This window comes from Methyloparacoccus sp. NF-16 (assembly GCF_056880625.1).
The window spans coordinates 2,198,875-2,311,667 of sequence record NZ_CP174130.1; the positions used below are offsets into that span (position 1 = coordinate 2,198,875).

Genomic DNA, 112,793 nt, shown 5'->3' on the forward strand with positions numbered 1-112,793 from the left:
GATGCCGAAATCGTGCGCCACCAGCGCCGCCAGCCGGTCGCCGAGATGCGTGGCGGCACTCACCGGCATGTCGTCCACCAGCACATGCGCGGAGAGGAAACGCAGGCTGCGCGACAGGCTCCAGACATGCAGGTCATGCACGCCGCGAACGCCATCGACCTGCATCAGGTCGCGGACCAGCGTGCTCATCTCGATATCGCGCGGTGTACTCTCGAGCAGGATATCGACGGTTTCGCGCACGATCAGCCAGGCATTCCAGAGGATCAGGCCGGCGATCAGGACGCTGGCGAGCGGGTCCAGCCAGTCCAGGCCGGTCAGGTAGATGCCGATGCCGGCCAGGATCGCACCCAGCGTCGACAGCACATCACCGAGCAGGTGCAGGAAGGCGCTGCGCAGATTGAGATCATGCTCGGCGCCATGGCTGACCAGCCAGGCCGTGAGCCCGTTGACCAGCAACGCGGCCGTGCCGACACTCATGAGAATGTTCGCGTCCACCGCCGCCACCGGGGCCTGGAAACGCGACCAGGCCTCGTAGCAGATGCCGGCGGCAATGAAGGCCAGGGTGGTGGAATTCACCAGCGCCGCGAGAATCCCCACCCGGTGATAGCCGAAGGTCTTGCCGGCGTGCGCCGGTCGTCCGGCCAGGTTCAGGGCATGCCAGGAGAGGGCCAGGGCCGCGACGTCGGTGAGGTTGTGGACCGCATCGGTCAACAGTGCCAGACTGTGGGCGGCAATGCCTGCCACCGCCTCGATGACCACGAAGCCCAGCGTCACGACGAGGGCGATCAGCAGCCGGCTGCGGGTACCCGGCGCGTGGCTGGAAGTCGCCGGGTGATGGTGATGATGACGACTCATGGCTCACCGACCGCTAAGCGACGCTGCGCAGGCAGCCGGCACGGGAGATATCGGGGCCTTTCATAGCGGGATGGATCATGAACATTCGACCGATGGCAACCCTGTTGGCGGCGCTGGCCCTGTTGACGCCTGACGCCGGGGCCAATGCCGTCCTGACCTATCGCTGGCAGCACGACGGACAGACGGCGATACAGACTGTCAGCATACAGGATGGCATGCTCTGGATCACGGGCCTGGGCGGTGACCCGCAGCTGGAGACCGTCTATGACCGCCAGCGGGAGCAGCTGGCCCTGATCGACCACCGCCGCCAGCGCATCACACCGATCGACGCCGCCAGTGTCGGCAAGCTGGCGGGCTACCTGGAGGATATCGCTCCCCTGCTGCGCGGCATGAGTGGCCAGATCCAGCGACTCAGCCCGGAGCAGAGGAAAAAGTGGGCCGGGATGCTGGGTGACTTCCCCCTGGATGCCTTCGACATCGCCCGCAAGGAACTGGAGCACACGCAGCTGAAATCCGCCGACAAGCCGAAGGCCGTGGCGGGCATTCCCTGCCATTTGCTGCGGCTCAGCAGCGGCAAGACGACCGGGCTGGACCTCTGCCTGGCGACGCCGGAGGCGCTGAACCTGAACGCTGACGACACGCAGACCCTGGCGGCCCTGAGCCGCCTGAGCCAGCGGCTTGCCGGTCAGGCGCAGGCAATCGCCGCACGCTTCGGACTGGCGCTCGGCCGCCAGGATCTGGAGCGCCTGAGCGGCGTTCCCGTGGCCGTCAGGGAGCTCAAGGGTCACCCTCCGCGGACCCTGGAGCTGGAACGGGTACAGACCGTGACCAGCGCCCTCAAGAAGCCGGAAATTCCCGAAGGCGGCTATCAGGTCGAGCGGCTCAGGCTCTGGTAGCGCTGGGCCGCGGCGCGCGCGAACGCCCCTTGGCGGCGTCGGCGTGCTTGGCTTGGGCGTGATGCGCCCGCTTGCGGACGCTCGCCAGCCGCATCTCATGCCGCTGCCGCCAGAGCGACCAGGCCACCAGGACGATCAGGGAACCCAGACTCAGCTCCAGCATCACGAACATGGCGATCTTGAGGTAGGCAAAACCCGGGTGGACGAACCGCACCAGCCAACCGGCCGCCTCGTCGCCGATGGCGGCAAGGTAGACCGCGAGGCTGAGCCCGATCTTCAGCAGGACCGGCAGCTGGGCGAACAGCAGCAGATGGGTCAGCGTCACCGCCAGCATGCCCATCGAAAACAGATGCGCGTGCGAAACCTCCAGCAGGCTCTGGTAGCTGCGCGGCTCGGTGAAGTTGGCCTCGGAGCCAAGGTAGTACGCCACCACCGAATCGGCCGTAAGATTCATCTTGTGGAAATACATGAGACCGATGCTGATCCACAGCACGAGCATGTAGACCATGAACAGCAGGACCACGGTATTGAGCAGCAGCTGCCGGTTCTGCTCGCCGGTCACGAAGTAGCGCATCAGTTGGCCGCTCCCGCCACGGCAATCTGGTAGACCGCCATGGCCTTGCGGATGCCGTCCAGCGAAGCCCGGACGCTCAGGGTTGCGCCACTGATACCGTCCACGCCCTGGTCCAGCCGCAGCTCCGCGATCGGCTTGTGCAGCAGTGTCCCGAACCAGGTTGTCGGCGGCTTGTATTCCGGTGGCTCGTGAAAGGCCAGGATCTCGGACCTGGCCAGCTCACCCTTGGGCGACAGCACGATCAGCATGGTTTCCGGCTGCGTGCGCACCTTGTGCGACTCGATCGCCGCATAGCCGAGCAACTGGCCGTTCCGGCGGCCCTCGTAGAAGGTGTAGAGCTGGCTGTCAACCTTGACGCGGGCCAGTTTCTCGATGGCAGCCTGCTGCTCGTCGGTGAGGAACACCGGCAGGTTTTCGATCTGGGCGCCTACGCCGAAAGCCAGCTCAAAGGCTTCCTCCTTGCTGTAGAACACCTCGGCACGGGCCGTGCCCTGCCACAAGACCAGGCTTGCCAGCAGCCAGCAAACGCGGAATTTCAACATTCGCATGATCGGGGTCGGAAAGGGAATCTGGAAAACGTAAGGATATGCCACTGTAAATGACAACAACTTGCGATTCAATCTGGGTCTTATCAACCCTAACGCCGGCAATGCCCGATACGTGCCTTCGCAAAGGCCCGGGACGCCGGCGCGCATCCGGGTAGACTCTGCCGTTTCACCTGCACCCAACCCCGGAGATTCCGTGCCCACCCCGATCCGTCCTCCGCTCCACCCGGAGCTTCAGCGTGCGCTCGGTCCCTTCAGTGCCGGTGCGATTCTGGCCGGCACGGTCATCGGCACCGGCATTTTCCTGGTGCCATCCACCATGGCGCGGGAAACCGGCACGGTCGCGGGCGTCTTCGCAGTCTGGCTGTTCGGCGCCCTGCTTTCGCTGTGCGGCGCCCTGAGCTACGCGGAACTGGGCTCCAGCCTGCCCGAGGCCGGCGGCGAATACGCCTTCCTGCGCAGGGCCTACGGCCCGGTGTGGGGATTTCTCTATGGCTGGCAGCAGATCGTCATTGGCAAGACCGGCTCCATCGCCGCCATCGGCATCGCCGCCAGCCTGTTCATCGGCTACCTCCTGCCGGGACTGGAGGCCGATTGGCTGCACTGGGGGCTGTTGCGGCTCTCCGGCCAGCAGGTGGTGGCGATAGGCTGCATCGCCCTGCTGACCATGGCGAACCTGTTCGGCGTGGCCCGGGGCGGCACCCTGCAAGGCGTGCTGACAACGCTGAAGATCGGCGCGATCCTCGGGCTGGTGATGCTCGCCTTCGGCAGCGGCCAGGGAAACTGGACACATTTTTCCGACCCTGCCCCGGCCATGCCGGCACGCGACCTGCCGGACAGGCTCGCCGCCTACGGGGCGGCCCTGGCCGCGGCGCTGTGGGCCTACGACGGCTGGCACAACCTGACCCTGGTCGGCGGGGAAATCCGCGACCCGCACCGAACCATTCCCCGGGTACTGCTGGTCGGGATTCTGGGCGTCGCCACGGTCTACATGCTGGCCAACCTGGCCTATTTCTACGTCCTGCACTTCCCGGAGGTCCAGCACTCGCAGCGGGTGGCGCAGGATGTGGCAACACGACTGCTCGGCCAGGCCGGCGGACAGGCCCTGACACTGGCCGCCGTAGTTTCCACCCTGGCGGCCCTCAACGGCTCCATCCTCTCGGGCGCGCGCGTCTTCTTCGCCATGGCCCGCGACGGCCTGTTCTTCCGCAGCCTGTCGGCCATCGACCCCCTTCACCGGACGCCGCGGCGGGCCCTGATACTGCAAGGGTGTCTGGCCTCCCTGCTGATCGTGGCGCTGGCCCACGACAAGGCGGCCTTCGAGCGGGTGCTGGACTACGCCCTGCTCGGTGCCTGGGGCTTCTATGGCCTGACCTCGCTGGCGGTGATCGCCCTGCGCCGCAGACATCCGGAATTGCCCCGACCCTACCTGACCTTCGGCTATCCCTGGGTGCCGCTGACATTCAGTTTCGTGGCGCTGCTGTTCTGTATTAGCATCGTCGCCCGGCGACCCTGGGAAAGCCTGATGGGACTGCTGCTGCTGGGAGCCGGATTGCCCTTCTACCGCTATTGGCAGCGCCGCAACCACGCCCGACACGGGCAGGCAGACTGAACCAACGCATCGCCATCGGGTCACTGTGCCGGGCTCACCGGTCCTGTGTGTGCCCTTGTCCAAAAACGATAACAACGAGGTAACAACATGATTGGCGGCATTCTCGCGATCCTCATCGCCCTCTGGTACTACCGCACCGCCGAGGCCCGTCACCTGCCGGGTTTCCAGTGGGCGGCCGGCGGCGCCATCGCCTACTACGTCCCGAACTTCCTCTGGAGCCTGCTGGTAGCCAAGCCGATGATGAATCAGCTGCATGCGCAGAACGCGACCGGCATGGCCTCCCTGCTGGGATTCTCCTCGGTCTTCGTCGGCGCAGCCGTGGCGGTACTGGTCTACTTCCTGGTGTTGCGACGAACCTCGACGCCGGAATCGAACTGAACGTTTTCCCCCGCAATACGCAAAGGGGCCGGTCGTCCTGACGACCGGCCCCTGCGTGCAGGCGCCCGACGATGCCGGGCGCCCATCTATCGACTTCGCTTACAGCTTGCCGGCGTTCTCGGCCAGGTAGCTGGCGACACCCTCGGCATTGGCGTTCATGCCCTTCTGCCCCTTGTTCCAGCCGGCGGGGCAAACCTCGCCATGCGCCTCGAAGAACTGCAGGGCATCGACCATGCGGATCAGTTCGTCCATGTTGCGGCCCAGCGGCAGGTCGTTGACCACCTGGTGGCGGACCACGCCGTTCTTGTCGATCAGGAAGGTGCCGCGGTAGGCGACGGCAGCGCCCTCGACCTCCACATCATAGGCCTTGCAGATGGCATGGCTGACGTCGGCGATCATGGTGTAACGCACCGGTCCGATGCCGCCCTTGTCGACCGGCGTGTTGCGCCAGGCGGCATGGGTGAACTGGGAGTCCACGGAAACCGCCAGCACCTCGACACCGCGGCTCTTCAGTTCGTCCAGACGGTGATCCAGCGCGATCAGCTCGGTCGGGCAGACAAAGGTGAAATCCAGGGGATAGAAGACCACGGCCACGTACTTGCCCTTGGTCCGTTCGGAGAAGCTGTAATCGTCGACGATGCTGCCGCAGCCCAGAACCGCGGCTGCCTTGAAATCGGGGGCTTGCTTGCCAACCAGTACGCTCATTTACGGATCTCCTCTACAGTTGATGTGAACAATGCGAAGTTAACGAACACAGGGCGAGCCACCCTCGGGGACGGCGGCGACCGCTGCGTCCGGAGGCCCGAATTCTACAGCAAATTAGTAGGAAATCAGGCGCCGGCCGCGGAGACCGCCGGAATTCCGCTCAGGAGGTCTGCGCCCGCCGTCTGACCACCGCGACGGCCAGCTGTTGCAGGAGTTTCTCGCTGTCGTCCCAGCCCAGACAGGCATCGGTGATGCTGACCCCATGGCTCAGCGGCTTGCCCGGTTCCAGTTTCTGGCTGCCGGGATTGAGATGGCTCTCCACCATCACGCCGAAGATGCGGCGGTCACCCTCGGCGATCTGCGCGCCGACTTCCTCGCTGACCTGCATCTGCCGATGGTACTGCTTGAGGCTGTTGGCATGGCTGAAGTCGATCATGATGGTGGGCGGCAGTCCCGCCTTCTCCAGGGCCTCCGCCACGTGCTGAACGCTGACCGCGTCGTAGTTCGGCCGGTCGTTGCCGCCGCGCAGGATGACATGGCAGTCCTTGTTGCCGGTGGTGGAGAAGATGGCCGAATGTCCCGCCTTGGTCAGCGACAGGAAGTGATGCGGGCGCCGGGCCGCGTGGATGGCGTCGATGGCCACCTGAACGCCGCCGTCGGTGGCGTTCTTGAAGCCCACCGGGCAGGACAGCCCCGATGCCAGCTCGCGATGGACCTGGCTTTCCGTGGTGCGGGCACCGATGGCACCCCAGGCGATCAGGTCGGAAACGTACTGTGGCGAGATGACATCGAGGTACTCCGTGGCCGCCGGCATGCCCAGCTCGTTGAGGTCGCGCAGCAATTTGCGCGCAGTGCGCAGGCCCTTGTTGATGTTGAAGCTTTCGTCGAGATCGGGATCGTTGATCAGGCCCTTCCATCCCACCGTGGTGCGTGGCTTCTCGAAATACACCCGCATGACGATGAGCAGCTCGCGCTCCAGGCCTTTCCGCACCGCCAGCAGGCGCCTGCCATACTCGATGGCAGCCTCGGGATCATGGATGGAGCAGGGCCCGATGATGACCAGCAGCCGATCGTCGGAGCCGTTCAGGATCTGGTGAATTTCGCGGCGGGCCTTGAGCACCACCTCGGCAGCGGCGGCGGTGATGGGAAATTCGTCGTGGGCCTGGTTCGGGGCGATGACCTCCTTGATTTCGGTGATGCGGAGATCGTCGGTATTGTAGGGATTATGGGCAACCGGCACGGTGTCCTCGGACTGATTCATGACTGGATTCCACCTTGGAAGAGCCCGTGGCGGGCTCCGGAAAAATTGGGGACGGGACATCTATCTTAACGTGGCGGCCGGTCCGGGGCTACTTGGGGGCCTTCCCCCGCCAGCCCCAGCCAAAGGGCGCCCGGCAGCGCCACCAGAAGATGCGCCGCGCCGTAGACCAGCGAAACCGCCAGACTCTGCTCGGCACTCAGGCCGGCGGGCGCCAGCAGGATCACGGCCGCCGCCTCGCGCTTGCCCCAGTCCGAGACCATCCCCGGCAGCACGCTCACACCCAGCAGCAGCAGGGGCGCCAGCAGCGCCACCTCGACCAGCGATCCGGCCAGTCCCAGCCCGGCGGCGGCCAGCACCAGGTTCAGGACCAGCAGCAGCTGTATCAGCAGGGAGAGGAGAAAATGGCCCGGCCGGCGCAAGGGATTCAGGACCGTGCCGAGTTCCGTCGCGTAGCGGCCGAGAAAGGGCCACAGCCGCGCCGCCAGCCAGCCGCCGACGGCAATGGCGCCGAGCAGCAACAAGCCCAGCGCCGCTACCTCGGCAACGGGTCCCGCCGGCAGGCTGAAGCGTTGCCTCAGCCAGGGCGTCAACCCCACCGCCATCAGCAGCAGGACGGCATGCCCGGAGCAGCGATCGACGATCTGGCTGAGCAAGAGGCGCCCATCCTCGGCCAGCCCCCGCAGGAAACGGAAGCGGGCCAGCTCGCCGACCAGCAGCGGCGGCCCCAGTTCGGCCATGGCCTGGCTCAGCCACAGGCCGCGCAGAAACACGCCATAGCGCACCGGGATACCCAGGGCGTGGGCGATAAGCGACCAGCGCCAGGCGAACAGCCCCAGCAGCGCCGCGCAGACCAGCAGCATCGTCAGGCCATGGACGGGATCGAAGCCCCGCAGCACGGACAGCAGGGCGGCCCGGTCCATGCGCGACGACAGGATCAGGATCACCACAGCCACCAGCGCCCAGCGGACCGGCCGGTGTCGCGACAACGCCCGCCAGCGCGCCAGCCGGCCCGCGCTCACGACGAGGGCAACGGCAGCCCGGCTACCCCTGCCCCGCCGGGGACCCTCACCACAGATTCCAGCGACTGTTCGGCACCGACCACTTGAGATTGGCGGTGGCCTTCTGTCCGCCCCGTACGCGGATCTTCTTCATCACGCTGCCGGCAAGATCATGGTAGCGGTTGCCATAGTAGAAGTTGTGCTCGTCCCAGAGATGCGGCTGCCAGACGATCTTCGCCACCAGGTAGTACTCGCCGTCGGCGACACTGCCGAAGTGGAAATGGCCATCCGCATCGCAGGATACCGCGCGGCTGGTCTCAAGAAAGGCGGTATCGACGGCCGGCCCGCCTGCGCCCTGGCTGTCCGGGCGATAGAAGAAATCCGGCGGTGCCAGGCGACGTTCGAGCTCGACCGGCTCGTAGACCCGGCGCGCCCACTCGCGGGCATAGGCGGTGGCCGGATAGAGCGTGGCGGACTCCCCCGCGCAGGAGACCACGCCGCCACTGGACAGCCACAGGAGGGCGATACCGGAAATCTCGTTGTTGCCCGGTGCCAGCTGGCTGCGGGCCCTGGCCCTGTCGAACGCCACCGTGATGGGCGCAGGCGGCTGGCTGGCGCAGCCCGCCAGCAGGCCGATGGCCAGGCAGGCCCCGATGGCTCCCCGCCGCATGCTCAGCCCACCCAGCGCCGGGCGTTGCGGAACATGCGCATCCAGGGCCCGTACTCACCCCAGTCCGGCGAACGCCACGAGTTCTGCACCGCACGGAAACAGCGCTCCGGGTGCGGCATCATGATGGTGTAGCGGCCATCCAGGGTGGTCAGGCCGGTAATGCCTGCCGGCGAACCGTTGGGATTGGCCGGGAAGGTCTCGGTCACGCGGCCGTAATGGTCGACGTAGCGCAGCGCCACCTGTGTGTCGTCGGCGCGCGCCGCGCTGAATTCCGCGCGGCCCTCGCCATGGGCGACGACCACCGGCAGCCGCGCCCCGGCCATGTCGGCCAGCAGGATCGACGGCGAGGACTCCACCTGCACCATCGTCACCCGCGCCTCGAACTGCTCGGAGAAATTGCGCCGGAAGGTCGGCCAGCCGGCCGCGCCGGGAATCAGCTCGGCCAGGTGCGACAGCATCTGGCAACCGTTGCAGACACCCAGTCCGAAGGTATCGGAGCGCTGGAAGAACGCCTCGAACATCGCCCGGGCCCCGGGGTTGAGCAGGATGGACTTGGCCCAGCCGCCGCCGGCGCCCAGCACATCGCCATAGGAGAATCCGCCGCAGGCCACCAGGCCCTGGAAATGCGCCAGCGTGACCCGCCGTTCGAGCAGGTCGCTCATGTGCACGTCCACGGCCAGGAAGCCGGCCCGATCGAAGGCGGCGGCCATTTCCACATGCCCGTTGACGCCCTGCTCGCGCAGGATGGCCACGCGCGGCCGGGCCTTGGCAAGGTACGGCGCGGCGATATCCTCGGCGATGTCGAAAGGCGTGACCGCCGACAGGCCGGGATCGGCATCGTCGGCGATGGCCTCGAATTCCTGGCGGGCGCAATCCGGGTTGTCCCGCAGAGCCTGCAGGCGATGGCTGGTCTCGGACCAGAGCGACTGCCACTCGGCCCGCGTACCGGCGAGATACACCGCCGGGCCGCAGCGGAAGACGATGCGGCCCCCGGCCCTCGGCGCCCCGAGGACATGACAGCAATCGCCGAGCCCGGCCGCCGCCAGCCGATCCGACACCGCTGCCAGATCGGCGACGCGCACCTGCAGGACGGCGCCCAGTTCCTCGTTGAACAGCGCCGCCAGGGTATCCTCGCCCAGGGGCGCGAGATCGACCTCCAGCCCGCAGCGGGCGGCGAACGCCATCTCGCACAGCGTGGCGAACAGACCGCCGTCCGAGCGGTCGTGATAGGCCAGAAGCAACCCCTCGGCGCCGAGCGCCTGGAGGGTCGCGAAGAAGGCCCGGAAGCGGGCCGGATCGTCGAGATCGGGGCAGACATTGCCGAGCTGTCCATGAACCTGCGCCAGGATCGAGCCACCCAGCCGGTTGCGGCCACCGCCGAGGTCGACCAGCAGCAGGCGCGTTTCGCCGGCGTCCCGCCGCAGTTCCGGTGTCAGGGTCGCGCGGATGTCGGTCACCGGCGCGAAGGCGCTGACGATGAGCGACAGCGGCGCCCGCATGGCGACTTCCGCGCCGTCCTGGCGCCAGACCGTCTTCATGGACAGCGAATCCTTGCCCACCGGGATCGCGATACCCAGCGCGGGGCACAGTTCCAGGCCGACGGCGCGAACGGTATCGAACAGGCGGGCATCCTCGTCCGGCGCGCCGGCCGCCGCCATCCAGTTGGCGGACAGCCTGACGTCGGCCAGGCTGGCGATGCGCGCGGCGGCCAGGTTGGTCAGCGCCTCGCCGATGGCCATGCGGCCGGCGGCCGGCGCGTCGATCAGCGCCAGCGGCGTGCGCTCGCCCATGGCCATGGCCTCGCCGGTATGAGCGTGGAAACCGGTGGCGGTCACGCCGACATCGGCCACCGGCACCTGCCAGGGACCGACCATCTGGTCGCGGGCGACCAGCCCGCCCACCGAGCGATCGCCGATGTGGATGAGGAAGCTCTTGTCGGCCACCGCGGGACAGCGCAGCACCCGCCGTGCCGCCTCGGCAGGCACGATGTCGGCCAGCGACAGGGCCGGCAGCGCCGGACTGTCGCGGCGCGCCTCGCGCAGCATCTTCGGCGGCTTGCCGAACAGCAACGCCATCGGGATGTCGACGGCATCCCCGCCAAGCAGGCGATCGGTCAGCAACAGCCGCTCCTCGGCCGTGGCATGGCCGATCACCGCATAGGGACAGCGCTCGCGTTCGCAGAAGGCCTCGAACCGCGCCAGCCCCTCGGGCTTGAGCGCCAGGACGTAGCGCTCCTGCGATTCGTTGCACCAGATCTGCATCGGCGACATGCCGGGTTCGTCGCTGAGCACCTCGCGCAGTTCAAAGCGTCCGCCGCGGCCGGCGTCGTGGATGATCTCCGGCACCGCGTTCGACAGGCCGCCGGCGCCGACATCGTGGATGGACAGGATCGGCGTATCCGCGCCCAGGGCATTGCAGCGGTTGATGACTTCCTGGCAGCGGCGCTGCATCTCCGGGTTGTCGCGCTGCACCGATGCGAAGTCGAGATCCTCGGCGCTCTCGCCCGACGCCAACGAGGAAGCTGCGCCACCGCCGAGACCAATCAGCATCGCCGGTCCGCCCAGGACCACGATGGGCGCGCCCGGGGGAACGGGGTCCTTGCCCAGTTGGGTCGGGCGGATGTTGCCCAGGCCGCCTGCCAGCATGATCGGCTTGTGATAGCCGCGCAGCCCCTGCCCCGCGGGATCGGGCTGCTCGAAGGTACGGAAATAGCCGCAGATGTTGGGCCGGCCGAACTCGTTGTTGAACGCCGCGCCGCCCAGGGGCCCGGCGATCATGATGTCGAGGGCCGAGGCGATGCGGCCCGGCTTGCCGTGATCGCGCTCCCAGGGCTGCTCGAAACCCGGAATGCGCAGGTTCGATACCGAGAAACCGGTCAGGCCGGCCTTGGTGTGGGAACCCCGGCCGGTCGCCGCCTCGTCGCGGATTTCGCCGCCCGACCCGGTGGCCGCGCCGGGAAACGGCGAGATGGCGGTCGGATGGTTATGGGTTTCCACCTTCATCAGCAGATGGGCCGGCTCCTCGCGGTAGCCATACTCCAGCGTGGCCGGATCGCGCAGGAACACCGGCGTCGCCGGTCCCTCGACCACGGCGGCGTTGTCGCTGTAGGCGGACAGGATGCCGGCGGGTGATACCCGGCTGGTGTTGCGGATCATGGCGAACAGCGATCGGTCCTGGACCTCGCCGTCGATCACCCAGTCGGCATTGAAGATCTTGTGCCGGCAGTGCTCGGAATTGGCCTGGGCGAACATCATCAGTTCGACGTCGGTGGGATCGCGGCCCAGGGCGGTGAAGCTCTCTGTCAGGTAGTCGAGCTCATCGTCCGAGAGCGCCAGGCCCAGCGTCCGGTTGGCCGATGCCAGCGCGGCACGGCCGCCGGCGAGCACCGGCACGGTTGCCAGCGGCGCCGGCGGCCGATGGCGAAACACCGCTTCCGCCTCCGCCGGATCCAGCACGGTCTGGGTCATGCGGTCGTGCAGCAGTGCCTGCAAGGCAACCAGCGTCGCCCCGGACAGCGGCCCGCCAGCCGCCTCCAGCGTATACAGGATGCCGCGCTCGATGCGCCGGACGGCGTCCAGGCGGCAATGCCGGGCAATGTCCGTCGCCTTGCTCGACCATGGCGACAAGGTGCCGAGCCGAGGCACCACCAGGCACTGCTGGCCACCCGCCCCCGGCCTTACCGGCTGGCCATAGTCGAGGATCAGGACCAGGCGCTCGCGTTCCTCGGCCGTGAGTGGCCGCTCCAGCTCGACCAGGTGCACAAAGCCGGCGGACACGGCGGTCACCGCTGGTGCCCGCGCCTGCAGTTCGGCCAGCAGGCGACGGTTACGGAAGGCCGAAAGCGCGGAGGGGCCCGGAAGGGTAAGGATCATGCGTACTATCCTGTAGGTTGTGGCAAGCGTATGGGGCGTGGCAGGGCGGTCGGCCGGTCGGCCGGAACGGGCCGCCGCCTGCGTGAATCATCGGCGCATTCCGGTAAGCTGGCGGGAGAGCGGCCGCGACGCGTGCGGCGTGCGATACGACTCTGGAGGCAAACATGCGAAATCCCTTGCCATGGCTGGCGACCCTGCTGCTGCTCGGGGCGATCACCGCGCTGTACTGGCAGAACCGCCCGACGACCTACCGCACGGCCGATGGCGCCTGCCAATCGCTGACCGTCGAGGACGAATGTGAATGAGCCGCTGGGCGGGCGGCCGGCACCCCATGCCGGACACGCGTGCCGGTCAGGCCGGCACCGGTTGCCGGATGGAGGAGACTCCCGGGCTGGCGCGGTCCTCAATCCGCGGCGGCCTTCGGCTTGTCGCTCTTGCCGAGCGCGGTGTCCTGCAGCGTCTCGTTCAGCTTCTTCAGGAGATCCAGCCCGGGGCCGTCACGCTGCGGCTGATCCTCGGCATTGAGCACATAGATGGAGGTGACATTGTCCCGTTCCTCCAGCTTGATCCGGTATTCCCTGGTCGCCTCGGGACCATCGCCGAACATCTCCGCCACGTCGCCGAAGAAGCCGCGATCCTCGTAGGGCTTCTGGTCCTTGGCATAGTGGACGAAGTAAAGTCCACCGGAGCGGTTCTGGTCGATGATCTCCAGCTTCAGGCGGCCAATGGCCTTGTTGACCTCGGCCCAGGTGATGTCGAACGGTGCCTGAACCTCAATCAGCGGCACATCCTGGTTGCTCTCGGCCAGTATCGGCGCCGGATGCGCCTTGCCGGCGCGGATCGCCTTGGCGTCGCTCGGATTCATCTCGGCATAGGGTGCCGGGGTAGCCTCGCGGTCGGCGGGCGGCGTCGCCTCGTCCTCGGCGGCGGCGGGCGACTCCCAGGACGGCCGGCGTCCGCTACTGACGCCATCGATGGTCGAGGCGGTCAGATCCGGCGGCACTTCCAGCGGCGGGATCTCGGTACTGTACTGATATTGCTTCTGCTTGTCGGGAAACCAGCCGCTGATGGTGCTGCAACCGCCGAGCAAGGCGACCGCGCCGAGCGCGAGCGCCGTCTCCCGCAGGCGCGAATCCGGTCTGTCAGCAGTCATCCAGCACCCCGGCCTGACAGAGGGCCGCGCGCACCGCGTCCCGGCATCCCTCGGACAGCCAGGTCAGCGGCAGGCGGATACCGGTCCCGATCAGGCCTATTTCGGCCAGGGCCCACTTGACCGGGATGGGATTGGACTCGATGAAAAGTTCGCGATGCAGGCCCTCGAGCCTGGCGTCGAGCGTCAGCGCGAGCTCGGCATCGCCACGACGGGCCGCGGCCACCATCTCGTGCATGAGGCGCGGGGCGACATTGGCGGTCACCGAGATCACCCCGTGACCGCCGCGCGCGCAGAATTCCCGCGCTGTCGCGTCGTCGCCGGAGTAGAGCAGGAAATCCGGCCCGCAGAGCGCCTGAATGTCGCGCAGCCGTTCGAGTTTGCCGGTCGCTTCCTTGATACCGATGATGTTGGGCACGCCGGCCAGCTGTGCCACGGTCGCGGGAAGCATGTCGCAGGCGGTGCGCCCCGGCACGTTGTAGAGAATCTGCGGGAGGTCCACCGCCTCGGCGATGGCACGGTAGTGCCGCACCAGCCCGTCCTGGGTCGGCTTGTTGTAATAGGGCGTGACCAGCAGACAGGCGTCGGCGCCGAGTGCCCTGGCCTGGCGGGTCAGGCTGATGGCCTCGGCGGTGGAATTGGCCCCGGTCCCGGCAATGACGGGAACGCGCCCGGCCACCTGCTCGACGACAAGCCGGATCACCTCGCAATGCTCGGCCTCGTCCAGGGTCGCCGATTCACCGGTGGTGCCGACCGCCACGATGCCGTCGGTTCCCTCGGCGATATGAAATTCGATCAGCCGCCGCAATCCTTCGCGGTCCAGCGATCCGTCCGCTTGCATCGGCGTGACCAGCGCGACCAGGCTACCTTCAAGCATGCCCTTATCCCAGCTTCAAAAAGTGTGTGATGGTAACGTGGCGCGGCGGGGTCGACAACCGCGCCAAGCCACGCGCGGGGGCAACACCGGCCTGGAAGCGGATGTCGGAAATGATAAACTCCGGACCTTGTCGACCGTCTCATCACACCCATGCAACTCGCGATCACCGTACTCGGCGAAAACCATCCCGATCTCATCATCGAACTGACGCGCGCCATCAAGGACGCCAAATGCATGATCCTGGAGAGCCGCATGACCGAGCTCGGACGGGAGTTCGCCGCGCACCTGCTGGTGGAGGGCAACTGGAACCACATTGCCCGGCTCGAGAATGCCATGGAAAACCTCGGCAATCGCTACAAGCTCAAGATTCACCTGCTGCGCAGCCAGGAACAGGAATTGCCCCCGGAAAACGAGGATCAGGGCCTGCCCTACGCCATCGACATCTTCGCCACCGACCAGATCAACAACATTCACGATCTCAGCGATTTCCTGGCCAGCCGCGGCGTCGGCATCATGGACATTTCCACCAGCCGCTATCCGGCACCCCTGACCGGCTCGCCGCTGTTCCTGGCGCACATGATCGTGCGCATTCCCACCGGCACCCGCATCGTGTCGCTGCGGGACGAATTCCTGGATTTCTGCGACCAGATGAATCTCGACGCGATCCTGGAACCGGTCAAACGCTGACGAAGTCGGAGAGCGATCCCGCCAAGGGAGCCGTCAACCGCCATCCACCGACCAGGAGAACGCCATGAGCGCACCATCCCCGGGACAGACCGTAGCCGACTTTTCCGCCGCCGCAACCTCCGGCAAGACCATTTCCCTGGCCGATCTCCGGGGACGTTACCTGGTTCTCTACTTCTACCCCAAGGACAGCACCCCGGGATGCACCCGGGAGGGCCAGGATTTCCGCGACCTCTACCCGGCCTTCCAGGCCTTGGGCGCGGAAATCCTGGGGGTTTCGCGGGACAGCCTGAAATCGCACGAGAACTTCAGGTGCAAGCAGTCCTTTCCGTTCGAGCTGCTTTCGGACAGCGACGAGAGCCTCTGCCGGCTGTTCGACGTGATCAAGCTGAAGAACATGTACGGCCGCGAGGTGCAGGGCATCGAGCGCAGCACCTTCCTCATCGACCCGGACGGCAGGCTGGCCGCCGAATGGCGCAAGGTCAGCGTCAAGGGCCATGCGGCCGACGTGCTGGAAAGGCTGCGATCGTTGACAGCCGGCTGAGGGATGACGGACAGGCGCGCGGCACTGCTGCTGCCCCTGGCGCTGCTGGCGGGACCCGTTGCCGCCGAAACCGTGTATCGGTGCCAGCAGAACGGCAGCGTCGCTTTCCGGCAGAGCCCCAGCGATCCCAGCTGCCGGGCCCTGGACGTCCGGGCGGACGAGCCCGACGCCGAAACCGCAGCGCGGCAACGCGACGAACTGCAACGATGGAGGGAACGGCGCAGCCGAACCGCCGCCACGAAACGCGCCCGGAATGCGGCAACAAGGCCGCCGGATCGTTCGCGGAACGGCAACGAGGCAGGGCCGGACATTACCACCGAGGCGCTTCAGCTGCCCCGGGAGCTGGATTTCGGCGAACCGGCCATACCGCCCGACGGCCGTTGAGGGCTGTCTTCCCCCCTTTTCCTGTTATCGAGACCGAGTCCCGCATGAGCGACGAACGCTTGCCCGCCATTCGCCTTGAACCTGTCCGGGACCATCGCGCCACGATCATCTGGCTGCATGGCCTCGGGGCCGACGGCCACGATTTCGCGCCGGTGGCGACCGAGCTGCGACTGCCGGCCGAACTGGGCGTCCGCTTCATCCTGCCGCACGCGCCGGAACGCCCGGTTACCGTCAATGGCGGCTACCGCATGCGGGCCTGGTACGACATCGTCACGACCGCTATCGACCGCCAGCCCGATCGCGCCGGCATCGAGGACTCCCGAGAGGCCGTAACGGGATTGATCGATGCCGAGCTGGCGAGCGGCATCCCGGCCGAACGCATCCTGGTCGCGGGCTTCTCCCAGGGCGGCGTGATCGCGCTGGAAACGGTCAGCCAGCATCAGGACAGGCTGGGCGGGGCCATCGCCCTGTCCTGCTATCTGGGTCGCATCGCGGAGGAATGGCCCAAGGCGGGCTGGCCGATACCCGTGTTCCTGGCGCACGGCCGCGAGGACGGCATCGTGCCGCTGGCGCTGGGCCAGGCCGCCCACAATACCCTGCAGCGGCAGGGCTATGCCGTCGAATGGCACGAGTACCCGATGCCGCACTCGGTCTGCCGCGAGGAGCTCGAGGATATCCGCGCCTGGCTGCTGGCGCGGCTGGCCTGAGACAGACGCCGGGGACGAATCAGGCGTTGCGCTTGACGCCGCTCAGCAGCGCCCATTCCTCGCGCAGCCTTGCCGGCGCGAACGCGACACGATCGGCATAGGCGGCCTCGACCTCTGCGGCCTGTTCGGCCAGGAGCCCCGACAGCGCCAGCCGACCGCCCGGCCGCAACGGCGCGAGGATGGCATCGGCCAGTGCCACCAGGGGACCGGCGAGAATGTTCGCGACCACCACATCGGCGGAGGCGAGCGGGCGGCCATCCGGCTGGCCCAGCATCAGCCGCGACGCGACGCCATTCTTGCGGGCGTTATCCTCGCTGGCGATCAGGGCCTGCGGGTCGATGTCGACACCCTGCGCCTGCGCGGCGCCCAGCTTCAGCGCGGCGACGGCAAGAATGCCGGAGCCGCAGCCGTAATCCAGCACCCGCCGGCCGGCCAGGTCGAGTCCGTCCAGCCATTCGAGGCACAGGGCCGTGGTCGGATGGGTGCCGGTGCCGAACGCCAGCCCGGGGTCGAGCATCACGTTGACCGCGTCGGGCTCCGGCGGCGCGAAGCCGCTGGGGCAGATCCACAGTCGCCGGCCGAAGCGCATGGGCCGGAAATGTTCCAGCCAGGCCCGTTCCCAGACCTGATCCTCAAGTGTCGCGCTGTCCCAAGTGGTGATCTGACCATCGAAGGCCCGGCGGGCGCTGGCCTCCAGGCCCGCCGTGTCGATATCGGCCTCGAACAGCGCCGTCACCCGCGTCTGCTGCCACAGGGGTGTTTCGCCGGGCAGTGGTTCGAACAGCGGCTGGTCGCCGGCGTCGTCGAAGCTCACCGATAGGGCGCCACGCGCCAGGAACCAGTCGGCCACCGGCTCCGCCAGCGCCGCCGCCACGGTGGCCGACAGCTGACGCCACATCAGTGCTTCAGTCCCAGCTTCTTTTCCAGATAGTGGATGTTCTGCCCGCCGGCATCGAAGCCCGGATCGTTGATGATGTCGAGCAGCAGCGGGATGTTGCAGTTGATGCCGCCGATGACCATCTCGTTGAGTGCCGTGCGCATGCGGGCGATGGCGCTGGCGCGGTCCTCGCCGTGGGCGATGAGCTTGCCGATCATCGAGTCGTAGTACGGCGGTACCTTGTAGCCATTGTAGATATGGGTCTCGACGCGGATGCCGGGACCGCCGGGCATGTGGAACTGCTCGATCAGGCCGGGGCTGGGGATGAAGCTGCGCGGGTCCTCGGCATTGATGCGGCATTCGATGGCATGGCCGCGCAGCCGGACATCGGACTGCCGGAAGGAGAGCGGCTCGCCCGAGGCGACCAGCAGTTGCTCCTTGACGATGTCGAAGCCGGTGATCATCTCGGTCACCGGGTGCTCGACCTGGACGCGGGTATTCATCTCGATGAAGTAGAACTCGCCGTCCTGGTAGAGGAACTCGAAGGTGCCGGCACCGAGATAGCCGATTTCCTGGCAGGCCCTGACGCAGCGCAGGCCCATTGCCTGGCGCTTTTCCTCGCTGATGCCAGGCGCCGGGGCCTCCTCCACCACCTTCTGATGGCGGCGCTGCATGGAGCAGTCGCGCTCGCCCAGGTGCACACAGTTGCCGTGGCTGTCGGCGATCAGCTGGAATTCGACATGCCGCGGGTTCTCGAGAAATTTCTCCATGTAGACCATGTCGTTGCCGAACGCCGCCGCCGCCTCGCCCTTGGTCAGCGTGATGGCGCTGTGCAGGTTGGCCTCGCTGTGCACCACGCGCATGCCGCGGCCACCGCCGCCGCCGGCGGCCTTGATGATGATGGGGAAACCGATGCGCTTGGCGATCCTGAGGTTTTCCTCGTAGTCGTCGCCCAAGGGCCCGTCCGAGCCCGGCAGGCAGGGAATGCCGGCCTTCTTCATGGCCTCGATGGCCGATACCTTGTCACCCATGACGCGGATGGTCTCGGGCTTCGGGCCGATGAAGATGAAGCCACTCTGGATCACCCGCTCGGCGAAGTCCGCGTTCTCCGACAGGAAGCCATAGCCGGGGTGAATGGCCACAGAGTCCGTCACCTCGGCCGCGCTGATGATGGCCGGCACATTCAGGTAGCTCTCCTTGGAGGGCGCGGGGCCGATGCAGACCGACTCGTCGGCCAGGCGCACGTGCTTGAGGTCGCGGTCGGCCTCGGAGTGGACGGCGACGGCCTTGATGCCGAGCTCCCGGCAGGCCCGCAGGATACGCAGGGCGATTTCGCCCCGATTGGCAATCAGGATTTTACCGATCATGGTTGAAGTCCGGGGAAATGGACGAGGATGGACGCCGGCGCCGGCTTACTCGATGACGAACAGCGGCTGGTTGTATTCGACGGGCTGGGCGTTCTCGACCAGGATCTTGGTCACCTTGCCGGCCTTGTCCGCCTCGATCTGATTGAGGATCTTCATGGCCTCGATGATGCAGAGCGTATCGCCCGCCTCGACCCGCTGGCCCAGCTCGACGAATACCTTGGCGCCGGGCGTCGGCGATCGGTAGAAGGTGCCCACCATCGGCGAGCGCACGATGTGGCCGGTGAGCGGATCGGCCTCGCCCTTGCGGGCGGCCGGCTCGGCAGCCGGGGCCAGTCCGGCCTGGGCCAGCGGCGCTGCCGCGGGCGGTGCGGCATACACCGGGGCCGGCGGCACCAGGGCACTGAGCCGGCTGATGCGGACGGATTCTTCCCCCTCGTGAATCTCGATCTCGGCGACGTCGGATTCGCCGATCATGTCGATCAATTTTTTTATTTTTCGAATATCCATAGGTTTTACTGACCTTGCTGTGAATGGAGGGCATCGCTGGCGGCCTGCAGGGCCAGCTCGTATCCGATCGGGCCCAGACCGCAGATCACGCCGCGGGCAATATCGGACAGATAGGAACGATGGCGAAAGGATTCCCGGGCGTGGACATTCGAGAGGTGCACCTCGATGAACGGTATCCGCGTCGCCAGCAAGGCGTCCCGCAAGGCGATGCTGGTATGGGTATAGGCGCCGGGATTGATGAGGATGAAATCCACGCCCTCATGGTAGGCGGCATGGATGCGCTCGATGAGTTCGTGCTCGGCATTGCTCTGGAAACAGACGAGCCGATGGCCCAGTCGCCGGCCCGATTCGCCCAGGGCCGCCTCGATCCCGGCCAGGGTTTGCCGACCATAGACTCCCGGCTCGCGCACCCCCAGCAGGTTCAGGTTCGGACCGTTGAGGACGAGGATGCTGGCCATTGGGAGGGAAAGGGTTCAGAAGCGCCGAAAAGCGCCGGTATTTTGCCGAAACCTCGTCCCGATGTCCATGAAACGCGCCATTGGCGCAAAAGCCGCGAGCAGGCTATGGCGGGGTTCCCAGCAGGGGTAAAACCTGTTCCAGCACCATTTCGCGCCGGAACAAACCGGTATGGGCGAAAACCTGCCGTCCGTCGCGGTCGAAAACCACCGAGAACGGCAGGGCGGAAAGCCGATTGCCCAGACTGTCGGCCCAGTCCGGGATCCGCGCATCGCCAACGAGCACCGGGTAATTGACCGGATGCCGGGCCAGGTAGGCGCGGACTTCGCCCGGGTCGTCGATGGCGATGCCGACGAACTGCAGGCCACGCCCGCCGAGTTCCGCCTGCAGGGCCGCGAAGGCCGGCATCTCCTCCCGGCAGGGCGGACACCAGGTGGCCCAGAAGTTCACCACCAGCACCTGGCCGCGCCAATCGGCGAGCCGGTGGGCATGACCATCGAGATCGACCAGCGTCGGTTCGGGCAGGGGAGCCGGCAACCGGGTCGATAGCAGGCGATGGGCCAGGAAACCCGCGATCAGGGCCAGCAGCGCCAGCATGGCCAGCAACAGCCGCCTCATGGATGCAGAACCTTGTTGACGTGCCCCAGGAAGGCGTCGGCCTCCAGGTAGCCAATCACGCGCAACGGCTTGCGCTCGGCGCCATCGGGAGCGAAAAACAGCGTCGCCGGCGGGCCGACCAGGCCGAAATGCTTCATCAGCGCAGCATTGGCCTCGGAATTCTCGGTGACGTCCGCCTTCAGCAACAACAGGGGACTCAGGGCCTCGATCACCCGCGGATCGGTGAAGGTATAGCGTTCCATCTCCTTGCAGGACACGCACCAGTCGGCATAGAAATCCAGCATCACCGTCTGGCCGCGCGCCGCGGCGTCGGCCAGCATGCGGTTCAGTTCGGCCAGCGACCCGACCGACCGGAATGCCAGCTTCGCCGGCCCCGGCGGCCGGGCGCCGGCCGCCGACGGCAAACCGGCCAGGCCGCGCAACGGCTGCAAGGGATCGGGGTTGTTGGCGGCAACGCCGATCAGCATCAGCACGCCATAGGCCAGCATGGCGATCCCGATGCCTTTCCACAGCCTGCGCCAGCCCGAGGCAGCCGACGGCAGCGCGTCCAGCGCGCCCATGTAGATGGCCGGCACGATCAGCAGCAGGGCCCACAGCAGCAGGGTGACCGCCGGCGGCAGGACACGGTCCAGCAGCCAGACCGCAATGGCCAGGAGCCCGACGCCGAACACCGCCTTGACGGCATTCATCCACACCCCGGCACGCGGCAGCAGCTTGCCGGCCGAAGCGCCGATGGCGAGCAGCGGCAGCCCCATGCCCAGCCCCAGAGCGAACAGCGCCAGGCCACCGAGCAGGGCGTCGCCGGTCTGACCGATGTAGATCAGCGCGCCCGCTAGCGGCGCGGCGACGCAGGGCCCGACGATCAGGGCCGAAAGCGCACCCATCAGGGCCGCGCCGGTCAGCGTGCCGCCCTGCTGCCGGTTGCTCAGGCGGGCGAGGCGCGCCTGCAGAAAGCCGGGCAGCTGGAGGCTGAAGAGATCGAACATCGACAGCGCCAGGATCACGAAGACGGCGCTGAACGCCAGGATGATCCGCGGTTCCTGGAACAAGGCCTGGAGATTGCTGCCGAACAGCCCGGCCAGTACGCCGAATACCGTATAGGCCAGCGCGGAGGCCAGCACGTAGCTCAGCGACAGCAAGAGCGCCCGGCCGGTGGTGATCTTGTGGCCATGGCCGACGATGATGCCGGACAGGATCGGGATCATCGGGAAAATGCAGGGCGTGAAGGCCAGCAGCACACCCATGCCGAGGAAGCTCAGCGCGGTCAGCCACACCGAATCCTTCCTGAGGCTGTCGACGATGGCGCACTGCTCGGACAGGCCTTCGGTCTCCACGAAGCCCTCGGGCGAACCGGCCTCGCATTCGCCGGCAAGGCTCGGGGCCTGCCCCGGCTGCGCCGGCGGCGGCGCGGCCCCCGGCTCGCCGGCCGGGACCTCCAGGACTGCCGTTTTCTCCATCGGCGGATAGCAGACACCGCGATCCGCACAGCCCTGGAAAGCGGCCTTCAGCACGATCCTGGCGGCCCGGCCATGGGTCCGCTGCAAGGGCACGGTAAAGCCGATATCCTCGTGAAACACTTCCACGGCGCCGAACTCGGGGTCCTGCTTCGGCTCGCCACGGGGGATGTCGTGGCGTCCCAGCGCCAGGCCGTCGGTCTCCGCCAGGGTCAGGACGAACTTCTCCCGGTACAGGTAGTAGCCGGGCGCGACCTGCCAGCCGACCCAGAGCGTATGGGCGTCGCGCACCTCGGCATGGAAACGGAAGGCTTCGTCGGGAGGCAGCAGCTCGCCCTGCCCGCCCGGTTTCAGGCCCAGCGCCTTGAAGACATCCCGCATGCCGGCGCCCACGTCGTTGGCCGCCACCTGCACCGGCGCAACCGGCCAGTTCAGGGCGACCGTCTGCTTCACCGGCGTATAGCAGACACCGGCGTCGGCGCAGCCCTGTGAAGTCACCTGAATGCGGGCTTCGGTGGCGCCGTCATCGCGGCGGATCAGCGGCACCCGGATGTCGACATGGCCGTGATAGACCTCCATGAGGCCGTTGTTCTCGTCATGCTCGGTCGTGCCCCGCGGCATGTCCGGCCGGCCGAGCTCGATGCCCGGGGTCCTGGAGACGAACTTCAGCCGCTCGCGGTACAGGTGGTAACCCTCGGCGATATCCCAGCTGAACACCGCCTGGCTCTTTTCCAGGCGGTAGGACAGCCGGAACGCCGCGTCGCTGCTCAGCAGTTCCTCGCTGGCGAGGGCCAGGACACGCAGCGGCGCGGCCAGAGCCAGACCGAGCAGCAGCAGGCGCAACATCATCAGACCCAGACCCGGCATGCTCACCCCTCCCCGCACAGCCACTGGCCGATCCACGCCAGATAGGACGGGTTGCCCGCCTCGATCGGAACCGCGACGATTTCCGGCACCGCGTAGGGATGCCGCTCGCCGATCGCCGCCTGCAGACGCGGGTAGCCGTGGCGTGCCGTCTTGATGATCAGCAGATGCTCCTCGGTGGTCTCCACTTGCCCCTCCCAGCCATAGATCGAGGTCAGTCCCGGTAGAACGTTGACGCAGGCGGCCAGCCGCTCCTCGACCAGACCGGCGGCCAGGGTGCGGGCTGTCGCGGCGTCCGGACAGGTACAGAAAACTAGACAGTAGGCGTCAGGCATGGCACAAAGCCCGGCAACAAAGTCACGGGATTCTAAACCGCAAAATTCAACATGAATATGAGCCGCCCCTTTTTGTTGCTCGCCGCCGCCCTGCCCTTCATCGAAATCCTGGCCCTGATCCGGCTGGTCACCGCGCTGGGATTCCTGGCGACGCTGGCATGGCTGCTGCTGGCCGCCGCGGCGGGCTTCGCGCTCATCCAGCGGCAGGGCCTGTCGGCCCTGACCCGCTCGCAACAGGCGCTGGCGCGTGGCGAGTTGCCGACCCAGGACGTGGTGAACAGCGGCATCGCCGTGCTGGGGGGCGTGCTGCTGATCGTGCCCGGCCCGTTCAGCGACCTGCTGGCGTTGCCATGCCTGGTACCGGCGACGCGCCGGCGGCTGGCCGACCGGCTCATCGCCGCCCGCTTCGCCGTGCCGGGCGCACCCGGTGTTTCCCCGGCGGCCCGCCCCGATTCGGTCATCGAGGGAGAATTCCGCCGCGAGGACTGACGCGGCGGCCATCCCCATGATTTCAGTGGGGTTTTTCCCGGCAACCGCTTTGACTTGCGGTAACGCTTGGGCCATCCTCTGGGCCCCTCAATCCCTGTCAGGAGACACACCATGACCATCCAAGTGGGAGCATCGCTGCCTGCCGGCAAGCTGATCGAATGCAGCACATTCGACCCGGACAACGGCTGTCCGGCCAATCCGGAGACCCTGGACGTAACCGCGCAGCTCAAGGGCAGGAAGATCGTCATCTTCGGTCTGCCCGGCGCCTTCACGCCGACCTGCTCGCTCAAGCACCTGCCCGGCTATGTCGAGCAATATGCTGCCCTGAAGGCCAAGGGCGTCGACGAGATCTGGTGCCTGGCGGTGAACGATCACTTTGTCATGGCGGCCTGGGGCCGCGAGCAGCAGGCCATCGGCAAGGTGCGGATGATGGCCGACGGCAGCGCTGAATATGTCAGGCAACTGGGCCTGGACCGCGACCTGACCGCCAACGGCATGGGCATCCGCTCGCAGCGCTTCGCCATGATCGTCGATGACGGCGTGGTGCAGTACCTCGGTGTCGAAGGCTCGGGGCAGTTCGGGGTTTCCAGCGCCGAGGGCGTGCTGGCGCAGCTCTAGGGTTGCCGCTGCGCGCCGGCCGGGTTCAATCGGCAGCGGTGAACAGGTCGAGACTGCGCCCCAGCCAGTAGGCGAACAGGAAATCGGCGCCCGGGTAATCCACCGCGACGCTGCTGGCCTTGTACTCCAGTGGCGAGTGCTTCCAGGCATACACCGTGTAGGCACTGGCCTCGAACAGTGGCATCATGCGCTGGGACTGGGTGCGGTCGTTGTCCTCCCAGTCGAACTTCCAGGGCGCCGACGGAAACGGCGACATGACGAAGTCGGAGCGAATGCGGTGATCGATGGCCAGCCTGGGCTTGGGCGCCGGCAGTTCGCGCAGGCGCCAGAGCGCGGCCTGGGCGGCATCGCTGTGCGGCAGCGTGCCGAGGCGGGCGAACAGCACGCTCCACGGGCCCAGCGGCACCCGCGAGAAATCGTGATAGACCGCCTCCACCCCGCGCCGGAGCACGCTGCAACTGTCGATGCCGGGCAGGGGTGACCGCTCGCTGAGCAGATTGAACAGCAGATACTGCACGGCGGCGAGGTGCGTGCCGCTCCAATCGGCGATGCCATAGGAGTAGACGGTGGAACTGCCTGCGCCAAGGTTCGCCGCCTGGCGGTTCCACTCCTTGCGGGCCGCCCGGATGACCAGTGGATCGCCCGTCGTATAGGCCGCCAGCCACAACGCCGCCAGGCGGTTGTAGCCGCTCGCCTGCGCCACCTGGAGCTGGCTAGCCACCTGCACGCTGTTGTCGTGCAGACGCTGGCAAAAGGCGGCATGGCCTTCCCGGCCATCCTCGCAGACAGCAGCCTGGGCCATCGCCATGCCCAGCATGACGCCCTTGTACATGTCGTTGTTGCCGCCCGCCTCCCATTCCAGATGCGCCAGGGTGCCCTGCCCCGGATACCAAGGCGGAACCGGACGTCCCTCGGCCTTGCGCAGGGTGCGGGCGAAGATGCGGCGGTTGCCCGTGATCTCCAGCAGCGTCATCAGGCCCTCCACGCTGCGGACAAGGTTGTCCCGCGCGGCCGGATCGGCAGTCAGCCGATGGCGCAGGGCCTGGCTGGCGGCGTAGGCGCCGGTCCACAGGGCCGCATCGTGGCTCGGATAGCCCTTGCCCTCGGCATCGACGAACTCGAACAGCAGCCCGGTAGCGGCATCGATGGCCCGCTCGGCCGTGACCCGGTCGAAATGCTCGGCCTTGCCTGCCAGCGTCCATTTGAAGGCATCCGCCCGCGCCAGGGTTTCCTGCAGGCTGATGGGATCGACGATCTTGTCCACGACCCGCAGCCGGTCCCCGTGGCGCTGGTAGTAATCGAAATCGGTGCGGTCGGACACCGCAATATGGACGGGATTACGGAACGCCGGCAGGTCCGTATAGGGCAACACCGCAGGCAATTGCCGGTAGCTCTTGAACAGGTCGAACAGAAAGTCCCGGACGCTTCCCGGAACGGCCACATGGGTGGGCGTCTCGCGCAGATACCCGACGAAGATGGGCATATCGCCGCCCGGCTCCGGCAGGCTCCAGGTTTCCGGACCCACCCGTTCGCCGGCCTGGCCCAGCACGTAGGTCCCCTGCAGCGAACCCTGCGCCGGCAGGAACTGCCCGGTCACCGGCACCGGAAGCTGTTCGGCCTGCCGGCGAATCAGGGCTCCGCGCTGGCGCACGAAGTCCGCCTTGCGCAGACTGGCTGCCACCTGGTAACCGCCGCCCGCCAGGGGTTCCGCCGTACCCTGCCAGACCCAGGACAGCCCGCGGTCGTCCTCGACCCGGACGGTATCGGCATAATCGATGACGCGAAGGAAGCGGAAACCCGCCCCTTCGGCCGGGATCAGCTGGACCCGGCCGGTATAGTCACCGCGCTCGTCGTGGCCCTCGACCTGCCATACGGTACTGCCGCCTGCCGCCAGCGCGGGCATCGGCGACAGCAGCCAGCCGGACAGCGCCAGTGCCACCAGAGACAGGCCGGACCGGCCCGTCGGGGTTTGCCACAGATTCATGGCCAGACCTCCATGCAGGGGAATAAAGACGGGGCGTCAACAAGGCCGCAAGGAACCGGCATCCCCCCGGAACAGGCGGGTTACCGGACCTCTAACGGCCATGGCTTCATTCTCCCGGGAACAGGCAGGGATTGAAACCGGAACGGGCAAAACCCTGCTCGGCGAGCAGGACGTCGAGCGCCAGCGTGGCCAGATCGTCGGCGATGGCGTTGGCGCCGGGCAGGCGGCTGCGGTCGACCTGCTTGAGGTAGGCACGGCAATCACCGCAGGTTGCCGCCTTCACTACGCCGCCACCCCCCTCGATCTCCACGAAGGCCATGGCCTTCTGACTGCCGCAGTGGGCGCACTGGATGCGTGGAAACAGCCATTCGCTGGCGCACAAACCGCAATGCAGATAACGCAGCCCCGATGCCTCGCCCCATGCCCGCAGCACACTCGCCACCGGCCAGCCACCACAGACGGGACAGACAGGGGATGCGGCCGGGCGGCCGGCAGCGACAGGCGCCAGACGGCTGGCGCGCTGGGCCAGCAGGACCTGCAGGCCGGTGGCGACGAAGGGCAGTACCGCGGCATCGCCGGGCCGGCATTCGCCGGAGAGCAGCCCTGCCAACCAGCGGCCGACTGCGTCCGGGGTGGCGCCGATCAGCCGGCGCGAGGTCTCGCCCACATCCGGAGTAACCGGGGGAAGCGCGGCCGCCAGTCGTTGCAGCAGGGGCGGAAGGGAAAGCGCCCAGACCTCGTCCTGCAATGACAGGGGCGGCTGCCATGGCGGAAAATCCTGTCCGGCCTGACCGTCCGCCAGCGGGCGTGGGGATGCGGACGGTTCTCCCGAAGCCTCCGTGGATGCCCCGTCAGGACCGGCGCCCCTCTCCCGCGCCACGGCGCCGCCCGTGCCGTCATGCCGCATGAGATCGGCATCCCGTTCGGCGCTCAGCGCCGCCTGGCGTTCGGCCAGCGTCGCCAGCAACGACAGATAGCCGGACAGGCCGGGCGTGAGCGCGGCCAGCTCGCGCAGGCGCCGGGCACGGTGGGTAAATAGACTGCGGGGTTCCGGCAGCCGGATGGCCGGGGGCTGGCCAGCGTCCGTGCCGGCACCGGGGTTCACGGTTCGTCCCCGCCCTGCTCGACCTGCCGGAGCCAGCCGGGATGGTGCTTGCGCGCCCAGGCGCGGCTGACGGTGCCGCGCACCATGGCCCCGACTGTGCCGCGTATCCAGATGGCCGCATAGATATGGACGATGATGCCGGAGATCATGACGAAGGCGCAGACGGCATGCAGCAGCACGGCGATGCGGATGAGGTCGATCGGAAAATACCCGGCGAACCAGGGCCGCCAGATGATGATGCCGGTCGCCAGCAGCATCGGAACGGTCGCGATCAGGGTCCAGAACAGCAGCTTCTGGCCGGCGTTGTAGCGGTCGACTTCCGGCAGCCGGTCTTCCCGGTTCCGGATCACGTCGCCGATGCGCTTCAGCCACTCGACATCGTTGCGGCTGATGAGGTTGTGATGCCAGAACTTCAGCGCCAGTCCTGCAAACGACAGGAACATCACCACGCCGAGGTAGGGATGCAGGATGCGGGTCCACACCGGCCCGCCGAAAAACTGGCTGAACCAGAACATCGACGGGTGGAACAGCGCCAGCCCGGAGAACGCCAGCAGCAGGAAGGTGATGGCGGTGAGCCAGTGATTGGCGCGCTCGGCGGGCGTGTAACGCCGGATGAGGAGGGAGTGGGTTTCGGTCTTCATGCCTTGTGGTCCTCCTCCTCATCCTCAGCGTCGTTCGGGCCGATGGTCACGTAATGGAAGAAACCGGCCAGCGCCGTGAACAGCATCGCCGCCGTCGCCAGCGGTTTCATGACGCCTTTCCACAGGCCCACCGTCGGGCTGATGGTCGGCTCTTTCGGCAGGTCGTTGTAGAGCTGCGGCTGGTCGGCATGATGCAGCACATACATGACATGGGTGCCGCCGACGCCAGCCGGGTCGTATAGCCCGGCCTGATCGAAGCCGCGCTCCTTGAGATCGGCGATGCGGTCATTGGCGTGATCGATCATGTCTTCCTTGCTGCCGAACACCAGTGCCTGGGTCGGACAGGCCTTGATACAGGCCGGCTCCAGCCCGACCGATACCCGGTCGGAACAGAGCGTGCACTTGTAGGCCTTGCTGTCCTTTTTCGAGATACGCGGGACGTCGAACGGGCAGCCAGCCACGCAATAGCCGCAACCGATGCAGTGCTCCTCCTGGAAGTCGACGATGCCGTTGCTGTACTGAATGATGGCCCCCGGCGACGGGCAGGCCTTGAGGCAGCCGGGGTCGGCGCAGTGCATGCAGCCGTCCTTGCGGATCAGCCATTCCAGGGTGCCGTTCTCTTCGTGCTCGGCAAAGCGCATCAGCGTCCAGCTGTTCTCGGTCAGGTCATGCGGGTTCTGGTAGGAACCCTCGTTGATGCCGACCTCCTCGCGAAGATCGTTCCACTCCTGGCAGGCCGACTGGCAAGCCTTGCAGCCGATGCACTTGGTGACGTCGATGAGCTTGGCGACTTCCTGCTGTTGCCGTTGCTGCGGCGGGGGCGTGGTGGTGGCCGAGCGCCGGGTGATATCCAGGGATTGCAGTGACATGGCTTACACCTCCGTCCGGCCTTTCAGCAGCCGTTCCAGCAACGACAGTTTGGGGGTGGCGCCCGTCTTGCCCTCCCAGCGGCGGCTCGGCGCCGGCGGGTTGGGCAATTCGGCATGCCGAGCCGCCGGCCCGGTGACCTTCTCTACCTTGACCAGAAACGCCTTGAATTCCGGCGTCTGCGTATTGGCGTCGCCGAGATAGGGCGTCAGGTTGTTGCAGAAGAAGCCCTTGCGCGTCTCGCCCATGAAACCCCAGTGCACCGGAATGCCGATCTGATGCAGCGGCTTGCCGGCTACGGTCAGCACCGGCAGGCGCTTCGTGACCACGGCCACGGCGCGAATGTGGCCGCGTTTCGAGTGGACCTGGACGATCTCGCCATTCGCGATGCCCAGCTCCTTCGCCAGCGCCTCGCCGATCTCGACGAACTGCTCCGGCTGCAGCGAGGCATTGATGCGGACATGGTTGGTCCAGGTATTGAACAGTTCGGTGATGCGATAGGTGGTCGCCACGATGGGGAACTCACCGCTCTCGCCCAGCATGGCGCGATCCTTGTCGAAGACCCGAGCTGCCGGATTGCTGATCACCTTCGGGTGTAGCGGGTTGCTGCCCAGCGGCGTCTCGAAGGGTTCGTAATGCTCGGGGAATGGCCCGTCCGCCAGCTTATCGGCGCCGAACAGTCGGCCCACGCCTTCGGCATTCATGATGAACGGCAGCATGTCGCTGCCGGGCGCCTGATCGGCCTTGAAGTCGGGCACGTCGCAGCCGGTCCAGCGCTGGCCATCCCATTCCAGAATCCGCCGTTTGGGGTCCCAAGGCTGGCCGGAGGGGTCGCAGGAAGCCCGGTTGTAGAGAATCCTGCGGTTGGCCGGCCAGGACCAGGCCCAGCCGGGCGAGATCCCCTGACCGCTGGGGTCGGACGGATCGCGCCGCGCCATCTGGTTGCCGGCCTCGGTCCAGGCGCCGCTGAAGATCCAGTTGCCGCAGGCGGTGCTGCCGTCGTCGCGCAACTGATGAAACCCGTCGAGTTGCTGGCCCTTGCGCAACTGGACCCTCCCGGTATCCCCGGGGTCGACCAGATCGGCCAAGGCCTGCCCGTTGTACTCGCGGGCCAGCTCGCCCGGGGTAGGATCGTGCGGATTGCGGTAGGGCCAGTGCAGATGCCGGATCGGCTCATGGAAAGCGCCGCCTTCCTTCCCGTAAAGTTCGCGAAGCCGCAGGAACAGATCGGACATGATCTCGATATCGGTCTTCGCCTCGCCGGGCGGTTCCGCGCCCTTCCAGTGCCATTGCAGCCAGCGCGAACTGTTGACCAGCGAGCCGTCCTCCTCGGCAAAACAGGTGGTCGGCAGCCGGAACACCTCGGTCTGGATGTCGGCGGGATTAACGTCGTTGTGCTCGCCATGGTTCTGCCAGAACTCGGAGGTCTCGGTCGCTAGCGGGTCCATGACCACCATGAACTTGAGTTTGGCCATACCCCCGCGGACCTTGTTCTTGTCCGGGTAGGAGGCCAGCGGATTGAAGCCCTGACAGAGGAAACCGTTGACCTTGCCTTCGGCCATGAGATCGAACAGCCGCAGGCTGTCATAGGGCTTGTCCAGCTTGGGCAGCCAGTCGTAGGCGAAATCGTTGTCGGCGGTCGCCGCCGCGCCATACCAGGCTTTCATCAGGCTGGTATGGAACCTGGGGAAATTCGACCAGTAGCTCCATTGCCCCGGCCGCAGTGGCTTGAGGGTCCGTTTGGCCAGGTAGCCGGCCCGGTCGGACTCGTGATCACGCGGCAGGGTCATGTAGCCCGGCAGCATCTCGGTCAGGAGGCCGAGATCGCTCAGGCCCTGAATGTTGGAATGGCCCCGCAGGGCGTTCACCCCGCCGCCGCTGAGGCCGATATTGCCCAGCAGCAACTGGATCATGGCCATGACGCGGATGTTCTGCACGCCGACCGAGTGATGCGTCCAGCCCAGCGCATAGAGGCTGGTCAGGGCCCGGTCTGGTGTGGCGGTCGATGCGATCAGCTCGCAGACCTTGAGGAAGGATGCGACCGGCGTGCCGCAGAGTTCGTGCACCTGTTCGGGCTTGTAACGGTCGACATGAGTCTTCAGCAGGTTGAGCACGCAGCGCGGATGCTGAAGCGTGTCATCCACCTTGGCATAGCCTTGGTCATCCAGCTCGTAGGTCCAGGTCGTCCTGTCGTAGCGGACTTCCGGGTTGTTGGCGTCGTAGCCGCTGAACAGGCCATCCTCGAAGCGAAAATCCTCGCGCACGATGAATGCGGCATTGGTGTAAGCCTTCACATAAGCCGGGTTGATGGCGTCCTTCTCCAGCAGGTAGCGGATGACACCATTGAGAAAGGCGATGTCCGAGCCGGCACGGATCGGCACGTACAGGTCCGCCACCGCCGCGGTGCGTGTGAAGCGCGGATCAACCACGATCAGCTTGGCCTTGTTGCGCGCCTTGGCCTCCACCGCCCACTTGAAGCCGACCGGATGCGCCTCGGCCGGGTTGCCGCCCATGGCGATGATGACGTCGGCATGCTGGATGTTCATCCAGGTGTTGGTCATCGCCCCGCGGCCGAAGCTGGACGCCAGCGCCGTCACCGAGGGCGCGTGACAGATCCGCGCCTGGCTGTCGATCATGACCATGCCCAGCGCCCGGGCGACCTTGTTGGTGAGATAGCCGGTCTCGTTGGAGGCCGCCGAGGCGGCCAGGAAACCGGTCGACACCCAGCGGTTGACGGTCTGGCCCTGGTCATTCCTGGCGATGAAATTGGCGTCGCGGTCGTCCTTGACCCGCCGGGCGATCTGCTCCATCGCCCAGTCCCAGGATACGCGCTGCCACTCGCGGCTGCCGGGTGCCCGGTACTCCGGGTAACGCAGGCGCGTCTTGCTGTGGACGAAGGACAGCAAGCCTGAACCCTTGGGGCACAGACTGCCACGGCTGACCGGATGGTCGGGATCACCCTCGATGTGGATGATCTCCGCCTTGGCGTTCTTGGCCTTGTCGCCCAGGCTATACATGATCAGTCCGCAGGCAACCGAACAGTACGGGCAGGTGTTGCGTGTCTCGGTGGTGCGGGTCAGCTTGAAGGTGCGGACATCCGCCACCGCCGCCTCCGGCGAGAACCCCAGCGCGGCCAGCGACGAGGCCCCGAGCGAGGTCGCACTCAGCTTGAAAAACTGGCGTCGGTTGACTTGCATGTTGCGGGTGCTCCTGTCTGATCGAATGCCGCTGGATGTGGCCGGGCTACCGGGATGCGAATCGTGTCACGAATGGGCGCTGGGTGCCAAGGTTTGGGCAATGATCCACAGCTTGCTGGGGGTACAAGAGACAGCCGATCAACCTATCGTATGATGATGCGATACCCCGGGCGGCCATACGTTTTCACCACGGCGGCCCGACAGTTAGGGAAGCCCTGATTAAATCGTAAATCGGCGGCAAATGACGGTGTAAGCCATTGGTTGCTATCCAATCGGATTTATCAGAATTGAATTGATCTAAGGTTACTTAGAGAATTTCCGGCGCGTGGTGAAGCGCGATCTGGACGAAAGAGGCATTACCCATGACCTACAAAATTGGCACTCTCGCTGAATTCAAGGCCTGGACACAGCGGATTGTGCAAGACCCATCACAGGCCGAAATCCTGCCTAAACAGTGGTTCGATGCGGACACCACCGCTCAGCAGCGCCCCGGACTACCGCCGAGGCCATTGTCAAACTGAGCCTTTTCATTCGATGGTTATCGGAGTTCATAGCAAATTTATATCTTCTCATGGTCCAGGGTCTAGATACTCATATTTCATTTATCCCTAACGACCTCAAATATAAGTAAGTTGGGTCATAGAAATCACGGGCGCGGGTAGGATCACTGTCATCTCCCTCAGGTACGACTAGAACCATTCCCTGCCTCGCCCGCGTCATGAGTACGCGATAAGCGTTTTCTAGATACCGCTGGCGCTGAGCTTTATTGATCCGATTCCAGCGAGAACCCCTAAACTGATGGTGAGCCCAACAACACTGACCCAAGTTGAAGCGCAAATCTCCATCCCAAACAACACACGCCCAATCCAGTTCCAGCCCCTGAACCTGAAACTCTGTCGCGACATCTTCGAGATAATACGACGAACGTGTGTCCTCCTTCCCTTCAAGAAACCACTTGACCGGATCGGTTTTCACGCGAACATCAATGGCATGGGGCTTAAGGCGCTCAGCCTGTGAGGAAACTACGATTCCGTAACGTTCTGAACCACGTGCTTGCTCTTGCAGCCAAGCCTTGGCGCGGGATATATCTCTAGTAATAACAATTGGATAACGATCTGCCAGGGTGCTTAATGTATTCCTTGCTGATTCAACTTCAGTAGCGAGCACAGCACGCACAAAGTCACTCAACGTTTCAGCTCTAAATGAACGAATTGATGTTGCCAGGTGTAAATCTTTGTTCAGAAAGGTACTGGTGCGTTTCAGTATGAAGTTGAATGAATTACCACCTTGATACTCAGCAGAATTTAAGTTGGGGGACAAATACACATCCCAAGAATAGAACCGGCCAAGTACCGCATCAAACCATTCGCTTATCCCACCCTCGCCGATATTGATTTCCTGGCCGCTGCCGATGAGGCAAACGACAACGCACCAATCCTCATGGCGATCCATACAAGATATCAAGAATTCCGGCTCTGACTGACTGAAACCAGCATGCCCTTTCTTCTGTCGCATGAAGCTACTGGTCTGCGCCTGATCCCAGGCACGCTGAGCTTCATCGAACAGCACCACGTGTTCTGGTGGCGCTCCTGTATCCCGGAGGTATTCGTCCCGAAAGTGATGCACGTTCTGAATGAATGTCTCGACCTCCTTTTTGGCATCACCCTTGCGCATTATTTTTCCATCGAGCGAAGCCCTCTCAACTCGATCACGAGTCAGTGCCTCTCTCAGCACTGCAACTAATGGCCCATTACCAGATAAGAAAACACTGTAAGTTTTGGCGTCCCGACTAAGATGCCGATTTGCTACATCCAAACCCACCAAAGTTTTACCTGCCCCAGGTACGCCAGTGACAAAACAGATGGATTTTCTTTTAAATTTTCGAGACTTATCAATAATTTCATCTATTGCATTTGACGTAACCGTCAGATTTCGGGCGCCCGCATCGCTTCGGGAAATATTTTCAACTGCATGCCCTGCATACAGTGCGCGAGCAGCCTCAATAATAGTAGGAGTCGGCATATAGCGCCCCTTCTCCCAAGCCTCGATATCGATCGGAAAAGAAACGAAATGCGCTAATCCCTGGTTAATAACATTGACTAACTGGGTAGGCGACGCACTTATTGGGTGGACTAATCTATCATTATGTACTGTGTTTTTTATTTCAATAATCTGCTCTGTACCCTCGGTAGCAATAAGGACAGGAATGATGCATATTTCATGACTGCTTTGATGAAAGTACTTGAGATCAAGGGCGTAATCACATACTTGATCGAGTGAGCTACGACTAAAGTTTGACTCACCGACCTTGAATTCCAGGATGAACATCACATGACTAACTATTAGCACCACATCAGCGCGGCGCCCTAGCCTTGGCACTGTCAACTCAAAGTAGATGCCGGCATCACGGGCAACATCCTCACCCAGCATGGTGAGAGATTTAAGTATCCGAATTTGCTCTTCCCAAGCATTGCGCTGCGTTGTTTCGACACTCCCCACTGATTGCTGAAGCAACTCTCCGAGTATCGCTATATTTTCCTGCCGAAGAAAATTTTTAAGCTTGTCGCCATACATCCATCGGCGAATGCCGTTACCAGTGGGTTTCATTGTTTGTCTTTTGCGTTACCGGGCATTCCGACTAAATTGGCTAGCATAGATGAATTGCGGCAATCTTGAGAAAGACGCAATTTACCTGCGGCGACGGGAGGATACGGGTATCTGCCGTTAAGACCGGCGCGCTGAAGTCGGTTATTTATTAGCCGCGATTGGCTCGGCCGGGCCAGTCAAGCACTACCCACCGCCGCAAGGCTGCGAGTTCTGGAGTGTTTATCTTGTTTCGTTGGGCTTCTCAAGGGCGATGAAAGTGATGTATTCACCCATGACATCCAGCGCCAGGGTTTCGCCGGCCTGAAGCGCCGCGAGATGGGCCGAGGACAGAATGAAAAGCTCCCCGCCCCAGCGCTCGCCGAAAGGCGATGGCGTGACTTCCGGATCAAAGGCCCGATCCACGATAGCCATGGTGTTTTCTGTCATGCCGTGTCTCCGCGTTTTGCCCGCTGACCGTGGTTAAGGCGGTTGGGGCGATCTGCCGGCACCGCTAAGGATGTCCCATCAAAAGCGCCGAATGGCCGCCGGGTTTGGTGGCCATTTTCATGATGCGAGGCGAAGGGCCATCCCCCGGTGGCCTCACGGCCCTGTCCGGGGGCAGGGCGAACCCTCTCAGGCATCAATCGCCACAATCCTTGGCACATGCCAGCCGCCCTCGAACGGGGTTGAGAGGATGCCATTCCAAGACATGGTGAAGCGATCCGCAAGGCAAACCTGACAAGCCCAATTTGCTCACATGAGCAGGTCAGAAACGCGGTATTGGCGAGCATGCGGGTCATGCCAGCAGGGCCTCTACACCCTGAACGAAAATACGGAAGCTCGGCGAGCGGTTGGCCTGAGGGTCCAGGTTGGGGCCGATCCGCCGGGCGGCGTCGATTTTGGGGTAGCTGCTCTTGTATATTCCGTGCCTCTTCAGGAAACGATGCAGCGCTTCCCAGGTGCCGCCGTTGTCAGGTGTGCGAAAGATGCCGCTTCTCTCATCAATCCTCGGCAGGCTGGTGAAAGCCTGACGCAGGGCTGCCGGGTCGCCAATGAACCAGGATTCCAGTTCCTCGATGACGATGCGATTGACCACGTAAAACTGGCCATCGATGTCGGGGTCGGATTTGGTGGCAAGCGATGATCGCCTTGCAGCATCTTCGAGTTGGACCTTGAGGGCCGCGCAGTCGTCATTGTCACGGTCCACCAGCACCACCACCCGAAGATTCTCGCCGGCGGCGATGCGCTGGCGATAGGCGGCGAGGCGTTGAGGCAATGCCTTAAGCAGTTTGTATTTGCTACCCAGATTGATGAGCTTCCATTGGGCGCGTTGTTTGATCAGGCGTGGCAGCAGATGCTTCAGTGCCTCTTCGGCGGATGGCTCCTCGACCAGGAATTCGATCCGCATTACACATCATCCCCCATTGACAGGGGGTCACCCGCATCGAAATGGCCCTCCATCCAGAGTTCACCAAGGGTGGCCCCATGGTCGAGAAATGCGTCAATGCCGGGCATGTCGGCGACTCGGCGCGTTTGGGTATAACCATCCGCGGCACGAAACAGTACCCGCACTTCTTCCGGACGCAGCACATTTATGAAGAATGGCGAGTGTGTGGTCACGATCAATTGGGCACGATCCGCCGCCTGTTGGCATTCCTCGGCCAGTTCCGGCAGGAGGCGGGGATGCAGATAGTTCTCCGGTTCCTCGATGCCGATCAGTTGCGGTGGCTCGGGATCGTAGAGAACGGTCAGATAGGCCAGCAGCTTGAGGGTGCCGTCGGAGGCGAAACGCGACAGCACGGGTGTTGAGAAGGGCGCATCCTTCACCAGCAACAGCAGACGGCTGTCCTGCAAGACTTCGGCCTGCACTTTCTCGATGCGAGGGATGCGCCGCCGCAGTGTCTCGAATATCTGCTCCAGCCGTTCAGGATGCTGGTCGTGCAAATACTGAATCACATTGGGGAGATTGTTTCCGGTGGGGGAAAGGCGCTCTTCCCCGCCCGCTTCGGGATTGCCCCGGGCAGCGTCTGCAGAGAGATAGGACAGATGCCAGCCGGTGATGAAATTGCGCAGGGCTATCACGCGGGGGTTCTCCGCCAGCGTGCCCAGCGTGCTGACCGCCAACACATCGAGTCCGGAGAGCGGCTTTTCGATGCGAGTGTCGGTTGATTCCGGGGCATCTCCCGTGATGACCTTGCCCTTGCCGTATTGATAGTCGAGAAAATGAAATGGCTCTGCGGGATGGCCGCGTTTCCATCGCAGGAATTCCCGAGCCACTACTGGCCCTTTCACGTGTTCCTCGATCTCCAGGTGATAGGTGATCAGGGGTGTCTGGGGCATTTCGCGATACTGGATTTCGATGACGATGGGTCCATCCTGACCCCGGCTACGCAACTCCCTGAAACGTCCTCGGCGATCCCAAGCCTTGCGCAAGCCATCCGTAAAGCACTCAGCCAGAAAGGCGAATACGTCGAATACCGTGGACTTGCCGCTGCCGTTCGGCCCAAGCAGCACGGTCAGCGGCGTCATCTTCTCCAGCTTGATGTCCCTCAGCGCCCGGTAGTTTTTGACATGCAGTCTCTCGATGCGCGGTGGATGACTGGTTGGAGTCATTGGAATGGCTCCAGAAACCTTGCGGCATGGGCGGGGGTCAACTCACCGGAGTTGTACTCGTGAAAGATGAGCCTCAGCCCGACATGCGTGCAGTCTGAGAGCTCCTCGTTGCCGTTGTTATTCGTATCGTTCCTGGCCATGCCACACTGTGCTTGCCCGATTCCCGGGCTCGGATTTATCTGGAGGGGCACCCGGATTTTCCGAGCTTCGCGGCGGCCTGAATCAGGCCGTCATGACGTCGAGGGACCCTCCTCGGTGTCCTGCATCACGCATCAATCGCTACGATCCTCGGCACATGCCGCCCGCCCTCGAACGGGGTTGCGAGGAAGGTTTCGACAATCTTCTTGGCCATGTCCAGGGTGACGATGCGCTGACCGATGGCGATACAGTTGGCGTCGTTGTGGGAGCGGGTGAGGAAGGCGGTCTGCTCGTCGAAGGTATAGCCGCAACGGCAGCCCTTGACGCGGTTGGCGACGATGGCCTCGCCGTTGCCGCTGCCGCCGAGCACGATGCCCCGCTCGACCTCGCCCTTGACCACCGCCTCGGCACAGGGGCGAATCCAGGTCGGATAATCGGTGCGTTGGTCGCTGAAGCAGCCGTAATCCTTGACCTCATGCCCCAGCGCGGTGAGCCAGTGGCGCAAGGCCTCCTTGTAATCGAAGCCGGCGTGATCGGAAGCGATACCGATTTTCATGGGATATCCTCGTGCGAGTTGGGTTGGGCGGGCCCGGCCGGGGGACGGGTGACCGAATTCTATAGCGCGCCGCCAGCCGCGCAAGCTGGCGACTGCGCGAGATTCGGGCGCCCGGCTTGGTGCGCGGCCATGCACTCGGGTATCTTGTTGCGTCGCCGTCCCACGCCATCCTGGAGAGTCATCATGAACCAACAACCCCGATTGCGCTGGGGCATTCTCGGCGCCGCCCGCGTCAACGAGCGCCTGCTGCCCGCCATCGCCGAGGCCAGCAATGCGGAGCTGGTGGCCATCGCCAGCCGCCGTCCGGGCGCGGCGGCGGAAACCCTGGCCAGGTATGCGCCAGCCGCGACCGGGGTGCGCGCCTACAACCGCCTGGAAGCCCTGCTGGACGATGCCAGCATCCAGGCCATCTACCTGCCGATGGCCAACGAGGAACATGCCGAATGGGCCCTGCGGGTGATCGAGCGTGGCAAGCATCTCCTGTGCGAGAAGCCGATGGCCCTGAGCGTCGCGGATATCGAGGCGATCGAGACCGCCGCCGGCAAGCGCGGCGTCACCGTCATGGAAGGCTTCATGTACCGCTTCCATCCGCAGCACCAGCGGGTGCGGGAGCTGCTGGAGAGCGGCCTGATCGGCGAGGTATACAGCGTCAGGACCAGCTTCTCGTTCCAGATGCGCCCTGCCCGCCGGTACCGGCTGGCGCGCGACATCGGCCAGGGCGGCGGTGCCATGTGGGACATCGGCTGCTACGCCATCCATGCGGCGCGCATGTGGTTCGATAGCGAGCCGCTGGCGGTGACGGCCATGGCGCACCGGGTCGAGAGCGGGGCGGACATTTCCACCAGCGGCATCCTCGACTATGGTGGCGGCCGCCGCGCGCATTTCGATTTCAGCTTCGAATGCACCCGGCGCTCGGAATATGAGATCACCGGCACCAAGGGGGCCATCAAATGCCCGACAGTCTGGCAGCTGCCCGGCGACGTGCCGGAAATCCAGTGGTGGACGGAGGATGGCCGGTGCGGCGAGGAACGGCTGAAACCTGCCAACCATTTCGCGCTGGAAATCGAGGGCTTCGGCACGGCGGCGCTGAACGGCCAGCCGCCGCGACTCTCCCTGGCGGACGCCAAGGCCAACTGCCGTACCATCGTCGCCGCCCTGGAATCCGCCGCCAGCGGGCGCACCGTCCCGCTGGTCGTCTGACCGGTCGCCGCGCATGCGCAATCCCGAGCCGTCCGCCCGCCAGGCACCGGTATTCTTCGTGGACAGCTGGCGGGTCTACCGCAAGCTGGTGGACCAGAACTACATGTTTCACCGGGAGATCTATGCCGAACTCGGCCGGCAGCTGCGTGCCGTCCCGGAACAGGCCTTCGATCTGCTCGACCTGGGCTGCGGGGATGCCGCCAACCTGGTTCCGCTGCTGCGGACACTGCCGCTGGCGAGCTACTGCGGCGTCGACCTGTCGGAGGTCGCCCTGGCGGCGGCGGCCGAGAACCTGGGCGGACTGGCCTGCCCCGTCAGCCTGCGGCAGGCTGACATGCTCGATTTCCTGAACCGGGAGGATGACGACCGCTATGCGGTGATCTTCTCCAGCTTTGCGCTGCATCACCTCGATACCGCCGCGAAAGGCGCGTTTCTGGCCGCCTGCCATCGACGGCTCCGACCCGGCGGCCGGCTGCTGCTGATCGATGTGCTGCGGGAAGAAGACCAGAGCCTGGCCGACTACCTGGACGCCTACTGCGGCACCATGGCCAGCGAATGGCGCGCGCTCTCCCCCGAGGAGCTGGATTTCGCCATCGCCCATGTACGGGACTGCGACCGGCCGGACTCGCTCGGCCAGCTGCGCGCCCTGGCGGCGCAGGCCGGTTTCGGGCGGCTGATCCCGCACGCCCGACATGCCTGGCACCACCTGGTAAGCCTGCACGGCTGACCGGGTGGTGAGACACACCTCGGTGCCGGTCCGGCGCCAGGCTCAGGGTGCCTGGCCAGTGAGCTTGCGGTAGTCGATCGACAGCTTCAGCCCGGCAAACTGGCCCTTGAGGCGGATCAGCTCATCCTTGCGGGCATCGAAGTACAGCTTGGCCTCGGCGACGCGCCGCGCCTCGTATTCCGGCTCGACCGGCTGCGACTCGGCCAGGAAGCGGTACACCAGCAACCGCAAGCCATCCTGGCGATGGTCCTCCAAGGGCGGTCCCATGACCGACAGGATATCGCCGGCCTTCGGCAGGCTCGCGGTCAGCCTGGGCAGGTCCTCCGGATCGACCTTCAGCTGTTTCCGGTCCTGATCCACCTTGCCCACGCCCAGCGAGCGTATCGATGCCTCCAGGAATGCCGCCGGCGCCATCTCCATGAACAGCGGCGAGAAATCGAAGGACGCCAGCCGGTTCCGGGGCGTCCAGGTCATGACGAAGGACACCCGCCTGGCTTTCTGCTCCGGGGTCCTGGCGGGATCGATGCGGAAATCCAGGTACCAACGGTATGCACCCCCCGGAAGCGGCTCGACCCGGCTGGGGTTGAGCTTGCTCAGATAGGTGAAGTCCTCGCTCAGGAGCACAGGCCTCAGCAGGTGGACGATGAAATGCCGATTCGCCACCTCGATGCGCACGTTATCGTCGAATTCGGCCAGCTGGTTCTTGATCTCCAGCAACCGCAACCACACGCAGCCCGACAGCAGCAGCGCCAGCAGGATGAACAGCAACCGGGCAAGGCTGGATAATGGCTTTGCGTTCATGGGCAGGTTCAGGGAAAGCGGAATGGGAGGGCCACGGCCAGGAGGACAGGCATGGCGCCTTGATCGCGTCAGGGCCTGCGATTATAATGCCCTGCTTGTGTGGGTCGTTAGCTCAGTCGGTAGAGCATTGCACTTTTAATGCAGTGGTCATTGGTTCGAATCCAATACGACCCACCATATTTTTCAAAGGGTTAGCCAATCTCGCAGAATTCGGAAAAATCCCGAAAGTGCGTGGTAAGTGCAAATCAACAAAAACGCCGCCCCTCGGGGCGGTTTTTTTGTGCCCTCTCCCTGCAGCCTTTGGCCAGGCTTCCGGCCGATGACATACCCGAGATTTTCCAGCCCGCCCCAGAGGCGTCGCGATCCATGGGACAGCCTCTGCCGGTGGCATTCATCGTGCGTCCGCATCAGCCCCAGATCACCCTCCTTGGCGCTATCCACGCGATGCTTTCTCCTCTCCCATGTTTTCCGTACACTATTCTGAAGCAGTCAACATCAGGAGCACCCGATGTCCCCACGCGGCGGTTATCGACCCGGCGCCGGGCGCAAGCCCGGCAGCAATGCCTATGGCGAATCGACTCGCGCCATCCGCGTGCCGGTCAGCCTCTATCCGGAGATTCAGGCGCTGCTGGACGATATTAAGGCCCGGCACCGCCATGGCGTGGCCCCCGAGGGTGCCTGGCTGCCCGATGGGTCGGCGCTGAAACAAGCCTTTCCGCTGTATGCCAGCCGGGTACCGGCCGGCTTTCCCTCCCCGGCGGATGATTATGTCGATCAGCGGCTGGATCTGAACGATCTCGTCGAGCACCCGGCGGCAACCTTCTTCGTCAAAGTCACTGGCGATTCGATAACCGGGGCCAGCATCCATGACGGGGACCTGTTGATCGTCGATCGCGCCCTGGCGGCCACCGACGGCAAGGTGGTGATCGCGGCGGTCAACGGGGAACTGACCGTGAAGCGGTTGACCTTGAAAGACGGTGCCGCCTGGCTGATGCCAGAGAATTCGGCCTATCCGCCGCTGCAACTCAAGGAAGGGCTTGATTGTGTGATCTGGGGGGTGGTGACCCGTGTCATCCACGCCGTCTGATTCCGTCTTTGCCCTGGTCGACGGCAACGCCTTCTATGTCAGCTGTGAGCGAGTCTTCAATCCGACGTTAAGCCAGCGTCCGGTGGTGGTGCTGTCGAATAATGACGGCTGTGTAGTGGCGCGATCGGATGAGGCCAAGGCCCTGGGTATCGCCATGGGTACGCCCTACTTCAAGATCAAGCGGGAGTATGAACGAGTGGGTGGCTTGGCGCTGTCCTCCAATTACACCCTCTATGCGGATCTCTCCAGCCGGATGATGTCGATCATTGGCGAATTCTCGGACCGGCAGGAGGTGTATTCCATCGATGAATCCTTTATCGAGTGGACCGGGTTCCGCCATTTTGATCTGGATCAGATGGCCTGCCAACTACGCCAGCAGGTTCACCGATGGATCGGGATTCCCGTTGGCGTCGGCATCGGCCAGACCAAGACCTTGGCCAAGGTGGCCAATCGGCTGGCGAAGAGGCATCCAGCCTTCAAGGCGCAAGGCCTCTGCAATCTGACGGCCCTGCCGTCCCCTGTGGCCGAGAGGCTGTTGAAGGAAACCTCGGTCGCGGATGTCTGGGGCATTGGTCGCCGCTGGTCAACCCAGCTGGAGGGGCTGGGCATTCGTTCTGCATGGGACTTGAGTCAGGTCGATCCGCCCTGGATTCGGAAACATTTCAATGTGATCCTGGAACGCACGGCACTGGAGTTACGGGGAGTGCCCTGCATCACCATGGAACAAGCACCGCCGCCCAAACAGCAGATCATCTCCTCCCGCAGCTTCGGGAAGCTGGTGACCGATCTGACGTCATTGCGGCAAGCCGTCAGTACCTATACCGCCCGAGCGGCGGAGAAACTGCGGAACCAAGGATCGCAGACCTCGGCGATCACGACATTTCTGAACACACCCCCCTTCAATCCGAGCGAACCGCAATACCACCCCAGCGTGACGATACGGCTGACGGAGCCGACCGACGATACCCTGATCCTGACCCAGGCGGCCAACCGAGGGCTGGCGCGCATCTATCAGCTATCAGCCGGGATTCCGTTACCAGAAAGCCGGGGTGATGCTGCTGAATCTGGCGCCGAAGGCGCCAGGGGCAGCTCTCGCTGTTTGATTCAACCGATCCCGAGGCGTCGATCAAGCGAGAGAAGCTGCTGGCGATCATGGATGGGTTGAACCGAGATATGGGCCGGGAAACGGTCTGGACCGCTGCTCAGGGGCTGACCCTGAAGGAAAAAGAGGACTCCTGGCGCATGAAGCGTGGGACTCTATCACCGGCGTATACGACCCGCTGGCGTGATCTGCCGAGGGTGATGGCGAAATGACTGCCGGTTGCTGACCAGCCTTTGACAGGGCTTCACCTGTTGGCTACGGTGAATATTTATAATAAGGTCGACGTGAACCGTTCGGTCGAGCAACAACGCGAGAGCCAACCTGGCAAGTAGTTCCTTCTCATTGACGAATCCTCAATCAACATGCTCTTAAGCTTGGCTGCCCGTTACCGATGCGTGCCGATGTCCGGTCTGCTGCTCCTGGCAGTACAGGCGGCACGGGCCGAGACGATACCCATGGAAACGGGCGAAAGTCTGAAATACCAATGCCAGGGCTTTCAGCGCATGCTGGCGCATAGCCCACAGGAGTTCGACGCATTCAATGGCCCGCGTTGTCACGGTTACATCCAAGGCATCACCGATGCGCTGAACGGTCAGGCTTTTTGTCTCCCATCGGTACCCTTGCCGGAGCGGGTACGGACGGTCCAGGCTTACCTGTTCGCGCACGGTGATCGACTCAAGGACAACGCGGGAAAACTGGTGGTGGAGGCCTTCACTGAAAGCTATCCGTGCCAGCCAGTGATGAAGGCTCATCCAGACAGTGCACAGACACCAGCTGCGGGAGGATCGTCTCGAGCCAAACCTTTGCGCCGTTGAGGCGTTGCCCTGATCCTGCCATCATTTAGTGGACACCTTGTTTGTGAGTAGCAATGACGAGGTGATTCATGACCGTGAGAGACAAAGCAATGCGCCGGAAATTTACTCCGGAGTTTCGGGAGCAAGCAGTGAAGCGGGTGCTGGCTGGGCATAAGGCGGCAGTGGTGGCCCGGGAGTTGGATATCGGTGAGAGTTTGCTGCACAACTGGCTCACGCGCTATCGCCTGCACCAGGGGGCGGAAGCCTTGCACGCTGAGCAAGCCGTCGAGGTTTCGCGACTCAAGCGCCTGTTAGCCCAGCGCGAGGAGGAGGTCGCGATCCTAAAAAAGGCGGCGGCGTACTTTGCCAGGGAGTCCCGGTAAAGTACGCCTTTATCCAGGCTCATGAAGAGGTGTTTGCGGTGGCGGCCTTGTGTCGGATGCTCGGGGTGAGTAGGAGCGGCTATTACGCCTGGAGGCAGGCGCCGGAGTCGCCACGAGCCGCCGAGAACCGGCGTCTAGACGCTGACATTCAGCGACTCTTTGATGAGCACCGGGGCCGTTACGGCGCGCCCCGCATCACGCTGGACTTGCAGGCCAGGGTTGGCGTGTCAGCCGACGGCGGGTGGCTAAACGGATGCGGGCCATGGGGCTGCGGGCGCGAGCGGCGCGGCGCTTCAAAGCGACCACGCAATCGACGCATCGCCTGCCGGTGGCGCCCAACCGGCTGCAGCAGGACTTCACCGCCGCGGGACCCAACCAGAAGTGGGTGGCTGACATCACCTACCGGTGGACGAACGAAGGCTGGCTGTATCTGGCGGTCGTGCTGGACCTCTATTCCCGGGCCGTGGTCGGCTGGTCCATGGCGGAACGGATCACCAAGGATCTGGTGATGGCGGCCCTGACCATGGCCCTGTTCCGGCGCCGTCCCCCACCCGGGCTGATCCTCCATTCCGATAGTAAGAATGTCTTCGCCCGTGGTTCCTGGGCGGCCTGATTCTCACAACGATCGACCAGCCAGGGATGATAGGGCACTGCGATGTGTTCCAGGCGGCTTGCCCCCCACTCCGATCGACTGAACTCCGTGTCTTTCCCCGGACCTGTCGGCCACCTGGAAACGCTTTGCGGTGAGGCAAGACCTCGCCGGTGCCTGTGACTCGAGAAGGGCCTGACGTCCTGTCGCTTTACTGTCTTGTCCAGACATTTGGTTCAGGTAACGCCATTCCCCAGGGTCCAGAACCGGAGAGTTCTCATGTCTGAGCATCAGCATCCCATCAATCGCCGCGTGGTTGGCGGCGTCGACACGCATAAAGACCTGCACATGGCCGCCGTGGTCGATGAGCACGATCACGTATTGGGCACCGAGTGCTTTGCCAGCACTCGCCAAGGTTACCGACAGATGCTCGCCTGGATGCGATCTTTTGGCGAGGTCATCCGCGTCGGCGTGGAGTGCACGGGGACCTATGGCGCCGGCTTGCTGCGGTTCCTGCAGACATCCGGCGTCACGGTGCTGGAGGTGACCACGCCTGACAAAACGGATCGTCGTAAACGAGGCAAGGATGATGTCATCGATGCGCAAAACGCCGCCCATGCTGCCTTCGCGGGCACGCGCACGGTGACGCCCAAGCGCCGGGACGGCATGATTGAGTCCCTACGGGTCCTGAAGGTGTGTCGTAAGACCGCAGTAGCCGCCCGCCGCGTCGCCCTCCAGATGATCCAGACCACCATCGTGGCAGCTCCCGATGAGTTGCGTGAGTCCCTCAGAACCCTGACCCGCATGCAACTCATCCGGACCTTGGCCGCCTGGCGTCCTGATCTGACCGATTATCGTCAGGTGGCCTCGGCTTACCGGATCACCCTGAAATCCTTGGCGCGGCGCTATCTGGAACTCCATGACGAAATTGCCGACCTGGATATCATGATTGCAGGCTTGGTCCAGGAATTGGCGCCCGACCTGATTGCGCGAAACTCCATCGGTTATGAATCGGCCGCACAGTTGCTACTGACGGCCGGCGATAACCCCGAGCGCTTGAAGTCGGAAGCCAGCTTCGCCGCGCTCTGCGGCGCCAGTCCCGTGCCGGCCTCCTCCGGTAAAGTTACCCGGCATCGCCTAAACCGCGGCGGTGATCGAGCAGCCAACAGCGCGCTGCACATCATCGCTATCGGCCGGTTGCGGACCGATCCGCGCACCCAGGCCTACGTGGCAAAGCGGATTGCCGAGGGACATTCTAAGCTCGAAGCCCTTCGTTGCCTGAAGCGGTACATCGCCCGCGAGGTCTTCGGCCTGATTCGGAAACGTAATCGCGACATCAACCAGGTTCAAATTACCCCTTGACACTTAGAAGGGCGTCCGCGGCAGCCAATACGCGGCCTTGGATTACCAGGCGCTGCTTGAGCACCATGGCCTGCTGTGCAGCATGAGCCGGAAGGGCGACTGTTACGACAATGCCGCCATGGAAAGCTTCTTCCATACGCTGAAGGTGGAACAGATACAGGGGGCGCGTTACCCGACCCGGACAGCGGCCAAAGCCGATGTCTTTGAGTACATCGAAACCTACTACAACCCAAAACGCCGCCATTCAACCCTCAACTACCAGTCACCCTGGGACTTTGAGAACCGTATGGCCGCTTAATGAAGTTGGTGTCCAAAAAAAGGTTGCAAGATCAGGTGGCCCATTTCTTGGCATCGGTCAGGCGTTTAAAGGTTGCCGATTGCGTGGGCTTGCCCTTCAGGCGAACCTTCACACGGTAGGAAACGGCCCCATCCTGGGTCGTGCGTTTTTCGATGCTTGCCATGATGGCCCCCTATGGTTGGCGTAGGGGCTTGGCAGCGGCGGCGGGTTAGAATAGCGGCGGCCCGAACCTAGCCCCCTGGGTTTGCGGTCACGGGTCGGGGCAGTCGCAATGCCCCGGCGCACCTTGCGCAAAAGCCTAGCGCAAACGGCAATAAGCCGCAACATCAGAGATGCTATCTGATGTCCCTATGCGCTATCTCACTGCTACAAAAGGGCTTCCCCACATCACCCTTGCCTCATGAGACACTCACGGGTACTCGCGCTCGATTTTTGTATTTTTGTATGCCGCCCGGCGGGTTCTATCACATCATGGCATGACACCATGGGGCGTGTAGCGCGAACCAAACGCCTTGGGTCCTTCCGCAAAGCGTGTGAGTAGGGTAGTGGGAACCACCTTCGTTCTCTAGTCGCGCACCGCCTATAGGTTCCTCCACTAATATTATTAATATCTAATATTGAGTGAAGCTGCCTGTAGCAGATTCAGGACTGATTCCACCGCCAGCGGGCAGGCCCAAACAGGAACGGCATGGGCGAACGTGCCGCTCCACCCGCCCACCGATTAGCGGCCATTTGTTGCCCCTTGTTTTCTGTGAGTGTCCCACCAGTGTCCCATGGGCAATAAAAAAGCCTTACGATTTCTCGTAAGGCTCTGATTTATATGGTGGGCCCCCTCGGACTCGAACCGAGGACCAAGGGATTATGAGTCCCCTGCTCTAACCGACTGAGCTAGAGGCCCGAAACGTTGCATTACATTATTCGATATCGAGGAAACTCTTCAGCTGTTCGGAACGGGAGGGATGGCGCAGCTTGCGCAGCGCCTTGGCCTCGATCTGGCGGATGCGCTCGCGCGTGACGTCGAACTGCTTGCCGACTTCTTCCAGCGTATGGTCGGTGTTCATGTCGATACCGAAACGCATGCGCAGAACCTTTGCCTCGCGCGCGGTAAGGCTGGCGAGAATCTGCTGGGTACTTTCCCGAAGACTGGCAACAGTGGCATGTTCGATTGGCGACATGACGCGGGAGTCCTCGATGAAGTCCCCGAGATGCGAATCCTCGTCGTCGCCGATCGGCGTCTCCATCGAAATCGGCTCCTTGGCGATCTTGAGGACCTTGCGCACCTTGTCCTCCGGCATTTCCATGCGCACGGCCAGTTCGTCGGGCGTCGGCTCGCGCCCCATCTCCTGCAGCATCTGACGGCTGATCCGGTTCAGCTTGTTGATGGTCTCGATCATGTGCACCGGGATGCGGATGGTGCGCGCCTGGTCGGCGATCGAGCGGGTGATGGCCTGACGGATCCACCAGGTCGCGTAGGTCGAGAACTTGTAGCCGCGGCGGTATTCGAACTTGTCCACCGCCTTCATCAGGCCGATGTTGCCTTCCTGGATCAGGTCGAGGAACTGTAGTCCGCGATTGGTGTACTTCTTGGCGATCGAGATGACGAGGCGCAGGTTGGCCTCGATCATTTCCTTCTTGGCGGCACGAGCCTGCGCCTCGCCGATCGAGACGCGCCGGTTGATGTCCTTGATGTCCTTGATGGAGATCAGGTTTTCCTTCTCGACCTGCGCCAGGCGCGCCTGCGCCGCCTTGATGTCTTCCGCGTGGGCTGCCAGTACCTTGCTGTACGGCTTGCCTGCCTCGCTCCAGGGCGTCAGCCAATCGGCATTGCTCTCGTTGCCGACGAAGGAGGCGATGAATTCGGCCCGGGGGACACGGGCTCGGCCGACGACGATGTCCTGAATCAGGCGCTCTTCCTCGCGGATGCGATCGACCGTACGCCGCAGAATTTCGGTCAGCTCCTTGAAAAACAGCGGCGTCTTCTTGAATTCCATGAAGGTTTCGGCAAGTGCGTCGAAAGCCTTCTGGGTTTTCTCGTGATGGGCACCGTATTTGTTGTGCGCGTTGGTGGCGGTCTTGAGACGCTTGCTGAAGATCGCCAGCTTCTCCTTGGCGACCTCGGGATCCGGGCCCGTCTCGGCTTCCTCGACGGCATCGTCGGCATCACCCTCGTCTGCCGCCTGGGCCTCAACCGGAGCAGCCTCGTCCGCATTGGGGTCGTAGAAGTCGGAAATCAGCTCGGACAGGCGAATCTCACCTTTCTCGACATTCTCGAAAGCCGACAGGAAATGGTGCATGGAGGCAGGGAAACGAACCAGCTCGTTGGCGGCGAGATTAAGGCCCTCCTCGATGCGCTTGGCGATCTTCAGCTCGCCCTCGCGGGTCAGCAGCTCGACCGTACCCATCTCGCGCATGTACATGCGTACCGGATCGGTGGTCCGCCCCAGCTCGGTGTCGACGGAGGAAACCAGCGCTGCCGCCACTTCGGCAGCTTCCTCCTCGTCATCCTCGGTGACCACCGCCGTTTCGGCGATCATGTCGGTATCGGGCCGGTCCTCGTGGACCTCGATACCCATATCGTTGATCATGCAGATGATTTCTTCCATCTGCTCGGGGTCGACCACATCGCCGGGAAGATGATCGTTAACCTCGGAGTAGGTGAGGTAACCCTGCATCTTGCCCTTGGCAATTAACTCTTTCAACGATTGCTGTTGCTCGAGATCCATCGGTCTACTCCCGTGTCTGCCCAAAAGTCGGGAACTGCGCAGTATAGCGCATTCGAGCCTTCATTAGAAGAATGGCAGGCGACGTCAGGGACCGGGAGAGGCGCTGGTCAGGGCGCGGAGTTCGGCACGTTCGGCGTCGCTAAGCGGTTCCCGGCGGGATTTCTGGATCAGCCATTCGAGACGGCTGGCGCGCGGCAATTCCACGGTGAGATGGCGCAGATGATCGAGGAAGGTAGGCTCGATGCCGTCGGCACCGACCTGGGTATCCCAGGCCATGAGCTTCGCCAGAACCCGGTGTTCGGGCATATCCCGGAACCCTTCCAGCAGGCCGGCCGGGCTGACGTCGGGATGCTCGGCGAGGTAGGCGATCAACCGGCTGAGCAAGGCGCCATGGCGGTCGAGTGCCGCCAGCCGGGCCGCGCTCGCGGTGTCGATATGCTCGACCAGCCGCGGATGCTGGACCAGCAGCGCCAGGAAGGTGCGGATGGCAGAGGGGTGCCCCGCGATTTGAGTGCGATCCCGGCGCAGACGGGGGTCGCGGGCGCCGGGCGGTGTCGCCGGGGCGGCTTGTGCCGGCGACTGGTGACTCAAAGCGGCCAGATGCTGCTCGACCATGTCCCGAAAGACGCCGCCCGGAAGCTTCTGTATATGGGGTTGGGCTCTGGCCACCAGCGCCGCCCGTCCCTCGATGGTGGCGATATCGAGCCCCGACAGCAGGCGATCGAAAAAATAATCGGAAAAGGTCTGTGCGGCCTCGATGCGGTGCCGGAAACCATCGACGCCCTCCTCCCGCACCAGGCTGTCCGGATCGCACCCCTCGGGCAGCAGGAGAAAACGCAGTTGCCGACCCTCGCGCAGATGCGCGAGGCTGGACTCCAGAGCCTTCCAGGCGGCCTTGCGGCCGGCTGCGTCGCCGTCGAAGCAGAAGACCAGCTTGGGGCTGTAGCGGAACAGCAGGCCGACCTGCTCCGCCGAGGTGGCGGTGCCCAGGGTGGCCACGGCTTCCTGCAGGCCGAATTGCGCCAGCGCGATGACATCCATGTAGCCCTCGACGACCAGAATGCCATCCGGCTTGCGGCGACTCTCCAGCAGTTCGTAGAGCCCGTAGACTTCGCGATGCTTGTGGAAAACGTCCGTTTCGGGCGAATTCAGGTACTTGGGTTGCCCCTCGTCGAGGATGCGCCCGCCGAAGCCCACGGTGCGGCCGCGGCGGTCGCGGATGGGAAACATCACGCGATCCCGGAACCAGTCGCCGCCCCGATCCCGGGTCAGGCCGGCGCGTTGCAGCAGCTCGGGGGGCCACTCCGGCGGCAAACCGCGCGGACCGGGTGGCGCGAAGCCAAGCCGATAGCGGCGCGCAATTTCGCCGCTGACTCCGCGGCGACGCAGATAGGCCACCGCCCTCGCCGCGTCGGGGTGGGTCTTCAGCTGCTGCTGATAGTGACGACTGGCCCGCTCCAGGATGTCATAGAGCGGCTCGATCGCCGCCGCGCCCGGCGGACGCGGTTCCCCGGCGCCCGATTCCCGGGGCACCGGCAGGCCGAGGTGGCCCGCCAGTTCCTCGATGGCCTCGGGAAAGGTCAGCCGGTCATAATCCATCAGGAAGCTGATGGCGGTGCCATGCGCGCCGCAACCGAAGCAGTAGTAGAACTGCTTCTGGCGATTGACGGAAAAGCTGGGGGTTTTCTCGTGATGAAACGGGCAGCAGGCCATGAAGTTGCTGCCCGATCGCTTCAGGGGAACCCGCGCGTCGATCAGGTCGACGATGTCCGTGCGGGCAAGAACATCCTGGATGAACTGTTCAGGGATTTTTCCGACCATGTTTCCCCAAACGATAGGCCCTGCGAAAGGTGCGCAATGGCCGGAGGCAACCGGCGCCTGCCCGATCGAGGATCACCCGGATGGATGCGCTGACGGGACGAGGCGGTGGACATCCGGGCGGGCCTGACGCCCGCCTGCCGCGTGGAGCGCGGCCCTAGACGCCGAGCAGGGCCTTGACGCGCACGCTGACCCTGGACATGTCGGCCCGACCCTGCATGGGCGCCTTGATGACCGCCATGACCTTGCCCATGCCGCCGATGCCCTCGGCGCCCGTTTCGGCGATCGCCGCCCGGATCAGGTCGTCGATCTCGGCTTCTGAGAGGGGTTGCGGCAGATATTGCTGGATGACCTCAATCTCGGCCTTCTCGACCGCGGCCAGGTCGTCGCGGCCGGCCGATTCGTACTGGGCGATGGATTCGCGGCGCTGCTTGGTCATGCGGTCGAGCACGGCGATGATCTCGGCATCGTCAAGTTCGATGCGTTCGTCGACCTCGCGCTGCTTGACCGCCGCCATGATCAGCCGGATGACACCGAGCCGGTCCTTCTCGCCGGCCTTCATGGCCGACTTCATGTCAGCCTGCAACCGCGCCTTGAGCTCGCTCATCGCGGCTCAGCGCTCGGTCTGCGGACGACCCTTGCGGAGGTTCTGCAGCGCGAAACGCTCGCGGGAAAGCTTCTTCAGATGCCGTTTGACTGCCGCGGCGGCCTTACGCTTGCGCTCTTCGGTGGGCTTTTCGTAGAACTCGCGGCGACGAACCTCGGACAGGACGCCCGCCTTCTCACAGGCGCGCTTGAAACGGCGGATTGCGATTTCAAAAGGTTCGTTTTCTCTGATTTTGATCGAAGGCATGTAAGCTTTCCAAGGATTCCTTAAGGAATTCAACAAGTTGTAGATCCGGTCAAACCGGGGCCAAATAAAAGCCGATAATTATACCCTCCCACGCTGAGATGGCAAAAAGCATTTGTGTTGACCCTGGGCATAGAAACCTCCTGTGACGAGACCGGCGTAGCGCTCTACAACCACGGCCAAGGCCTGCTGGCGCACCGGCTGTACAGCCAGGTCGAAACCCACGCCGAGTACGGTGGCGTGGTGCCGGAGCTGGCCTCCCGCGACCACATCCGTAAGCTGACGCCGCTGATCCGGCGGGTGCTGGGCGATGCCGGACGGACTTTGGCCGACCTCGACGGCATTGCCTACACCAGCGGTCCCGGCCTGATCGGCGCGCTGCTGGCGGGTGCGTCGGTAGCCCGCAGCCTGGCCTGGAGCCTCGCCATCCCCGCCATCGGGATTCACCACATGGAGGGGCACTTGCTGGCCCCCCTGCTGGAGGAGAACCCGCCGGCCTTCCCCTTTCTCGCCCTGCTGGTATCGGGTGGGCACACCCAGCTGGTGCAAGTCGAAGCCCTCGGGCGCTATGCCATTCTGGGCGAATCCATCGACGATGCGGCGGGCGAGGCGTTCGACAAGACCGCCAAGCTGCTGGGACTCGGCTACCCCGGCGGCCCCCGGGTCGCCCGGCTGGCGGAACAGGGCGATGCCGGCCGCTTCCGTTTCCCCCGTCCCATGACCGACCGGCCCGGCCTCGATTTCAGCTTCAGCGGTCTCAAGACGCACACACTGGTGACCCTGCAGGCCACCGGGGGATCGCCACAGGACCGTGCCGACGTCGCCGCCGGTTTCCAGGCCGCGGTGGTGGACACGCTTGTGATCAAGACGCGCCGGGCGCTGCGCCAGACCGGCCTGAAACGGCTGGTGGTGGCGGGCGGTGTCAGCGCCAATCGCCTGATGCGGCAGCGGCTGGAGACAATGGCGCGGGAAGAGAACGGCGTCGCCTATTTCCCGCGTCTGGACTTCTGCGGCGACAACGGCGCCATGATCGCCTACGCCGGCTGCCAGCGCCTCCTGGCCGGTCAGCGGGAGCCCGCCGAAATCATCGCGCGGCCGCGCTGGCCGATGACCGAACTCTGCCCGGCGTGACCGGGATGAGAGCACCGGCCCGCGGTTTCCGGCGGAATGGCCGGCAGCCATGACCCTGGCCAGCTTTCACCCCGTCGTTCGCGACTGGTTCGAGGCGAATTTCGCCGCACCCTCCGCCTGCCAGCGGGGCGCCTGGGAAGCCCTGCGGACCGGGCGCCAGGTGCTGATTGCCGCACCGACCGGGTCCGGCAAGACCCTGGCGGCGTTTCTTTCCGCCATCGACGAGCTGGTCCGGGAGGGCGAGACGTTCGGCCTGCCGGACGAGACCCGGGTGCTCTACATCTCCCCGCTCAAGGCACTCGGCAACGACATCCACAAGAACCTGGAAACACCCCTGGAGGCCATCCATGCGCGCCTGTTCGAGCACGGCGCCATGTCGTGCGCCATCCGCACCCAGGTCCGTACCGGCGACACGCCCGCCCATGTGCGCGCCGGCATGGGCAAATGCCCGCCGCACATCCTCGTCAGCACGCCGGAATCGGTCTACATCCTGCTGACCAGCGAGAGCGGCCGGCGCATGCTGGCCACCGTGCGCACCGTCATCGTCGACGAGATTCATGCCCTGGTCGGCAGCAAGCGGGGCGCCCACCTGGCGCTCTCGCTGGAGCGTCTGCAACGCCTTGCCGCCCGCCCGCTCAACCGCATCGGCCTGTCCGCCACCCAGCGGCCGATCGAGGCAGTGGCCGACTTCCTGACTGGCGGCGGCGATTGCCGCATCATCGACACCGGCCATCGACGGGCGCTGGATCTGGCCATCGAGCTGCCGGATTCGCCCCTGGAGGCGGTACTGTCCGGCGACGCCGCCGGCGACATCCACGACCGCATGGCGGCGCTGATCGAAACCCACCGGACCACGCTGATCTTCGTCAACACCCGGCGGCTGGCCGAGCGGCTGGCACGGGCGCTGAGCGAGCGCCTGGGGGAGGCGCAGGTCACCGCGCATCACGGCAGCCTGTCGCGGGAGCAGCGCCTGTCCGCCGAGCACCGGCTCAAGACCGGCCAGCTCAAGGCCCTGGTCGCCACCGCCTCGCTGGAACTGGGCATCGATATCGGCGACGTCGACCTGGTCTGCCAGCTTGGCAGCACCGGTTCCATCGCCGGTTTCCTGCAGCGGGTCGGGCGCTCCGGCCACTTTGCCGGCGGCCTGCCCAAGGGACGCCTGTTCCCCACCAGCCGCGACGATCTCATCGAGTGCATCGCCCTGATCGACGCCGTCCGGCGCGGCGAGCTGGACCGGCTGGAGATCCCCGCGCAGCCGCTGGATGTACTGGCCCAGCAGATTGTCGCCATGGTCGCCGGCGAGGATTTCGGCGAGGACGAGCTCTACGAGCTGGTGCGGCGCGCCTGGCCCTATCGCGACCTGCCGCGGACGACCTTCGATGCCGTCGTCCGCATGCTGGCGGAAGGCTATGCCACGCGGCGCGGCCAGCGCGGCGCCTACCTGCACCGCGACGGCATCCACCGGCGGTTGCGGGCACGCAAGGGCGCACGCCTGACCGCCATCACCTGTGGCGGCGCGATACCCGACAACGCCGAATACCGGGTGATCCTGGAACCGCAGGGAGAATTCATCGGCACCGTGGCCGAGGACTTCGCTATCGAAAGCATGGCGGGTGACATCTTCCAGCTGGGCAATGCCAGCTGGCGGGTGCTGCGACTGGAGGGCGGCACCCTGCGGGTCGAGGACGCGCACCACCAGCCGCCGAGCATCCCGTTCTGGTTCGGCGAGGCGCCGGGGCGAACCTGGGAGCTGTCCGGCGCAGTCGCGCATCTGCGCCAGACGCTGGCACCGCGCCTGCCGGAGCCAGCCGATGGCAACGCGCCGATCGACACCCGCGCCGCGCAGGCATGGCTGGTCGACGAGGTCGGCATCGATGCCGGCGCCGCCCGGCAGGCGGTGGATTACCTGGCGGCCGCCAAGCTGACCCTGGGCGTCCTGCCGACGCTGGACACGGTGGTGTTCGAGCGCTTTTTCGACGAATCGGGCGGCATGCAGTTCATCATCCACGCGCCGTTCGGCAGCCGCGTCAACCGCGGCTGGGGCCTGGCGCTGCGCAAGCGCTTCTGCCGCTCGTTCAATTTCGAGCTGCAGGCGGCCGCCACCGAGAATGCCCTGATCCTGTCGCTGGGTGGCTCGCAGAGCTTCGAGCTGGCCGATGTCGCCGCGTATCTCAAGGCCGGGACGGTGCGCGACATTCTCGTCCAGGCCCTGCTGGATGCGCCCATGTTCACCGTGCGCTGGCGCTGGAACGCCGTCTGCTCGCTGGCACTGCGGCGCTTCCAGGGCGGCCGCAAAACGCCGCCCTATCTGCTGCGCATGCAGGCCGAGGACCTGGTGACGGCGGTGTTTCCCGACCAGCTCGCCTGCCTGGAGAACATCGTCGGCGACCGCGAGATTCCCGATCATCCGCTGGTCAACCAGACCATCCACGACTGCCTGACCGAGGCCATGGACATCGACCGGCTGACCCGCATTCTCGGCGCCATCGAGCGGGGCGAGATTCGCGTGGTCTGTCGCGACCTGACCGAACCGTCACCGCTGGCGGCGGAGATCGTCAACAGCCGGGTTTACAGCTTTCTCGACGGCGCGCCGCTGGAGGAGCGCCGCACCCGTGCCGTCGCCAACCGCCGCTGGCTGGACCCGGCCGAGGCCGGCGACCTGGCCCGTCTCGATCCCGCCGCGATCGACCGGGTGCGGCAGGAGGCCTGGCCGGCAGCCGGCAGCCCGGACGAGCTGCACGATGCCCTGATGACGACCGGCTTCCTGGCGCCCGAGGAGGGCGGATCGGCTTGGCCGGCATGGTTCCAGGCACTCGCCCGGCAGGATCGGGCGGCGGAGATCCGCTTCGGCATGGGCGCGCGCCTCTGGGTGGCGGCGGAGCGGCTGCCGCTGTTCGGCGCGATCCATCCCGGTATCCGCAGCGACGCGCCCCGCGATCCCGGGCACGCAAACGGATCGCCCGGCGGGCCACGGCTGGCGAACCCGGGGCTATGGGCACGCCTGCCAGCCGAATATCTCGTGCCATCCTGGACGCCCGAAGAGGCCTTGCGGGAAATGCTGCGCGGCCGGGTGGGCTGTTCCGGGCCGGTCGCGGCCGACGAACTGGCCACCCGCCTGCACCTGCCCGTGCGGCAGATCGAGCAGGCACTGCTGGCGTTGCAGGCCGACGGCTACCTGCTGCGCGGCGCCTACAGCGGAGCCGGAGCGGACCAGTGGTGCGAGCGGCGCCTGCTGGCCCGTATCCACCGCTACACGCTCAACCGCCTGCGGCAGGAAATCGAGCCGGTCGCCACCGGCGACTTCATGCGCTTCCTGTTCCGCTGGCAGCGGGTACATCCCGAAACCCGGCAGCAGGGCGCGCAGGCCCTGGCGGCACAGCTGGCGCAACTGGAGGGGTTCGAGGCAGCCGCCAGCGCCTGGGAGGGCGACATCCTGCCGGCTCGCTTGCAGGACTACGACCCGGCCTGGCTGGACAGCCTCTGCCTGGCCGGCAAGGTGGTCTGGACCCGGCTGAGTGCGCCGGGCAGCGGCCCGGGTCCGATCAAGGCCTCGCCGCTGGCCTTCCTCGGCCGGCGTCACCTGGCGACCTGGCGACGGCTCGCGACGACCGCCGGGCCACCCGGACTCGGCCCGGGCGCCCAGCGGGTAGCCGAGATTCTGGACCGGCGCGGCGCCCTGTTCTTCGAGGAGCTGGCGGAGGCCAGCGGAATGCTGAAGACGCCGCTGGAGGCCGCGCTGGCGGAGCTGGTGGCGCGCGGCCTGGCCGCGTCCGACAGCTTCGCCGGCCTGCGCGCCCTGCTGGTACCGGAACAGAAGAAGCAGCGCTACCGCCATCTGGCGCTGGGCATGGAGGAGGCCGGCCGCTGGACGCTGCTGCGACCGCTGGCGGAACTGGCGGCCGCAACGGATGCGGAGGCCCGCCAGGAGGCTGTCGAGCATGCCGCCGGCACGCTGCTGCGACGTTACGGCGTCATCTTCCGCGCCCTGCTGACGCGGGAGCCGACCGCGCCGCCCTGGCTGGAGCTGCTGCGCAGCTATCGCCGCCTGGAGGCCCGTGGCGACCTGCGCGGCGGCCGGTTCGTCGCCGGGCACTTCGGCGAGCAGTTCGCGCTGCCGGCAGCGGTCGAGCTGCTGCGCACGGTGCGCCGGCAAACCGTCGACGACACGCTGATCACCCTGAGCGCCGCCGATCCGCTCAACCTCGCCGGCATCGTCACCCCCGGCAGCCGGTTGCCGGCACTGGCCGGCAACCGGTTGCTCTACCGGGGCGGCACACCCGTCGCCGTGCTGGCCGGCCGGCAGGTCGACTTCCTGATGGAGCCGGGCGAGTCAGCCTGGGACTACCGCAACCGGTTGCTGCGGCGCCCCATCCCGCCCGGCCTGAAGGCCTACCTCGGCGGCTAGCGGGAGCGAAACCGCGGCCGTCACAGGCCCAGCTCGCCCAAGCCTGGATGGTCCGCCGGCCGTGGACCGGACGGCCAGTGGAACAGGCGTTCACGCTCCGCAATCGGACGGTCGTTGATGCTGGCATGCCGGTGGCTCATGAGGCCGTTGTCGGCGAAGGCCCAGTTCTCGTTGCCGTAGGAGCGGAACCATTGCCCGCCGTCATCGTGCCATTCGTAGGCAAAACGCACGGCGATGCGGTTGGCGGTGAACGCCCACAGCTCCTTGATCAGCCGGTACTCCCGTTCGCGCACCCACTTGCGGGTCAGGAAGGCAACGATCTCCTCGCGCCCGCGGGGAAATTCGGCGCGATTGCGCCAGACGCTGTCGGCCGTGTAGGCCAGGGCCACGCGCTGCGGGTCGCGACCGTTCCAGGCATCCTCGGCCATGCGCACCTTGCGCAGGGCGGTTGCCTCGGTGAACGGCGGAAACGGCGACCGGGGCTCGGCCACCAGGGACGGGTTCGGCATCATGGGCAGTCCTCCAGGCTGGGGTTGTCGGTGGCGCGCGAGGCATCCTGCGCCAGTCGTGCCAGATCCTCGGGCGTGTTGAGATTGGCCAGGGCGCCGGGCCGATCCGAGAAGTCGGCCGTTGCCCAGGAGTGGCGCCGCATCCAGGACTCGACCTTGCGCTCGCCCGCCGCCAGGCAAGCGGCCAGATCGTCGGCCAGCCGGGTCTCCGCCAGCATGATGACCGGGTGCAGCCGCGCGCCGTCGCCGGCCACGACGATGGCCGCGCCGCTGGTCGAGGCCGCCCGGAGCAGGCGTTTCAGCAGCGCCCCGGTCAGCAGGGGCGTGTCGCAGGGGACGGTCAGGACATAGGGGGTCCGGGCGCTGCGCAGGGTGGCCAGGATCCCCGCCAGGGGGCCAGCGAAGGCGGGACCGGCATCGCGGATGACCGGACAGCCCAGAGTTTCGTAGTCGGCGAGGTTGCGATTGGCGCTGATCAGCTGGCAGGCCGTCACCTCGCGCAGGGCGGCCAGCAGGTGGCCAACCAGCGGCTGGCCGCGGAACGGCAGTAATCCCTTGTCCGCCCCGCCCATGCGCTGCCCGCGGCCGCCGGTCAGCACCACCCCGGTGATGGCGGCGCGCGGGATCGGCAGCGGCATCCGATCGATGGCCGGCCGGTCCATCGCCCTCCTCCGGTCGCAGGACATGTGTGCCGGGCGAGATCGCTAGGCGAGCGTCGCCAGCAACCGCCGGGCCTCGCGCTGCAGGGACCCGCGCATGAACAGCAGCTTCCAGCGGACGCCACCGGCCTGGCGCCACAGCAGCGCGGAACGCACGCCGGCCAGCAGCAGGGCGCGAATCCGGTCGCCGTTGCGGGCGTCGGCGAGGTGGGCCTGTTCGCCGGAGACGATCACCCGCGGCTTCAGCTGGCTCAGGGTCTGCTGATACCCGTAGGCCAGAGCGTCCAGCACCTCGTCGTCAAGCAGTTCCCCGGTCCGCTCGAAGGCGGCCTGGGCGCGCCGCAAGGCGACACCGATGGCCTCGACCATGCCGGGCTGGCGCATGACCTGGCGTTCCAGGAATACCAGGGTCGAGGCATAACGCGCCAGTTCGGGATCGACATGCCGAGGCTCGGACAGCTGCTGGACCAGCAGCTCGAGGCCACTCCTGATGGCCGTCAGGCCGCCATAGACATCGAGGATGTCGTCCGCGTCGACCTTGAGTGCGCTGTGGATGCTAGCCGCCATGGCGGCACGGTCAGCCTGGCCGCGGCGGGCGATTTGCTGGACCAGGGACACCGCCTGGGTCAGGCCGGCCAGGGCGATGGTCTGATGGGTCAGGTTCTTTTCCATTGCTATGTCTCGAAGGAACGCGCGAGGGCGGCGGCAGGTCCGCCGGCCGCTGTGCGCGGCGCGGGAGATCGGCTCAATACGGGCGCTCGCGCAGGCGCAGCCGGAACAGCAGCCGCGACAACGCCAGCTCCAGCACCAGGAACAACAGCACGCCGGCTGCTATGGCGGCGACGCCCAGGCCGAGACTGTCGCGCGCGAGCAGGAGCGGCAACAGCGACTCGGGAATCTGATCCAGTCCCAGCGCCATGGCCCCGGACGCCAGCCCCAGCCGGCGTTTCAGCAGGGATGACAGCAAGTCTCCGGCCATGGCGGCGAGGCCGATCCAAAAGCCGAGCATGACCGGCAGCGACACCAGCCAGGCCATCAGCATGGTGGCGACAAGGGCCGCCGCGACGCCTCGCCAGGTCTTCGAGGGTCCCAGCCAGCGGCGACCGTCCACTGGCGAGGTCCGCCCGCCGTCCAGCGGCCAGGCGCCCCGGGCGCCCAGCCACCGATGCAGCAGCACCGGCGCACCGTTGGCCACCAGCAGCAACAGCATCAGGCGCGCGAAGTCCTCCGGCACCAGCATTGCGGTTGCGGGCAAGGCGGCTCAACGCGGTTTCAGGGCCTCGCCCTCGAAGTGGATTCCGGCCCAGCCGTCCTGCATGAAGTGGCGGATGTTCCGATGGTCGTGACCCTCGGGATGCGGCAGGACGTCATCCCGGTAGTAGGCACCGAAGAGGGCAAGTGTCTGCGCCTCGCTCAAGCCATTCAGCCGCGCAAAGGCGAATATCCGGCACGAGCCTTCGTTGGTGCCAGCCTCGTTGCGCAATGATCGCTCGCCGAGCCCGTTGCCGAAGGCCGTCGGCCTGTAGTGGTAATGCTCGCCGATGACCGCCAGGGCATCCTGGAATTCCACCGGCTCGCCGCGTTTCACGCGCTCGAGGAAGGCTTGCAGGGTCGTACTCATGGAAACGTCTCCTCCTGGAATGGGGTGGCTGTCCCTGGCGTCTTTCGGGGATGGCCGGCGGCGGCAGGACAGCCTAATCCCGCCGTCCGGCCGGAACGGCAGCCGTGGCTTGCAGCAGCGGCTCGAGCGACGTCATGACCTGTTCGAGCAGCAGGGGTTGCGACTCCGCATTGGGATGGATGCCATCGGCCTGCATCAGGCTGTCGTGTCCCCCCACCCCTTCGAGCAGGAAGGGCACCAGCGCCACGCGCTGCCGCCCGGCGACCTCGCCATAGACACGCTGGAACATTTCCGCGTAACGTTTGCCGTAGTTCGGCGGGATGCGCATGCCCAGCAGCAGGACCTCGGCGCCGGCCTGGCGGGCCTTGCCGATCATGGCGGTGAGGTTGTCGGCCATCTGCGCGGGCGTGAGCCCCCTGAGCCCATCATTGCCGCCGAGCTCGATCAGCACCCAGCGCGGGTGCACCCGCTGCAGCAGTTCGTCGATGCGCGCCAAGCCGCCCGCGGTGGTGTCGCCGGAAATGCTGGCGTTGACCACCGCGATGTCGCGTGGCTGCAGGGCCCGCTGGAGCAGCGAGACCCAGCCCTGGTCGATGCGCGCCAGGCCGTAGCCGGCGCTGATGCTGTCGCCCACCACCAGCAGTGTCTGCGCCTGCGCGAGCAGCGGTGTCAGGCACAACAGGACGAGAACAAGGATTCTGGACATGACCGAAACGTTGCAGGACGAACGTGAAACCGTGGCCGAGTGGGTCATCTGGGCCGCGGGCCTGGGCAAGCAGGTGACAACCGCCGATGGCCGGCTCGATATATTGACAGCAGTGAACCTGGCGATCAAACCGGGGGAAACCGTCGCCATCGTCGGCGCCTCCGGCTCGGGGAAGTCCACCCTGCTCGGGTTGCTGGCGGGACTGGACCTGCCCTCGGAAGGCCGGGTCTGGCTGGCCGGATCGTGCCTGAACGATTTCGACGAGGACGGCCGCGCCCGCATCCGCGGCCGGCAGGTGGGCTTCGTGTTCCAGTCCTTCCAGCTGCTGCCCCACCTCACCGCCCTGGAGAACGTCATGCTGCCGCTGGAACTGGGCGGCGCGCGCGACGCCCGCGAGCGGGCCAAGGACTGGCTGATGCAGGTGCAACTGGGCGCGCGGATACGCCACTACCCCCGCCAGCTGTCGGGCGGCGAGCAGCAACGGGTGGCCTTGGCCCGCGCCTTCGTCACCCGGCCGTCCATCCTGTTCGCCGACGAGCCGACCGGAAACCTGGATACCCAGACCGGCCGGACCGTCATCGACCTCCTGTTCGAACTCAACCGGACCCAGCGCACCACGCTGGTGCTGGTCACCCATGATGCCTCGCTGGCGGCGCGCTGCGAGCGCGTCATCCGCCTCGACAGCGGCCGCATCGTCCCGGAGGCCGCACCATGAGGCGGCTCGCCTGGCTGGCATTGAAGCTGTTGCAGCGCGACTGGCGCAGCGGCGAACTCGGCATCCTGGCCGCGGCCCTGTTCATTGCCGTGGCCACGACCACGGCCGTCAATCTGCTCGGCGACCGCCTGCAGCGCAGCATGACGCTGCAGGCCGGCGAGTTCCTGGGCGCCGACCTCTCGGTCGACAGCCATGCGCAGCCACCCGAGGCCTGGCTGGCGGAAGCCCGCGGCCGCGGCCTGGATGCCGTGCTGACCACGGAATTCTCCAGCGTGCTGGTCGAGCACGAGGACATCCTGCTGGTCGGCGTGAAGGCCGTGCCCGAGGGCTACCCCCTGCGCGGCGCGCTGAAAATCCAGGACCGGCGCGACGGTGAGGCGTATGCGACCCATGCCGTGCCGGCCGCCGGCGAGGCCTGGGTGGAGCCGCATGTGCTGCATGCGCTGCGGCTGGATCTGGGAGACAGCGTCACCGTGGGCGAACAGCCCCTGCGCATCACCCGCCTGATCGCCCACGAGCCGGACCGGCGCGGCGAGCTCTCCAGCCTGTCGCCACGGGTGATCATCAACCAGGCCGACCTGGAGGCCACCCGCGTTCTGCAGCCGGGCAGCCACATCCATTTCCATGCCCTGTTCAGGGGCCCCGAAGCGACGCTGCTGGCCTACAAGCGCTGGCTCAAGCCCCGCCTGCAGCCCGGGCAGCACATCACCGACATCCACGAGGACCGGCCCGAGCTGGGCAAGGCGATCGAGCGGGCCGAGCGCTATCTCGGGCTGGCCAGCATCGCCGTCGTCCTGATCGCCGGTGTCGCCATCGCCATGAGCGCCCGCCGCTACACCGAGCGCCATTTCGACCTGACCGCCATTCTGAAATGTCTCGGTGCCAGCGAGCGCGACGTGCTGACGCTGGCGGCTGTCCAGTTTCTTGCCCTGGGCCTGGCGGTCGTCACGCTCGGCTGCCTGGCCGGCGGACTGTTGCAGGCGGTGGTGGTGGAAATCGTGCAGCCGCTGCTGCCGTCGCGCCTGTCGCCGGCGCCGCCGCTGACCTGGCTGCTGGGCGCCGGCATGGGACTGCTGATCCTGCTCGGCTTCACGCTGCCGCCCATCCTGCGCCTGAAGCGCCTGCCGCCCCTGCGCGTCCTGCGCCGCGACCTGGAACCCCTGCCCTCCAGCGCCCGGCTGGTTTACGGGCTCGCGACCCTGACCCTGGCCCTGCTGATGTGGCGCCATACCGGCGACTGGAAGACCACCCTGACGGTCTGCGCCGGCAGCGGGCTGCTGATCGCGGCCTTTGCCAGCGCCGGTTATTCCCTGCTGGGCCTGGGCCGCCGGCTGATGCCGCGGGTACCGCTGCCGGCCCGGCTGGGCCTGCAACAGCTGACGCGCCGGCCACGCCTGGGCATCACCCAGATCCTCGCTTTCAGCATCACCCTGGTGGCCATGCAGATCATCCTGCTGGTCCGGACCGAGCTGATCGAGCAATGGCGACAGCAGCTGCCCGAGGATGCGCCCAATCACTTCGCCCTGAATCTCTTCGATGCCGACCTGGGACCGTTCCGGGATTTCCTCGGCCAGGCCTCCATCCGCGCCAGCGCCAGCTACCCGGTCGTGCGCGGCCGGCTGGTGGCCATCAACGGCGCGGACGTGTCGCGGCAGATCGGCCAGGATGCCCGGATCGAGGGCGCCATCAATCGCGAGCTGAGCCTGACCTGGACCGATACCCTGCCACCCGACAACCGGATCGTGGCCGGCCAGTGGCCCGATCCGGCTCCGGACAGGGGTGTCTCCATGGAGCGGGATCTGGCCGAGCGCCTGGGCGTGCAACCGGGCGACCGGCTGCGCTTCCACATCGGCGGGCAGGACCTCGAGGTCCGGGTCGGCAGTCTGCGCAGCGTCCGCTGGGACAGCATGACGCCGAATTTCTACATGATCTTCGCACCAGGCGTGATGGACGCGTTTCCGCACACCTGGCTGACCAGCTTCCACCTCGCCCCGGCGCAGAAGCCTCTGCTGACGCAGATGGCCAAGCGCTTTCCGGGCCTGACCCTGCTCGACGTCGGCAAGCTGCTGGGACAGTTCCAGGCCATCCTGCGGCAGATTTCCCTGGCCATCGAATTCGTCCTGGTGCTGGCGCTGGCGGCGGGCTTCACCGTGCTGTTCGCAACCGTGCGGGCGACGCTGGACGAACGGCTGCACGAGGACACGCTGATGCGGGCGCTGGGCGCCGACAGCCGCCTGTTGCGGGGCGCGCAGTGGATCGAGTTCCTGGCACTGGGCCTCATGGCCGGCATGCTGTCGGTGCTGGTTACGGAGATCGTGCTGTGGATCGTCTACCGGAACGTGTTCGACCTGCCGTTCCGGCCGCACTACTGGACCTGGCTGGCGACACCGCTGGCCGCGGCACTGGCGGTGGGCTGTGCCGGTTACTGGAACACCCGCAGGGTAACGCGGGAAAGCCCGATGCGGGTATTGAGGAGTCTGTGAAGGGAGAGCGGGATACCCCGGCGCAGGCCGCCATCGGCCTGCGCCGGGATGCGGCGTCGATTATTGCGCGCCCTTGATGTTGATCTTGGAGGTCCAGCCGGTCTTGCCCTGGCAGTTGCCGTCGGTGATCTTGACCTTGACGAAGGGCAGCAGACCGACCACCTGTTCCTCTTCCACGACACCACGGGTACCGGCCGGGGCGGTGCAGACATCCTGATCCTTGTCCTCCTCGGAATCCGAGGCGCTCATGAGGCCCGGCGCCATGGTCAGGTGGGACAGACCGCCATTGGGATTTTCGAGCACCACCGCCTGACCGCTGCTGACGGCGGTCTTGACCTCGACCTTGCCGCTGCCGCCACCGGTCAGCGCCATGGTCAGGGAACCGACGGCAATCGCGCCGATCAGGGCATAGAGTGCCTTGGGATTGGTCTTCAGGGTGTTGATGACGTTCTGAACGGCATTCCCGGCCGCTGCACCCGCATTGTTCTCGTTTTCGGACATCAGGTTACCTCCTCGTTCTGTTCTAGTTCTTGATGGTATTGGGTATTGGAATCAGGCGTCGCAAGGTCCATCCCGCGGCAACTTATCATGTTGGCCTGCCGATGCAAACAGGTAATTGGCATGGCGGTAACCCGCTCGCGCCCGGCCCTGACGGCGGGCCCGGGATGCCGGCCTGGCGAACATTGGCGCTTCCGACCAAGTCCCGATAAGCTAAGTTCCGGAACGAGGCGCGCCTCCCGAGCCCACCCTCCCTGCACACTCCAGCCATGAGCGATTCCGGCAAGGCCCTGCCCGCAGGCCGCAAGGATACCGTCGACAGCTTCCTCGCCAAAGTCGCAAGCGTGCCGGCCGCCGCAGCGGCCGGACAACGCGGCAAGCTCATCTTTGCCCTGGACGCCACCGCCAGCCGCGAACCGACCTGGCGCGAGGCCCAGCGCCTCCAGGCCGGCATGTTCGATGTCGCCGCCCAGAGTGGCGGGTTGCGCATCCAGCTGTGCCATTACCGCGGCCAGCACGACTTTTCGGTCTCCGGCTGGCTGGACGATGCCCGCGCGCTGAAGGCCCGCATGCGCGAGGTGGCCTGCCTCGGCGGTCTGACCCAGATCGGCCGGATGCTCGAACATGCCCTGCAGGAAGCCCGCCGCCAGCGCATCCAGGCGGTCGTCTTCGTGGGCGACTGCGTAGAGGAAGCCGCCGACCCCCTCTGCCATCTGGCTGGCCAGCTCGGGATTCTGAACACGCCGCTGTTCCTGTTCCAGGAAGGCGACGATGCCGCGGCCGACCGCGTGTTCCGCCAGCTGGCGCAGCTGAGCGGCGGCGCCCATTGCCGGTTCGACGCCGGCAGCGCCCGCCAGCTGGGCGAACTGCTGGGCGCCATCGCCGCCTATGCGGCGGGCGGCCGCGCGGCTCTCGAGCGCTATGGCGAGACACATGGCGAGCGGGTCCGGCAACTGACGCACCAGCTGGACCGCCGCCGATGACCCAGCTGGTCGTCATCGGCCTGGTGCTGCTGGCGACATTCGGCATGCGGCGCCTGCTGCGCAACACCCGCATCGCCGGCTACCGCCCGCTGCAGCAGTCGCTCATCGCCCTGGGCGTCATCCTGTTCCTGCTGCTGGCCCTGACCGGTCGCCTGGGGCTCCTGGTCCCGGTCCTCGGCGCCGTTCTCGCGGCTCTGCTGGCCACCTTCACCCGGCTGCTGCCGCTGCTGATCCCGCTGCTGCTCCAGTATCTGCCGCTGTGGCGGCGCCACCGGCAACAGGGCGCACCGGCGGACAAGCCTGGCGGCGGCATCTCGACGGTGGAGTCGCCATTCCTGCGCATGCACCTGCATCACGACAGCGGACAGCTGAGTGGCGACATCCTCGCCGGTGACTACGCCGGACAGTCGCTGGATGCGCTGGATCTGGCGCAGCTGACGCGGCTTTACCAAACCTACACACAAAGGGACCCGGAATCCGCTAGACTGCTGGCAGCCTATATCGAACGCGTCCACGGCAACGACTGGCAGACCACCGGACCGCGGGGACAGCGCGCCGACGCCGCACCACCGTCCCTCGACCGGACGGAGGCATTCGAGATACTCGGCCTGAAGCCGGGCGCCAGCCGCGCGGACATCGTCGCGGCGCACCGCCGGCTGATCCAGAAGCTCCACCCCGATCGTGGCGGCTCCGATTATCTGGCGGCGAAGATCAACCAAGCCAAGGACCTGCTTCTCGGCGACTGACAGCAGCGAGCGACCATGAGCGAACCGCGACGGCCCGATCTCACGCAACCGGCGGATCTGCTGCGGCACGGCAAGGGCACCGGCCCCCTGCGCAGCCGGCGGCCGCTGTACGTCGATCTGCTGCCGCCCTGCAACAACGCCTGTCCCGCCGGCGAGGACATCCAGGCCTGGCTGGCGCTGGCCCAGGCCGGCGCCCATGAGCAGGCCTGGCAGGCCCTGCTGCGGGACAATCCGATGCCGGCCGTGCATGGCCGCGTCTGCTACCACCCCTGCGAATCGGCCTGCAACCGCGCCGAGGTCGACACGGCCGTGAGCATTCATGCCATCGAGCGATTCCTCGGCGACCTGGCCCTGCAGAATGGCTGGACGCTGAGCCCTGATGCGCCGCCCAGCGGCCGGCGCGTCCTGATCGTCGGCGCCGGTCCCAGCGGCCTGTCGGCCGCCTACCACCTGGCGCGGCGCGGCCACGCAGTCGAGATTCACGAGGCTGGCCCGGTACCGGGCGGCATGATGCATTTCGGCATCCCGGCCTATCGGCTGCCGCGCGACATCCTGATGCAGGAGATCTGCCGCATCGAATCCCTGGGGGTGGTCATCCGCCTCAACCACAAGGTCGAGGATCTCCTCGCCGAACAGCGTGCCGGTCAGTTCGACGCCGTCTTCGTGGCGGTGGGCGCGCACCTCAGCCGGCGGGTCGACATCCCGGCCCGCGATGCCGGCCAGATACTCGACGCCGTTTCCTTCCTGCATGACGCCAACCTCGGCGAAGCGCCGTTGCTGGGCCGCCGGGTGGCGGTCTATGGCGGCGGCAACACCGCCATGGACACGGCCCGTACCGCCCTGCGGCTGGGCGCCGAGGACGCCATGATCATCTACCGGCGCGACCGCGAACACATGCCGGCGCATCCGTTCGAGGCCGACGAGGCACTGGCCGAGGGCGTCAGGATCAACTGGCTGCGCAGCATCTCCGCCATCGAGCAATCCCGCATCACCGTGGAAATCATGGCCATCAACGCCCAGGGCTACCCGGAGCCGACCGGCCGGTTCGAGACGCTGGAGGCCGACACCCTGATCCTGGCGCTGGGTCAGGACACCGAGACCGGTTTCCTCAAGGCCATTCCCGACATCCAGTTCAAGCCGGACGGCACGGTAATCGTGGATGCCGGCATGATGACCGGCCATCCCGGCATATTCGCCGGCGGCGACATGGTGCCGAGCGAACGCACGGTGACGGTGGCGGTCGGTCACGGCAAGAAGGCCGCGCGCTGCATCGATGCCTGGCTGCGCGGCGAGACCCGTGCGGCGCCGCCCAGACAACCCCTGGTCCACCACCAGCAGTTGCATCTCTGGTACTTCACCGACGCCGAGCAGCGCCGGCAGGAGGAACTGCCCGCGGCCGAGCGTCAGCGCGATTTCCGCGAGGTGGTGGCGGGCCTGGATGAAGCCGAGGCCGTCTTCGAGGCGCGCCGCTGCTTCTCCTGCGGCAACTGTTTCGAGTGCGACGGCTGCTATGGCGCCTGCCCGGAAAACGCCATCATCAAGCTCGGCCCCGGCAAGCGCTATCGCTACGATTACGAACGCTGCACCGGCTGCGCCGTCTGCTACGAGCAATGCCCCTGCCATGCCATCGAGATGATCCCCGAACCGGAGCGTGCGCCATGAGCCAGCCCCGCGTCGTCATCCTGGACGGCAACGAGGCCGTCGCCTACACCGCCTACCGCATCAACGAGGTGTGCGCGATCTACCCGATCACGCCATCCTCCACCATGGCCGAGCTGGCCGACCAGTGGGCCGCGGCCGGCAGGACCAACCTCTGGGGCGAGGTTCCGCAGGTGGTGGAGATGCAGAGCGAGGGCGGTGCCGCCGGGGCGGTGCACGGCGCCCTGCAGACCGGCGCCCTGACGACCACCTTCACCGCCTCGCAGGGCCTGCTGCTGATGATCCCGAACATGTACAAGATCGCCGGTGAGCTGACCCCGACGGTCTTTCATGTCGCGGCCCGCTCGCTGGCGGCGCAGGGACTGTCGATCTTCGGCGACCATTCCGACGTTGCCGCGGTGCGCAGCACCGGCTTCGCCCAGCTGGCATCGGCCTCGGTGCAGGAGGCCCACGACCTGGCGCTGATCGCGCAGGCAGCCACGCTGGCGTCGCGGATTCCCTTCGTGCACTTCTTCGACGGTTTCCGCACCTCGCACGAGGTCAACAAGCTCACGCTCATCGACGACGAGCAGTTACGCGCCATGATCGACGACGATCTGGTGCGCGCCCACCGTGGGCGGGCGCTCAACCCGGACCGCCCGGTCATGCGCGGCACGGCGCAGAATCCCGACGTCTACTTCCAGGGGCGGGAAAGCGTCAATCCGTTCTATCTCGCGCTGCCGGACCGGGTCGCCGAGGCCATGGCCCGTTTCGCCGCGCTGACCGGCCGGACCTACCGACTGTTCGACTACGCCGGCCACCCCGAGGCCGAACGCATCGTCGTGGTGATGGGCTCGGCCGCCTGCACGGTGCGGCAGACCGTGCGCCACCTGGAAAGACAGGGCGAGAAGGTCGGCGTCGTCCAGGTGCGGCTGTGCCTGCCGTTTTCGGCCGAGCATTTCCTTGCCGCGCTGCCGCGCACGACACGGGCCATCGCCGTGCTCGACCGGACCAAGAACCCGGGCGGCAGCGAGCCGCTCCATGGCGATGTGCTCACCACGCTCGCCGAGGCCCTGGCCAACGGCCGGATCGACCATCTGCCGCGCATCATCGGCGGTCGTTACGGGCTGTCCTCCAAGGAATTCACCCCGGCCATGGTCAAGGCCGTCTTCGACGAACTGGCCCGGGAGCAGCCCCGGCAGCGCTTCACGGTCGGCATCCAGGACGATGTCACCCACACCAGCCTGGATTACGATCCCGGTTACGACATCGAGCCAGCCTCGGTGGTCAAGGCGATTTTCCACGGCCTCGGCGCCGACGGCACGGTGGGCGCCAACAAGAACAGCATCAAGATCATCGGTGAGTCAACCGACCTCTACGCCCAGGGCTATTTCGTCTACGACTCCAAGAAATCCGGTTCCCGCACGGTCTCGCACCTGCGCTTCGGGCCCGAGCCCATCGAATCGCCCTACCTCATCGCCGCGGCGGATTTCATCGCCTGCCACCAGTTCGGTTTCGTCGAAAAGCTCGACCTGCTGGCGCCGGCGCGCCCGGGCGGCACCTTCCTGCTCAACAGCCCCCATGGCCCCGACGAGGTGTGGGATCGCCTGCCGCGCGAGCTGCAGGCCGGCCTGATCGGGAAGCGGCTGCGCTTCCATGTCATCGACGCCAGCCGCGTCGCCCGGGACTGCGGCATGCCGGGCCGCACCAACACCATCATGCAGACCGCCTTCTTCGCGCTGGCCAATGTCCTGCCCCGCGCGGCGGCCATCGCCAAGATCAAGGAAGCCATCCGCAAGACCTACGGCAGCAAGGGCGAGGAGGTGGTGCGCAGGAACTGCGAGGCGGTCGACCAGGCCTTGGCCCATCTGCACGAGGTCAGCCTGCCCGCCGCCGTCAGCAGCCACCTCACCCGGCCGCCGGTGGTGCCGGCCGGGGCTCCGGCCTTCGTGCGCGAGGTCACGGCCCTGATGATGGCCGGCCGCGGCGATGAACTGCCGGTCAGCCGCATGCCGGTCGACGGCACCTTCCCGACCGGCACCACGCGCTGGGAGAAGCGCAACATCGCCGAATCCGTGCCGGTATGGGAGCCGGATCTCTGCATCCAGTGCGGCAATTGCAGCTTCGTCTGCCCGCACAGCGTCATCCGCGCCAAGTTCTACCCGGCGGCGGCACTGGTCGACGCGCCAGCCAGCTTCAAATCGGCGCCCATCAGTGCGCGCGGCTTCCCCGAGACCCGCTACACCTTGCAGATCTACAGCGAGGACTGCACCGGCTGCGCGCTGTGTACCGAGGTCTGCCCGGCCCTGAGTCCCCGCGAGCAGGGCGTCAAGGCCATCAACATGCAGCCCAAGCCGGCGGACCTCGACGCCGACCGTGCGTCGCTGGGCTTCTTCGAACAGCTGCCGGTCAACAACCGCTCGCGGGTGGATTTCTCCTCGGTACGCGGCACGCAATTCCTGGAACCGCTGTTCGAATTCAGCGGCGCCTGCGCAGGTTGCGGCGAGACGCCCTATGTGCGGCTGCTGTCGCAACTGTTCGGCGACCGCCTGCTGGTGGCCAACGCCACCGGCTGCTCCTCGATCTACGGCGGCAACCTGCCGACCACGCCCTGGACCCGGAATGCCGAGGGCCGGGGGCCCGCCTGGTCGAACTCGCTGTTCGAGGACAACGCGGAGTTCGGCCTCGGCTTCCGCCTCGCCGCCGACCAGCACCTGAGCCTGGCCAGGCGCCTGACCCAGACGGTGCAGGGCGGCCTGAGCGACCCGGCCGTGGGCGAGGCGATCCTGTCGGCACCCCAGCTCAGCGAATCCGACATCCGCCACCAGCGCGAGCGCGTGGCCCGGCTCAAGGCGGAACTGCTGGCGCGCGACGATGAGACCGCACAGGAGCTGCTGTCGGTCATCGACCATCTGGTGCGACGCAGCATCTGGATCGTCGGCGGCGACGGCTGGGCCTACGATATCGGTTCCGGCGGGCTGGATCATGTGCTGGCCTCGGGCCGCGATGTCAACGTGCTGGTGCTGGACACCGAGGTGTATTCCAATACCGGCGGACAGTCGTCCAAGGCCACGCCGCTGGGCGCGGTGGCCAAGTTCGCCGCCGCCGGCAAGGCCGTCGCCAAGAAGGATCTGGCGCTGCAGGCCATTGCCTATGGCAGCGTCTATGTGGCCCGCGTCGCCATGGGCGCCAATCCGCAGCAGACGCTGCTGGCCTTCCGCGAGGCCGAGGCCTACCCGGGCCCCTCGCTGATCCTCGCCTACAGCCATTGCATCGCCCACGGCATCAACATGCAGAAAGGGCTGCGGCAACAGGACCTGGCCGTCGCCTCGGGTTACTGGCCGCTGATCCGCTACAATCCGGCTCTGAGGCAGACGGACGCCAATCCGTTCGTGCTCGATTCACCGCGCCCGCGCATCCCGTTCCAGCGCTACGCCGAGAACGAGCTGCGCTACCGATTGCTGAGCCGCACCAACCCCCGGGAGTACGAGCATCTGATGAACATGGCCCAGGAAGTGGTGCGGCAGAAATGGGACACCTACGAGGACATGGCGATGCGCCAGCAGCACCGCTTCCATCCGGACGCCGCGGTCAAGGCGCCCTCCTGAGCCGACGAGCACAGCCGCATGGACCTACGCACACGTTACATGGGCCTGGAACTCCGGCACCCGCTGGTCGCCTCGGCCTCGCCCCTGTCGGAAACGCTGGACGGCATCCGCCGGCTGGAGGACGGCGGCGCGGCAGCGGTGGTGCTGTTCTCGCTGTTCGAGGAACAGATCCAGCGGGAGCAGGCGGCCCTGCTGCAGGCCCTCGATCAGGGCACCGACAGTTTCGCCGAGTCGCTCAGCTACTTCCCCGCCATGCCCCTGGCGGAAAGCTTCGCGGCCACCCCGCACGACTACCTGAACCTGATCCGCCGGGCCGTGGAGAGCACCGACCTGCCGATCATTGCCAGTCTCAACTGCGTCAGCAGCCAGGGCTGGACCGATTACGCCCGGCAGATCGAGCAGGCCGGTGCCCATGGCATCGAGATCAACCTGTTCGCCATCGAGACCGATCTCGACACCGACGGCCGGACCGTGGAGCAACGCTACCTGGACAGTCTGCGCCAGGTGAAGGCGGCGGTGAGCCTCCCGGTCGCTATGAAGCTGAGTCCCTTCTTCAGCGCCATGGGACACATGGCCAGGGAACTGGTCGCTGGCGGCGCCGACGCCCTCGTGCTGTTCAACCGCTTCTACCGGCCGGACCTCGACATCGAGACACTGGACGTGACGCCGACCCTCACGCTCAGCCATCCCGGCGAGATGCGCCTGCCCCTGCAGTGGATCGCCCTGCTGCACGGCAAGCTGGAGGTTTCGCTGGGCGCCACCCGCGGGGTGGCGTCGGCGGTCGAGGTGATCAAGTACCTCCTGGCCGGCGCCGATGCGGTCATGACCACCTCCGCGCTGCTGCGCCAGGGCCCCGGCTACCTGGGAGAACTTCGCCAGGGTCTGGAGCGCTGGATGGAAGCCCGCGGCTTCGACTCCGTCACCGATTTCCGCGGCATGCTCAGCCATGCCCGGGTCCGCGATCCCCGGCCCCTGGAGCGGGCCAACTACATCCGCATGCTGGAAAGCTACGGCTGAGAACCCCCATTCCGTCCCGACCCGCACCACCGTCCCATGCATTCGCCACCACCCGATCCGTCCGGCGAGACCGCCGGCCACCTGGCTGCGGACGCCGACAGCGCCGCCTATGAAGAGAACCTGGCCCCGGTCATTCCCGAGGCCGAGGTCGACGAGCCCGATGTCGCCATCGTCGAGGAGACCGGCGAGGCGGTCCAGCTCGACCCCACGCGCCTGTACCTGAAGGAGATGGGCCGGGCACCGCTGCTCAACGCCGACGAGGAGAAGCACTACAGCCGGCTGGCCCGCCGCGGCGATCTGGCGGCCCGCCAGCGGCTCATCGAGTGCAACCTGCGGCTGGTCGTCACGCTGGCGCGGCACTATCAGAACCGCGGCCTGCCGCTGCTGGACCTGATCGAGGAAGGCAACCTGGGGCTGATCCATGCCGTGGAGAAGTTCGACCCCGAACGCGGCTTCCGCTTCTCCACCTACGCGACCTGGTGGATACGCCAGAACATCGAGCGAGCACTGCTGAACCAGAGCCGCACCGTGCGTTTGCCCATCCATGTCGCGCGCCAGATCAGCCTTTGCCTGCGGGCCTACCGGCAGCTGGCCACGGAGCTGGCGCGGGAGCCCCGCAATGCCGACATCGCCGAGCGGCTGCACGAGAGCCCCGCCAAGATCGACCGGCTGATGTCGCTGTACGAGCTCCCCGGTTCGCTGGATGCGCCGTTGAAGGCGGACCCCGACCTGACGCTCGGCGATTGCCTGCCCGACAGCCAGGCCATGCCGGTGGCCGAGCGCCTGCAACAGGCCGCCATGGCCGCGATCGTCGACCGCTGGCTGGCCCAGCTGCCCGACCGGCAGCGCGATATCGTCATCCGGCGCTACGGCCTGCACGAGCAGGACACCGAGACCCTGGACGCGATCGCGCATTCGCTCAAGCTGACCCGGGAACGGGTACGACAATTGCAGGTGGAGGCCTTGAAGCGTCTGGGGCACATCCTCGAGAAACAGGGCTATACCCTCGAGGCGTTGCTGGACGCCTGAGTCGCGGCGCGCGGGCCACCGGCGGCAACGGGTACGAACCGCCCCGGAGCACCGCGGCACGCGCTCCGGAACGGGCATCGGAAAGGCCGAAGCCGGTGGAAAGTCCGGTAAAATCGGCGACTCGACCGGTCCGCTTAGCCACTTTCACCCATCGCAGCGTCGCAGGAGACACCATGAAACTGATCACCGCCATCATCAAGCCGTTCAAGCTGGACGACGTCAGGGAATCCCTGTCCGAACTCGGCATCAGCGGCATCACCGTCACCGAGGTCAAGGGCTTCGGTCGCCAGAAAGGGCATACCGAACTCTATCGCGGAGCCGAATACGTGGTCGACTTCCTGCCCAAGGTCAAGCTGGAAGTCGCCGTGTCCGACACGCTGCTCGATGCCGCCATCGAATGCATCATCAAGGCGGCCAACACCGGCAAGATCGGCGACGGCAAAATCTTCGTCACCAACCTGGAGCAGGTCATCCGCATTCGCACCAGCGAGACCGGCGAGCAGGCGCTCTGACCGTTTCCAGGCGGTCTGGCCACCCTTTCCCCGTCTCCGACTTCACGATCACCCATCATGGCTTTTGACGGCTCGGTCGATCTCGCCAGCTCCGACGCCACAGTCGAGCGCTTGCGGGAGATTCCCTACAACTACACCTCCTTTTCCGACCGCGAGATCGTCATTCGCCTGCTGGGCGAGGAACTGTGGGCCATCCTCGACAGCCTGCGTGGCGAGCGCGTCACCGGGCGCTCGGCGCGCATGCTGTTCGAGGTACTGGGCGACATCTGGGTGGTGCAGCGCAACCCCTATCTGGAGGACGACCTCATCGACAACCCCGGCCGCCGCAGGGCGCTGCTGGGCGCGCTGCGGCACCGCCTGCGGCAGATGGAGGAGCGCCGCGCCAGGCTGGAACCGGAGCATGCCAGCCGCGCGGCCAAGGTCGCCGAGCTCATCGAGGCCGCAGCCAGAGCGGTCGACGATTTCGAGGCACGGCTGGATCAGACCCGCGAGCTTCGCCGGCAGGCCCGGGTGCTGCTGTCGCGGCACACCCGCCGCGACAACATCTGCTTCGACGGTTATGCGCGGGTCACGCATGTCACCGACGCGACCGACTGGCGCGTGGAGTATCCCTTCGTGGTCCTGTATCCGGATACCGAGGAGGAAGTCGGGCATCTGGTACGCGACTGCATCGAGCTGGGGCTGACCATCATTCCCCGCGGGGGCGGCACCGGCTACACGGGCGGCGCCATTCCGCTGTCACCACTGTCCGCGGTCATCAATACCGAAAAGCTGCTGGAACTGGAACCGGTCGAGCGCAATGTCCTGCTGCCCGGCGCCAGCGGTCCCTGCGCCACCTTGCGGACCGGCGCCGGCGTGGTCACCCGGCGAGCCATGGAAGCCGCCGAGGCGGCCGGACTGGTGTTCGCCTGCGACCCGACCTCCGCCGACGCCTCCTGCATCGGTGGCAACATCGCCATGAACGCCGGCGGCAAGAAGGCAGTGCTGTGGGGCACGGCCCTGGACAATCTGGCATCGTGGCGCATGGTGACGCCGGACGGCAACTGGCTGGACGTCGAGCGCCTGGATCACAACCTCGGCAAGATCCACCTGCAGCCCGAGGTCCGCTTCCGCCTGCGGCGCCTGGGCCCGGACGGCCGTGAACTGCTGGGCGAGGAAATGCTCACCCTGCCCGGCGAGCGCTTCCGCAAGCGCGGACTCGGCAAGGATGTGACCGACAAGTTCCTGGGCGGCCTGCCCGGCATCCAGAAGGAGGGCTGCGACGGTCTCATCACCTCCGCCCGCTGGATTCTGCACGAGATGCCGGCGCACACCCGTACCGTGTGCCTGGAATTCTTCGGCCAGGTGCGGGAGGCCGTGCCCGCCATCGTCGAGATCCGCGATCATCTCGACAGCCTGCCAAAAACCGGTACCGGGCGGGTGATGCTGGCCGGCCTGGAGCATCTGGACGAGCGCTATGTCAAGGCGGTCGGCTACGCCACCAAGGCCAAGCGGCATGGGCGCCCCAAGATGGTGCTGATCGGTGACATCGTCGGCGACGACGAGCAGGCGGTCGCCCAGGCGGCCAGCGAGGTGGTGCGTCTGTGCAATGCCCGTGGCGGCGAGGGTTTCGTCGCGGTCAGCGCCGAGAGCCGCAGGACCTTCTGGCTCGACCGCGCCCGCACGGCGGCGATCGCGCGGCATACCAATGCCTTCAAGATCAACGAGGATGTGGTCATCCCGCTGCCGCGCATGGGGGAATACTGCGATGGCATCGAACGCATCAACATCGAGCTCTCGCTGGGCAACAAGCTGCGGCTGTGCGACAGGCTGATCGGGCTCCTCCGCGGGGAACTGCCATTGCGCGACCTGGAGGAGGGCCTGGACCGCGACACCCTGCTGGAGCAGCGCCGGGTGCGGGCGCTGGAGTGCGTGGAAACCGTCCGGTCACGCTGGCAATGGGTCGCCTCGCGGCTCGACCTGCCGCTCGGGGAGGCCGACGCGATGCTCCGCGAGCGGGGAATGGCCGTAGGGGAACTGTGCAGCCGGGTCGAGCAACCCCGCCTGTTCCACCGGCTGCAGGATCATTCCCTGCATATTTCCTGGAAGACCGAGCTTCGCCAGCCGTTGCTGGAGATATTCGAGGGCGACACCTTCCGGCCGGTCATCGAGCGCATCGAGGCCCTGCACCGGGAAACCCTGCGCGGACGGGTCTTCGTCGCACTGCACATGCACGCCGGCGATGGCAACGTGCATACCAACCTGCCGGTGAACTCCGACGACTATCACATGCTGCAGGAGGCCAATGCCGCAGTCGACCGCATCATGGCGCTGGCGCGCTCGCTGGGCGGGGTGATTTCCGGGGAACACGGCATCGGCATCACCAAGTACGCCTTCCTGACTGCCGAGGAGGTGGCGCCCTTTCATGCCTACAAGGCCCAGGTCGACCCCGAGGGCCGTTTCAACCAGGGCAAGCTGATGCCGGGCTCGGGACTGGCGCGCGCCTATACGCCATCGTTCAGCCTGATGGGTTTCGAGTCCCTGATCATGCAGCAGAGCGATATCGGCGCCATTGCCGATTCGATCAAGGACTGCCTGCGCTGCGGCAAATGCAAGCCGGTGTGCTCCACCCATGTGCCCAAGGCCAACCTGCCCTACTCGCCGCGCAACAAGATCCTCGCCACCTCGCTGCTGATCGAGGCCTTTCTCTACGAAGAGCAGACCCGGCGCGGCGTTTCCATCACTCACTGGAAGGAATTCGAGGACGTCGCGGATCACTGCACGGTCTGCCACAAGTGCTACAGCCCCTGTCCGGTCGACATCGACTTCGGCAACGTCTCCATGGCCATGCGCAACCTGTTGCGCAAGATGGGCAAGCAAAGCTTCAATCCGGCCAAGGGCGCGGCCATGCTGTTCCTCAACGCCACCCAGCCGCGCACCATCAAGGCGCTGCGCACCACCATGATCGACTGGGGCTATCGCGGCCAGCGGCTGGGCAATCGTCTGCTGGGCGGGCTGGCCCGGGCGCAGACACGGCAGCCGCCGGCCTCGCTGGGCAAGGCGCCGGTCCGCGAGCAGGTCATCCACTTCGTCAACAAGAAGATGCCGGGCAAGCTGCCCAGCAAGACCGCCCGCGCCCTGCTGGGGATCGAGGACAACCAGATCGTGCCGGTGATCCGCGACCCGGCCCGCACGCGCGCCGACTCCGAGGCGGTGTTCTACTTCCCCGGCTGCGGTTCGGAGCGGCTGTTCTCGCAGGTGGGGCTGGCGACCCAGGCCATGCTCTACGAGATCGGCGTGCAGACCGTGCTGCCGCCCGGCTATCTCTGCTGCGGCTTCCCGCAGCGTGCGGCCGGCCAGTTCGACAAGGCCGAGAAAATCACCACCGACAACCGGGTGCTGTTTCACCGCGTCGCCAATACGCTGAACTATCTCGACATCAAGACCGTGATCGTCAGCTGCGGAACCTGCCTGGACCAGCTGGCGGACTATGAATTCGACAGGATCTTTCCCGGCTGCCGGCTGATCGACATCCACGAATATCTGCTGGAAAAGGGCGTGCGGCTGGAGGGCGTGAGCGGCGCACGTTATGTCTATCACGATCCCTGCCACAGCCCGATGAAGCTGCGCGACCCGCTGAGAACCGTCAACGGCCTCCTCGCCACGGCGGACGGCACGCGCATCGGCAAGTCCGACCGCTGCTGCGGCGAGTCCGGCACCCTGGCGATCGGCCGGCCGGACATCTCCACCCAGGTCCGCTTCCGCAAGCAGGAGGAGTTGCAACGGGATGCCGGCAGGCTGCGGGCCGACGGCTACGAGGGGCCGGTCAAGGTACTGACGTCCTGCCCTTCGTGCCTCCAGGGGCTGCAACGCTACCAGGATGACGTCGACCAGCTGGATGCCGATTACATCGTGGTCGAGATTGCCCGGCACGTGCTGGGCGAGAACTGGCTGCCGGATTATCTCGGCAAGGCCGGTAAGGGCGGCATCGAGCGGATTCTGGTCTGAGGGGCAGCCGGCCGGCCCGGCGTCACGGCCGGCCCCGGGGCCGGGGCCGGCGTAATGGCGCTGTCCCTGCCAGTCTGCGGTTCAGGGCGGCGGCAGGTGTTCGCGGCAGATCTTCTGGGCATCGCCATCGGTCAGCATCTCGCGGGTCAGGCCGCAGCGGCGCTCGGCCTCGCCAAGATGCTGATGATGCACGCAGGTCCGGCAGGGCCCGAAGGTCTTGAGGCCATTGGCCCGCTGCAGGCTGAGCAGGAGACGCTCGATGGAGCGCTCCATTTGTACCCGCTCGCCCTCGGGCAGGACCGTCAGGGCCGAATTCAGGACCGTGGGCGGTATGGAAGCCTGCAGAACGTCCTCGCCCTCATGCGTGAGATGCAGATGGACGACACGGCGGTCGCGCGAATCCGTCTCCTTCTTGACCAGCCCGTTCGTCTCCAGCACGCCCAGGGTCTGGGATACCGTACCCTTGGTCAGCCCCAGGAATTCCGCCACCGCGACCGGGGTATTGCTGTAGCGATTACAGCGGCTGAGATAGTGCAGTGCCTCCATCTGCACCGGCTGCAGGCCGCTCGCGAGACCGGTCTTGCGGACACTGGTGCGGATCAGATTGGCAATCCGCTCCACGTATTCATACATTTCATTGGCGTTCATGGAACCTCGGGAACCGTCCTTCGTTATCGTGATGGGCCGCAAGCATCGGGCCCCGGCGTTATTCGCAGTCATCGTATCCGGCAGGGAACTGCCGTTTGCGTGTGCAACAGACATTGACAATCCGTGTGTGTTCAGGGCGTGTTTGCATCATAATAACTCAGTATTGAGCCGCTAACACTTCACCCCATCCCAGGAGTCCGCCATGAGCACCGCCGACAGCCAGCCCCGAACCCAACAGCCCATGCATGTTTTCGACGTCTATGCACGCAGCGAACAGGGCCGCATCCTGCATTTCGACGTCATCCTGCCCGTCAACGATCCGGAGCGGGCACTGGCCTCGGCGCGCACCTGGCTGCAATCCATTGGCCACGAAAACGCCAGCGTGCAGGCCGAGAACTGCGCCTTCTGCCATACCGAGGCGGAAACGCCGCCCCAGTTCGAGGAAGAAATCCGCGAACGCGGCTATGCCATCTACAAGATGGAGGGCTGCCCCCGCTGACCGCCGGCAAACGGGGGAGAAACCGGCACGGATCCGGCGCTATTCGGATTTTGCCGGGGCGGCCGGTTCCGGAGCCCCGGCTGCCGGCGCCGTGCGGTGGCCATCGCTCTCGGCATTCTCGATGGCCTTGCCCATGCAGGTCATCTCGTGATCGACGATGCTGGTGGCCGCCTGCCGCGCCCTCTGCGTGGAACCGAACAGCTGCTCGAACTGCTTGATGGCCTGCTCGGCATCCGCCGACGACTTGACGCTCAGGAAACGCGCGTAGGCATCGAAAAACTGGGCACGCCGCGGGTCGCCGGCGAAACCGGGAAGGCTGCTGGCGATCTCGTCCACCATGCAATCCGCCACCGTCTCGGGGCTCAGCTTGTAATCCTTGAGATCCTGGTCATCCTTGAAGCGCTCTATCAGCACCTCGCGCAGACCGGTTTTCTCTTTCTTGGCACAGCCGAACATGGCCACGGCGCTGCAGGCGATCAGGAGCAGTTTCTTCATGGGTATGGGTCTTGAGGAAGGTGGTCTGGAAAATCGCGGCGTCATTATATAGGGCGACGGGTCTTTGCCGTGAGACCCGGGGAATCGGGACGGCCGTACGCGCCTAGTTCTGTCGCCTGCCGGACATCGCCGGCTTCAGCGTACCGAGGACATCCTCGGCCCTGGGCAGGTCGGCGCCCAGGCTGATGATGAACGAGGAGACCTCCTCGATGCTGAGCTGCGAGCGGATCACCTTCGATTCGTCCACCAGGATGGTGAAACCCGAGGTGGGGTTGGGCGAGGTCGGCACATACACGACCAGCATATTGTCCACCCGGTTGGTGATGTACGCCGGCACCCAGAGATCGGGGCGCGGGTATTCGATGAAGACAACGTCGGTGATCTTGTTTTCGTCACCGTCATGGAAGAGCTTCAGCAACTTCTGCGAAACCCGGTAGATCGAGCCGAGCAGGGGAATGCGGTTGATGACCTTTTCCAGGAAATACAGCACATAGGCCTTGTCCTGCTTGAGCAGATAGCCGACGTAGACCACCACAGCAACCGCACCGACGAACAGCAGCACCGGAATCAGGATGTTCTCGTAGCGGCCATAGATCCCGAGCACGGTATCCCGCAGCAAACCCTCGATGTAGAGGACGATCTGGACGATGATGACGATGGGCAACAGCCCAAGCACGCCAATCAGGAAATACTCGAAGAATTTCTGTATCTGGCTCTTCATGCAGGGTCTCCAGGCGCATTGACAGGCAAGCGGGCATTCTACGAACCTAAGGCGGATTCTCAAGCGCCCCACGGACGCCGCGAACCGCTTACCTCACCCATTCCCTGACGAGACGCTCACGATGAACAACGTCCTGATGTACACCACGGCCCTCTGCCCCTACTGCGCGATGGCCGAGCGGCTGCTGCAATCCCGGGGCGTGACCCGGATCGAGAAACGCCGGGTGGACCTCGATCCGGCCCTGCGCGAGGAAATGCTCGCCCGCACCCGTCGCCGGACGGTGCCGCAAATCTTCATCGGCGATACTCATGTCGGGGGATTCGACGACCTGGCCCGGCTCGACCATGCCGGCAAGCTCACGGAGCTGCTGGAGGGCGCCACCCCGTCACAGGCCACCGGAGCCCTCAGTCCCTGACATCGACGACCTCGCCGCGGGCATCGAGCACGAACAGGCGGCTCTGGGTGGCGACCTTGCCCAGGACATTCTTCGAGCGAAAGGTGCAGCGCACCTGATAGCCACCCGACGCTGCCTGCACCTTGCCCCACTCGATGAATTCGATCGAATCCGGGTCATGCGTGCGGCGCTTCAGGTAGCGCTCGACCTGCTCCACCGACTGGTTCCAGGGACTGTTGAAGACGACCGGCTTGCCGCCTGGCGGCAGCGGGGGGGCCGGCCCCGCCACGGACGCCTGGGCAGCCCGGCCTGCGCTCGCATTGCCGGCGTTGCCCGCAGCAGCAGCGGCGGGCCTGCCGGTCCGGGGCGGTGCAGTCGACGTCCCCGCGGGCGGCGACTCGGTCCGGGGCACGGACTTGCCGGATGCGGATGCGGTCGTCGCCGCCGCGGAGTCCTTGGACGCAACCGGCGTCACGAACCTCTCGAACGCCGCCCATACACTGCCGAGCACCTCCGACACACGGGCGCCGGATTCCGCCGGTACGGTCTTGCCGGCCGACTCGCCCGGTCTGGGGGCGGGCGGCGCGGAACGCTCCCTGGCGCTGGCCGGGGGCTTGGCGGTCGCCACCGGTTTGCCGGCGCGCTGGCCGGCTTCACCCTGCCCTTTCGCCGCGGCGGCCGGGGCAGGATCGCCGCCGCCCGGCGCCCGGTGCGGCAGAAACTTGCCGGCGGTGGCCACCAGCAGGAACAGCACGACCAGCGTGCCGCAGCCCAGATGCGGCCTCGGCGCTGTCGCGGCCGCCTCGTCCCGGACAGCCGCCCTCTGTGAACGTCCCGTCTCGGCCGGCGGCTTGCCCGCCATCAACCGCCGAGGCTCGCGAAGGCCAGCTTCAGGCGCTCCCGATCCAGCAGCTGTCGGTCCACCTTGAGGTAGGCGACGCCATCCTCCGCCACCACCACGGCTTCCGCCACGCCCGGCACCGCCAGGAGCCGCTGGCCCAGGGCCTCGGACTGCGCCGCGCCGATGCCCTCGACGTTGACCAGCAGGCTGCTCAGATGACGCGGCGCCTGCATAAAGGCCGCCACCGCCAGCCAGGCAAAGGCCACCACGGCTGCGTACACGAAGACCGCCGTTGCGCCGGCATGGCCATATATCCAGCCGGCCCCGGCGCCGCCGACGAAGGCGCCGAGGAATTGCGCGGTGGAGTAGACCCCCATGGCGGTGCCCTTGAGATCCGGCGGCGCGATCTTGGAAATCATCGACGGCAGGGTTGCCTCCAGCAGGTTGAAACCGGTGAAGAAGGCCGTCAGCAGGACAAACATGCCCCAGAAACTCTCGCCCAGTCCGATGAAACCCAGGTTCGCCAGGCCCACCAGCGCGACGAAAGCCAGGAAGACCGGCTTCATCCTGCGCTTCTTCTCGGCCAGGATCACGAACGGCACCATGCCCAGGATCGCGATCAGGAACACCGGCAGATAAAGATGCCAGTGGTTCTCGGTCGGCAGGTGCAGCCGGTCCTTGATGATCAGCGGCACCACGACGAAGGTGGCGGTCAGGATCAGGTGCAGGCAGAAAATGCCGAAATCCAGTCGCAGCAGTTCCGCGTCCCGCAGCACCCGCGCCAGCGAGGCCGAACGCAGCTGGGTGTCGCGGTGCGAGCGGCTGGCAGGCGGATTCGGCACCACCGCAAACAGGACCACCAGGCTCAGCGTGGCCAGGGCGGAGATCAGCCAGAACAACCCCTGCAGCCCCATCCAGCGGGACAGCACCGGTCCCGCCACCATGGACACGGCGAAGGACATGCCGATGCTGATGCCGATCAGGGCCATGGCCTTGGTCCGGTGCTCCTCGCGCGTCAGATCGGCCGCCAGGGCCATGACCACGGCCGCCACGGCACCCGCGCCCTGCAGGGAACGGCCGGCGATGATGCCGAGAATCGAATCGGACAGGGCCGCGACCACGCTGCCCAGCACGAACAGCACCAGTCCGGCGGCGATCACCGGCTTGCGCCCATAGCGGTCGGACCAGAGTCCGAAGGGAATCTGGAACAGCGCCTGGGTCAGGCCATAGGCACTGATGGCCAGCCCCACCCGGAATGGCGTGGCATCGGGCAGATCCCGCGCCAGCACGGCGAAGACGGGCAGTATCAGGAACATCCCCAGCATGCGCAGCATGTAGATCGCTGCCAGCGAGAGACTCGCGCGCAGCTCCGCTCGCGTCATCGGGGTATCGAATTCGAGCACGGGGGTCACGATCGGAATTCCAGCATCAGAGTTGTGGGGAGATACAGGGGTTGCCCGGACCGGCGGCCGGCGCCCGGGCCTGCGCGGCCCCATCCGGCGGTGCGCATCAGACCTCGATGAGCACCTTCATGCCCACCGGCACCCGCTCGAACAGGTCCAGCATATCCGGACTGCGCAGGCGCACGCAGCCATGCGAGGCCGGGATGCCGGCCACACCGTGATCCGGACTGCCATGGATGTAGACATAGCGCCAGGTGGTATCGACGTCGCCATAGCGGTTGAAGCCGGGCTCCAGCCCGCCCAGCCACAGGATACGCGTCAGGATCCAGTCGCGGCTGGGATGGCGGGCTGCCAGCGCCTCACCGTAAAGCTCGCCGGTCGGCCGGCGGCCGCGGAAGACGGTGTTCAGTGGCTGACCCTCGCCGATGCGTGCCCGGACACGGTGCCAGCCCCGCGGCGTGCACTCGCTGCCGCGCCGCTCGCCCGGGCCGTTGCGCGCCGTGGAGACCGGCCAGCACCGCAGCGATCTCGCATCCGTCATCCATTCGAGCGTCTGCCGGGACAGACTGACGCGCAGGTAGGATTCTCCGGCAGCCACCCTGGTCATCGTTCGAACACGGCGATCGACTCCACATGGGCGGTCTGCGGGAACATGTCCATGACGCCGGCGTGGACCAGCCGGTAACCGTAGCGATGCACCAGGAGACCCGCGTCGCGGGCCAGCGTGGCGGGATTGCAGGAGACGTAGACGATGCGGCGCGCGTCCCACTCCGGTACGCCCGCGAGCACGGCCTCCGCCCCCGCGCGCGAGGGGTCCAGCAGAATCCTGTCATAGCGGCCCGCGGCCCAGGGCTGGCCAGCGAACGGCTGGGTCAGATCGGCGACGTGAAACTCGACATTGCCGATGCCGTTGGCGGCTGCGTTCTCCCGTGCCCGGGCGACCGCCTCGGCCCCGCCCTCGACGCCGACCACATGCCCCGCGTGGGTCGCCAGCGGCAGGGTGAAATTGCCGATCCCACAGAAGAGATCGAGGACGCGCTCGTGCGGCTCCGGCGCCAGCAGCTCCATGACCCGGCTGACCATCCTGCGGTTGATCTCGAGGTTGACCTGGGTGAAGTCGGTCGGCTGGAAGCGGAAGGTGACGCCCTGTTCCGGCAGCGCATAGGTCAGCGGCGCCGGCGCGGCGGGATGCAGCGGTGCCACCGAGTCCGGCCCCTGCCGCTGGGTATAGATGTCGAACCCGGAACGCTCGCCGAACGCCACCAGGCACGCCCGGTCGGCCTCGCTCAGGTCCTCGAGGATACGGAACACCAAGGCCGCCCGGCCGTCGCCCACCGCCACCTCGATCTGCGGCACGCGGTCGCGAATGCCCAGCTCGCCGATCATGGCGGCGAGCTCCGGCAGGTGCTCGCCGATGGCGGGATGCAGCACCGGGCAGGTGTCGAGATCGGTAATGAAGGCGCTGGCCCGCTCGCGGAATCCGACCAGCACCTTGCCCTTCTTGGCCACATGCTTGACCCCGAGTCGCGCCTTGTGGCGATAGCCCCAGCTGGGCCCGGTCAGGGGCGGCAGCAGCGGTACCGACGCCAGCCTGGCGATGCGCTGGAACTGCTCGACCAGCAGTGCCTGCTTGTGGCGGATCTGCTCGCCGTCGGCGACATGCTGAAAGCTGCATCCGCCGCAGATGCCGAAACTGGGACAGCGCGGCGGTACCCGGCCGGGCGCCGCCACGTGCAGGCTTTCCAGCCGGCCCTCGGCATAATCGCGGCGGCTGTCGGTGTAGACGAAACTGACCTCCTCGCCCGGCAGCGCGCCGTCGACGAAGACCGGCTTGCCGTCCACGCGGGCGATGCCGCGGCCGTCGTGGGTCAGGGACTCGATGGCGACCCGGACCGGCTCGCTCGGCAAGCTGCGTTTCCTGCGGGGATGGGCCATCGTCGCGGGTCAGGCCGGAAAGACGCCGGTGGAAAGGTAACGGTCGCCGCGGTCGCAGACGATGACCACGATGACGGCCTCGCGCACCTCGGCAGAGAGCTGCAGCGCCGCCGCAACGGCGCCACCGGAGGAAATGCCGGCAAAGATGCCCTCTTCCACCGCCAGCCGGCGGGTCATGTCCTCGGCCACAGCCTGATCCAGGTCGATGATGCGGTCGATGCGGCTGAAGTCGCAGATTTTCGGCAGGTACTCGGGCGGCCAGCGGCGGATGCCGGGGATGCGCGACGCCCCGGCCGGCTGCACCCCGACGATCTGTACGGCGGGGTTCCGCTCCCTGAGGTAGGCCGACGTGCCCATGATGGTGCCGGTGGTACCCATGGCGCTGACGAAATGCGTCACGCGCCCCTGAGTGTCGCGCCAGATTTCGGGACCGGTACCCTCGTAATGGGCGCGCGGATTGTCCGGATTCGAGAACTGGTCGAGGATGCGGCCTTCGCCCCGGGCCTCCATGGCGCGCGCCACATCGATGGCGGCCTCCATGCTGCCCTCGGCCGGCGTCAGGATGAGCTCGGCACCATAGGCCTTCATCGAGGCGCGCCGCTCGACACTCATGTTTTCCGGCATGACCAGGGTCATGCGATACCCCATCAGCGCCGCCGCCATCGCCAGGGCAATGCCGGTGTTGCCGCTGGTGGCCTCGATCAGGCGGTCGCCCGGGCGGATATCACCCCGCCGCTCGGCATGCTCGATCATGCTCAGCGCCGCGCGATCCTTGACCGAACCCGCCGGATTGTCGCCCTCCAGCTTGGCCAGGATCAGGTTGGAGGTCGCACCGGGCAACCGCTGCAGGCAAACCAGGGGCGTATTGCCGACGCATTGCTTGAGGGTCTGGAAGGCCGGGGCGGTCTGCATCGGGGACGGCTATACCTGAGCGTAACAGTCAACTTAACGGTAGAATCGCGGCGATTCTATCACCGGACAACCAGGCCCATGAACACGCCGGAGCTGCTCTCGCCCGCCGGAACCCTGAAAAACATGCGCTACGCCTTCGCCTACGGGGCCGATGCCGTCTACGCCGGGCTGCCGCGCTACAGCCTGCGCGTGCGTAATAACGACTTCCTGGAGCAGAACCTGGCGCTGGGCATCGCCGAGGCGCACCGCCTGGGCAAGGCCTTCTTCCTGGCCACCAACGTGCTGCCCCACAACCGCAAGGTCCGTACCTTCATCCGCGATCTCGCGCCCATCGTCGCGATGGGCCCGGATGCCCTGATCATGGCCGATCCCGGTCTGATCCTGCTGGCGCGGGAGGCCTGGCCGGACATGCCCATCCATCTCTCGGTGCAGGCCAACACCGTCAACCATGCTGCCGTGCGCTTCTGGCAGCAGATCGGCATCCGCCGCATCATCCTCTCGCGCGAACTGTCGCTGGAGGAAATCGCCGAGATCCGCCAGGAATGCCCGGACATGGAGCTGGAAGTCTTCGTCCATGGCGCGCTCTGCATCGCCTATTCCGGCCGCTGCCTGCTGTCCGGCTATTTCAATCGCCGCGATCCCAACCAGGGCACCTGCACCAATGCCTGCCGCTGGAAATACGACCTGCAGCCCGCCACCGAGACCGCCGAGGGCGACTACCTGCCCGGCCAGCTGCGGCTGTCGCTCGACGACCTGAACGGCACGCTGGCGGATTGCGGCGACCAGACCCGCCACCCCCTGGCCGATGCCGTGTACTTCCTCGAGGAAGAGAACCGCCCGGGCGAGCTGATGCCGGTGATGGAGGACGAGCATGGCACCTACATCATGAACTCGAAGGATCTCCGCGCCATCGAGCATGTGCACAGGCTGGTGGCGATCGGTGTCGACAGCCTGAAGATCGAGGGGCGCACCAAGTCCTTCTATTACGTCGCCCGCACCGCCCAGCTCTACCGGCAGGCCATCGACGACGCGGTGGCGGGACGGCCGTTCGATCCGTCCCTGCTGGGCAAGCTCGAGAACCTCGCCCAGCGCGGCTACACCGACGGCTTCTACCAGCGTCACCGCACCGAGGAGTACCAGAACTACCTGCAGGGCCATTCCACCAGCCATCGGCAGCAGTTCGTCGGCGAGATCACCGGCTTCGATCCCGCCAGCGGCGAGGCCTGTGTCGAGGTCAAGAACAAGTTCGCCGTCGGCGACCGGCTCGAGCTGATCCTGCCCGAGGGAAACCGCGACATCGTGCTTGAACGCATGGCCGACAGGCATGGCGCCAGCCTCGCCGAGGCACCGGGCAGCGGCTGGGAAGTACGCATCCCCCTGCCGATCGGGCAAAATGGCGAACGCGGCCTGCTGGCCCGCTACCTCTGAGCCTGAACCATCGACGCTCCCGGCTGTCGCAGGCGCTTCCCGGGGAAATCCCGACGAACCCAACCGAGACATGCCCATGACATTCAAGACAGCGGATCTTTGCGACCGGTTCGGCGACCGGCATCACCTGCAGATCGGCGAGCCCATCTTCAAGAGCTTCGGCGGCCACAGCGCCTTCTGCGGACAGGTCACCACCCTGAAGGTCTTCGAGGACAACGTGCTGATCCGGGCGACGCTGGAGGAGAAGGTCACCGGGCGGGTCCTGGTCATCGACGGCGGTGGCTCGCACCGCTGCGCCCTACTCGGCGGCAACCTTTCGCGGCTGGCCTGCGACAATGGCTGGGTGGGCATCATTGTCTACGGCTGCGTCCGCGACTCGGTCGAACTCAGCCAGCTGCCCATCGGCATCCGCGCCCTGCACAGCCACCCGCTGAAGAGCCACAAGCGGGGCAACGGCGACCGCGACAAGCTGATCAGCTTCGCCGGCATCAACTTCCGCAGCGACTACCACGTCTACGTGGACGAGGACGGCATCGTGGTCTGCGAACAGCCGCTGGTGTGAACATGGGCAACCGGCTCACCCGCATCTACACACGCACCGGCGACGCCGGCACCACCGGCCTCGCCGACGGTTCGCGGCTCCGCAAGGACGCGCTGCGCATCCACCTGCTGGGCGAACTCGACGAACTGAACTGCCACCTCGGCGTTCTGCTGACCCAGCCCCTGCCGGGACCGCTGGCCGCGTGTCTCGGTGAAATCCAGCAGCTGCTGTTCGATCTGGGCGGCGATCTCAGCATCCCCGGCCGCCGCACGGTCGAAGACCGGCATGTCCAGTGGCTGGAACAATGGCTGGACCATTGCAACGCCCAGTTGCCCCCGCTGCGGGAATTCGTGCTGCCCGGCGGCAATCCGGCGGCGGCGCAATGCCACCTCGCGCGGACGGTCTGCCGGCGGGCCGAGCGCACGGCCGTGGCCATGGCGGCCGGCGAGGATCCGGGTCCGGCCACGCTCGCCTTCCTCAACCGCCTGTCGGATCTGCTGTTCGTCGTCTGCCGGGTACTGGCGCGCCAGCACGGCGGGCAGGAAGTGCTCTGGCAACCGGGGCGGCAGGCGCCGGAAGCCGCATTGATTCCCGGGTCGGCGCATGACAGAATTTCCCAGTAATTCACTCAGAGAAATCACGCCCATGGACATACTGCTCTCCAACCCTCGCGGATTCTGCGCCGGCGTCGATCGCGCGATCGAGATCGTCGACCGTGCCATCGAGGTTTTCGGCGCCCCCATCTACGTGCGGCACGAGGTGGTCCATAACCGCTATGTGGTGGACGGGCTGCGCGATCGCGGCGCGGTGTTCGTGGAGGAGCTGTCCGAGGTGCCGGAAAATTCCACCGTGATCTTCAGCGCCCACGGCGTGTCCAAGGCCATCCAGGAGGAAGCCAGACAGCGCGGCCTGCAGGTCTTCGACGCCACCTGCCCGCTGGTCACCAAGGTGCACATCGAGGTCCATCATCACGCCAGCCAGGGCCGCGAGATCGTCTTCATCGGCCATGCCGGCCATCCGGAGGTGGAGGGCACCATGGGCCAGTACGACAACCCGGCCGGCGGCATCTACCTGGTCGAGTCGCCCGAGGATGTCGCAACGCTGACCGTCAAGAACCCGGACAACCTGGCCTGGGTCACCCAGACCACCCTGTCCATCGACGATACCCAGGCCGTCGTCGATGCCCTCAAGGCCCGGTTCCCGAACATCTGCGGACCGAAGAAGGACGATATCTGCTATGCCACGCAGAATCGCCAGGACGCGGTCAAGAAACTGGCCGACCAGTGCGATGTGATCCTGGTGGTCGGCTCGCCCAACAGTTCCAACTCCAACCGCCTGCGCGAGATCGCCGAGAAGCTCGGCTGCGCGTCGTACCTGATCGACGACGCCCGGCATGTCGAGAAGTCCTGGGTCGAGAATGCCCGTTGCGTGGGCATCACCGCCGGTGCCTCGGCCCCCGAGGTACTGGTTACCGAGGTCATCAACCGGCTCAAGGAATGGGGTGCCAGGACCGCCGTCGAATCCCGCGGCATCGAGGAGAAGGTGGTCTTCTCGCTGCCCAAGGAACTGCGCAAGTCCGCCTGATCCCCCTCGCCGAACCGGGGGGACGCTATCCGTCCCCCGGCTCCGCGCCCAGGAACCGCCGCGGGCTGAAGCCCAGATCCTGCTGGGCATCCTGATTGTCGAAACACATGTCATGGTTGATGCGGGTGGCCATCTCCGGGTTCAGATGACCGAAGCGCGGCACCAGCGCCACCAGCTGAATGGCTGTCTTGAGCAGTGACAGGGGGATGTCGACCAGCCGGCAGCGCACGCCGATGGCTGTCGCCGTCCGCACCACCATGTCCCGGTAGGTCAGGATTTCCCCGCCGCTGAGGTTGTAGGCCTTGCCGAAGCTGCGCGGGTTGTCGATGGCCGCCAGCGTGGCCCTAGCGAGATCCTCCGCATGCACCGGCTGCCGCAGGCCGGACGATCCATTGACCAGGGGGAAGAAACCGAACCGGCGCAGAAATTCCGCGATGGTGGTGACGTTCTTGTCGCGCCCCAGATGGTAGACGAGGGTCGGGCGGAACACGGTCCAGGCGATCCCGTGCGCCGCGGAAAAATCGGCGATCCGCTCTTCCGCCGCCTGCAACCCCGCGGACAGCTGCCGTTCCTTCTCCAGGGCGGAGTCGACCTTGGTGAAGACGCTGGTCGAGCCGAAGCCGATGATGCGGCGCGGACAACTGTCGCCCAAGGCCTCCATCAGCGGCGGCAGGGTCGCCAGGGGCGCCAGGTGAATCAGGACATCGAAGCCGGGCCCCCGCTCCGGACGGGCGCGGGCGATATCCAGATGATGCCAGTGGATGCCCGCCTTACGGCCATAGTCCGGCGGATTGCGGCTCAGGGCATGTACCTCGAAGCCGGCATTGGCCAGCAGCGGGAGCAGATAGTCGCCGATCAGGCTGGTCGCGCCGGTCACCATCACCCGCCGGCGGTCGCCCGGAGATAGGGCCACCGGATAGGGCGCGCACTGCCGCGCCACCTGGCTGGCCAGCACCTGCGGATGCCGTCGCGGCTTCACGCCCAGCCAGCCCAGCCCATGCACCGCCAGGCGCCAGGCAAACCGGGTAAGGATGGCGGGCGCCAGCACCACGCTCATCAGCAGATAATGGCTGTCCTGGAAAAACTTCCGGTAGAACCGCGCCATGCCGAGATGCTTGTGATACTCGACGCGCATGGGCCGGGTGGAGGAGCAGACACCGCCGACGTGCAGGATCTCGACCTGCGGCACGAAGACGATCTGCCAGCCCTGCCGCTGGAAGCGCAGGCACCAGTCGAGATCCTCGAAGTGCATGAAGTACCCCTCGTCCATGGGCCCGACCGTCTCGATGGCCGCCCGCCGTACCATCATGAAGGCGCCGGAAATGGCCTCCACCGGCGCGGGTCCGGCGGGCAGGGGCTGATTGGTGAGCAGATAGCTGCGGAAACGTGAATCCCGTGTCTGGAACCGGTCGAGCCCGGTGACCTGGACGAAGGTGCGCCAGGGCGTCGGGATGCTGCGCCGGCAGCCGGGCTGCTCACTGCCATCCGGGTTGCGGATCAGACAGCCGGCCATGCCGATCGCCGGATCCTGCGCGAACACCGCCAGCATGCTGGCCAGGGTGTCGGGCGCCACAAGACAGTCGGGGTTCAGGAACAGGACGTAGCCATGCCGCGAGCGGGCCAGGGCGCGGTTGTTGGCCCGGGCAAAGCCGAGATTGGCGGGACTTTCCAGAATCGTGAGGCGCGCGTCGCCGCCGCCGGCCAGGCGCAGCTCGATCAGGCTGGTGTCGGTCGAGGCATTGTCCGCCACCAGAACCTCGACCGGCACCGTGGAGGCCAGCACCGAGCGCACGCATTCGGCCAGCAGCGGTCCGCCGTTGAAATTGACGATGATGACGGATACGGCTGGCTGCACGGCGTCCCCCAGCAACCGCGCTCAGGCGACCGTGCGCGTGCGCGCGCGCAGGCGTTCGGCGGCCCTCTGATGGATGCCGCCGAAACTGCCGTTGCTCATGAACAGAATGTGATCGCCGGCGGTGGCTGTCGCCAGCAACCAGTCGACGATCGCCTCGAGCGAATCGCAGACGCTGGCATGCGGATGACCGGACAATGCCCGGGCCACATCCCAGCCGAGGTCGGGAGCCTGATAGAGACAGGCCAGATCGGCGCTCGCCAGCGAACCGCCCAGGGCATCCGCGTGCACGCCCATGCGCATGGTATTGGAGCGCGGCTCGAGGACGGCGATGATGCGCGCCCGACCCACCCGTGCCCGCAGGCCCTCCAAGGTACTGGCAATGGCGGTCGGGTGATGGGCGAAGTCGTCATAAAGCGTGATGCCGTCGATCTCGGCCCTGACCTCCAGCCGCCGCCTGACGTTCCTGAACTTGCACAGGGCTTCCGCGCTGCGCTCGGGAAACAGGCCGACGTGGTGGGCCGCGGCGATGGCCGCGAGACCGTTGTGGACATTGTGCAGGCCACTCAGGCCCCAGTCGACGATGCCGGCCGGCTGGCCGTCGTGGATGACCTGGAAGCGGCTACCGTCGGCGGCGAGGAGATGGTAGGCCCAGGTGGCCGGCTGGCCGGAATGCTCCCGGGTGGTGTGCTCGACCGGTGTCCAGCTGCCCAGCTGCAGCACCTCGTCCAGCGCCGGTTCCCAGTTCGGAGCGATGATCAGCCCATGACCGGGGACGGTCCTGACCAGGTGATGGAACTGCCGCTGGATGGCGGCCAGATCCGGAAAAATGTCGGCGTGATCGAATTCCAGGTTGTTGAGGATGGCGGTACGGGGCCGGTAGTGGACGAACTTGGAGCGCTTGTCGAAGAAGGCCGTGTCGTACTCGTCGGCCTCCACCACGAAGTACCGCCCCCCGCCCCGGCGGGCGGAGATGCCGAAATTGAGCGGAACGCCGCCGATCAGGAAGCCGGGCTCCAGCCCCCCCTGCTCGAGTATCCAGGCCAGCATGCTGCTGGTGGTGGTCTTGCCGTGGGTACCCGCCACCGCCAGCACCCAGGACGAGCGCAGCACCTGGTCGTAGAGCCATTCCGGCCCCGAGACGTAGGGCAGGCCGGCATTCATCACTGCCTCTATCTCCGGATTGCCGCGGGAGATGGCGTTGCCCACCACCACCAGGTCGGGGCGACGATCCAGGTTGCTGGCGGCATAGCCGGACATCAGCGCGATGCCCTGCTCCTCCAGTTGCGTGCTCATGGGCGGATAGACATTCTGGTCGGACCCCGTGACCTCGTGGCCCAGCTGGCGGGCCAGGATGGCCAGCCCGCCCATGAATGTGCCGCAAATCCCCAGGATGTGGACGTGCATCGATAGTGACTCCGCGATCGGTTTGATTGAACTGGCCGGCCGGCCCGCTGTCCGGCCAGGCGATATTCCACCGGTCTACGCCGGTGGAAGCTTGTGGTTAAATGCGCGTCCCTGAAAAATTCGTTGTGCCGTTCCGATCCGCATGCACATCCAGCCCACGATCCAGATCGAAAGCCAGATCCAGTACCTGGAATCCGAATCCGACCCCTCGGCCAGTCGTTACGTCTTCGCCTACACCATCACCATTCGCAACCGGGGAACGGAGGCGGCGCGGCTGCTGTCCCGGCACTGGGTGATCACCGATGCCGACGGCAAGACGCAGGAGGTGCGCGGCGCCGGGGTGATCGGCGAAACGCCGCGCATCGCGCCGGGCGGAGCCTTCCGCTACACCAGCGCCACCCAGATCGCGACCCCGGTCGGCAGCATGGGCGGGGAATACCTGATGCGCACCGACGGCGGCGACCTGTTCGAGGCGCCGATCCCCCCGTTCACGCTGGCCATCCCCCGCATCCTGCACTGACCGCGCATGGCCATCTACGCCATCGGCGATGTCCAGGGCTGCCACGACGAACTCGTCGCGCTCCTGGAGCGGCTGGATTTCGATCCGTCCCGGGATCAGGCCTGGCTGGTCGGCGATCTCGTCAACCGCGGCCCGAAGTCGCTGGAGACCCTGCGCACCCTGCGCTCGCTGGGCGAGGCGACCGTATGCGTGCTGGGCAACCACGACCTGCACCTGCTGGCGGTCGCGGCGGGCGTCACGCGCACCAAGCACCGCGACACCTTCGCCGATGTCCTCGGCGCGCCGGACCGGGACGAACTGCTGGACTGGCTGCGGCGGCGGCCCCTGCTGCATCACGGCGAGGGATTCTACCTGATTCACGCCGGCCTGCCTCCCCAATGGAGCGTGACACAGGCGGCGGCCCTGGCGCGGGAAGCCGAAGCGGTCCTCCAGGGTGACAGCCCCGGCGAATTCCTCTGGCACATGTACGGCGACGAGCCGGACCGCTGGGACGAGGGGCTCGGCGACTGGGAGCGCCTCCGCTTCATCACCAACTGCCTGACCCGGCTGCGCTACTGTACCCTGGATGGGCGCGTGGACTTCCGCCAGAAAGGCCGACCCGGCACCCAGCCGGCGGGACTGGTGCCCTGGTTCGCGGTACCGGACCGGCGCAGCGCCGGTGCCCGGATCGTCTTCGGGCACTGGTCCACGTTGGGCTATCACGTCCGCGATGGCGTCTGCTGCCTGGATACCGGCTGCCTCTGGGGCGGGGAACTCACCGCGTTGCGGCTGGATGGCGAACGCCGCGAGCGCATCGCCGTACCGAACCGGCAGGGACGCTACCAGACTCCGGCACGCGCATGAGCACCCTGACCCGGCGCCTGCCGCTGCTGCTGTTCCTGGCCGGACTCGCACTGCTGGTGTACCGGATACTCGGGCCGCTGCTGGAACCGCTGCTGTGGGCGGTCATCCTGGCCTACGCGACCTGGCCGGCCTACCGGCACCTTCTCGCCCTGCTCGGCCGCCGCAACACCCTGTCGGCGCTGGTCATGGTCAGCCTGCTGGGCATCGCGGTGCTGCTGCCCCTGGCCGGCCTGACCACCGTCATCCAGCGCGAGATGACCAGCGTCATCCACCAGCTGCCGCTGTGGCTGGAGCAGCGCAGCGTGCTGCAGGAACAGCTGGCGCGCATCCCCTATGTCGGCGACGAACTGAGCCAGCATGTCGAGCAATGGGCCGACGTCGGCGAGCTGATCCGGCAACAGCTGCTGCCGCAGGTACGCGGGCTGAGCCGGCGCTTGCTGGACGTGCTCGGCAATGCCGGACTCCTGGCCGGCCAATGGTCGCTCAGCCTGTTCCTGATGTTCTTCCTCTACCGTGACGGCGAGAGCCTGACCGCGGAGGTCCGCCACGGCCTGCGCCTGGGTCTGGGCGCGCGGGCCGACAACTATCTCGACATCGCCCAGCGGACCTCGCGGGCCGTGCTGTACGGCATCGTCCTCACGGCCATCGTCCAGGGCAGCGTCGCCGGCCTCGGTTACTGGGGCGTCCGGCTGCCCAGCCCGGCCCTGCTGACCCTGCTGACCATCGTCATGGCCCTGATCCCGTTCGGCGCCGTGGTGGTATGGGTGCTCTGCTGCCTGTGGCTGTTCTTCCAGGGCGAGACCTGGCGCGCCCTGGCCCTGCTGGCCTGGGGTTCGCTGATCGTCAGCTGGGTCGACAACCTGGTGCGGCCGCTGGTCATCAGCCAGGCCACCCGCATCCCGTTCGCCCTGGTCGTGCTGGGCATCATCGGCGGCCTGCTCGGCTATGGTTTCCTAGGCCTGTTCCTGGGGCCCGTGATCCTCGCCATTGCCCATGCCGCCTGGGAGGAATGGCTGAGGACCCGCCACGCGCCAGCGGCCTGAATCCTCCCGCGCCGGCGACTCACGCCGGCCAGGACGACAGCTTCCGCTCGAGATCGTCCAGCACGGCCCTGAGCTGCTCCCGCAGCCAGCGGTGTGCGGGGTCTGCCGTCATCTCCCGGTGCCAGACCAGATGGCAGCGGATCGGCGGCACGTCGATCGGCAGCCGGTAATAGCGGACGCCATGGATTTCCCGGAACCGCTCGGCCAGCCGGCGATGCGTGATCACCAGCAGGTCGGTCCGGCCAACGGCGTGGATGAATGCCAGCGGGGTCGGGATTTCAAGCACCGTGTGCTCCCGAATCTCGTCGAGAAAGTTGTTCAACGCAGCCTCGTGGGCCCGGTGCAGCAGATTGAAGGAGCAGACGAAGCGCTCCTTCAGGCAGGCCTCCAGGGTCGGCATCGAACGGATGCGCGGATGGTCGGCCCGCACCATGATGACCAGTTCGTCCTCGGCAAAAACCGGCTGTTCCAGCTGCGGATCCTCGAAACGGGCATGACACAGGGCCAGATCCAGCCGATGCTCGCGCAGCAGCGCGGGAACCCCCGCCTCCGGGTCGATGCTGCGCACCTTGAGCCGGGCATGCGGCGCCTCGGCCTGCATGCGCTCGTACAGGAGCGGACCATAGAGCAGCCCGGAACTGGACGAAACGCCGACCACGAAGGGGCGGTGACAGCCGGCCGGGTCGAAGGCCTGCCTTTCGACCAGCACCCCGCGAATGCCGTCCAGCGCCCGGTGCAGGTCCTCGTAGAGCCGCTCGGCCCGGGGCGTCGGCACCAGCCCCCGGGTACGCCCGCGAAACAGCGGATCGTCGAACAGATGCCGCAGGCGGGCCAGGGCATTGCTGACGGCGGGCTGGGTCATGCCCAGGCGCTCGGATGCCCTGACCTGGCTGCGCTCCTGATAGACAGCCTCGAAAACGGTCAGGAGGTTCAGATCGATGCCGCGCAGGTTCACGAGAGTCTCGCCGGAAAAGGGGGATGATCGGCGCCAGGCCGCCGCAAGATCCATCTTATGATTTTGTCATTGGACCCGGACAGGTTTCCGCACTACCGTGCGGCGGGTCGGCGGCCTGCTCCCAGCGGGGCAACAGCCGTCCGCCGCATCGCACGCACACCCTGTCCAACCCCGCAAGGAGGTCCCCATGCACACCCATCGCGGCACCTGGCCCCTGCTGGCCCTGATCCTGGCTGCCGGAACGGCGGAAGCCTACACCGTCGAGCAGGGCACCCTGCGCGACGGCAACAGCCAGCCGCTCACGCTGCGCGGCGTCAACTGGTTCGGCTTTGAAACCTCCGACCACATCGTCCACGGCCTGTGGGCCCGCAACTGGAAGGACATGATCGCCCAGATCAAGGCCGTCGGCTTCAACGCCGTGCGCATTCCGGTCTGCCCCGGCACCCTGGCCGGCAGCCGGGTGAGCAGCGTCAACACGACGCTGAACCCGGACCTGGCCGGCCGGACCTCGCTGGAGGTGCTCGACAGGGTGCTGGGCGAATTCGACCGCCAGGGGCTGCACATACTGCTCGACCATCACCGCCTTGACTGCAACGGCGGCATCAGCGAGCTCTGGTACGACCCCGGCCATGGCGAGCAGGACTGGATCGACGATCTGGTCTTCATGGCGCGGCGCTACCGGAATCTGCCCCATTTCCTGGGCATTGACCTGAAGAACGAGCCTCACGGCGCCGCCAGCTGGGGCCTGGGCCGTCCCGCCACGGACTGGAATTCCGCCGCCGAAAGGGCGGCCCGGGCGGTGCTGGAAGCCGCGCCGGACATCCTGATCTTCGTCGAAGGCATCCAGGACAACCCGTCGTGCAGTGGCCCCGTCCCCCACTGGTGGGGTGGCAACCTGGAACCCCTGGCCTGTCACCCGCTGGCGATACCGGCCAACCGGCTGGTCCTGTCCCCGCATGTCTACGGACCGGACGTGTACGACCAGCCCTATTTCAACGCCACCGACTTCCCGCGCAACCTGCCCGCCATCTGGGATGCCCATTTCGGGCGTTTCCGGGCCACCGGCCATGTCATCGCCATCGGCGAGGCCGGCGGCCGCTATGGCCATGGCGGCAATCCCGGGGACAAGACCTGGCAGGATGCCTTCATCGCCTATCTCGGCCAGCGCGACATCCGGCACCTCTTCTACTGGGCCTGGAACCCCAACAGCGGCGATACCGGCGGCATCCTCCAGGACGACTGGAAGACGGTCTGGCAGGACAAGCTCGACCTGCTCGGCCGGCTCTGGGGTGCGGCCCCGCCACCACCGGGTCAGGCCTGCGCCGACGGGCAGGACAACGATGGCGACGGCTTGGTGGACCACCCGGCCGATCCCGGCTGTACCACACCTGGCGGCAGCGACGAAAACGATCCGCCGCCTCCGCCGGCGGCCTGCCAGGACGGCCGCGACAACGATGGCGACGGCCGCGTCGACCACCCCGCCGACCCCGGTTGCGCATCGCCCACCGATACCGACGAATACAATCCGCCGCCCCCGCCGACGGAGCTGGAACTGCCGGCCCGCATCAGCCTCGGCTCGGACTGGGGCAGCGGCTACTGCGCTGACGGCAGCGTTACCAACACCAGCCACGACACCGTGATCTGGCGTGCCGGCTTCCCGTTCCAGGGCCGCATCAGCCAGCTCTGGAATGCCCGCTACCAGCAGCAGGACGGCGACCGGTTAACGGTGGCCGGCCTGGACTGGAACCGGCAACTGGCGCCGGGCACCTCGGCCAGCTTCGGCTTCTGCGCCGAACGCCCGCCCTCGAAGCCTGCCTGTCGCGACGGGCGCGACAACGACGGCGACGGCAAGACCGATTACCCGGACGATCCAGGCTGTTCGGACAGCGATGATGGCGACGAAACCGATCCCGGCGGGACCGCGCTCGACACCCGGCTGCTGATCCGCTCCGACTGGGGGCGGGGCTACTGTGCCGATGTGGAGGTCAGGAACGGCAGCGGCCAACCCGTCGAATGGCAGGTCCGGCTGACGATCGCGGGACGCATCGCCAACCTCTGGAATGCCATCTGGACGCAAACCGGCAGCACCCTGAGCGCCCGGGGCCTCGACTGGAATCGCCAGGTGCCCGCCAACGGCAAGGTCGGTTTCGGGTTCTGTGCCGACCGCTGATGGCGGGCGCAGGCGACCGCTGTCCCACCCCGGTGGCAAATGCCGCCGGGGTGGCCACTCTCAGGCCGGCAGATCGGCCTTTTCCGCCGTCGCGGCATACGCCGGCAACTGGTCGAAGTTCATGTAGCGATAGGTAGCGTCCGCCTGCCTGTCGAGGTTGGCCAGATAGGCGCTGTACTCGACAAGGGTGGGAATGCGACCCAGCACCGAGCAGACCGAAGCCAGTTCCGCCGAGGCCAGGTACACGTTCGCGCCCGCGCCCATGCGATTGGGGAAGTTGCGGGTGGACGTGGAAACCACCGTGGCGTTGTCCGCCGTGCGCGCCTGGTTGCCCATGCACAGCGAGCAGCCCGGCACCTCGGTACGGGCGCCGGCCTTGCCGTAGATGCCGTAATAGCCCTCCTCGGTCAGTTCCATCTGGTCCATGCGCGTCGGCGGCACCACCCACAGCCGCCCCGGCACCTGTTTCCCGAACTGGTCGAGAATTTTCCCCGCCGCCCGGAAATGGCCAATGTTGGTCATACAGGACCCCAGGAACACCTCGTCGATCTTGACCCCGGCCACCTCGGACAGTGGCTTGACGTCGTCCGGATCGTTGGGGCAGCACAGCAAGGGCTCGCTGATCTGGTCGAGATCGATCTCGATGACCTCGGCATACTCCGCATCGGCGTCCGGCGCCATCAGCAGGGGATTGGCCAGCCAGTCCTCCATGGCCCGGATGCGCCGCGCGAGCGTGCGCGCATCGCCGTAACCCTCGGCGATCATCCACTTTAGGAGGACGATGTTGGAGCGCAGGTACTCGGTCACCGGCTCGGGATTGAGCCGCACGGTGCAGGCAGCGGCGGAACGCTCGGCCGAGGCGTCGGCCAGCTCGAAGGCCTGCTCGATCTTGAGATCGGGCAGGCCCTCGATCTCCAGGATGCGACCATTGAACACATTTTTCTTGCCCTTCTTTTCCACTGTCAGCAGCCCGCGCTGGAGCGCCACGTAGGGAATCGCATGCACCAGGTCACGCAGCGTGATGCCGGGCTGCATCCTGCCCGTGAAGCGCACCAGCACCGATTCCGGCATGTCCAGCGGCATCACCCCGGTGGCGGCAGCGAAGGCCACCAGCCCTGAGCCAGCCGGAAACGAGATGCCGATGGGGAAGCGGGTATGCGAATCGCCGCCGGTGCCGACGGTGTCGGGCAACAGCATGCGGTTGAGCCAGGAATGGATGATGCCGTCGCCCGGCCGTAGCGAGACACCACCGCGGTTCATGATGAAGTCCGGCAGGCTGTGGTGCACCTTCACGTCCACCGGCTTCGGATAGGCCGCCGTGTGGCAGAACGACTGCATGACCAGGTCGGCGGAAAAACCCAGGCAGGCCAGATCCTTGAGCTCGTCGCGGGTCATGGGGCCGGTGGTGTCCTGGGAGCCGACGGTGGTCATGTGCGGCTCGCAGTAGGTGCCGGGACGGACCCCCGCCACGCCGCAGGCCTGGCCGACCATCTTCTGCGCCAGGGTGTAGCCCTTGCCGCTGTCCGCCCGCGCCTGCGGGCGGCGGAAGACGCCGGACACGCCCAGGCCCAGCACCTGCCGGGCACGGTCGGTCAGTCCCCGGCCGATGATCAGCGGAATGCGGCCGCCGGCCTGGACCTCGTCGAGGAGGATGTCGTTCTTCAGGGCGAAGGTCGTGACGATCTCGCCGGAATCGTGGCGAACGATGCAGCCCGCGTAGGGAAGAATGTCGATCACATCGCCGGTATTCAGGCCGGACACATCGCACTCGATCGGCAGCGCCCCCGAGTCCTCCATGGTGTTGAAGAAGATCGGCGCGATCTTGCCGCCGATGCAGACGCCGCCATCGCGCTTGTTGGGCACGTGCGGAATGTCGTTGCCGATGTACCAGAGCACCGAGTTGGTGGCCGACTTGCGCGAGGAGCCGGTCCCAACCACGTCGCCGACGAAGGCGACCGGAAAGCCCTTCCGCTTGAGCTCGGCGATCTGCTGCGGCGCATGGCTCACGCCTTCGCGCGGTACCTTGAGCATGGCCTGGGCATGCAGCGGGATGTCGGGGCGCGACCAGGCATCCTGGGCCGGGGACAGGTCGTCGGTGTTGATCTCGCCCGGCACCTTGAACACGGTGACGGTGATCGTCTCGGGGACTGCCGGGCGGCTGGTGAACCAGTCCGCCGCCGCCCAGGATTCCAGCACCGCCCGGGCCTGGGCATTACCCTGCCCGGCCTTCTCCTGGACATCGTGGAAGGCATCGAAGATCAGCAGCGTGTGCGAGAGGGCGCGGACGGCGGCCGGCGCCAGCTGCGGATGGTCGAGCAGCTCGATCAGCGGCGCCACGTTGTAGCCGCCCAGCATGGTACCCAGAAGCTCCACGGCACGCTCGGGCGCAAGGATCGGCGAGTGCGCCTCGCCCCGGGCGATGGCGGCCAGGAAACCGGCCTTCACATAGGCCGCCTCGTCGACGCCGGCCGGCACGCGATCGGCCAGCAGTTCGAGCAGAAACGCCGCCTCGCCGGCGGGTGGGTTCTTGATCAGCTCGACCAGCGCGCTGGTCCATTCCGCGGTCAGGGGCTGCGGCACCAGCCCCTGCTCCGCCCGTTCCGCCGCATGTTTCCGATACGCTTCAAGCATGTTGATAACCTGACTGATGGTAAAAGCCGGGGCCCGATACGGGCCGATGAGGGTTGTGGGCTATTTTAACCGCTGCCCTGGCCGATTCCGCTTGCAGGATGGACGCCAAGGCTGGCGGACGGAGCGGAACGCCCCCGAGCGGGCGGCGACTGGCCGGCACGATCAGGGATGCCCGCACAAACGGGGCAACGCCCGGAACCCTGATGTCCGGGACGCGCCGCCGCGACGCGGCGATCGCTGAAATCGGCCCTTGACCGGCTTGAACCACTTCAGGGCAGCGCGTGCCAGCAAGGGGATCAAGTCAACTCCACGAGCGCAAAATCGAGTTGCTGTTGGTAACCCCCGATAAACGCGAGGGGTATCACGAACACCTCGCATACCGTGACTACGCCATCAGTCCCGGGCGCTTCCATTGGCGATCGCAGAATTCAGCGGGGCCAGATACCCCGGTAGGGCGTCGCTATCTGGAAAGTCCCGGCAACGGCTGGAGCTTCCAGCTTTTCGTTCGCGCAGCGAAAGGAAAGCCCTATCGTGCATGTGGCCCGGTTACACTGGAGTGCACCGAGGGCAGAAAACCCATGAGCATCCACTGGCATCTGGCAGTACATCTGCCGAACCCGTTATTCCGGGAATTCTCTATCCTGCGTGGCGAGTCACCGCGGACTCGATCAAATCCTTGAGTTTGCCAGTCGGGACGATGCAGGCAGGATGTCGGTGGGTGTTCGCGCTTCTTGCGGGCGAGTATCTTGCGCTGCATGAGCAACATGACCGGGACGCAGCCGCTGATCAAGATCGAGCAGATCGGGTATGGCCAAGCGCAGCCCTCCTTGAAAATGCGGTGTTTCTGCTCCAATGAGCTCGCCACCCTTTTCAGGCGTGAGCTGCCCGCACGCCATCCACTTCCCGCAAAGCCCTGTTAGGGGACCTCGATTAACTATGCTTTGTCGTCCTCCGGTGCATACCTCGTCATTCTGGTCACAACGACGACAGCAGCCAGCAGCAGCGCCTGACGCTCCGCGCGCAGGCAAACGCCCCATACACCGCCCAGCCAGCGGCCGAGTCGCGCTGCGGTGGTCATGCGTGCGGTGTGCTTCATGGTTGGCTACCTCATGGTCGTTCCACGGTCGTTGGGCAGGGCGGCGCCGGCTTCCTTCATGCCTGCCGCGCCGCGAATGCTTCGGCGGTCATGATCAAGCCGGGAAAGTCCTCTCGCATGGCGAGAATGTCTGCATCGCCCGTGATCAACGCATCCGCCTTGCCGACATGCGCGAGCACCAGGAACACCTGGCCCTGCTCGTCGCGGCAGGCCGGCAGGTCTGGCCATGGCGCCGGCAGTTCCACCACATCGGCGTAGGGCAGAAAGTCCGCCAGCAACTCCTGCTGTTCCAAGTTTGACAACTTGAACTTGGGATAGGCCAGGACGCGCAGGAGTTCACTGACCGTCTCCCGGCAGACCAGCGGCTGCAACTGCTGGTGCTGCCAGGCTTGCCGCATCCAGGCCGGGCGTCCGGCACTGAAGATCAACGCCGACAGCACGATGTTGGTGTCGAGGACGACCCTGCGCATCACTGCCGTGCCCAGGCCACGGCATCCTCGACGTCCTGCTCGGTGATCCCGAGTTGCTCCAGCTTCTCGCGCACGGCCTGGGCCTTCTGGACCCGCACCGGCGTCAGGACGATCCGACCGCCTTCGACGGTCACGTCGAAGTACTCCGCCGCATCCACGCCGGAAACGGCCGCCTTGGGCAGCGTGATCTGATTCTTCGAAGTGAGCTTGGCAAGCATGGGAGGCCTCCGTAAGTTTCAAAGGAAATCTTACTTCCTTACTTCATTCTCGACAAGCATGCCTCCGGGCTCAAGGTTTCCAGGGCTCGCTGCGCTTTCAGCACGGGCTGAAACGGCCTGATCCGGTGAAAACACATCGCTTGTTCCGCCCGATCCTGGAGCGCACGGGCTCCGCATTGATTGCGGCACACGAAGCCGACTGCCCCTATACCAAAGGGCTTGTCGAAGGCCAAAGGGCTGGGTAAGGAGCAAGGGAATGGCCTCAAGGGGAAAGGCCCTGCCCGCGCGAGGAATTCAAGCTGAACCAGCCCGGCGGCCCGTCGGATGGATGGCTGACCCCGGACGCACTCTGGCTCGTCAGCAAGACGGTCAGCGACAAGCTGCGCGCGCACCTCCTGTCGCAGGGCATCGAAGGCATTCCATCGAACAACACCGCCGTCTTCACGGTGCTCCAGGACCATGGCATCGTGCAGCCCGCCCCGGATGGGAAGGCGATCTGGCGGGCGACCGTCACGAGCGGCACAGGCTGGTCGCACAGCTTTACCTTCCTGCGCCTGTCACCGGCCTTGATCTGGGAGTCGGGCGAGCGTCCCGCACCGTTCGCCGGCACGGTCACGACGGAAGAGCCCCTCCCTGGCGATGAGGCAGCGCCGGTCTCCGCCGGCGTCCCGGCCACCTCTCCGCCCCCTGGGGTGGCGGACTCCCCGGCCGGGACCGCGGACCCGGTGCCGCAGCGACGGGAACACGTCTTTCTTGAAGACGCGCCCAATCTGTTCCAGGCTGGTCTGCCGTCCTTCCTCCAGCGAGAGCCAGCCATTGCTCGTAGACGGCCATGAAGGTGTGCTCGCCGGCCAGGACGATCGCCTGCCGCTTGCGCTTGCGTTCGCTGTGGGGATTGACGCCCTTGGCGAGCAGCGAGCGGGCTTCATCGCGAAGCGCACGGACGTCCTTCAGGGAAAGCGCCGGATACGTGCCGAAGGACATGCGGTCGCGCTTGCCGCCCCACGAGAAGCGGAAGTGCCACGCCTTTGCACCGGTGGCTGAAACAAAGAGGGAAAGGCCGTCTGTGTCGGCCAGGGTGTACGGCTTGCCGGTCGCCTTGGCCTAGCGAACCGTGAGGTCCGAAAGCATGATCCCAACTCCTTGAAAGCGAGTTGAGTGCCATGTTTCCCATCGGGCCCCGGCTCCCCCAGCAACAATGCGGAATCGGGAAGCTCCGCATTGCGATGTACCACCTGATGTACCGGTTTTGACCGGCTGTCAGTGGATTTCGCTGGACGTCACTGGAGCGGATTTTTCTGGAAAAACCGAACCGTGACAATGACTTGCAACACTCCATGAACGTCCTTGGAACGCCCCGGAAAGTCGAAGTGGAGCGGGTGATGGGAACATCACGCCGCACTCAAATCGTTGATTGATAACGAGTTTATTCCGTTGGCGCTACGGAATCAGGCCAGATTATGTACCGGTCGAACCGCGTCGGCAACCAGATCCTGTCCGCATTTGTCTGCGGACATTCACGATCAGTCATCAACGCGCGCTCCAGGCAGACGAGTTTCATTCCATCGTTTGATGTATAAGATCAACGAAATCAAGGAACATCTTTGGGGCGATGGAAAGATCCTCACATGCCCAGCGCGCCCTTGCCTTGCTCCACAAGCAGGGCTTCCTGCGCACGAGCGACTTGGACACCATCGGCGCGCCGCGGGTGGTGCTGACACGTCTGTCCACTTCCGGGCAGTTGGAGCGTGTCGGGCGCGGCCTCTACCGTTTGCCAGGCAACCCCATGTCCGAGCACGAGGACCTTGCGACTATCGCAGTCAAGGTTCCCAAAGCCGTGTTCTGCTTGCTGACGGCACTCCAGTTCCACGAACTAACCACGCAACTGCCTCGCCAGGTTTGGATTGCTATGCCCCGTGGCAGTCACACCCCACGTATCGAGCACCCGCCGATCAAGATGGTGCAGATGGCGGGTGATGCCTATGCCTCGGGCATTGATGAGCACGAACGCGACGGCGCCAGACTGCGGATCTACAGTGCCGCAAAAACCGTGGCGGACTGCTTCAAGCACCGCAACCAGATCGGCCTGGACGTGGCCATTGAGGCGCTGAAGGCTGCCTGGAGGACACGCAAGGCTTCAGCCGATGACCTATGGCGCCATGCCAAGGTCTGTCGGGTCGCAAATGTCATGCGTCCTTACCTGGAGGCGGTTTCGCATGAGTGACCACGCTGCCTTGATTCACGCTTGCCGGGCGAGCCGATCCGTAAATTCGGATCGAGACGTCGTTGTCAACGAACGGCTCGAATAGGCAGCCCATCATGGCACTGGACCACCTTACGCTCACGACATACCGCGATCGGCATCCTGCATGGCGATTGCTGGCCTCGCCACATGCGCCATTGGTAGCAAGCTTCCTGTACCGGGTGTTCGTTGCACCGAACGTGCGGCTGACGAGCGAAGCGGATCTGGCAGAAATGCTGGAAGACGAGTTGTTTGCCCTGCGCGAACAGCTCGGTGCCGAGGCGTATCCGAAAGCCGCAATCGACTACCTGAATGACTGGTGCGCGCCGGACAAGGGATGGCTGCGCAAATTCTACAAGCCCGGCACCGACGAGGCCCAGTTCGATCTCACCCCTGCCACGGAAAAGGCCATCGCCTGGCTGGTGTCGCTGACCGAACGGCCTTTCGTCGGTACCGAATCGCGCCTGCTGACCTTGTTCGCGCTGCTGGAGCAGATCAGCACCGGAAGCGAGGCCGATCCAGCCAAGCGCCTGGAGGAACTGCGCCGCAAGCGCGATGAGATCGACGCCGAGATTGGCCGCGTCCTGTCCGGCGATGTGCCGCTCATGGATGACACGGCCATCAAGGATCGCTTCCTGCAATTCCAGCAGTTGGCGCGCGAACTGCTGAGCGATTTTCGCCAGGTGGAACACAACTTCCGCCAACTCGACCGCAGCGTCCGCGAGAAGATCGCGTTGTGGGACGGGAGCAAGGGGGCGCTGCTCGACGAGGTCATGGGCGAGCGCGACGCCATCGGGGATTCCGACCAGGGGCGCAGCTTCCGTGCATTCTGGGACTTCCTGATGTCCAGCCGTCGCCAGGAAGAACTGTCCGCACGGCTCGACCAGATCCTCGGCCTGCCCGCCGTGGTTGCGCTCAAGCCGGAGCCGCGCACCCGCCGGGTGCACCACGATTGGCTGGAAGCGGGCGAACATACCCAACGCACGGTAGCGCAGTTGTCGCAACAACTGCGCCGCTTCCTGGATGACCGGGCCTTCCAGGAAAACCGCCGCATCCTCGAACTCTTGCACGGCATCGAAACCAAGGCGCTGGCCTTGCGCGACATGCCTCCGGCCGGCGACGTGATACGCCTCGACGAGATGGGCGCGGACATCGCCTTGCCGCAGGAACGCCCCCTGTTCGCGCTTCATGCCAAGCCACGCCTGGCGGAACTGGTCCTTGAGGACGGTGACGACGACATCGACACCGCACGCCTGTTCGACCAGCACGTCGTGGACAAGACCCGCCTGCGTCAGGCCCTGCGGCAGGCATTGCGGCAGCAGTCGCAGATCAGCTTGCGCGCGTTGCTGGAGACTCAGCCGCTGCAACAGGGATTGGCCGAACTGGTGACCTGGCTGGAACTGGCGCACGCGGGCAGCCGCGGGCTGGATGGCCTCAGGGCCACGGTGGATGACGACGTGCAGGAGATCGTCGAATGGGCCATGCAGGACAGCGATGGCTCAACGGTACGACGGCGGGCGCGAATGCCCCGCGTTATTTTTGCGCGTTGAATGCAAGCTGCGACGGATAGAGCGAAGACCCATGAACGATATGCACCAGGATGATCCAGAAGGCAGTACCGAGTCCCGCCCGCCCGTTGTCGCGGAACTCTCGCGACTGATGGTGCATTTGCTCAAAGGCGTGTTGTACCGTCAGGACGACGAGCGCCTATGGGCCAGCCTGTTGAGCCTGCAAGCGCGGGTGCGTGAGCAGGCGGCGGTGCTGTTGCTGGATCTGGTACTGGACGAAGCCGAGGGTCACGCCTTCCTCAAAAGTCAGCCGGAGCCGGAGGATGCGGACGCCACACCCCGTCCGCCACGCCTGATCGCGCGACGGCCGCTGTCCTACCCGGTCAGCCTGATGCTGGCCTTGCTGCGCAAGCGCATGGCCGAATCCGACGCCAGCGGCGGCGATACCCGGCTGGTGCTGTCGCGCGAGGAGATCGCCGAATTGATGCGCGTGTTTCTGCCGGACGGCACCAACGAGGCGCGCCTCGTCGACCAAGTGGATTCGACCATTACCAAGGTGGTGGAACTGGGCTATCTGCGCAAGCTCAAGCCCGTTGCCGGCGCAGCTCAGCAGGCACCTCGCTACGAAGTGCGGCGCATCCTCAAGGCGTTCGTCGATGCACAGTGGCTGGCCGACTTCGATGCGCGCCTGGAGGGCTATCGCACCGCATTGTCAGGTGCCGATCGCGACAAGGAAGCCGGCCGATGAACGATTTTTCGCCACAGGAGCTCGATTTCGTGGCCGACGACAGCCGCGTCGGCTTTCGCCTGCAGCGGCTGGAAGTCCTGAACTGGGGCACATTCGACCGGCGTGTCTGGTGCTATGAACTCGATGGGCGCAACGGCCTGCTGACTGGCGACATCGGTTCGGGCAAATCCACCCTGGTCGATGCCGTCACCACGCTGCTGGTGCCAGCGCAACGCATCGCCTACAACAAGGCCGCAGGAGCCGAGACGCGTGAGCGATCACTGCGGTCCTACGTGCTGGGCCACTACAAGAGCGAGCGCGTTGAGACCACCGGCAGCGCCCGCCCGGTGGCGCTGCGCGACGCCACCAGCTACAGCGTGATCCTGGGCGTGTTCCGCAACGAAGGCTACGGTCAGTCGGTCACGCTGGCGCAAGTCTTCTGGTTTATCGAACCGCAGGGCCAACCTGAACGGTTGTTCGTCACTGTCGAGCGGGAACTGTCGATCACCGACCATTTTTCCGGATTCGGCAGCGACATCAACGGTCTGCGCAAGAAGTTACGCGCGATGGGCTGCGAACTGAACAAAAGCTTCCCGCCCTACGGCGCCTGGTTCCGCCGCCGTTTCGGCATCGAGCACGAGCAGGCGCTGGAACTGTTCCATCAGACGGTTTCCATGAAATCGGTTGGCAATCTGACCGATTTCGTGCGCAGCCACATGCTCGAACCGTTCGACGTGGGGGGCCGCATCGAGGCACTGCTCGGCCATTTCGATGACCTCGACCGCGCCCACCAGTCGGTGCTCAAGGCCAAGCGCCAGATCGAGTTGTTGACTCCGCTGGTGGAGGATGGCCTTCGCCACGGGCAAATAGCCGCCGAGATCCAGGCGCTGCGCGAAGGACGCGATGCATTACGCCCGTACTTCGCCGGCTTGAAGGCAGCACTGCTGGAGAGGCGCCTGGAATTGTTGACTCAGGATGCGACGCGCTGGGATGCCCGCATCAAGCAATCGGGAGAGCAACGAGACAACGCCCGAATCGAGCAGGGGAAGCTCGAAGGCGCACTGCGCGAGAACGGCGGCGACCGGCTGCAACAACTCGCTGCCGCCATTCAGCAGCAGGAGGCCGAAAAACAGCAGCGGCAGGAGAAAGCCGACGCGTACACCACGCTATTGACGCGCATTGGCGAAGCAGCGCCGGGAGACGAAGCTGCTTTCATGACACAAAGATCCACCATCGGAGAACACGCCGAAGCGCTGCGTACAAGCATTGCGGACCACGATACGCAGATCAATGAAGACGGCTATGCGCTGCGGCGGAGTCAGGAAGAACACAAAGCGCTCAGCGACGAGATCGACAGCCTTGCGCGTCGCAAGAGCAATATCGACGCGGCCCAAGTGCGTATCCGCGAGGCATTGTGCACCGCCCTGTCCATCGCAGAGGAAGACCTGCCCTTTGCCGGTGAACTGATCCAGGTGCGCGAGGACGAACGCGACTGGGAGGGCGCGGCCGAACGCCTGCTGCATGGCTTCGGCCTGTCCCTGCTGGTGCCGGATGTGCACTACAAGGACGTGGCCGATTGGGTGGAACGCCAGCACCTTGGCACGCGTCTGGTGTACTTCCACGTGCGTGCGCGCAAGTCCACGCAGGCCGTCAGCCTGCACCCCCAGTCGCTGGTGCGCAAGCTGCTCATCAAGCCCGACACGCCGCACTACGATTGGCTGGAACGCGAACTGCACCACCGCTTCGACCTGGCCTGCTGCGACAACACCGAGCAGTTCCGCCGCGAGACCCGCGCCATCACCCGCGCCGGACAGATCAAGGACCCGAGTGGGCGCCACGAAAAGGACGACCGCCGCCGCATCGACGACCGCAGCCGCTACGTGCTGGGCTGGAGCAACGCCGACAAGCTGCGCACCTTGCGCGACGAACGCGAGGGCTTGGAACAGCGACTGGGCGACATCGGTCTGCGCATTGCCAACACACAGCGATTGCGCAGGCAATGCCAGGCGCAACTGGAGGCCTTGGCCAAGCTCGAAGTCTTCACCCGCTACAGCGAAATTGACTGGCAGGCACCGGCACGCGAGATTGCCCGGCTGACCGAGGAACGCGACCGCCTCAAGGCGGCCTCCGATACCCTGCGGGAACTGGAAAGCCAACTGGCGCAGGTCGTTGAGCGCCTGAAGGAGATCGAAGACGATCTTGGCGAGGCACAAGGCAAACGCGGAGAAATCCGCAGCAAACACGAAACTGCCCAGGCACAGCATGCGCAGGCTCTCGAAATCCAGACGCAAGCCGCACTCGACGACATGTTGCTGCAATCTCTTGAGGGCTGGCGCGCCGAAGTCCTGGGCGACCACCAGCTCACGGTGGAGTCCTGCGACAACCGCGAACAGGACGTGCGCAATGGCTTGCAGGCGCGCATCGATGCCGAAGACAAGCGTCTCTCGCGCCTGACCGAACGCATCATCAACGCCATGCGCGGTTTCAAGGAGGCCTTCAAGGCAGAGACCGCCGAGATCGACATCAGCCTGGCCGCGCTGCCCGAGTTCGAGCGCTTGATGAAGGATTTGCAGCACGACGACCTGCCGCGCTTCGAAGCGCGTTTCAAGGAACTGCTCAACGTCAATACTATCAACGAGATCGCCAACTTCAACGCCCAGCTCGCGCGCGAGCGGGAAACGATCAAGGAGCGGGTCGATGTCATCAACCAATCCTTGCAGGTGATCGACTACAACCCCGGACGCTACATCCGGTTGCTTGCGCAACCCAGCCCCGATGCGGAGATCCGCGACTTCTTGCAGGATCTGCGTGCCTGCACCGAAGGCGCGCTGAGCGGCTCGGAAGACGAACAGTATTCCGAGACCAAGTTTCTGCAGGTAAAAGCCATCATCGACCGCTTCCGGGGGCGCGAGGGACTGGCCGAGATCGACCGGCGCTGGATGCAGAAGGTGACCGACGTGCGTAACGGCTTCCTGTTTTCCGCCAGCGAGCGCTGGCGCGAGGACGATGCCGAGCACGAACACTACTCCGACTCCGGCGGCAAATCCGGCGGGCAGAAGGAGAAGCTGGCCTATACCGTGCTGGCCGCCAGCCTGGCCTACCAGTTCGGCCTGGAATGGGGGGCGGTGCGCTCGCGCTCGTTCCGTTTTGTCGTGATCGACGAAGCCTTCGGGCGCGGCTCGGATGAATCGGCCCAGTATGGGCTGGAACTGTTCCGCCAGCTCAACCTGCAACTGCTGATCATTACGCCGCTGCAGAAGATCCACATCATCGAGCCCTACGTGTCCAGCGTCGGCTTCGTGCACAACGAAGGCGGCCGTGAGTCGCGGCTGCGCAGCCTGAGTATCGAGGAATACCGGGCACAGAAGGCCGCCACCACGGGAGGCGCTGTATGACATGGAGCCAGCCCGCCGACCTTCGCGCGCAGATCGAACGGCTGTGGCAGCGCGGCGAGTTGCTGCGTGCCGTGGTCGGCGACGGCACGCTGGGCTGGCCGTTGCGGCTGTTGCTGAAGTCGCCGTCCGCCGCCGATCTCAGCAACCGTTTCGATGCCGTGCGCGGCTGGGTGCGCGACATCAGCGCCATGCCACGCGTGCGCATTGAATGGCGCGAGTGGACGCACCGGGTGCAGGGACGGCAGCGCCTGCCGGACACGCTCTGGATCGATACGCTGGAAGACGCGCTGGCGATGATCGGCAAGACCGGAGATGCCCGCCGGTTCCAGGCGCTCTGGCAGCAAACTACCGAAGCGCAACCCGCACTGCTGCCGTGGCTGCACAGATCACCGTTGCAGACCTTGGCACTGGCCGAACACTGGCCGCGCCTGCTGGCCGTGGTGGCCTGGGTGCAAACCCATCCGCGCCCGGGCGTCTATCTTCGGCAGGTCGACGCGCCGGGCGTGGACAGCAAGTTCATCGAAGCGCATCGCGGTACGCTGGCTCAGTGGCTGGACCTGGCCTTGCCGACTGAAGCCATCGAGCCTGCTGCAACCGGGATGGCCGGGTTTGCCCGTCGCTACGGCTTTCTGGAGAAGCCCGTTCGCATCCGCCTGCGCTTGCTCGATCCGCAACTGCCCCAACTTCCCGGCTGCACCGGCCTGACCGACATCACCCTGGATGAGGACAGCTTCGCCGCGCTCGCCCTGCCTGCGCAGCGTGTCTTCATCACCGAAAACGAGGTGAACTTCCTGGCCTTTCCGCCGGTGTCCGGTGCCATCGTCGTGTTCGGTGCTGGCTATGGCTGGGGAGCGCTCGCCCGAGCCAACTGGCTGCATCGCGCCTCTCTGCACTATTGGGGAGACATCGATACCCATGGCTTTGCCATTCTGGACAGCCTGCGCAAGTATTTCCCGCTGGCCGCTTCGTTTCTCATGGACCGCTCCACCCTGATGGCCCACGCACTTCAATGGGGTGAGGAGCCCCTCGACAAACGCCATACGTTGCCCTTGTCCCGACTGGTCGATGATGAACCCGCTCTCTACGACGACTTGCGCGGTGATCGAATCCGGCCACAACTGCGGCTGGAACAGGAACGCATCGGCTATCGCTGGCTGTGCGCGGCGTTGGTCGCAACAGTCCGGGACGATTTCCGGCCGTAGCGGCATTTCCTGCCGGCGTTGTCAGGGCGTGGTCGATTCGACGAACGCCGGCTCGAAGTCCAGCAGGTCAGTGCCGCGCATGCCCAATCCCCGCGCCACCGCACGCCAGCCCGCCACGGACTGGGCCACTTCGCTCCAGATCGCCCCCGCTTGCGCCGCATCCAGCCTGAAGTACGGCGCCGCGGCCATCAGCATGTCCCGGCTGTCGATGACGCCGGTGTCCTCGGTCAGCCAGGTCTTGCTCTCCCGACGGTCGCCCGGCATCGGGTTCAGGTCGAAGGCCGGAGACAGACGCCAGCCGCGCTGGCGCGCGTCGTACAGGAAGCCGGTGTTGCGCAAGTGGTCGTCGGTGTTGCAGATCAGGAAATTGAAGACCAGCCGGCGCCACAGTTCGTGGATGTCGGCGATCGGATCGGCGCCGGTCTGGAGCAGCACATCCACCAGTTCGGTGTAGGCATGCGTCGCGTCTCGGCCATCGGACTGAAGCATCGTCGCGGCCGACACGTAGGGGATGCGAGCGCCGTCGTCGGTGCGGTCGAAACGCCGGATGATGGCGACCGCCGTGCCGCCGATCACTTCCACGCGGGCCGGCGCCACGCGGATGCCAGCCTTGGCTGCCAGTTGCATGGCCAGCACTTCGCCCCGGATCACGTCGCGCCGATCCGCCTGGCTGGGAAACTTGCCGACCGCCAGCCGGCCATCAGTATCCCGTACCGTGGACTTCGGTCTGGCGCCTCCCAGCGACGTGCCTTGCCCGAGCAGGTAGCGCAGGTCCTGCACGCTTTCCGTTCCGTCTTCCAGGGCGCGGGCCGCATGGAGCACCTTGTCCAGTTCCACCAGGGGCGGTACACACCGATTAGCTCCTCCGGCGCGCAGGTAGGCGCCAGATTGCGGATCGAACAGGCGCAGCGCACCGACGCGCGCCTCGTCATCCACCCACATCACGAAGTCCACCGGGTCCAGTGCAGGCGTGTCGCGGTCTTCCTGCCGCAGCTTCGCATGGGCGCGCCGGATGACGCGCTCGCCCCAGGCGTCGGGCGCGGTGTCCTCCAGCGCGAGGAAGAACACCTGCCGGGGATGCTGCACGCCGGCCACCGGCTGGAGATCGGGCGACAGCGTGAAGAAACGGGCATCCCGCAGCCAGCCTT

The 112,793-nt window shown here is 65.9% G+C and carries 104 protein-coding genes, 2 tRNA genes and 3 pseudogenes (2 of these 109 only partly in view); 51 read left to right on the forward strand and 58 right to left on the reverse strand.

The features are described from left to right. Positions 1-855 carry the 5' portion of a cation diffusion facilitator family transporter gene (locus tag ACH5N8_RS10445; RefSeq protein WP_460028092.1) on the reverse strand. 102 nt of this gene lie to the left of the window's left edge, so 855 of the gene's 957 nt are visible here — the first part of the coding sequence; it begins with the start codon at positions 853-855; the stop codon falls past the left edge of the window. 77 nt (positions 856-932) lie between these two features. Here ACH5N8_RS10445 and ACH5N8_RS10450 point away from each other — a divergent pair, with 77 nt between their 5' ends. Then, the gene (locus ACH5N8_RS10450) at positions 933-1,751 is read left to right on the forward strand and encodes a hypothetical protein (RefSeq protein WP_483281258.1); all 819 of its coding nucleotides are present in this window, start codon (positions 933-935) and stop codon (positions 1,749-1,751) included. On the opposite strand, the gene ACH5N8_RS10455 is transcribed toward ACH5N8_RS10450, so the two are convergent. After that, positions 1,738-2,325 (reverse strand): hypothetical protein, encoded by a 588-nt coding sequence (locus ACH5N8_RS10455; RefSeq protein WP_460028094.1) that lies wholly within the window; start codon positions 2,323-2,325, stop codon positions 1,738-1,740. The two genes, ACH5N8_RS10450 and ACH5N8_RS10455, sit on opposite strands and share 14 nt — an antisense overlap. After that, positions 2,325-2,867 (reverse strand): FMN-binding protein, encoded by a 543-nt coding sequence (locus tag ACH5N8_RS10460; RefSeq protein ID WP_483281259.1) that lies wholly within the window; start codon positions 2,865-2,867, stop codon positions 2,325-2,327. Before ACH5N8_RS10460 ends, ACH5N8_RS10455 begins: the two co-directional genes overlap by 1 nt. A gap of 199 nt (positions 2,868-3,066) precedes the next feature. Here ACH5N8_RS10460 and ACH5N8_RS10465 point away from each other — a divergent pair, with 199 nt between their 5' ends. Further along, positions 3,067-4,482: an APC family permease gene (locus tag ACH5N8_RS10465; RefSeq protein WP_483281260.1), complete on the forward strand. Its 1,416-nt coding sequence runs from the start codon at positions 3,067-3,069 to the stop codon at positions 4,480-4,482. 87 nt (positions 4,483-4,569) lie between these two features. Then, on the forward strand, positions 4,570-4,860 hold the full coding sequence (locus tag ACH5N8_RS10470; RefSeq protein WP_460028097.1) for a hypothetical protein: 291 nt from the start codon (positions 4,570-4,572) through the stop codon (positions 4,858-4,860). Positions 4,861-4,959: 99 nt separating this feature from the next. Here ACH5N8_RS10470 and ACH5N8_RS10475 read toward each other — a convergent pair whose 3' ends face one another. From ACH5N8_RS10475 to purL, 5 genes are all read right to left on the reverse strand, one after another. Further along, the gene (locus ACH5N8_RS10475) at positions 4,960-5,565 is read right to left on the reverse strand and encodes a peroxiredoxin (RefSeq protein WP_483281261.1); all 606 of its coding nucleotides are present in this window, start codon (positions 5,563-5,565) and stop codon (positions 4,960-4,962) included. Positions 5,566-5,725: 160 nt separating this feature from the next. After that, positions 5,726-6,826: a 3-deoxy-7-phosphoheptulonate synthase AroG gene (gene aroG / locus ACH5N8_RS10480; protein WP_483281262.1), complete on the reverse strand. Its 1,101-nt coding sequence runs from the start codon at positions 6,824-6,826 to the stop codon at positions 5,726-5,728. Between the two features lie 65 nt (positions 6,827-6,891). Then, positions 6,892-7,845 (reverse strand): lysylphosphatidylglycerol synthase domain-containing protein, encoded by a 954-nt coding sequence (locus ACH5N8_RS10485; protein WP_483281263.1) that lies wholly within the window; start codon positions 7,843-7,845, stop codon positions 6,892-6,894. A gap of 46 nt (positions 7,846-7,891) precedes the next feature. Then, positions 7,892-8,494: a hypothetical protein gene (locus ACH5N8_RS10490; RefSeq protein ID WP_460028101.1), complete on the reverse strand. Its 603-nt coding sequence runs from the start codon at positions 8,492-8,494 to the stop codon at positions 7,892-7,894. Positions 8,495-8,496: 2 nt separating this feature from the next. Beyond that, positions 8,497-12,366, reverse strand: coding sequence for a phosphoribosylformylglycinamidine synthase (gene purL / locus ACH5N8_RS10495; protein WP_483281264.1), 3,870 nt, complete (start codon positions 12,364-12,366; stop codon positions 8,497-8,499). A 164-nt stretch (positions 12,367-12,530) separates the two neighbouring features. On the opposite strand from purL, the gene ACH5N8_RS10500 reads away from it, so the two are divergent. Beyond that, a complete protein-coding gene (locus ACH5N8_RS10500; protein ID WP_460028103.1) occupies positions 12,531-12,671 on the forward strand; it encodes a hypothetical protein in 141 nt (46 codons plus the stop codon). Between the two features lie 98 nt (positions 12,672-12,769). Here the strand turns inward: ACH5N8_RS10500 and bamC are convergent, their stop codons facing one another. Both bamC and dapA read right to left on the reverse strand, forming a co-directional pair. Further along, the gene (gene bamC / locus ACH5N8_RS10505; RefSeq protein ID WP_460028104.1) at positions 12,770-13,519 is read right to left on the reverse strand and encodes an outer membrane protein assembly factor BamC; all 750 of its coding nucleotides are present in this window, start codon (positions 13,517-13,519) and stop codon (positions 12,770-12,772) included. Further along, positions 13,509-14,393, reverse strand: a complete 885-nt coding sequence (gene dapA, locus ACH5N8_RS10510; RefSeq protein WP_483281265.1) for a 4-hydroxy-tetrahydrodipicolinate synthase — start codon at positions 14,391-14,393, stop codon at positions 13,509-13,511. Before dapA ends, bamC begins: the two co-directional genes overlap by 11 nt. Before the next feature lie 150 nt (positions 14,394-14,543). Here dapA and ACH5N8_RS10515 point away from each other — a divergent pair, with 150 nt between their 5' ends. From ACH5N8_RS10515 to ACH5N8_RS10530, 4 genes are all read left to right on the forward strand, one after another. After that, positions 14,544-15,080: a glycine cleavage system transcriptional repressor gene (locus tag ACH5N8_RS10515; RefSeq protein ID WP_460028106.1), complete on the forward strand. Its 537-nt coding sequence runs from the start codon at positions 14,544-14,546 to the stop codon at positions 15,078-15,080. Positions 15,081-15,144: 64 nt separating this feature from the next. Then, positions 15,145-15,621, forward strand: a complete 477-nt coding sequence (locus tag ACH5N8_RS10520) for a peroxiredoxin (RefSeq protein ID WP_483281266.1) — start codon at positions 15,145-15,147, stop codon at positions 15,619-15,621. Between the two features lie 3 nt (positions 15,622-15,624). Then, on the forward strand, positions 15,625-16,005 hold the full coding sequence (locus tag ACH5N8_RS10525) for a hypothetical protein (RefSeq protein WP_483281267.1): 381 nt from the start codon (positions 15,625-15,627) through the stop codon (positions 16,003-16,005). Between the two features lie 44 nt (positions 16,006-16,049). Beyond that, on the forward strand, positions 16,050-16,712 hold the full coding sequence (locus ACH5N8_RS10530; protein WP_483281268.1) for an alpha/beta hydrolase: 663 nt from the start codon (positions 16,050-16,052) through the stop codon (positions 16,710-16,712). Between the two features lie 19 nt (positions 16,713-16,731). Here ACH5N8_RS10530 and prmA read toward each other — a convergent pair whose 3' ends face one another. The 7 genes from prmA to cutA form a co-directional block, all read right to left on the reverse strand. Then, on the reverse strand, positions 16,732-17,610 hold the full coding sequence (gene prmA / locus ACH5N8_RS10535) for a 50S ribosomal protein L11 methyltransferase (RefSeq protein WP_483281269.1): 879 nt from the start codon (positions 17,608-17,610) through the stop codon (positions 16,732-16,734). After that, positions 17,610-18,956 carry an acetyl-CoA carboxylase biotin carboxylase subunit gene (gene accC, locus ACH5N8_RS10540; protein ID WP_483281270.1) on the reverse strand — a complete coding sequence of 449 codons (1,347 nt, stop codon included), beginning with the start codon at positions 18,954-18,956 and terminating at the stop codon, positions 17,610-17,612. The genes prmA and accC overlap by 1 nt, the downstream gene beginning before the upstream one ends. A gap of 45 nt (positions 18,957-19,001) precedes the next feature. Then, positions 19,002-19,463: an acetyl-CoA carboxylase biotin carboxyl carrier protein gene (gene accB, locus ACH5N8_RS10545; RefSeq protein ID WP_460028112.1), complete on the reverse strand. Its 462-nt coding sequence runs from the start codon at positions 19,461-19,463 to the stop codon at positions 19,002-19,004. A gap of 5 nt (positions 19,464-19,468) precedes the next feature. After that, on the reverse strand, positions 19,469-19,921 hold the full coding sequence (gene aroQ, locus ACH5N8_RS10550; protein ID WP_483281271.1) for a type II 3-dehydroquinate dehydratase: 453 nt from the start codon (positions 19,919-19,921) through the stop codon (positions 19,469-19,471). A 103-nt stretch (positions 19,922-20,024) separates the two neighbouring features. Then, a complete protein-coding gene (locus tag ACH5N8_RS10555; RefSeq protein WP_483281272.1) occupies positions 20,025-20,537 on the reverse strand; it encodes a TlpA family protein disulfide reductase in 513 nt (170 codons plus the stop codon). Then, positions 20,534-22,858: a protein-disulfide reductase DsbD gene (locus ACH5N8_RS10560; RefSeq protein WP_483281273.1), complete on the reverse strand. Its 2,325-nt coding sequence runs from the start codon at positions 22,856-22,858 to the stop codon at positions 20,534-20,536. Before ACH5N8_RS10560 ends, ACH5N8_RS10555 begins: the two co-directional genes overlap by 4 nt. Positions 22,859-22,860: 2 nt before the next feature. Then, a complete protein-coding gene (gene cutA / locus ACH5N8_RS10565; RefSeq protein WP_483281274.1) occupies positions 22,861-23,190 on the reverse strand; it encodes a divalent-cation tolerance protein CutA in 330 nt (109 codons plus the stop codon). A gap of 51 nt (positions 23,191-23,241) precedes the next feature. On the opposite strand from cutA, the gene ACH5N8_RS10570 reads away from it, so the two are divergent. Together ACH5N8_RS10570 and ACH5N8_RS10575 are read left to right on the forward strand one after the other, a co-directional pair. Continuing rightward, positions 23,242-23,679 carry an FxsA family protein gene (locus tag ACH5N8_RS10570; RefSeq protein WP_483281275.1) on the forward strand — a complete coding sequence of 146 codons (438 nt, stop codon included), beginning with the start codon at positions 23,242-23,244 and terminating at the stop codon, positions 23,677-23,679. A gap of 111 nt (positions 23,680-23,790) precedes the next feature. Continuing rightward, the gene (locus ACH5N8_RS10575; RefSeq protein WP_483281276.1) at positions 23,791-24,297 is read left to right on the forward strand and encodes a redoxin family protein; all 507 of its coding nucleotides are present in this window, start codon (positions 23,791-23,793) and stop codon (positions 24,295-24,297) included. Between the two features lie 25 nt (positions 24,298-24,322). On the opposite strand, the gene ACH5N8_RS10580 is transcribed toward ACH5N8_RS10575, so the two are convergent. The 10 genes from ACH5N8_RS10580 to rpiB all read right to left on the reverse strand — a co-directional run bounded on the left by ACH5N8_RS10580 (position 24,323) and on the right by rpiB (position 37,984). Beyond that, a complete protein-coding gene (locus ACH5N8_RS10580; protein ID WP_483281277.1) occupies positions 24,323-26,281 on the reverse strand; it encodes a hypothetical protein in 1,959 nt (652 codons plus the stop codon). A 106-nt stretch (positions 26,282-26,387) separates the two neighbouring features. Next, positions 26,388-27,386 carry a formate dehydrogenase accessory protein FdhE gene (locus ACH5N8_RS10585; protein ID WP_483281278.1) on the reverse strand — a complete coding sequence of 333 codons (999 nt, stop codon included), beginning with the start codon at positions 27,384-27,386 and terminating at the stop codon, positions 26,388-26,390. Then, positions 27,383-28,027, reverse strand: a complete 645-nt coding sequence (locus ACH5N8_RS10590) for a formate dehydrogenase subunit gamma (protein WP_483281279.1) — start codon at positions 28,025-28,027, stop codon at positions 27,383-27,385. The genes ACH5N8_RS10585 and ACH5N8_RS10590 overlap by 4 nt, the downstream gene beginning before the upstream one ends. Next, positions 28,024-28,896, reverse strand: coding sequence for a formate dehydrogenase subunit beta (fdxH, locus tag ACH5N8_RS10595; protein WP_483281280.1), 873 nt, complete (start codon positions 28,894-28,896; stop codon positions 28,024-28,026). The genes ACH5N8_RS10590 and fdxH overlap by 4 nt, the downstream gene beginning before the upstream one ends. A 3-nt stretch (positions 28,897-28,899) precedes the next feature. After that, on the reverse strand, positions 28,900-32,091 hold the full coding sequence (fdnG, locus tag ACH5N8_RS10600; RefSeq protein WP_483281281.1) for a formate dehydrogenase-N subunit alpha: 3,192 nt from the start codon (positions 32,089-32,091) through the stop codon (positions 28,900-28,902). A gap of 591 nt (positions 32,092-32,682) precedes the next feature. Next, positions 32,683-34,698 carry a DUF2075 domain-containing protein gene (locus ACH5N8_RS10605; protein ID WP_483281282.1) on the reverse strand — a complete coding sequence of 672 codons (2,016 nt, stop codon included), beginning with the start codon at positions 34,696-34,698 and terminating at the stop codon, positions 32,683-32,685. Positions 34,699-34,917: 219 nt separating this feature from the next. Further along, on the reverse strand, positions 34,918-35,124 hold the full coding sequence (locus tag ACH5N8_RS10610) for a hypothetical protein (protein ID WP_483281283.1): 207 nt from the start codon (positions 35,122-35,124) through the stop codon (positions 34,918-34,920). Between the two features lie 349 nt (positions 35,125-35,473). After that, positions 35,474-36,085 (reverse strand): DUF4276 family protein, encoded by a 612-nt coding sequence (locus tag ACH5N8_RS10615; RefSeq protein ID WP_483281284.1) that lies wholly within the window; start codon positions 36,083-36,085, stop codon positions 35,474-35,476. After that, the gene (locus ACH5N8_RS10620) at positions 36,085-37,290 is read right to left on the reverse strand and encodes an AAA family ATPase (protein WP_483281285.1); all 1,206 of its coding nucleotides are present in this window, start codon (positions 37,288-37,290) and stop codon (positions 36,085-36,087) included. Before ACH5N8_RS10620 ends, ACH5N8_RS10615 begins: the two co-directional genes overlap by 1 nt. 265 nt (positions 37,291-37,555) lie before the next feature. Beyond that, positions 37,556-37,984: a ribose 5-phosphate isomerase B gene (gene rpiB / locus ACH5N8_RS10625; protein ID WP_483281286.1), complete on the reverse strand. Its 429-nt coding sequence runs from the start codon at positions 37,982-37,984 to the stop codon at positions 37,556-37,558. Between the two features lie 183 nt (positions 37,985-38,167). Between rpiB and ACH5N8_RS10630 the strand changes: the two genes are divergently transcribed. Next, a complete protein-coding gene (locus ACH5N8_RS10630) occupies positions 38,168-39,184 on the forward strand; it encodes a Gfo/Idh/MocA family protein (protein ID WP_483281287.1) in 1,017 nt (338 codons plus the stop codon). Positions 39,185-39,197: 13 nt separating this feature from the next. After that, on the forward strand, positions 39,198-39,911 hold the full coding sequence (locus tag ACH5N8_RS10635) for a class I SAM-dependent methyltransferase (RefSeq protein ID WP_483281288.1): 714 nt from the start codon (positions 39,198-39,200) through the stop codon (positions 39,909-39,911). A 42-nt stretch (positions 39,912-39,953) separates the two neighbouring features. Here ACH5N8_RS10635 and ACH5N8_RS10640 read toward each other — a convergent pair whose 3' ends face one another. Continuing rightward, complete coding sequence (locus tag ACH5N8_RS10640; protein ID WP_460028868.1) at positions 39,954-40,712, reverse strand: hypothetical protein; 759 nt, start codon at positions 40,710-40,712, stop codon at positions 39,954-39,956. Positions 40,713-40,813: 101 nt separating this feature from the next. Here ACH5N8_RS10640 and ACH5N8_RS10645 point away from each other — a divergent pair. From ACH5N8_RS10645 to ACH5N8_RS10690, 10 genes and pseudogenes are all read left to right on the forward strand, one after another. Next, a tRNA-Lys gene (locus ACH5N8_RS10645) sits at positions 40,814-40,889 on the forward strand. A gap of 331 nt (positions 40,890-41,220) precedes the next feature. Beyond that, a complete protein-coding gene (locus ACH5N8_RS10650; RefSeq protein ID WP_483281289.1) occupies positions 41,221-41,799 on the forward strand; it encodes a LexA family protein in 579 nt (192 codons plus the stop codon). Next, positions 41,780-42,964 (forward strand): Y-family DNA polymerase, encoded by a 1,185-nt coding sequence (locus tag ACH5N8_RS10655; protein WP_483281290.1) that lies wholly within the window; start codon positions 41,780-41,782, stop codon positions 42,962-42,964. The genes ACH5N8_RS10650 and ACH5N8_RS10655 overlap by 20 nt, the downstream gene beginning before the upstream one ends. A gap of 8 nt (positions 42,965-42,972) precedes the next feature. After that, positions 42,973-43,113, forward strand: a complete 141-nt coding sequence (locus tag ACH5N8_RS10660; protein WP_483283182.1) for a DUF4113 domain-containing protein — start codon at positions 42,973-42,975, stop codon at positions 43,111-43,113. Positions 43,114-43,302: 189 nt separating this feature from the next. After that, positions 43,303-43,716: a Rap1a/Tai family immunity protein gene (locus ACH5N8_RS10665; RefSeq protein ID WP_483281291.1), complete on the forward strand. Its 414-nt coding sequence runs from the start codon at positions 43,303-43,305 to the stop codon at positions 43,714-43,716. A gap of 68 nt (positions 43,717-43,784) precedes the next feature. Further along, entirely contained in the window at positions 43,785-44,078 is a 294-nt protein-coding gene (locus ACH5N8_RS10670; RefSeq protein WP_483281292.1) for a transposase, read from the forward strand. A 56-nt stretch (positions 44,079-44,134) separates the two neighbouring features. Beyond that, positions 44,135-44,293: pseudogene (locus tag ACH5N8_RS10675) on the forward strand (IS3 family transposase); the annotation flags it as partial. A 26-nt stretch (positions 44,294-44,319) separates the two neighbouring features. After that, the gene (locus tag ACH5N8_RS10680; protein ID WP_483281293.1) at positions 44,320-44,691 is read left to right on the forward strand and encodes a DDE-type integrase/transposase/recombinase; all 372 of its coding nucleotides are present in this window, start codon (positions 44,320-44,322) and stop codon (positions 44,689-44,691) included. Between the two features lie 255 nt (positions 44,692-44,946). Then, positions 44,947-46,029: an IS110 family RNA-guided transposase gene (locus tag ACH5N8_RS10685; protein ID WP_483281294.1), complete on the forward strand. Its 1,083-nt coding sequence runs from the start codon at positions 44,947-44,949 to the stop codon at positions 46,027-46,029. Positions 46,030-46,045: 16 nt separating this feature from the next. Then, positions 46,046-46,327, forward strand: a pseudogene (locus tag ACH5N8_RS10690) (IS3 family transposase); the annotation flags it as partial. A 31-nt stretch (positions 46,328-46,358) separates the two neighbouring features. On the opposite strand, the gene ACH5N8_RS10695 reads toward ACH5N8_RS10690, so the two are convergent. The 6 genes from ACH5N8_RS10695 to rpsU all read right to left on the reverse strand — a co-directional run bounded on the left by ACH5N8_RS10695 (position 46,359) and on the right by rpsU (position 51,721). Next, positions 46,359-46,490: a hypothetical protein gene (locus ACH5N8_RS10695; protein WP_483281295.1), complete on the reverse strand. Its 132-nt coding sequence runs from the start codon at positions 46,488-46,490 to the stop codon at positions 46,359-46,361. A 658-nt stretch (positions 46,491-47,148) separates the two neighbouring features. Continuing rightward, positions 47,149-47,225 (reverse strand) — tRNA-Ile (locus tag ACH5N8_RS10700). A gap of 16 nt (positions 47,226-47,241) precedes the next feature. Then, entirely contained in the window at positions 47,242-49,050 is a 1,809-nt protein-coding gene (gene rpoD / locus ACH5N8_RS10705; RefSeq protein WP_483281296.1) for an RNA polymerase sigma factor RpoD, read from the reverse strand. Between the two features lie 84 nt (positions 49,051-49,134). Next, positions 49,135-50,871 carry a DNA primase gene (gene dnaG / locus ACH5N8_RS10710; protein WP_483281297.1) on the reverse strand — a complete coding sequence of 579 codons (1,737 nt, stop codon included), beginning with the start codon at positions 50,869-50,871 and terminating at the stop codon, positions 49,135-49,137. Between the two features lie 154 nt (positions 50,872-51,025). Continuing rightward, the gene (locus tag ACH5N8_RS10715) at positions 51,026-51,475 is read right to left on the reverse strand and encodes a GatB/YqeY domain-containing protein (RefSeq protein ID WP_483281298.1); all 450 of its coding nucleotides are present in this window, start codon (positions 51,473-51,475) and stop codon (positions 51,026-51,028) included. Positions 51,476-51,481: 6 nt separating this feature from the next. After that, complete coding sequence (rpsU, locus tag ACH5N8_RS10720; protein WP_483281299.1) at positions 51,482-51,721, reverse strand: 30S ribosomal protein S21; 240 nt, start codon at positions 51,719-51,721, stop codon at positions 51,482-51,484. 114 nt (positions 51,722-51,835) lie between these two features. Here rpsU and tsaD point away from each other — a divergent pair, with 114 nt between their 5' ends. After that, positions 51,836-52,849, forward strand: a complete 1,014-nt coding sequence (gene tsaD, locus ACH5N8_RS10725) for a tRNA (adenosine(37)-N6)-threonylcarbamoyltransferase complex transferase subunit TsaD (protein ID WP_483281300.1) — start codon at positions 51,836-51,838, stop codon at positions 52,847-52,849. A gap of 49 nt (positions 52,850-52,898) precedes the next feature. Further along, entirely contained in the window at positions 52,899-57,254 is a 4,356-nt protein-coding gene (locus ACH5N8_RS10730) for a DEAD/DEAH box helicase (RefSeq protein WP_483281301.1), read from the forward strand. A 20-nt stretch (positions 57,255-57,274) separates the two neighbouring features. Here the strand turns inward: ACH5N8_RS10730 and ACH5N8_RS10735 are convergent, their stop codons facing one another. The 6 genes from ACH5N8_RS10735 to ACH5N8_RS10760 all read right to left on the reverse strand — a co-directional run bounded on the left by ACH5N8_RS10735 (position 57,275) and on the right by ACH5N8_RS10760 (position 60,749). Further along, on the reverse strand, positions 57,275-57,766 hold the full coding sequence (locus ACH5N8_RS10735) for a nuclear transport factor 2 family protein (RefSeq protein WP_483281302.1): 492 nt from the start codon (positions 57,764-57,766) through the stop codon (positions 57,275-57,277). Then, the gene (mobA, locus tag ACH5N8_RS10740) at positions 57,763-58,425 is read right to left on the reverse strand and encodes a molybdenum cofactor guanylyltransferase MobA (RefSeq protein ID WP_483281303.1); all 663 of its coding nucleotides are present in this window, start codon (positions 58,423-58,425) and stop codon (positions 57,763-57,765) included. The genes ACH5N8_RS10735 and mobA overlap by 4 nt, the downstream gene beginning before the upstream one ends. A 42-nt stretch (positions 58,426-58,467) precedes the next feature. Continuing rightward, positions 58,468-59,094: a high frequency lysogenization protein HflD gene (hflD, locus tag ACH5N8_RS10745; RefSeq protein WP_460027497.1), complete on the reverse strand. Its 627-nt coding sequence runs from the start codon at positions 59,092-59,094 to the stop codon at positions 58,468-58,470. Between the two features lie 73 nt (positions 59,095-59,167). After that, the gene (locus ACH5N8_RS10750; RefSeq protein WP_460027496.1) at positions 59,168-59,677 is read right to left on the reverse strand and encodes a CDP-archaeol synthase; all 510 of its coding nucleotides are present in this window, start codon (positions 59,675-59,677) and stop codon (positions 59,168-59,170) included. 6 nt (positions 59,678-59,683) lie between these two features. Beyond that, positions 59,684-60,043 (reverse strand): HopJ type III effector protein, encoded by a 360-nt coding sequence (locus ACH5N8_RS10755; RefSeq protein ID WP_483281304.1) that lies wholly within the window; start codon positions 60,041-60,043, stop codon positions 59,684-59,686. A gap of 73 nt (positions 60,044-60,116) precedes the next feature. Then, positions 60,117-60,749 (reverse strand): arylesterase, encoded by a 633-nt coding sequence (locus ACH5N8_RS10760; protein ID WP_483281305.1) that lies wholly within the window; start codon positions 60,747-60,749, stop codon positions 60,117-60,119. On the opposite strand from ACH5N8_RS10760, the gene ACH5N8_RS10765 reads away from it, so the two are divergent. Beyond that, positions 60,748-61,464: an ABC transporter ATP-binding protein gene (locus tag ACH5N8_RS10765; protein ID WP_483281306.1), complete on the forward strand. Its 717-nt coding sequence runs from the start codon at positions 60,748-60,750 to the stop codon at positions 61,462-61,464. The two genes, ACH5N8_RS10760 and ACH5N8_RS10765, sit on opposite strands and share 2 nt — an antisense overlap. Beyond that, positions 61,461-63,947, forward strand: coding sequence for an ABC transporter permease (locus ACH5N8_RS10770; RefSeq protein WP_483281307.1), 2,487 nt, complete (start codon positions 61,461-61,463; stop codon positions 63,945-63,947). The genes ACH5N8_RS10765 and ACH5N8_RS10770 overlap by 4 nt, the downstream gene beginning before the upstream one ends. A gap of 60 nt (positions 63,948-64,007) precedes the next feature. Here ACH5N8_RS10770 and ACH5N8_RS10775 read toward each other — a convergent pair whose 3' ends face one another. Continuing rightward, on the reverse strand, positions 64,008-64,448 hold the full coding sequence (locus ACH5N8_RS10775; protein WP_460027491.1) for a hypothetical protein: 441 nt from the start codon (positions 64,446-64,448) through the stop codon (positions 64,008-64,010). Between the two features lie 266 nt (positions 64,449-64,714). On the opposite strand from ACH5N8_RS10775, the gene ACH5N8_RS10780 reads away from it, so the two are divergent. From ACH5N8_RS10780 to ACH5N8_RS10815, 8 genes are all read left to right on the forward strand, one after another. Further along, positions 64,715-65,428 carry a vWA domain-containing protein gene (locus ACH5N8_RS10780; protein ID WP_483281308.1) on the forward strand — a complete coding sequence of 238 codons (714 nt, stop codon included), beginning with the start codon at positions 64,715-64,717 and terminating at the stop codon, positions 65,426-65,428. Continuing rightward, positions 65,425-66,174, forward strand: a complete 750-nt coding sequence (locus ACH5N8_RS10785) for a DnaJ domain-containing protein (protein ID WP_483281309.1) — start codon at positions 65,425-65,427, stop codon at positions 66,172-66,174. The genes ACH5N8_RS10780 and ACH5N8_RS10785 overlap by 4 nt, the downstream gene beginning before the upstream one ends. A gap of 15 nt (positions 66,175-66,189) precedes the next feature. Beyond that, positions 66,190-67,836 (forward strand): NAD(P)-binding protein, encoded by a 1,647-nt coding sequence (locus tag ACH5N8_RS10790; RefSeq protein WP_483281310.1) that lies wholly within the window; start codon positions 66,190-66,192, stop codon positions 67,834-67,836. Next, positions 67,833-71,420 carry a pyruvate:ferredoxin (flavodoxin) oxidoreductase gene (gene nifJ / locus ACH5N8_RS10795; RefSeq protein ID WP_483281311.1) on the forward strand — a complete coding sequence of 1,196 codons (3,588 nt, stop codon included), beginning with the start codon at positions 67,833-67,835 and terminating at the stop codon, positions 71,418-71,420. The genes ACH5N8_RS10790 and nifJ overlap by 4 nt, the downstream gene beginning before the upstream one ends. Before the next feature lie 18 nt (positions 71,421-71,438). Beyond that, positions 71,439-72,437, forward strand: coding sequence for a dihydroorotate dehydrogenase-like protein (locus tag ACH5N8_RS10800; RefSeq protein ID WP_483281312.1), 999 nt, complete (start codon positions 71,439-71,441; stop codon positions 72,435-72,437). Between the two features lie 36 nt (positions 72,438-72,473). Continuing rightward, positions 72,474-73,466, forward strand: a complete 993-nt coding sequence (rpoS, locus tag ACH5N8_RS10805; RefSeq protein ID WP_483281313.1) for an RNA polymerase sigma factor RpoS — start codon at positions 72,474-72,476, stop codon at positions 73,464-73,466. Between the two features lie 173 nt (positions 73,467-73,639). After that, complete coding sequence (gene glnK / locus ACH5N8_RS10810) at positions 73,640-73,978, forward strand: P-II family nitrogen regulator (RefSeq protein WP_460027484.1); 339 nt, start codon at positions 73,640-73,642, stop codon at positions 73,976-73,978. A 57-nt stretch (positions 73,979-74,035) separates the two neighbouring features. Then, positions 74,036-77,965 (forward strand): DUF3683 domain-containing protein, encoded by a 3,930-nt coding sequence (locus ACH5N8_RS10815; protein ID WP_483281314.1) that lies wholly within the window; start codon positions 74,036-74,038, stop codon positions 77,963-77,965. Positions 77,966-78,046: 81 nt separating this feature from the next. Here ACH5N8_RS10815 and ACH5N8_RS10820 read toward each other — a convergent pair whose 3' ends face one another. Then, on the reverse strand, positions 78,047-78,613 hold the full coding sequence (locus ACH5N8_RS10820) for a MarR family winged helix-turn-helix transcriptional regulator (protein ID WP_483281315.1): 567 nt from the start codon (positions 78,611-78,613) through the stop codon (positions 78,047-78,049). Between the two features lie 202 nt (positions 78,614-78,815). Here ACH5N8_RS10820 and ACH5N8_RS10825 point away from each other — a divergent pair, with 202 nt between their 5' ends. Continuing rightward, positions 78,816-79,112: a DUF2024 family protein gene (locus ACH5N8_RS10825; protein ID WP_460027481.1), complete on the forward strand. Its 297-nt coding sequence runs from the start codon at positions 78,816-78,818 to the stop codon at positions 79,110-79,112. A 39-nt stretch (positions 79,113-79,151) separates the two neighbouring features. On the opposite strand, the gene ACH5N8_RS10830 is transcribed toward ACH5N8_RS10825, so the two are convergent. Next, positions 79,152-79,607, reverse strand: a complete 456-nt coding sequence (locus tag ACH5N8_RS10830; RefSeq protein WP_483281316.1) for a hypothetical protein — start codon at positions 79,605-79,607, stop codon at positions 79,152-79,154. 103 nt (positions 79,608-79,710) lie between these two features. Then, positions 79,711-80,328, reverse strand: coding sequence for a DUF502 domain-containing protein (locus ACH5N8_RS10835; protein ID WP_460027479.1), 618 nt, complete (start codon positions 80,326-80,328; stop codon positions 79,711-79,713). A 121-nt stretch (positions 80,329-80,449) separates the two neighbouring features. Here ACH5N8_RS10835 and grxC point away from each other — a divergent pair, with 121 nt between their 5' ends. Next, positions 80,450-80,743: a glutaredoxin 3 gene (grxC, locus tag ACH5N8_RS10840; protein WP_483281317.1), complete on the forward strand. Its 294-nt coding sequence runs from the start codon at positions 80,450-80,452 to the stop codon at positions 80,741-80,743. On the opposite strand, the gene ACH5N8_RS10845 is transcribed toward grxC, so the two are convergent. From ACH5N8_RS10845 to cysM, 5 genes are all read right to left on the reverse strand, one after another. Next, positions 80,733-81,584: a hypothetical protein gene (locus tag ACH5N8_RS10845; protein ID WP_483281318.1), complete on the reverse strand. Its 852-nt coding sequence runs from the start codon at positions 81,582-81,584 to the stop codon at positions 80,733-80,735. The two genes, grxC and ACH5N8_RS10845, sit on opposite strands and share 11 nt — an antisense overlap. Continuing rightward, entirely contained in the window at positions 81,584-82,975 is a 1,392-nt protein-coding gene (locus ACH5N8_RS10850; protein WP_483281319.1) for an MFS transporter, read from the reverse strand. The genes ACH5N8_RS10845 and ACH5N8_RS10850 overlap by 1 nt, the downstream gene beginning before the upstream one ends. Before the next feature lie 97 nt (positions 82,976-83,072). Then, complete coding sequence (locus tag ACH5N8_RS10855) at positions 83,073-83,573, reverse strand: L,D-transpeptidase family protein (protein WP_483281320.1); 501 nt, start codon at positions 83,571-83,573, stop codon at positions 83,073-83,075. Next, complete coding sequence (gene rlmD, locus ACH5N8_RS10860) at positions 83,570-84,874, reverse strand: 23S rRNA (uracil(1939)-C(5))-methyltransferase RlmD (RefSeq protein WP_483281321.1); 1,305 nt, start codon at positions 84,872-84,874, stop codon at positions 83,570-83,572. The genes ACH5N8_RS10855 and rlmD overlap by 4 nt, the downstream gene beginning before the upstream one ends. A gap of 36 nt (positions 84,875-84,910) precedes the next feature. Next, positions 84,911-85,813, reverse strand: a complete 903-nt coding sequence (cysM, locus tag ACH5N8_RS10865) for a cysteine synthase CysM (protein WP_460027473.1) — start codon at positions 85,811-85,813, stop codon at positions 84,911-84,913. Between the two features lie 78 nt (positions 85,814-85,891). On the opposite strand from cysM, the gene trhP reads away from it, so the two are divergent. The 4 genes from trhP (at position 85,892) to ispH (ending at position 89,366) form a co-directional block, all read left to right on the forward strand. Further along, positions 85,892-87,241 (forward strand): prephenate-dependent tRNA uridine(34) hydroxylase TrhP, encoded by a 1,350-nt coding sequence (gene trhP, locus ACH5N8_RS10870; protein ID WP_460027472.1) that lies wholly within the window; start codon positions 85,892-85,894, stop codon positions 87,239-87,241. A gap of 76 nt (positions 87,242-87,317) precedes the next feature. Then, positions 87,318-87,803: a ribonuclease E activity regulator RraA gene (gene rraA / locus ACH5N8_RS10875; RefSeq protein WP_460027471.1), complete on the forward strand. Its 486-nt coding sequence runs from the start codon at positions 87,318-87,320 to the stop codon at positions 87,801-87,803. Between the two features lie 2 nt (positions 87,804-87,805). Further along, positions 87,806-88,405, forward strand: a complete 600-nt coding sequence (locus ACH5N8_RS10880; protein ID WP_483281322.1) for a cob(I)yrinic acid a,c-diamide adenosyltransferase — start codon at positions 87,806-87,808, stop codon at positions 88,403-88,405. A gap of 22 nt (positions 88,406-88,427) precedes the next feature. Continuing rightward, complete coding sequence (gene ispH, locus ACH5N8_RS10885) at positions 88,428-89,366, forward strand: 4-hydroxy-3-methylbut-2-enyl diphosphate reductase (protein WP_483281323.1); 939 nt, start codon at positions 88,428-88,430, stop codon at positions 89,364-89,366. Between the two features lie 25 nt (positions 89,367-89,391). On the opposite strand, the gene ACH5N8_RS10890 is transcribed toward ispH, so the two are convergent. Next, on the reverse strand, positions 89,392-91,236 hold the full coding sequence (locus tag ACH5N8_RS10890) for a glycosyltransferase (protein WP_483281324.1): 1,845 nt from the start codon (positions 91,234-91,236) through the stop codon (positions 89,392-89,394). Positions 91,237-91,242: 6 nt separating this feature from the next. Then, positions 91,243-92,625, reverse strand: a complete 1,383-nt coding sequence (mpl, locus tag ACH5N8_RS10895) for a UDP-N-acetylmuramate:L-alanyl-gamma-D-glutamyl-meso-diaminopimelate ligase (protein WP_483281325.1) — start codon at positions 92,623-92,625, stop codon at positions 91,243-91,245. Positions 92,626-92,767: 142 nt separating this feature from the next. Here mpl and apaG point away from each other — a divergent pair, with 142 nt between their 5' ends. Genes apaG through ACH5N8_RS10910 form a run of 3 tightly spaced genes read left to right on the forward strand, consistent with a single transcriptional unit; the run spans position 92,768 to position 95,031 of the window. Next, positions 92,768-93,145 (forward strand): Co2+/Mg2+ efflux protein ApaG, encoded by a 378-nt coding sequence (gene apaG, locus ACH5N8_RS10900; protein ID WP_483281326.1) that lies wholly within the window; start codon positions 92,768-92,770, stop codon positions 93,143-93,145. 6 nt (positions 93,146-93,151) lie between these two features. Then, positions 93,152-93,988 (forward strand): symmetrical bis(5'-nucleosyl)-tetraphosphatase, encoded by an 837-nt coding sequence (locus tag ACH5N8_RS10905; RefSeq protein WP_483281327.1) that lies wholly within the window; start codon positions 93,152-93,154, stop codon positions 93,986-93,988. Then, the gene (locus ACH5N8_RS10910; RefSeq protein ID WP_483281328.1) at positions 93,985-95,031 is read left to right on the forward strand and encodes an AI-2E family transporter; all 1,047 of its coding nucleotides are present in this window, start codon (positions 93,985-93,987) and stop codon (positions 95,029-95,031) included. Before ACH5N8_RS10905 ends, ACH5N8_RS10910 begins: the two co-directional genes overlap by 4 nt. Before the next feature lie 19 nt (positions 95,032-95,050). Here the strand turns inward: ACH5N8_RS10910 and ACH5N8_RS10915 are convergent, their stop codons facing one another. Then, positions 95,051-95,986, reverse strand: coding sequence for a LysR substrate-binding domain-containing protein (locus ACH5N8_RS10915; protein WP_483281329.1), 936 nt, complete (start codon positions 95,984-95,986; stop codon positions 95,051-95,053). Between the two features lie 187 nt (positions 95,987-96,173). On the opposite strand from ACH5N8_RS10915, the gene ACH5N8_RS10920 reads away from it, so the two are divergent. Continuing rightward, positions 96,174-98,156 (forward strand): cellulase family glycosylhydrolase, encoded by a 1,983-nt coding sequence (locus tag ACH5N8_RS10920; RefSeq protein WP_483281330.1) that lies wholly within the window; start codon positions 96,174-96,176, stop codon positions 98,154-98,156. Between the two features lie 60 nt (positions 98,157-98,216). Here the strand turns inward: ACH5N8_RS10920 and acnB are convergent, their stop codons facing one another. Next, positions 98,217-100,787, reverse strand: a complete 2,571-nt coding sequence (gene acnB, locus ACH5N8_RS10925; RefSeq protein ID WP_483281331.1) for a bifunctional aconitate hydratase 2/2-methylisocitrate dehydratase — start codon at positions 100,785-100,787, stop codon at positions 98,217-98,219. Between the two features lie 281 nt (positions 100,788-101,068). Here acnB and ACH5N8_RS10930 point away from each other — a divergent pair, with 281 nt between their 5' ends. Continuing rightward, a complete protein-coding gene (locus tag ACH5N8_RS10930; protein WP_483281332.1) occupies positions 101,069-101,467 on the forward strand; it encodes a DUF3427 domain-containing protein in 399 nt (132 codons plus the stop codon). Positions 101,468-101,721: 254 nt separating this feature from the next. Here ACH5N8_RS10930 and ACH5N8_RS10935 read toward each other — a convergent pair whose 3' ends face one another. From ACH5N8_RS10935 to ACH5N8_RS10945, 3 genes are read right to left on the reverse strand one after another with little or no spacing between them, the layout of a single operon-like run. Continuing rightward, positions 101,722-101,883, reverse strand: coding sequence for a DUF3742 family protein (locus ACH5N8_RS10935; protein ID WP_483281333.1), 162 nt, complete (start codon positions 101,881-101,883; stop codon positions 101,722-101,724). 56 nt (positions 101,884-101,939) lie between these two features. Then, the gene (locus tag ACH5N8_RS10940; protein ID WP_483281334.1) at positions 101,940-102,353 is read right to left on the reverse strand and encodes a putative toxin-antitoxin system toxin component, PIN family; all 414 of its coding nucleotides are present in this window, start codon (positions 102,351-102,353) and stop codon (positions 101,940-101,942) included. After that, positions 102,353-102,571 (reverse strand): AbrB/MazE/SpoVT family DNA-binding domain-containing protein, encoded by a 219-nt coding sequence (locus tag ACH5N8_RS10945; RefSeq protein ID WP_021205410.1) that lies wholly within the window; start codon positions 102,569-102,571, stop codon positions 102,353-102,355. Before ACH5N8_RS10945 ends, ACH5N8_RS10940 begins: the two co-directional genes overlap by 1 nt. Before the next feature lie 299 nt (positions 102,572-102,870). On the opposite strand from ACH5N8_RS10945, the gene ACH5N8_RS10950 reads away from it, so the two are divergent. Continuing rightward, positions 102,871-103,407 (forward strand): TraI domain-containing protein, encoded by a 537-nt coding sequence (locus ACH5N8_RS10950; RefSeq protein WP_483283183.1) that lies wholly within the window; start codon positions 102,871-102,873, stop codon positions 103,405-103,407. Between the two features lie 46 nt (positions 103,408-103,453). Here the strand turns inward: ACH5N8_RS10950 and ACH5N8_RS10955 are convergent. Further along, a pseudogene (locus tag ACH5N8_RS10955) lies at positions 103,454-103,648 on the reverse strand (Arm DNA-binding domain-containing protein); the annotation flags it as partial. 535 nt (positions 103,649-104,183) lie between these two features. On the opposite strand from ACH5N8_RS10955, the gene ACH5N8_RS10960 reads away from it, so the two are divergent. The 5 genes from ACH5N8_RS10960 to ACH5N8_RS10980 all read left to right on the forward strand — a co-directional run bounded on the left by ACH5N8_RS10960 (position 104,184) and on the right by ACH5N8_RS10980 (position 111,645). Next, positions 104,184-104,795: a type IV toxin-antitoxin system AbiEi family antitoxin domain-containing protein gene (locus ACH5N8_RS10960; RefSeq protein ID WP_483281335.1), complete on the forward strand. Its 612-nt coding sequence runs from the start codon at positions 104,184-104,186 to the stop codon at positions 104,793-104,795. Positions 104,796-104,890: 95 nt separating this feature from the next. Continuing rightward, positions 104,891-106,363, forward strand: a complete 1,473-nt coding sequence (locus ACH5N8_RS10965) for a DUF3375 domain-containing protein (protein WP_483281336.1) — start codon at positions 104,891-104,893, stop codon at positions 106,361-106,363. A 31-nt stretch (positions 106,364-106,394) separates the two neighbouring features. Next, entirely contained in the window at positions 106,395-107,069 is a 675-nt protein-coding gene (locus tag ACH5N8_RS10970) for a DUF4194 domain-containing protein (protein ID WP_483281337.1), read from the forward strand. After that, positions 107,066-110,443, forward strand: coding sequence for an ATP-binding protein (locus ACH5N8_RS10975; protein WP_483281338.1), 3,378 nt, complete (start codon positions 107,066-107,068; stop codon positions 110,441-110,443). The genes ACH5N8_RS10970 and ACH5N8_RS10975 overlap by 4 nt, the downstream gene beginning before the upstream one ends. After that, positions 110,440-111,645 carry a DUF3322 domain-containing protein gene (locus tag ACH5N8_RS10980; protein WP_483281339.1) on the forward strand — a complete coding sequence of 402 codons (1,206 nt, stop codon included), beginning with the start codon at positions 110,440-110,442 and terminating at the stop codon, positions 111,643-111,645. Before ACH5N8_RS10975 ends, ACH5N8_RS10980 begins: the two co-directional genes overlap by 4 nt. Positions 111,646-111,666: 21 nt before the next feature. Here ACH5N8_RS10980 and ACH5N8_RS10985 read toward each other — a convergent pair whose 3' ends face one another. Beyond that, positions 111,667-112,793, reverse strand: partial view of a type II toxin-antitoxin system HipA family toxin gene (locus ACH5N8_RS10985; RefSeq protein ID WP_483281340.1) — the 3' portion only. The gene runs 118 nt beyond the window's last position; 1,127 of the gene's 1,245 nt are visible here — the last part of the coding sequence; the start codon falls outside the window, past its right edge; it ends in the stop codon at positions 111,667-111,669.

Coding starts and splice junctions, on each gene's coding strand:
- ACH5N8_RS10450 (WP_483281258.1), top strand. CDS start 933: ATGAACATTCGACCGATGGCAACCCTGTTGGCGGCGCTGGCCCTGTTG.
- ACH5N8_RS10455 (WP_460028094.1), bottom strand. CDS start 2,325: ATGCGCTACTTCGTGACCGGCGAGCAGAACCGGCAGCTGCTGCTCAAT.
- ACH5N8_RS10460 (WP_483281259.1), bottom strand. CDS start 2,867: ATGTTGAAATTCCGCGTTTGCTGGCTGCTGGCAAGCCTGGTCTTGTGG.
- ACH5N8_RS10470 (WP_460028097.1), top strand. CDS start 4,570: ATGATTGGCGGCATTCTCGCGATCCTCATCGCCCTCTGGTACTACCGC.
- ACH5N8_RS10475 (WP_483281261.1), bottom strand. CDS start 5,565: ATGAGCGTACTGGTTGGCAAGCAAGCCCCCGATTTCAAGGCAGCCGCG.
- aroG (WP_483281262.1), bottom strand. CDS start 6,826: ATGAATCAGTCCGAGGACACCGTGCCGGTTGCCCATAATCCCTACAAT.
- ACH5N8_RS10490 (WP_460028101.1), bottom strand. CDS start 8,494: ATGCGGCGGGGAGCCATCGGGGCCTGCCTGGCCATCGGCCTGCTGGCG.
- purL (WP_483281264.1), bottom strand. CDS start 12,366: ATGATCCTTACCCTTCCGGGCCCCTCCGCGCTTTCGGCCTTCCGTAAC.
- ACH5N8_RS10500 (WP_460028103.1), top strand. CDS start 12,531: ATGCGAAATCCCTTGCCATGGCTGGCGACCCTGCTGCTGCTCGGGGCG.
- bamC (WP_460028104.1), bottom strand. CDS start 13,519: ATGACTGCTGACAGACCGGATTCGCGCCTGCGGGAGACGGCGCTCGCG.
- dapA (WP_483281265.1), bottom strand. CDS start 14,393: ATGCTTGAAGGTAGCCTGGTCGCGCTGGTCACGCCGATGCAAGCGGAC.
- ACH5N8_RS10515 (WP_460028106.1), top strand. CDS start 14,544: ATGCAACTCGCGATCACCGTACTCGGCGAAAACCATCCCGATCTCATC.
- ACH5N8_RS10520 (WP_483281266.1), top strand. CDS start 15,145: ATGAGCGCACCATCCCCGGGACAGACCGTAGCCGACTTTTCCGCCGCC.
- ACH5N8_RS10525 (WP_483281267.1), top strand. CDS start 15,625: ATGACGGACAGGCGCGCGGCACTGCTGCTGCCCCTGGCGCTGCTGGCG.
- ACH5N8_RS10530 (WP_483281268.1), top strand. CDS start 16,050: ATGAGCGACGAACGCTTGCCCGCCATTCGCCTTGAACCTGTCCGGGAC.
- prmA (WP_483281269.1), bottom strand. CDS start 17,610: ATGTGGCGTCAGCTGTCGGCCACCGTGGCGGCGGCGCTGGCGGAGCCG.
- accC (WP_483281270.1), bottom strand. CDS start 18,956: ATGATCGGTAAAATCCTGATTGCCAATCGGGGCGAAATCGCCCTGCGT.
- accB (WP_460028112.1), bottom strand. CDS start 19,463: ATGGATATTCGAAAAATAAAAAAATTGATCGACATGATCGGCGAATCC.
- aroQ (WP_483281271.1), bottom strand. CDS start 19,921: ATGGCCAGCATCCTCGTCCTCAACGGTCCGAACCTGAACCTGCTGGGG.
- ACH5N8_RS10555 (WP_483281272.1), bottom strand. CDS start 20,537: ATGAGGCGGCTGTTGCTGGCCATGCTGGCGCTGCTGGCCCTGATCGCG.
- ACH5N8_RS10560 (WP_483281273.1), bottom strand. CDS start 22,858: ATGCCGGGTCTGGGTCTGATGATGTTGCGCCTGCTGCTGCTCGGTCTG.
- cutA (WP_483281274.1), bottom strand. CDS start 23,190: ATGCCTGACGCCTACTGTCTAGTTTTCTGTACCTGTCCGGACGCCGCG.
- ACH5N8_RS10570 (WP_483281275.1), top strand. CDS start 23,242: ATGAATATGAGCCGCCCCTTTTTGTTGCTCGCCGCCGCCCTGCCCTTC.
- ACH5N8_RS10575 (WP_483281276.1), top strand. CDS start 23,791: ATGACCATCCAAGTGGGAGCATCGCTGCCTGCCGGCAAGCTGATCGAA.
- ACH5N8_RS10580 (WP_483281277.1), bottom strand. CDS start 26,281: ATGAATCTGTGGCAAACCCCGACGGGCCGGTCCGGCCTGTCTCTGGTG.
- ACH5N8_RS10590 (WP_483281279.1), bottom strand. CDS start 28,027: ATGAAGACCGAAACCCACTCCCTCCTCATCCGGCGTTACACGCCCGCC.
- fdxH (WP_483281280.1), bottom strand. CDS start 28,896: ATGTCACTGCAATCCCTGGATATCACCCGGCGCTCGGCCACCACCACG.
- fdnG (WP_483281281.1), bottom strand. CDS start 32,091: ATGCAAGTCAACCGACGCCAGTTTTTCAAGCTGAGTGCGACCTCGCTC.
- ACH5N8_RS10605 (WP_483281282.1), bottom strand. CDS start 34,698: ATGAAACCCACTGGTAACGGCATTCGCCGATGGATGTATGGCGACAAG.
- ACH5N8_RS10610 (WP_483281283.1), bottom strand. CDS start 35,124: ATGACAGAAAACACCATGGCTATCGTGGATCGGGCCTTTGATCCGGAA.
- ACH5N8_RS10615 (WP_483281284.1), bottom strand. CDS start 36,085: ATGCGGATCGAATTCCTGGTCGAGGAGCCATCCGCCGAAGAGGCACTG.
- ACH5N8_RS10620 (WP_483281285.1), bottom strand. CDS start 37,290: ATGACTCCAACCAGTCATCCACCGCGCATCGAGAGACTGCATGTCAAA.
- rpiB (WP_483281286.1), bottom strand. CDS start 37,984: ATGAAAATCGGTATCGCTTCCGATCACGCCGGCTTCGATTACAAGGAG.
- ACH5N8_RS10630 (WP_483281287.1), top strand. CDS start 38,168: ATGAACCAACAACCCCGATTGCGCTGGGGCATTCTCGGCGCCGCCCGC.
- ACH5N8_RS10635 (WP_483281288.1), top strand. CDS start 39,198: ATGCGCAATCCCGAGCCGTCCGCCCGCCAGGCACCGGTATTCTTCGTG.
- ACH5N8_RS10640 (WP_460028868.1), bottom strand. CDS start 40,712: ATGAACGCAAAGCCATTATCCAGCCTTGCCCGGTTGCTGTTCATCCTG.
- ACH5N8_RS10650 (WP_483281289.1), top strand. CDS start 41,221: ATGTCCCCACGCGGCGGTTATCGACCCGGCGCCGGGCGCAAGCCCGGC.
- ACH5N8_RS10660 (WP_483283182.1), top strand. CDS start 42,973: ATGGGCCGGGAAACGGTCTGGACCGCTGCTCAGGGGCTGACCCTGAAG.
- ACH5N8_RS10665 (WP_483281291.1), top strand. CDS start 43,303: ATGTCCGGTCTGCTGCTCCTGGCAGTACAGGCGGCACGGGCCGAGACG.
- ACH5N8_RS10670 (WP_483281292.1), top strand. CDS start 43,785: ATGACCGTGAGAGACAAAGCAATGCGCCGGAAATTTACTCCGGAGTTT.
- ACH5N8_RS10685 (WP_483281294.1), top strand. CDS start 44,947: ATGTCTGAGCATCAGCATCCCATCAATCGCCGCGTGGTTGGCGGCGTC.
- ACH5N8_RS10695 (WP_483281295.1), bottom strand. CDS start 46,490: ATGGCAAGCATCGAAAAACGCACGACCCAGGATGGGGCCGTTTCCTAC.
- rpoD (WP_483281296.1), bottom strand. CDS start 49,050: ATGGATCTCGAGCAACAGCAATCGTTGAAAGAGTTAATTGCCAAGGGC.
- dnaG (WP_483281297.1), bottom strand. CDS start 50,871: ATGGTCGGAAAAATCCCTGAACAGTTCATCCAGGATGTTCTTGCCCGC.
- ACH5N8_RS10715 (WP_483281298.1), bottom strand. CDS start 51,475: ATGAGCGAGCTCAAGGCGCGGTTGCAGGCTGACATGAAGTCGGCCATG.
- rpsU (WP_483281299.1), bottom strand. CDS start 51,721: ATGCCTTCGATCAAAATCAGAGAAAACGAACCTTTTGAAATCGCAATC.
- ACH5N8_RS10730 (WP_483281301.1), top strand. CDS start 52,899: ATGACCCTGGCCAGCTTTCACCCCGTCGTTCGCGACTGGTTCGAGGCG.
- ACH5N8_RS10735 (WP_483281302.1), bottom strand. CDS start 57,766: ATGATGCCGAACCCGTCCCTGGTGGCCGAGCCCCGGTCGCCGTTTCCG.
- mobA (WP_483281303.1), bottom strand. CDS start 58,425: ATGGACCGGCCGGCCATCGATCGGATGCCGCTGCCGATCCCGCGCGCC.
- hflD (WP_460027497.1), bottom strand. CDS start 59,094: ATGGAAAAGAACCTGACCCATCAGACCATCGCCCTGGCCGGCCTGACC.
- ACH5N8_RS10755 (WP_483281304.1), bottom strand. CDS start 60,043: ATGAGTACGACCCTGCAAGCCTTCCTCGAGCGCGTGAAACGCGGCGAG.
- ACH5N8_RS10765 (WP_483281306.1), top strand. CDS start 60,748: ATGACCGAAACGTTGCAGGACGAACGTGAAACCGTGGCCGAGTGGGTC.
- ACH5N8_RS10760 (WP_483281305.1), bottom strand. CDS start 60,749: ATGTCCAGAATCCTTGTTCTCGTCCTGTTGTGCCTGACACCGCTGCTC.
- ACH5N8_RS10770 (WP_483281307.1), top strand. CDS start 61,461: ATGAGGCGGCTCGCCTGGCTGGCATTGAAGCTGTTGCAGCGCGACTGG.
- ACH5N8_RS10775 (WP_460027491.1), bottom strand. CDS start 64,448: ATGTCCGAAAACGAGAACAATGCGGGTGCAGCGGCCGGGAATGCCGTT.
- ACH5N8_RS10780 (WP_483281308.1), top strand. CDS start 64,715: ATGAGCGATTCCGGCAAGGCCCTGCCCGCAGGCCGCAAGGATACCGTC.
- ACH5N8_RS10785 (WP_483281309.1), top strand. CDS start 65,425: ATGACCCAGCTGGTCGTCATCGGCCTGGTGCTGCTGGCGACATTCGGC.
- ACH5N8_RS10790 (WP_483281310.1), top strand. CDS start 66,190: ATGAGCGAACCGCGACGGCCCGATCTCACGCAACCGGCGGATCTGCTG.
- nifJ (WP_483281311.1), top strand. CDS start 67,833: ATGAGCCAGCCCCGCGTCGTCATCCTGGACGGCAACGAGGCCGTCGCC.
- ACH5N8_RS10800 (WP_483281312.1), top strand. CDS start 71,439: ATGGACCTACGCACACGTTACATGGGCCTGGAACTCCGGCACCCGCTG.
- rpoS (WP_483281313.1), top strand. CDS start 72,474: ATGCATTCGCCACCACCCGATCCGTCCGGCGAGACCGCCGGCCACCTG.
- glnK (WP_460027484.1), top strand. CDS start 73,640: ATGAAACTGATCACCGCCATCATCAAGCCGTTCAAGCTGGACGACGTC.
- ACH5N8_RS10815 (WP_483281314.1), top strand. CDS start 74,036: ATGGCTTTTGACGGCTCGGTCGATCTCGCCAGCTCCGACGCCACAGTC.
- ACH5N8_RS10820 (WP_483281315.1), bottom strand. CDS start 78,613: ATGAACGCCAATGAAATGTATGAATACGTGGAGCGGATTGCCAATCTG.
- ACH5N8_RS10825 (WP_460027481.1), top strand. CDS start 78,816: ATGAGCACCGCCGACAGCCAGCCCCGAACCCAACAGCCCATGCATGTT.
- ACH5N8_RS10830 (WP_483281316.1), bottom strand. CDS start 79,607: ATGAAGAAACTGCTCCTGATCGCCTGCAGCGCCGTGGCCATGTTCGGC.
- ACH5N8_RS10835 (WP_460027479.1), bottom strand. CDS start 80,328: ATGAAGAGCCAGATACAGAAATTCTTCGAGTATTTCCTGATTGGCGTG.
- grxC (WP_483281317.1), top strand. CDS start 80,450: ATGAACAACGTCCTGATGTACACCACGGCCCTCTGCCCCTACTGCGCG.
- ACH5N8_RS10845 (WP_483281318.1), bottom strand. CDS start 81,584: ATGGCGGGCAAGCCGCCGGCCGAGACGGGACGTTCACAGAGGGCGGCT.
- ACH5N8_RS10855 (WP_483281320.1), bottom strand. CDS start 83,573: ATGACCAGGGTGGCTGCCGGAGAATCCTACCTGCGCGTCAGTCTGTCC.
- cysM (WP_460027473.1), bottom strand. CDS start 85,813: ATGCAGACCGCCCCGGCCTTCCAGACCCTCAAGCAATGCGTCGGCAAT.
- trhP (WP_460027472.1), top strand. CDS start 85,892: ATGAACACGCCGGAGCTGCTCTCGCCCGCCGGAACCCTGAAAAACATG.
- rraA (WP_460027471.1), top strand. CDS start 87,318: ATGACATTCAAGACAGCGGATCTTTGCGACCGGTTCGGCGACCGGCAT.
- ACH5N8_RS10880 (WP_483281322.1), top strand. CDS start 87,806: ATGGGCAACCGGCTCACCCGCATCTACACACGCACCGGCGACGCCGGC.
- ispH (WP_483281323.1), top strand. CDS start 88,428: ATGGACATACTGCTCTCCAACCCTCGCGGATTCTGCGCCGGCGTCGAT.
- mpl (WP_483281325.1), bottom strand. CDS start 92,625: ATGCACGTCCACATCCTGGGGATTTGCGGCACATTCATGGGCGGGCTG.
- apaG (WP_483281326.1), top strand. CDS start 92,768: ATGCACATCCAGCCCACGATCCAGATCGAAAGCCAGATCCAGTACCTG.
- ACH5N8_RS10905 (WP_483281327.1), top strand. CDS start 93,152: ATGGCCATCTACGCCATCGGCGATGTCCAGGGCTGCCACGACGAACTC.
- ACH5N8_RS10910 (WP_483281328.1), top strand. CDS start 93,985: ATGAGCACCCTGACCCGGCGCCTGCCGCTGCTGCTGTTCCTGGCCGGA.
- ACH5N8_RS10920 (WP_483281330.1), top strand. CDS start 96,174: ATGCACACCCATCGCGGCACCTGGCCCCTGCTGGCCCTGATCCTGGCT.
- acnB (WP_483281331.1), bottom strand. CDS start 100,787: ATGCTTGAAGCGTATCGGAAACATGCGGCGGAACGGGCGGAGCAGGGG.
- ACH5N8_RS10935 (WP_483281333.1), bottom strand. CDS start 101,883: ATGAAGCACACCGCACGCATGACCACCGCAGCGCGACTCGGCCGCTGG.
- ACH5N8_RS10940 (WP_483281334.1), bottom strand. CDS start 102,353: ATGCGCAGGGTCGTCCTCGACACCAACATCGTGCTGTCGGCGTTGATC.
- ACH5N8_RS10945 (WP_021205410.1), bottom strand. CDS start 102,571: ATGCTTGCCAAGCTCACTTCGAAGAATCAGATCACGCTGCCCAAGGCG.
- ACH5N8_RS10960 (WP_483281335.1), top strand. CDS start 104,184: ATGGAAAGATCCTCACATGCCCAGCGCGCCCTTGCCTTGCTCCACAAG.
- ACH5N8_RS10965 (WP_483281336.1), top strand. CDS start 104,891: ATGGCACTGGACCACCTTACGCTCACGACATACCGCGATCGGCATCCT.
- ACH5N8_RS10970 (WP_483281337.1), top strand. CDS start 106,395: ATGAACGATATGCACCAGGATGATCCAGAAGGCAGTACCGAGTCCCGC.
- ACH5N8_RS10975 (WP_483281338.1), top strand. CDS start 107,066: ATGAACGATTTTTCGCCACAGGAGCTCGATTTCGTGGCCGACGACAGC.
- ACH5N8_RS10980 (WP_483281339.1), top strand. CDS start 110,440: ATGACATGGAGCCAGCCCGCCGACCTTCGCGCGCAGATCGAACGGCTG.